Raw genomic sequence first — 115,343 nt, 5'->3', positions numbered from 1 at the left:
GCATCTTCACCTTCATCGCGTCGTGGAACAACTTCCTGTGGCCCTACATGGTGACCAACAACCCCGACCTGATGACCATGCCGAACGGCATCGCGACGGTGATGAACTCCTACGGCATCCAGTGGGCGCAGCTGATGGCGGGCGGCCTGATGGCGGGGCTCCCGCTGATCATCGTCTTCGTCTTCTTCCAGCGGCAGATCGTCGCCGGGGTGGCGCACACGGGCCTGGCGGGGCAGTGAGACAAGGAGGCCCCCGCCGACGTCCGCCGGCGGGGGCCTCCTTTCACACGGGTGCCGGACTACTTGTAGGTGATGTCCGACGCGGTGAACTTGCAGTACCTGCCGTCGGGGCCGCTGCCCGTCTCGACCGGCTCGGCACCGGTGTTGTTGCCCGTGTAGCGGATGCAGGTCTTGATCTTCTTGCCGCTGTCGCCGTGGATACGGATGTCGCGCAACGCGGCGGTGTCGTTGTAGTTGGTGTTGATGCCGACGATCGACTTGCCGGGAGCGGTGATGTCGGTGTCGTTGACGATGATGTCGCGCTGGTACTGCTTGGAGCAGTTGCCGCAGGTACGCACCAGCTTTCCGAAGTCGGAGACCTGGAACTTGTTCACGACCAGCTTGCCGGCGCCGTTGAACTGGAAGACCTTGTCGTCGGCCTTGCGCGCGCCGCCGCCCTGGACGGCGTACGTCGAGCCGGCCGAGGCCCCCTTGAACGTGGCCGCGTCCTCGCCGACGTCCTCCCACCACACGTTCTGGAGCGTGCAGCTGCCCATGCAGTGGATGCCGTCGGCGGCGGGCGAGCCGATGATGACGTTCTTCAGCGTCGCCCCGTCCTTCAGCTTGAAGATCGGGTCCTGGCCCTCGTTCTGGCCGTCGCCGCCCAGGGCGCCGCTGCCGTAGTAGCGCTTGAGCCCGCCGTCACGGCTGCCGGAGACCTCGATGGTCTTGGACACGGCCTGCTCGCCCTTGGCCTCCGGCCAGGCGGTGGCCGCCCCCGCGGACGACATGAGGGAGGTGGTGACGAGGGCGGCGCCGGTCAGGCCGAGCGCCGCGGCCCCGCCGATGACGGCGCGGCGGCGGGTGAGGCTGCGGCGGTGGCGTACGCGCCCGTGAGCGGTTGAAGTCATGTCCGGATTCCTTCGGTGGACAGAAGTGTGCGTCCTGTGGTCGCCACCGCCCGGCGGAAGGTTGCCTCTGTGATCCACACAATCATCCAGAAAGTGATCCGGAAAAGGGCCGCCCCTTAGAAGAAGTCGCCTCGCCACTCGGTGCGTTCGTCCGGGGTGGCCGCCCTGATCGTGTACCGGTCGCCGCCCGCGTCCCGTTTCCCCTCGTCGTGGTCGAACTGCCCGGCGAAGACGTGCTCGCCGGCCGGCACGGTCCGCCCCGCCTTGAGCGTCCACCGGTAGACGAGGAAGCCGTCGCGCTCCCCCACGCTCACGTCGAAGTCCTCGGCGGGCAGCGAGCGCCAGTTGCCGGTGTCGGCGACCTCGGGTTCGCGGGCGACGCGCAGTTCGACGGTGAGGGAGGTCAGCGGCTGCTTCGCCTTGAGGGTGACCTCGCTCTGGGACCAGTACGTGCTGGAGCCGGGGTCGATCGAGCCGTCCGCCCACAGCAGTTCGGCCGCGGGCACGGACTTCGGGCCGCGCGGCGGCCGCGCGGACTGCGACGGCTTGTGGGACTCCGGGGCCCGGGAGGCGGGGGGCTTGACCGGGGGGCCGCTCGGGCGCCTCGGCGGTGGCGGCGCCGCGGTGCGGTTCTCCTCCGTGGCGGTGGGGGGCGTGTCCGGCGTCGGGGTCGAGCTGGTGGCGACGGACTGCGGATCGGGGTCCTCACCGCGCAGCGCCGAGGCGACGCCGTATCCGGCCACGGCGCAGACACCGGCGACGGCGGCCGTCGCGGTCACCACGCGCAGCCATGACGCGCCCGCGCGAAGGGGCGGCTTCGGGCGGTGCTCGCCCGGGCGCTCGCGGCGGGCCATGCCCTGTTCGACGCGGGCGAGCATCCGCTCCCGGTCCGGCCGGTGTGCCTGGGCGGCGCCGCGCAGCCTCCTGCGTACTTCCTTGTCGTCGTCCCTCATGTGCTTCCCCCCGTGTCCGCCGTGACCGCGCGCACGCGTTCCCAAGTGGTGTGCGGACCGAGGCGTCGTTGCAGCTCGGCCAGTCCCTTCGACGTCTGGCTCTTCACCGTACCCACCGAGACCCCGAGGGCCTGCGCGGTGTCCTTCTCCGAGAGGTCGAAGGCGTGCCGCAGGACCACGCAGGCCCGCTTGCGGAAGGGCAGCGCGCGCAGCGCGTCCCGTACGTCGACCACGGCCGGTATGTCGGGGTCCGCCACGTCCTCGCCGCGGCCGGACCAGAAGAGCGTGATCCGGCGGCGTTCGCGCACGGCGCTGCGGATGCGGCTGCGCGCCATGTTCGCGACGACCCCGCGGGCGTACGCGGCCGGGTGGTCGGCGGCGCGCACCCGGTCCCAGCGGTGCCAGAGCGCGAGCAGCGCGTCGGCCGCCAGATCGTCCGCGCCGTCGCTCTCGCCGGTCAGCAGGTGGGCCAGGCGGGCGAGTTCGGCGTAGTGCCGCTCGAAGAAGGCGTGGAACTCGGCGGCCGCGTCGTCGGCGGCCGAAGGCATGGGTGTGCGCTCCCCTTCCATTTCTGCGCTCTCCCGGTCGGAGACGGGCACTCTAGCCGGTCGTTCGGTGCGTGAGGGCATCGGGCAGGGTCACCTCCCCGACGCCGTGGGCGCTCGCGCGCCCGTCCACCGTGCGCACGTGGAAGGGCCGGCGGGAGCCGAGGGCGAGGACCTTCAGGCCGTCGCCGTTGCGCGTCGCGCGGAAGACCGCCGCGGGCCGCCCTTCGAGGTCGGGGACGCTGACTTCCGTGTCGTACGCCGTTTCGGACCCCGGGTCCGGGGCGGTCAGGAGGGTCAGGCCGTCGAGCCAGTCGCCGTCCGGCCGCCGCTCGTCGGCGCCGAGCGGCAGCAGCGCGCCGGGCCGGACGTACAGGGGGAGGCTGTCAAAGCCGTGCGTCTCGCGACGCCAGCCCGGGCCCCGGACGCTCTCGCCGGTGAGGAGGTGGGTCCAGGTGCCCTCGGGGACGTAGAACTCCACCTCGCCCCCGGCCGTGAAGACCGGGGCGACGAGCAGGTCGGGGCCGAGCATGTACTGCCGGTCCAGGGTGCGGCAGGCCGGGTCGTCGGGGAACTCCAGGAGCATCGGCCGCATCACGGGCACACCCGTGCGGTGGGCCTCGCCGGCCGCCCCGTACAGGTAGGGCATGAGGCGGTGCTTGAGCTTGGTGAACTTCCGGGCCACGTCCACGGCTTCGTCGCCGAACGCCCACGGCACGCGGTAGGAGACGTTGCCGTGCAGGCGGCTGTGGGAGGACAGCAGTCCGAAGGCGAGCCAGCGTTTGAAGACCGCCGGGTCGGGGGTGCCCTCGAAGCCGCCGATGTCGTGGCTCCAGAAGCCGAAGCCGCTCAGGGAGAGCGAGAGGCCGCCGCGCAGCGACTCGGCCATGGCGCCGAGCGAGGCGAAGCAGTCGCCGCCCCAGTGCACGGGGAACTGCTGGCCACCCGCCGTCGCGGAGCGCGCGAACAGGACCGCCTCGCCCGCGCCGCGTTCCTTCTCCAGGACTTCGAAGACGGTGCGGTTGTAGAGCTGCGTGTAGTAGTTGTGCATGCGCTCCGGGTCGGCGCCGTCGTACCAGACGACATCGGTGGGCACGCGCTCGCCGAAGTCGGTCTTGAAGCAGTCGACGCCCTGGTCGAGCAGGGCGCGCAGCTTGTCGGCGTACCACTCGCGGGCGGCCGGGTCCGTGAAGTCCACGAGCGCCATGCCGGGCTGCCACAGGTCCCACTGCCAGATGTCGCCGCTCGGGCGCCGGACCAGGTACCCCGCCGCGCGGGCCTCTTCGAAGAGCGCCGACTTCTGCGCGATGTAGGGGTTGATCCAGACGCTGACCTTCAGCCCGCGCTCGCGCAGTCGGCGCAGCATGCCCTCCGGGTCGGGGAAGACCTCGGGGTCCCACCGGAAGTCCGTCCACTGGTGTTCGCGCATCCAGAAGCAGTCGAAGTGGAAGACGGACAGCGGGATGTCGCGCTCGGCCATGCCGTCCACGAACGAGGTGACGGTCTTCTCGTCGTAGGGCGTGCAGAAGGAGGTGGTGAGCCACAGGCCGAAGGACCAGGCGGGCGGCAGCGCGGGCCGTCCGGTGAGGGCGGTGTAGCGGCGCAGCACGTCCTTGGGCGTGGGCCCGGCGATGACGTAGTACTCCAGGCTCTGGTCCTCGACGCTGAACTGGACCTGTCCTACGGCCTCGGAGCCGATCTCGTAGGACACCTTGCCGGGGTGGTTGACGAAGACGCCGTAGCCGCGCGAGGAGAGGTGGAAGGGGATGTTCTTGTACGCCTGCTCGCTGCTGGTGCCGCCGTCGGCCTGCCAGATGTCGACGCTCTGGCCGTTCTTGACGTACGGGGTGAACCGCTCGCCGAGGCCGTAGATGAACTCCCCGACCTCCAGGGAGAGTTGCCCGATCATGTGGTGGCTCCCCTCGGGCGTGGTCGCGAAGGCGGTGCCTCTGCGCTCCACGCCGGTCAGCCGTCGCCCGTCGGCGTCGAGGAACTGCGGGCCCCAGGGTCCGGCGGTGTCCAGGCGCAGGGTGAGCGGGCCGCTGACGAGTTCGGTGACGGTGCCTTCGCGTACGACGTGTCCCGCGCTGCCGGTGGCATGCACCGTGAACTCGGGGCCGCGCGCGGCCTTTCCGGCGTGGTGGGTGGTCCGTACGCCGATCACGCCATCGGCGGGCGAGAAGCATTCGACGGTGATGAGCGGCGAGTTGAGGGTGTCGCCGCGCTCCCGCACCCGCTGCACGGCGGCGTAGGCGGTGAACCTCCCCTCGCCCTCGCGCACGTCGCGCACCTCGGTGGCGTACGAGGCGCGCACCCCGTCGCGCATCAGCCAGAAGCCGTCGGTGAACTTCATGCGGCATCCTCCCGCGGGGCGGTGACGGTGAAGGCGATCCGGGCGAGCCGGACGGGGCCGCGCAGCCGTACGCGCAGATCGCGCACGCCGAAGACGGCGAAGCCGGAGGTGCTCGACGTGTAGCGGTACGGGCCGCCGGTCGGCGCGACGGTGACGGTGGTGGCGGTGCTTCCCGCGATGAGGTCGACGGCGCCCTCGCCCGCGGCCTCGACCGACACGGCGGTGACGCCGTCACCGAAGTCGCACGCCTGGTAGAGCAGTTCGCCCGTGCCGTCGTCCACGGCGCGCACCGCGTCGCCCGAGGTCTTCGTCCGGTCGACGAGTTCGGTGCCGCGCTGCGTGTCGTAGCCGTTCGCCGCCAGGCCGGCCCCCAGTACCGGCCTGGCGGCGAGCGGCTCGCCGGTGAGCTCGACCGGCGTGCACAGCCGGATGTCCTGGCTGGACGCCCCGGCGAGCAGTTCGTACGTGCCGGGCGGCAGGGCCCAGCGGTCCTGGCGTACGTCCCAGAACCCGAGGTCGGGCAGGGGCAGCCGGAATTCGAGGCGGCGCCAGGCGCCGGGAGCCAGCCGGACGCGGCGGTGCGCGGCGAGCCGCCGGTGCGGAAGGGCGACGGGGCCGCGGGGCGCGCGGGTGTAGAGCTGCGCCACCTCGTCCGCGGTGACGGCCCCGGTGTTGGTGAGGGTGAACGCCACGCGCAGGGTGTCTCCGTCGCGCTCGGCGGCCAGGTCCTCGTACCGGAAGGAGGAGTAGCCGAGGCCGTGCCCGAAGGGGTAGAGGGGCGTGCCGTCGAAGTACTGGTAGGTCTGCCGGGAGCCGATGATGTCGTAGTCGAGGAGGTCCGGCAGGTCGGTGTCGGCGGCGTACCAGGTCTGGGGCAGCCGGCCGGCCGGGGAGACGTCGCCGGCGATGACGCGGGCGAGCGCGGTGCCCGCGGCCTGGCCGCCGTGCGCGGTCCACAGCAGGGCGGGCAGCCCGGCGTCGGCGGCGGTGACCGCGTACGGGTAGGCGCTGACCAGTACGAGGGCGGTGCGGGGGTTGGCCGCGCGGGCCGCCCGCCACAGCCGTTCCTGGTGGGGCGGCAGGGCGAGGGTCGTGCGGTCCTCGGTCTCGCGGCCGTTGATGTGCGGGTCGTTCCCGGCGACGACGATCACGGTGTCCGCGTCCGCGGCGACGCGGGCCACGGCGTCCTCGCCGCGCTCCAGGACCTCGACCGTGAAGAGGTCGGCGCGCTCGGCCGGAAGGACTTCGCCCGCCTCGGCAACCTTCGCGCCGTCGGCGGCGACAGAGACGTACCCACCCGTCCCCGTATGCCTGAGGAGGTGCCCGCCCCCGTGCCCGTCCTCGCGTCCGCTCCCGTGCCCGTCCTCCTGCTCGACCAGCGCGAACGTCTCCTGTACGACCCAGCCGCCCGGCTGGTCGGCCGACGCGCGCACGAAGCCGTCCTCGGCGACGGACAGGTACCGTCCGTCGGGTGCCCGCAGCGTCCACGCCCCCTCGCCCCAGTCGACGAGGGCGAACTCGGTGGCCTCGGCGGCGTCCGCGCAGGCTTGAGCCGGTGTCAGGTCGGTGCGGCCGGCGAGGAGCGCCGGGTCGAGGGCGCCCCCGGCCACCCTCGCCTGGGCGGCCGCGGCGGACGCCGGGACCCGCAGCCAGCCGCCCGCGCACTTCAGGCGTACCCGGTCCACGCCCTCGGCGAAGGTCACCCGCTCGGCGCCGAAGCGCTCGCGCAGCCCGTCGAGGACGGTGCTCTGGCGGATCAGGGTGCCGCTGTACCAGTCGGTCTTGCACTCGTCCGCGAGGAGGCCGACGACCGCGACGCGGGCGCCGTCGGTCGGGGGCGCGAGGGGCAGCAGGCCGTCGTTCTTGAGCAGGACGACGGCCTGCTCGGCGGCCTCGCGGGCCAGCTCCCGGTGCTCGGCCGTGTCGAAGTCGCCCGGGTCGGCGGCGCCGTACGGGCCGCCGTCCGGGTCGAACTCGCCGAGCCGCAGGCGGACGGTGAGGTGCCGGCGTACGGCCGTGTCGATGTCGGACCCGGTCAGCAGGCCCGCCGCCAGGGCGCGCCGCAGGCGGCCGACGATGGTCCGCGGGTCCGTGCCGTGGTCGGTGAAGCTGTCCACGCCCGCGACGAGCGCGGCGGCGACGGCCTCCTCGTGGGTGTCGAAGTAGTGCTGGCTGTCGACGAGGTTGCTGGGCGCGCCCGCGTCGGAGCAGACGAGCAGTTCCTCGTCGGTCCAGCGCCTCAACTGCTCGCGCAGGTGGGGCGATACGTGGTTGGGGCGGCCGTTGACGAGGTTGTAGGCGGGCATCACGCCGGCGACCGCGCCCGCCTCGACGGCGCCGCGGAAGGCGCGCAGGTCGTACTCGTGCAGGACGCGCGGGCCGACGGAGGCGTTGGAGGTGTCCCGGTCCGTCTCGTTGTTGTGGGCCAGCCAGTGCTTGAGGACGGGCGCGGTGCGCCAGTGCGTCGGGTGGTCGCCGCGCAGGCCGCGGGTGTAGGCGGCGGCGAGGGCGGAGGTCAGGTGCGGGTCCTCCGCGTAGCCCTCCTCGTTCCTGCCCCACAGCGGGTGGCGCAGGAGGTTCACGGTGGGCGCCCAGACGTTGAGGCCGACGCGTTCGTCGCGGGAGCGCATGGCGCGCGCCTCGACGGCGATGGCCTCGCCGATCCTGCGCAGCAGGTCGTCGTGCCAGGTCGCGCCGAGCCCCACGGCCTGCGGGAAGACCGTCGCGGGCCCCATCCAGGCGACGCCGTGCAGGGCTTCCTGACCGGTGCGGAACGCCCCGATGCCGAGCCGGTCGACGGCGGGCGCGAACTGGTGCAGGAGGGCGATGCGTTCGTCGGCCGTCAGCCGGGACAGCAGGTCGTCCACGCGCTTGTCCGGATCGAGCCCCGGATCACGGAACGGCGGCGGGCTCTCGGTCACGTGGTTCCCCTCGGCGGACGGTGGAGCGGCGATGATTGCGGCGACGTGCCGACAAGGCACTTCTCGAAGCGCTTCGATGCTCGGCGTTACCGGGTGGTGATGTCAAGACGAGCGACTCACCGCGCCCTTCGGTTCGGCTCAACCCGGCCGTCAGAGCAACTCCCGCGCAGCCGCCGCGAATTCGCGACCGACCCTTGTTACGGCTCGGGCGTTCACTTAATCTCGCAGCAACATCGAAGCGCTTCGAAAGCCGACCGGCGGTATCCGCCGTGTGTCCGGGCGCGCGCCACGAAGGGTTGACGCAATGACGCCGAACTCCCCCTCCACCGGCTCCGGTCCGCACTCCACCGGCTCCGGGCCGAACCGGAGAACCTTCCTCGCCTCCTCCGGGCTCGCGGTGCTCGCCGTGGCCGGCGGTGCTCCGCTGCTCACGGCCTGCGGGGGCGGCGGGTCGAAGAACGAGGGCACCACGACGGGGAAGAAGCTCAAGGACCTGCTCCCGGCGTACGTCGCCTCGGACCTCGTCAGCCCGGACATCCCGGCCAAGAACGGCTCGGCCGCGGGTTTCACCAAGGCCCTGCCCGCGGCCGAGCTCAAGACGTCGGTGCCCGAACGGCTCGGCAAGGGCGGCGAGTTCACCGTCATGTCGCCGATCTGGGGGAACGTGCCCAAGCAGGGCAACCCCTACTGGACCGCGATGGACAAGGCCGCGGGCGTCCGCGTCAAGTGGCAGAACCAGCAGGGCGACACGTACGGCCAGAAGCTCGGCGCGGTCCTCGCCTCCAGCGGCGTGCCGGACGCGGTGGTCGTGCCCGGCTGGGAGCTGACCGGCAAGATCCCGAGCGCCATCGCCAACAAGTTCGCCGACCTCGGCCCCTACCTGAGCGGCGACAAGGTCAAGGAGTACCCGAACCTCGCCGCGATCCCGACCGGCGCCTGGCAGCGCTCGGTCTTCGGCGGAAAGCTGCGCGGCCTGCCGATGCCCTCCGCCACCACCCCGAACATCGCGCCCTTCTACCGCACGGACCTCTTCGAGAAGGAGGGGCTGAAGGCGCCGACCAGCGCCGAGGAGTTCTACGACCTGTGCAAGCAGCTGAACGCCCCCAGGAGCAAGGTGTGGGCGTGCGGCGACATGAGCTGGGCCGCCTGGCACATCTTCGGGGTGCTGCCGGAGAAGCCGTACTACTGGAAGCTCGTCGACGGCAAGCTGGTCAACCGCTACGAGACCGACGAGTACCTCGAAGCCCTGGAGTGGTCCCGCAAGCTCTACTCGGCGGGCTTCGTCCACCCCGACGCGAAGGCGGAGACCGGCAGCATCGGCGACCTGTGCGCGGCGGGCAAGGTCTGGATGTACTGCCAGGACCTCTCCGACTGGTACGGCAAGGCCGCCGTGCAGCGCGTGGACGACAAGAGGTTCCGCATGGAGGCCTTCGACTACTTCGCGCCCGACGGCGGAGCGCCGACGCTGTACGCGCGCCCGCCCGCCGACATCTGGACGTTCATCAGCGAGAAGGCCGACGAGAAGACCGTCCGCGACATCCTCGCCCTCGCCAACTTCACGGCCGCGCCCTACGGTTCGAAGGAGCAGCGGCTGCGGATGTACGGCGTCGAGGGCGTCCACCACACCCTGACGGACGGCGTCCTCACCAAGAACGGCAAGGGCAACAACGAGGTCTTCTCGACGTACGAGTACCTGGCATCGCCCGCGCCCTTCATCGCGTACGCCGATCTGCCGGACGTCACCCGGGGCATGGTCGGATGGCAGCAGCGCCAGGGCGCGCACACGAAGAAGCCGCTCTTCCACGGCATGATGATCATCGAGCCGACGCGGTACACCGAGCTGAACGCCGAGTTCGAGGACCTGGAGAAGGACATCGTGCGGGGCCGCAAGAAGGTATCCGACATGCGACAGGCCGCTTCGGACTGGAAGTCGGGCGGCGGCGACAAGCTGCGCGACTGGTACAAGAAGCTGCTCGATCAGACAGGGGACGCAGGGGCGACCGGCGACGCGGCGTCCTGACATGGCGCAGAGCACGGCTCGCCCCCGCGCCGCCGCCGAGCGGCCGCCCGCACCCGCCGGTGCGGCGCCCCCCGCCAAGGACTCCGTGCCCCGTGTCCCGCTCCGCCACCGGCTGCGCCGGGACCGCGTGCTGCTCCTGATGGTGCTGCCCGCGCTGCTGCTCCTGCTCGTCTTCAACTACGTACCGCTGATCGGCAACGTGGTCGCCTTCCAGGACTACGACCCCTACATCGCGGACAACGCCTTCCAGGCGATGTCGCAGAGCCCCTGGATCGGCTTCGAGCACTTCCGGCACATGGCCGAGGACCGGCTGTTCTGGCAGGCGGTCCGCAACACCCTCGCCATCTTCGTGATCCAGCTGACGCTGTTCTTCCCGGTCCCGGTGCTGCTCGCGCTCTTCATCAACAGCTTCGTGCGCCCCCGGGTGCGGGCCGTGGCCCAGGCGATCCTCTACCTCCCGCACTTCTTCTCCTGGGTGCTCGTCATCACGGTCTTCCAGCAGATGTTCGGCGGCGCCGGCCTCATCGCGCAGGTGCTGCGCGACCACGGCCACGAGGGCTTCGACCTGATGACCGACCCGGGCCTGTTCAAGTTCCTGATCACCTTCGAGGTGATCTGGAAGGACGCGGGCTGGGGCGTCATCGTCTTCCTCGCCGCTCTCGCCGCGGTCAGCCCCGATCTGTACGAGGCCGCCGCGATGGACGGCGCGAGCCGCTGGCGGCGCATCTGGCACATCCAACTGCCCGCCCTGCGCCCGGTCGTGGCCCTGCTGCTCGTCCTCCAGGTCGGCAACGCGCTCACGGTCGGCTTCGAACAGATCCTGCTCCAGCGCACCGCGGTGGGCCCCACGGCCTCCGAGGTCCTGGACACGTACGTGTGGAACACCGGTCTCGACAACGGCAACTTCGGCTACGGCGCCGCCATCGGCATCGTCAAGGGTGTCTTCGGCCTCCTGATGGTGCTCGGCGCCAACAAGGCCGCCCACCTCATGGGCGAACAGGGGGTGTACAAGCGGTGAGCGTGCTCAACTTCGGCATCGAGCCGGGCAGCAGGTCCGGGCTGCGCCCGGTGTGGGAGGAGCCGCCGACCAGGGCCGGGCTCGCCACCAAGGGCGTGACGCTGACCCTGGTCTGCCTGGCCGTCCTCTTCCCGGTGTGGGTCGTGGTCGTCACCAGCCTCTCCTCGGTGAAGACGATCACCGAGACGGGCGGCCTGGTGGTGATCCCCCGCGGCGTCACCTTCATCCACTACCAGGAGCTGCTCGGCGGCGGCCAGGTCTCGCGGGCCACGCTCGTCAGCGTGGGCGTCACGGTCGTCGGCACGCTCTTCAGCATGGTGGTGTCCGTCCTGTGCGCGTACGGCCTCTCCCGCCCGGGGTCCGTGCTGCACCGCCCGATCCTGCTGCTGATCGTCGCCACGATGTTCTTCGGGGCCGGGCTGATCCCGACGTATCTGGTGGTGCAGGGCCTCGGGCTCACGGACACGTATCTGTCGCTGATCCTGCCGAGCGCGCTGAACGTCTTCAACATCCTCGTGCTGCGGGCGTTCTTCATGGGCACGGCCCAGGAGCTGATCGAGAGCGCCCGCATCGACGGGGCCGGGGACCTGCGCATCCTGTGGCGGATCGTCATGCCGCTGTCCCGTGCGGTGCTCGCGGTGATCACGCTCTTCTACGCGGTGGGGTACTGGAGCGCCTGGTTCAACGCCTCGATCTACCTCAGCGACCCGGACATGATGCCGCTCCAGAACGTCATGCAGCAGCTGGTGATCAAGCAGCAGCGGCCGACCGGCCTCAGCCAGGCGATCAACACCGGGCATCTGTCACCGCTCGCCATCCAGATGGCCGTGATGGTCCTCGCGCTGCTGCCGGTCGCCGTCCTCTCGCCGTTCGTGCAGCGGCATTTCAAGCAGGGCATGCTCACCGGCGCAGTGAAGGGCTGACCCGCCGATACAGCGAAGGGCTGAACCCCTCGATGCCTTCCCTCCACGACTCCACCCGCGGCCGGATCCTGTTCGGCGGCGACTACAACCCCGAGCAATGGCCCGAGGAGGTCTGGACGCAGGACGCGCGGCTGATGCGGGAGGCCGGGGTCAACTCCGTCACGCTCGGCGTCTTCTCCTGGGCGAAGCTCGAACCCCGGCCAGGCGCCCGGGAGTTCGGCTGGCTCGACCGGCTGATGGACCTGATGCACGAGCATGGCGTCGGTGTCGTCCTCGCCACGCCGACCTCCGCTCCCCCGCCGTGGCTCGGCCGGCTCCACCCCGAGACGCTGCCGCGCGACGAGGACGGCCAGGTGGAGTGGTGGGGCTCGCGCCAGCACTTCGCGCACTCCAGCGCCGCCTACCGCCGCTTCGCCGCCGCCATCACTCAGGACCTGGCCGCGCGGTACGCCCGCCACCCGGCGCTCACGATGTGGCACATCAACAACGAGTACTGCACCTACGACTGGGGCGAGACGGCGGCCGCCGCGTTCCGCCGCTGGCTCCGGGCGAGGTACGGCACGCTCGACGCGCTCAATTCGACTTGGGGCACCGCCTTCTGGGGCCAGAGCTACGACGCCTGGGAGGAGATCCTGCCGCCCCGCCGCGCCCACTACATGAAGAACCCCACGCAGGTCCTCGACTTCAAGCGCTTCACATCGGACGCCCTCCTCGAGTGCTACCTCGCCGAGCGCGACATCGTCCGCGCCCACACCCCGCACCTGCCGGTCACCACCAACTTCATGCCGCTGTGGCAGGGCCAGGACGGCTGGAAGTGGGCCGGGCAGGAGGACGTCGTCTCGGTCGACCTCTACCCCGACCCGAGGGACCCGCTCGGCGGGCGGCACGGGGCGCTCGTCCAGGACCTCACCCGCTCCCAGGCGGGCGGCGGCCCCTGGATGCTGATGGAGCAGGCGGCGGGCCCGGTCAACTGGCGCGGCGTGAACCACCCGAAGCCGGCCGGCCTCAACCGCCTCTGGTCCTGGCAGGCCGTGGCGCGCGGCGCCGACGCGGTCTGCTACTTCCAGTGGCGGCAGTCACGCCAGGGCGCCGAGAAGTTCCACTCCGGGATGCTCGGCCACGCGGGCACGGAGGGCCGCGTCTTCCAGGAGGTCAAGCGCCTCGGCGCGGAACTCGCCCGCGTCGGCCCACGGGTGAGCGGCGCCCGCGTGAGCGCCGAGGTGGCGGTCCTGCACGACTGGGACTCCTGGTGGGCGGGGCAGCAGGACGGCCGCCCCTCTGCCCGCCTCGACCACGCCCAGATGCTCGGCGCCTGGCACGCGGCCCTGTGGGAGGCGCACCTCACGACCGGCTTCGCCCACCCCGAGCACGACCTGTCGGCGTACGGCATGGTCGTCGTCCCGCACCTCTATCTCCTCACCGACCCCGCGATCGACAACCTCGTCGCGTACGTACGCCGGGGCGGCACCCTCGTCTGCGGCTTCTTCACGGGGGTGGCCGACGGCGACGACCGGGTGCGCCCCGGCGGCATGGACGCCCGGCTGCGGGCGCTCCTCGGCATCCGGACCGTGCACGAGTGGTGGCCGCTGGAGGACGAGGAGAGCGTCGACTGCGGCGAGTTCACCGGCACCCTCTGGTCGGAGGAGCTGACCGCCGGGGACGACGCGGGCGTGGAGGCCCGCTACCGGGGCGGTGAACTCGACGGGCTCCCCGCGGTGCTCCGCCGGGGCCGCGCCTGGTACGTCTCCACGCTCCCCGAGCCGACCGCCCTGCGCGATCTGCTGGCCCGGGCCGCGGCACGGGCAGGCGTACGGCCTCCCCTCGATGGCCTCCCCCGGGAAGTGGAGGCCGTGCGCCGCGGCGACCTGCTGTTCCTCCTGCACCACGGCCGCGGTGAGGTGAGCGTCGCGGTGCCGGGGCGGTACCGCGAGCTGCTGAGCGGTGAGCCGGCCGAGGGGACTGTCACGCTGGGGCGGTACGGGGTGGCCGTCCTGGAGGAGGCGCCGGGGCGGCCCCACCGGGTCGAGGGCCGGTGAGGTCGCCCGCGCGCTGTCAGAGCCCGGCGGTCTGCACCAGGCGGTTGGGAGAGGCGGGAGACACCGAGAGGATGCCCTTCACCGACTTGTCGACCACCCAGGAGTACACCTGGGCGGAGGTCGCCGAGGGGTAGCGCGCCTTGAGGAGGGTGGCGACACCGGCGACGTGCGGACTGGCCATGGACGTGCCGTCCAGCGCCACGCTGCCGCCGCCGAGCCTGGCCGAGATGATGCCGGTGCCGGGGGCGTACATGTCCAGGCAGCGGCCGTGGTTGGAGAAGCTCGCCTGCTGGTCCTGGGGGTCGGTCGCCCCGACGGTGAGGACCCGGTCGGCGCTCGCGGGAGAGACGTTGCACGCGTCGACCGCGTCGTTGCCCGCCGCGACCACCGGCAGGACGCCGCGGTCCGAGAGCGCGGTCGCGGCCCGGTTGACGGCGTCGCTGCGCGGGCCGCCGAGGGAGCCGTTGAGGACCGCGGGCTGCCGGGCGTGCTGCGCCACCCAGTCGAAGCCGGCGATCATGCCGGAGTACGATCCCCTGCCGTCGCAGCCGAGGACGCGGACGCTGACCAGCCGCGCCTGCCGGGCGACTCCGTAGTTCGCCCCGCCAACGGTGCCCGCGACATGCGTGCCGTGGCCGTTGCAGTCCTGGCCGTTCCTGCCGTCGCCCATCGCGTCGAAGCCGGGCACGGCGCGGCCGCCGAACTCCGCGTGCCGGTAGTCGATGCCGGTGTCGAAGATGTACGCCGTGGCGCCGGCGCCGGTGCTGTTGACGTTGAACTGCCGGTCGAGCGGGAGGTAGGGCTGGTCGATGCGGTCCAGGCCCCAGCTGGCGGCCGGGACACGGTCCGCGCGAAGCGGGGTCGCGGTGATCGTCGCGTCCTGCTCGACGGCCGCCACCTCGGGAAGGCCGCGCACGGCCGCGAGCTGCTTCGCGTCGAGCTTGGCCGCGAAGCCGCGCAGCACCCGCTGGTACTCGTGGAGCGCGGTGGCGCCGACCTGCTGGGTGATCTGGGTGGCCGTCGAGGGGGTGTCGGGCTTCAGGGTGACGATGTACTGGTCCGGGATGGGCGCCGACGTGGTCCGCAGGGGTGCGGGGGCGGAGCGCGCCGGCTCCTTCGGGCTCGGTTCGGCGGCCGAGGCCGGGACGGCGGTGAGGGGGAGCAGCAGGAGCAGCGCTACGTAGGCGCAGCGGGCGGACAGCCTCATTCAGTACTCCGATCGGGAGTGTCTGCCTCAGCGGGACCTCAGTAGAGAAGCAGCCCGGAGCCATAACGGAATATCACCCTCAGGAGTGATGGGACTCCGAACAGTAGCGAAACGCGAATGCGCCCCCTCTGCCCGGCCGAGGCGACCTTTCCCCCCCCCCGGGGCGGAGACAGGTCCGCTGAGAGGCCGGCCCCGCGGGCGGGTGCGGGTCAGGCCGGGGCGCTTCCCGAGCTGGCCCGCACCGTCAGTTCCGGGGCGATCAGCGTGACGTCGTCCTCGCCCTGCCCCGCCAGCTTGGCGACGATGCGCTCCACGGCTCTGCGCCCCATCTCCTCGGCGGGGATGGAGACCGAGGTGAGCCGCACCGATGCCTGCAAGGCCACCTGGTCCGGGCAGACCGCGATCACCGACACGTCCTCGGGGACCGCCCTGCCCTGCTGGCGCAGCAGTCCGAGCAGCGGCTCCACGGCCGACTCGTTCTGCACCACGAAGCCCGTGGTGCCCGGCCGCTCGTCGAAGACCCGGGCGAGGGTGGCCGATGTCGGCCCGTACCCCGCCTCGCAGGGCCGGTGCAGCAGCCGCACGCCCAGTTCGCGGGCCTTGCCGCGCAGCCCGTCGAGGGTGCGTTCGGCGAAGCCGGTGTGCCGTTCGTAGACGGCGGGTGCCTCGCCGATGACGGCGATGTCGCGGTGGCCGAGCCCGGCCAGGTGCTCCACGCAGAGCGCGCCCGTCGCGACGAAGTCGAGGTCCACGCAGGTGAGTCCGGAGGTGTCGGCGGGCAGCCCGATGAGGACGGCGGGCCGCGGGCTGTCGCGCAGCAGCGGGAGCCGCTCGTCGTCCAGTTCGACGTCCATGAGGATCATGGCGTCGGCGAGTCCGCTGGCGGTGACGCGGCGCACGGTCTGGGGGCCCTCGTCGCCGGTCAGGAGCAGTACGTCGTAGCCGTGGGCGCGGGCCGTGGTGGCGACGGCGATGGCGATCTCCATCATCACCGGTACGTACATGTCGGTGCGCAGCGGCATCATCAGCGCGATGACGTTGGATCTGCTGCTGGCCAGGGCGCGTGCGCCCGCGTTCGGGTGGTAGCCGAGCTGCTGGATGCTGCGTTCGACGCGCTCCCGGGTGCCGGTCGAGATCGACCGCTTGCCGCTGAGGACGTAGCTCACCGTGCTGGCCGAGACTCCGGCGTGCCTGGCGACCTCGGCGAGGGTGACCATGCGGCTCTCCTGAAGGGGACGACGGGACGATGCGACCGACCCTAAAGGGGCGCCCCTGGCCTGTCCATACGCTGAGTCGAAGCGCTTCGACTCCGTTGAGCAGGGGCGGGGCGCCCCAAGGGGCGGTCAGACCGCCGGGTGCGCGTTCTTCAGGAGCTCCTGGAACTGGGCGGAGAACCAGTGTCCCGAGACCGGCGCGTTCGGCAGGGCACCGGACTTGCTGTAATTGTTGCGCGCGTTGCCCTCATAGGTGGGGTCGCACATGCGGTCGAAGCCCTTGCCCTCGTCGTTCGGGATCTCCTTGCTGGAGCCGTCGGACTCGCCCGGCGGCTTCATCCAGACGTAGGCGTCGATGCCGGCCGCCGGTGCGGCCTTGGGGCGCTCGCCGAGGCCCGCGCCCGACTGGTTGCACCAGTTGCCGACGTGGATACGGCGGTCGTAGCGGCCGCCGTTGACGTAGGAGTCGACGTCCGTGGTCGGGCCCGGCCGGGTGGGCCGTGCCGTGCCGCCCCAGCCGTTGCGGGAGGTGTCGATGAGCATGCCGATGTCGGACCGGAAGCCGGTGGACACCAGTTGGTTGCGGAAGGCCTGGGCGAAGGAGAGCTCGTCGGTGTAGCGGTTCCAGTCGACCCACTTCGACTCGCGGACCGAACGGCCGCCGACCGTGTCGCCGATCCGGAAGTTCTCCTCCTTCAGGGCGCTGTAGTTGGCGGTGTTGGTGATGAAGCCGTGGACGTTGTCGACGGTGCTGCCCTCGGCGGTGGCGGCCTGGTGGAAGACCTGCGCGGAGGCGGCGAAGTTGTCGTCCCAGCCGATCCAGCCGTGGTGGCCCGCGTCCACGTAGTTGTAGACGTTGGGCACGGCGCCCAGCTGCTTGAGGGCGTAGCCGACGCCCTTCACGTAGTTGCCGTTGGCCTTCATCACGTCACAGGCGGGGGTCGCGGTGGGCCGGCCGCCGGTGTTGGTGACGAGGTTGGGCAGCGAGTCGATCTCGATGGTCGTGACGATGCGCAGGTTCGCGTACTTGGCCTCGCCGAGGATCCTCGCGATCGGGTCGATGTAGTCCCGCTTGTAGCGGTCGATCTCGGTCGGGCCGAGTTCGCCGTTGGAGGCGAGGGCCGCGCAGTCCCGGCCGGGCAGGGTCGATCCGTACTGCACGACGCGGGCGGCGCGCGGTGGCGCGTGGGTGTGGCGGCGGTGCCGCTTGGCAGCGCGGTCCGCGTGTGCGGTCGCGGTGCTCGAGGGCGCGCAGATGGTCGCGCAGCCCGATGCCGAACGGGGTGGGTGTGCCGTCGTAGGAGCGGATCAGGGCCGGGCCCGATGAGCAGTCCCAGGCGTTCCAGGTCCAGCCGAGGTAGGAGAGCCGGCGGTCGTCGAACCACTTCATGACGCGGTCGACGAAGCCGTGGGAGCAGGTGTTCTCGCCGATCTCGCCCGCGACGAGCGGGACGCGGTCGGCGACGGGGGCGAGGGTGCGGTTCCAGCAGCTCTCGTCGGCGCAGGCGTTGAAGTTGTAGACGTGCCAGGCCGCGGCGAGATTGCCCGCCGGGTCGTGGGGCGCGTGCTCCAGCCAGCCGCTGAGGTCGTTGGAGTACGCGATGCCGGCGGTCAGGACGAGATTGCGGGCCCCCGTACCCCGTACGGCGTCCAGCAGGTCCTGCATCCCGGCGACCTCGTAGTCGATGCCGGGGCAGGTGCCGCCGTCGCGCCAACAGGCCCATGCCTGGGCGGTGGTGGGGGTCGCGCGGTCCGGATAGGGCTCGTTGAAGAGGTCGAAGACGACCTCGGGGTCGCTCTTGTACGTGTTCGCCACCGAGGTCCAGAACGCGGGGGTGTGCGCGGCGCCCGGCATGGGCTTCTGGCAGCTCGCATGGACGTCGTGGCAGCCGGCGGAGTTGCCGGTGTAGCGGCCGTGGGTCCAGTGCAGTTCGAGGACCGGGGTCATGCCGTGCGCCTGGACGCGCTGGACCAGGCCGTCGATGGCGGTGCGGTAGGCGGCGCCCCGGTAGCGGGGGTCGATGTTGGCGGTGCCGAGCCAGCACTCCTCGTTGAGGGGGATGCGCACGGTGTTGGCGTTCCAGTCCGCGATGGCCTTGACCGAGGCGTCGTCGACGGGGCCGTCGAAGATGCCCCAGCCCTGGACGCAGGCGAACTCTCCCCCGGAGCGGTTGACCCCGAGGAGGCGGTGGGCGGCGCCGTCCGGGCCGACGAGGCGGTTGCCCTCGACGTGCAGGACGGGTGGCGGTGCGGCCGCGGCGGGGCGCGCGGCCACGGGGGACGTGAGGCCTCCCGCGAGGAGGAGGGCGCCCGCCAGGACGGCGAGCGACCGCAGGAGGCGGCGTGGGTGGCGCGTTCCGAGCGGGTGGCGCGGGCGGTGCGTGCTGAGCGGTCGGGACAGGAGCGGGGGGTGCCGCGTCATGGCGACTCCTTGTCGGTCCGTCGGTCCTTCGGCCTGTCGGTCTGTCGGTCGTTCGGTCTTCGGCCGGTAAGGGCGGGGCTCTGACGTGGAGTCACCGCCGGACAGCGAAAGGGTTGCCGCGTTTCCCGGAATTTTTCCGGCCGTCCCGTCGAATGGATTCGACAACTCGATTCACGCCAGCAGTCTTGACAACCTCTGGTCGCACAAGGACTTTGGGAGCGCTCCCACCCTCACCGGAAGAAGGACACCCCCATGCGTTCTTTCCCCGAACCCGGCGAATCACGACCAGAACTCAGCCGCCGCAGAGTTCTGGCCATCGGCGCCGCCGCGGCCGCGATCCCCGTCGCCGCCGGCCTCGGACCCGCAGGTCAGGCCGCCCACGCGCGGGAGGTTTCGGCGGCGGCCACTCCCTATGAACAGCGTTTCCTCGACCTCTACGGAAAGATCACCAACCCCGCCAACGGCTATTTCTCGCCAGAGGGCATTCCGTACCACTCCGTCGAGACGCTCATTGTCGAAGCGCCCGATCACGGCCATGAGACGACTTCGGAGGCGTACAGCTATCTGATATGGCTCCAGGCCATGTACGGCAAGGTCACCGGTGACTGGACCCGGTTCAACTCGGCGTGGGAAACCATGGAGAAATTCATGATCCCCACCCGCGCGGACCAGCCGACGAACAGTTTCTACAATGCGGCGAAACCGGCTACGTACGCGCCCGAGCGGGATACACCCGCGCAGTACCCGGCCCCTCTTGACCCCTCTGTCGCCGCTGGTTCCGACCCCCTCGCGGCCGAGCTGAGGAGCGCGTACGGCACCGACGACATCTACGGCATGCACTGGCTCCAGGACGTCGACAACACCTACGGCCTGGGGGGCGCGGGCACCGCTCCGACGTACATCAACACCTTCCAGCGCGGCCCCCAGGAGTCGGTCTGGGAGACGGTCCCGCACCCCTGCCGCGACGACTTCACGCACGGCGGCAGGAACGGCTACCTCGACCTGTTCACCGGCGACGCCTCGTACGCCCGGCAGTGGAAGTTCACCAACGCCCCCGACGCCGACGCGCGTGCCGTGCAGGCCGCGTACTGGGCGCACAAGTGGGCCACCGCGCAGGGCAAGCAGGGGCAGGTCGCGGCGACCGTCGCGAAGGCCGCCAAGATGGGCGACTACCTGCGCTACGCGCTGTTCGACAAGTACTTCAAGAAGGTCGGCGACTGCACGTCACCGTCCGGCTGCGCGCCCGGCGGCGGCAAGAACAGCGCGCACTACCTGCTGTCCTGGTACTACGCGTGGGGCGGCGCCCTGGACACCTCGGCGGGCTGGGCATGGCGCATCGGCTGCAGCCACAGCCACGGCGGCTACCAGAACCCCCTCGCCGCGCACGCCCTCTCCTCGTACGCGCCCCTCGCGCCCAAGTCGGCGACCGGCAGGGCCGACTGGGCGCAGAGCCTGAAGCGGCAGCTGGAGTTCTACCGCTGGCTCCAGTCCGCGGAGGGCGCGATCGCGGGCGGCGCGACCAACAGCTGGCAGGGCCGCTACGCCACGCCGCCGGCCGGCACGCCCACGTTCTACGGCATGTACTACGACGAGAAGCCCGTCTACCACGACCCGCCGTCCAACCAGTGGTTCGGCTTCCAGGCCTGGTCGATGGAGCGGGTCGCCGCGTACTACCACCAGACGGGCGCCGCGGACGCCAAGGCCGTCCTCGACAAGTGGGTGACGTGGGCGCTCGCGCACACGAGCGTCAACTCCGACGGGTCCTACCTCTTCCCCTCGACGCTCAGCTGGTCCGGGCAGCCCGACACCTGGAACCCCTCGCGGCCGGGCGCCAACTCAGGGCTGCACGTCTCGGTCGTGGACCGCACCAACGACGTGGGAGTGGCGGGTGCCTACGCGCGCACCCTGGTCTACTACGCCGCCCGCGCCGGCCACGCCAGGGCCAGGGCGACCGCGAAGGCGCTGCTCGACGGCATGTGGTCCCACCACCAGGACGCCCGGGGCGTCGCCGTGCCGGAGAAACGCGCCGACTACAACCGCTTCGACGACGCGGTGTACGTGCCGAACGGCTGGAGCGGGCGGATGCCGAACGGCGACGCGGTCAACTCCACGTCGGACTTCACCTCCATCCGCTCCTTCTACAAGAAGGACCCGGACTGGCCGAAGGTCCAGGCGTATCTGTCCGGCGGCAACGCCCCCACCTTCACCTACCACCGCTTCTGGGCGCAGGTGGACGTCGCCCTCGCCCTCGGCGCGTACGCGGAGCTCCTCGAAAGCTGAGCCGCCCTCCCCCGCCCCCCACCTGATGTGCGAAGGGACCCCCCATGCCTCCTGTGCCCCGCGCGCACAGAGCGCGCATACTCCCCGCTCTGCTCGGCCTGCTCGGCGGCATGCTCGTCGGCGGTCCGGTGGCGGCCGCCGACGACCACGCCTTCGCGGTCGCGAAGGCGGCCACGGCCGTCCCGTACGACTGGAAGAACGTCCGCATCGACGGGGGCGGCTTCGTCCCCGGCATCGTCTTCAACCGCTCCGAGCGCCACCTCGCCTACGCCCGCACCGACATCGGCGGCGCCTACCGCTGGCAGGAGTCGTCGAAGTCCTGGAAGCCGCTGCTCGACTCCATCGGCTGGGACGACTGGGGGCACACCGGCGTGGTGAGCCTCGCGTCCGACTCCGTCGACCCGGACCGGGTGTACGCGGCCGTCGGCACGTACACGAACGACTGGGACCCGGGCAACGGCGCCGTGCTGCGCTCCGCCGACCGGGGCGAGACCTGGCGGAAGGCCGACCTGCCGTTCAAGCTGGGCGGCAACATGCCGGGGCGCGGCATGGGCGAGCGCCTGGCCGTCGACCCGCACGACAACGACGTGCTCTACCTGGGGGCACCGAGCGGCAAGGGCCTGTGGCGCTCCACGGACGCGGGCGCCACCTGGAAGCAGGTGACGAACTTCCCGAACCCCGGCAACTTCCAGCAGGACCCGAGTGACACGAGCGGCTACGACTCCGACAACCAGGGGATCGTCTGGGTCACGTTCGACGAGTCGACGGGCTCGGGCGGCTCGAAGCCGCTGAGGACGCAGACCCTGTATGTGGGCGTCGCCGACAAGGAGAACTCCGTCTACAAGTCCACCGACGGCGGCGGCAGCTGGTCGCGTGTCGGCGGCCAGCCGACCGGGCTGCTCGCCCACAAGGGAGTCCTGGACGCGGAGAGAGGCTATCTCTACCTCGCGTACAGCGACCGGGCGGGGCCCTACGACGGCGGCAAGGGCCAGGTGTGGCGGTACGCGACGCGGACCGGCGAGTGGAAGAACATCAGCCCCGTCGCGGATGCCGACACCCACTACGGCTTCAGCGGGCTGAGCGTCGACCGGAGCGACCCGGGCACCGTCATGGTCACCGGCTACAGCTCCTGGTGGCCCGACACGCAGATCTTCCGGACCACGGACAGCGGCGCCAACTGGACGTCGGCCTGGGGCTATTCGTCGTACCCGACGCGTGAGAACCGCTACACCATGGACATCTCGTCCGTCCCCTGGCTCTCCTGGGGCGCGAAGCCCGCGCCGCCCGAGCAGTCCCCGAAGCTCGGGTGGATGACGGAGTCCCTGGAGATCGATCCGTTCGACTCCGACCGCATGATGTACGGCACGGGCGCCACGGTCTACGGCACTCAGGACCTCACCGACTGGGACGACCCCGGCGGAAAGTTCACCGTCACGCCCATGGTGAAGGGCCTGGAGGAGACGGCCGTCAACGACCTCGCGGCTCCCCCGTCCGGGGCGCCGCTGCTGAGCGCGCTCGGCGACATCGGCGGCTTCCGGCACACGGACGTCACCAAGGTGCCGCCGCTGATGTACACCTCGCCGAACTTCGCCTCGACCACCAGCCTGGACTACGCGGCGTCCAGGCCGGCCACGGTGGTACGGGCCGGCAACGCCGACGCGGCGCCGCGCGTCGCCTTCTCCACGGACAACGGCGCCACCTGGTCCGGCGGCCAGGAGCCGCCGGGCGTCACGGGCGGCGGGACGGTGGCCGCCGCGGCCGACGGGAGCCGCTTCGTGTGGAGCCCGGAGGGCGCGGGGGTGCACACCGCCACCGGTCCTGGCTCGTCGTGGACGGCCGCCAAGGGCATCCCGCAGGGCGCGGTGGTCGAGGCGGACCGGGTGGACCCGAAGCGGTTCTACGGCTTCAAGTCCGGGCGCTTCTACGTGAGTTCGGACGGCGGCGCGACGTTCACCGCGACGGCGGCGGCCGGTCTGCCGGCCGAGGGGCCCGTGAAGTTCCAGGCCGTCCCCGGCAGGAAGGGCGACGTGTGGCTCGCGGGCGGCAAGTCCGGCGGGACGTACGGCCTGTGGCACTCCACGGACGGCGGCGCGAGCTTCACCAAGGCGGGCGGCGTCCAGGAGGCCGACACCATCGGCTTTGGCAAGGCGGCGCCCGGTGCCTCGTACCAGACGCTCTACACCAGCGCGAGGATCGGCGGCGTGCGCGGCATCTTCCGCTCCACGGACGCGGGCGCCAGCTGGGTGCGCGTGAACGACGCGCGGCATCAGTGGGGGTGGACGGGCGCCGCCATCACCGGCGACCCGAAGGTCTTCGGCCGGGTGTACGTGGCGACGAACGGCCGCGGCATCGTCTACGGGGACACGGCGGCCAGGCGGCCGCGGTAGCCGCGAGGGCCGCCGGACGTGCCCCGCCCCTCGGGGGTTAACCCCCTCCCCGAAGCGGGTGGTGGCAGGATCGCCGCAGGTGATGGGGTACGGACATGCTGGGGGCCCGGCGGAAGCCGCCGGGTCCCCAGCGTTCGTAGGAGTTGGCTCGTGCGTGAGCAGGCATGGCAGAGGGTCCGTTCGTCCGGGCGGCAGGGCGGTCGGCGTCGCGGGAGCGTGGCGGCGGCGGTCGCGGTGGCCGTGGGTGTCATGACGGCGGGAGCGCTCCAGGCGCCCTCGGCGTCGGCGGCGTCGGCGGCTCCCCGGCCGGACACCGTCCAGCAGGGCCTGGACGCGCTGGTGCGCGCCGACGGCATGCCCGCCGCGCTGGCGAGCGTCACGGACCGCACGGGCCGCGGACGTGCCTACACCGCCGGTGTCGGGGACCTCGCGACCGGCGCGCAGGTGCCCCGGGACGGCCAGGTGCGGATCGGCAGCAACACCAAGACGTTCACCGCGGTGGTCATGCTGCAGCTGGTCGCCGAGAAGAGGATCTCGCTCGACGCGCACATCGACACCTACCTGCCGGGCCTGGTGCGCGGGGAGGGCATCGACGGCCGCCGCATCACCGTGCGCCACCTCCTCCAGCAGACCAGCGGGCTGCCCAACTACACCGAGTACGACATCCAGCCGCGGTACTACGAACCCCGCGAACTCCTCGGCATCGCGCTGCGGCACGAGGCCCATTTCGAGCCCGGGAAGAAGTGGGAGTACAGCAACACGAACTACGTGCTGGCCGGCCTGATCATCGAGAAGGTCACCCGCCGCACGGTCGCCCAGGAGATCGACCGGCGCGTCATCGACCGCCTCGGGCTGCGGCACACGTACTTCCCCGCGCCGCGCGACGCGACCATCCGCGAACCGCACCCCAAGGGGTACTACCAGGACGCGCCGGGCACCGAACTGGACGACATCACGGAGATCGACCCCTCCTGGGCCTGGTCGGCCGGGCAGCTGATCTCCACCAACTCCGACCTCAACCGGTTCTTCACCGCGCTCATCGGCGGCCGCCTCCTCCCGGCGGCCCAGCTCGACCAGATGCGCACCACCGTCCCCGCCCCGTACTTCGGCGACGGCGCCCGTTACGGACTGGGCATCGTCAGCAAGCCCCTGTCGTGCGGCGGACGCTCCTGGGGCCACGGCGGCAGCTTCCCCGGGTACGAGACCCGGGGCGGCGTCACCGACGACGGCCGCGCGGCGAACGTCGCGGTGACCATGCAGCCGACCGCGGAGGCGGCCGAGAAGCGGCTGGAGAGCGTCGTGGACACGGCTCTGTGCCGCCGCTGAACCGTTCAGGGAGTTTAGGGAGTGGCGACCCTGGGCCGTGGCGCGGTCGTCATCCCGCTCCCGATGTGGAAGCTCGGGTGCGGTGGCTGGTTGTAGGCGGTGTTCTGCCAGGCCAGGGCGGTGCGGTACTGGGTGTCCTGGAGCAGTGTGGTGATCCTCGTGTTCGTCTGGTGCGGGGTCGAGTAGATGCGCAGCGCGCGGTTGTCCGAGGTGCGCCAGACGACTTCCTCGCGCCAGTCGCCGAGGATGTCGCCGGAGAGCGACGGGGTCGCCTTGGTGCCGTTGTTGGCGGAGACGGACGCCCCGGTCAGCAGGCGGCTCTCGCCGCCGGTGCCGTACTTGTCGATGCGGGTGCCGTCGAGCAGTTCGCGGGTCGTGTCGCCGTCCCACCAGCTCACGAAATTGACGCTGGAGGGTTCGCGGCCGACCGACGCCCCGGTGGGTGAGCGCAGGGTGGTGTCGGCCGCGGACCACGATTCGGCGCCCGGGGAGCCCGCGTGGATGTCGGCGCTGACGCCACGGCCGTTGTCGGCGCCCGAAGCGGTCCGCCACAGGATCTGCCCGGTGCGGGCGTCGGCCATCCATGAGCCGGGCTTGGAGCTGTCCTCGGAGACCTTGAAGTACTCCAGGCCCGCGCGGGACGGGTCGAGGTCGCCGACGTGGCCCGCGTCGCCGTGCCCGAGCTTCGTCGTCCACAGGCCGTTGCCGTTGTCGTCCACGGTCATGGCGCCGTAGACGATCTCGTCCTTGCCGTCCTTGTCGACGTCCGCGACGGACAGGCTGTGGTTGCCCTGCCCGTCGTAGCCCTTGCCCGCGTTGGTCGAGGAGTTCGTGTCGAAGGTCCAGCGGCGCGTGAACCTGCCGTCGCGCCAGTCCCAGGCGGCGATGACGCTGCGCGTGTAGTAGCCGCGCGCCATGATCAGGGACGGCCGCGAGCCGTCGAGGTAGGCGGTCCCCGCCAGGAAGCGGTCCACGCGGTTGCCGTAACTGTCGCCCCAGGACGCGACGTCGCCACGCGCGGGCGCGTAGTCGACGGTCTGCATGGCCGCGCCGGTCCGGCCGTTGAACATGGTCAGGTACTCGGGGCCGGAGAGCACGTACCCGCTCGCGTTGCGGTGGTCCGCCGCCGCGTTCCCGATCGCCTTGCCGGTGCCGTCGACGGTGCCGTCCGCCGTCTTCATGGCGACCTCGGCCTTGCCGTCGCCGTCGTAGTCGTACACCTGGAACTGGGTGTAGTGCGCGCCCGAGCGGATGTTGCGCCCCAGGTCGATGCGCCACAGGCGGGTGCCGTCCAGTGTGACTCCGTCGATGACGGTGTTGCCGGTGACGCCCGACTGCGAGTTGTCCTTGGCGTTCGTGGGCTGCCACTTCAGGACGAAGTCGAGGGCGCCGTCGCCGTCCAGGTCGCCGACGGACGCGTCGTTCGCCTCGTACGTGTAGTCCGAGCCGCCCGCGGGCGGGGTGATCGGCACGTCCTTGTAGCCGGCCCGGAACTGGACGGCGTGCGCCGAGTCGCCCTGCTCGACGCCGCCCACGACGGCGCGGACCGTGTAGTCGGCCGAGTTCGGCGCCCCCGGGTGGAAGTAGTTCGTGGAGCCGGTGACGGGGGACGCGTTGACCTTCGTACCGCCCCGGTAGACGTTGAAGGCGACATTCGTGGGGTCGGAGGCGAGCCAGCGCCAGCTCACCAGGTTGCCGCTGCCGTTGTGGACGCTGACGACGCCGCGGTCCAGGCGCTCGGCCTGGCGGGCGGCGGGCGCGGCGGAGGCCTCGGACGAGGTGCCGGGCAGCGCGACGAGCCCGGCGGCGGCCACCGCCCCCGCCGCCACGGTGGCGCCGAGCAGACGCGTCCTGGCCTTGCGTCTGCGGTGGTGAAGCGGGTTACGCACGGGGGCCTCCCGGAAGGGGTGGGTGGGGGACGGGGGTTCTCCCCGTGAGTCGCCGCCGGAAGAGCATGAGTTGCCGCCGCCTCTCTCCCTCCCGAAGCCCCGCCCTGTCAGCGATACGGCCGCCAGTCGCGCAGGTACTTCTCGCGCGTGGCCGACGCGGCCTCCGCGGCGGTGAGCTGGGGGCGCCGGGCCGGGTCGGTGACGGTGGCGCCCGGGCCGGTGTTGCGGTACTCGCCGAAGCGCTGGTTCTGCCACGGGTGGCCCGACGCCATGGTGCCGTAGGGCTCATCGGCGTCGATGCCCGCGCCGAGCCAGGTGTCGCGCACCGTCAGCATCGGCCGCGCGCTCTGGTCGGACGACGGGACCCAGGGGCGGGCCAGCTTGTAGTACGCGTCCGGGGCGCCGCTCGTGACCCGGGACCGCGCCACGAGGTAACCGCGCGGGTTGGCGACGGCGGTGCTCGGCGCGAACACGAAGCCGAACGGCGCGCCCGCGAGGTCGGTCCTGTGCAGCGTGTGGAACCGGCAGCGCTCGAAGACCGCCGTGGCCCGCCCGAAGACGAAGTCGACGTCCCCCTCGGCGTAGCAGTCGCGGAAGTACTGCCGGGCGAAGACGGTGAGCGCCCTGGTGTCGGCGTACAGCGTGTCCTGGTGGCCGAGGAAGCGGCAGCGCAGGAACGCCGAGCGGTCCCCCGTCACCTTGATGGCGACCGCCTGCGTCCCGGAGACGATCTCGGGGTGTTCGGCGCGCAGCCAGTCGTTGGCGAACGTCACGTCGCGTGCGGTGAACCCGTCGGCCTCCACGGTGACGGACGCCGAGCCGGACGTGCCGTACGTGCCGCCGCCCGGCTTGGGCGTACCGGCCGCGTTGTCGTACACGATGACCACGTCACGCGGCTCACCGCTCGCCCCGACCACCGCGAGCCCCGCGTGCCCGGCGGTGACCCTCACGACCTCCCGGTACGTCCCCGGCGCCACGACCAGCGTCCAACCGCCCCCGCCCGCCGCGTCCACGGCGGCCTGTACGCGGGTGAAGTCACCGGTGCCGGGGCGCGGATGCACGTACAGGGTGCGGGCGCCGAGCCGCGCGGCGGGCGAACCGTACCGTCCGAAGGGGCGCCGCCGGGTGGCGGCGGCCGGGGCGGTCGGGGCCAGGGCGAGCGCGGCTCCGGCGCCCGCGGCGATGAGGGAGCGGCGGGTGAGGGGGCTGTGCGGGTGGGGCGAGGGCATGGAGGTGCTCCTTCGCTGTGCGGCTCGGACACGGTGGTCGAAACGGGGGGCGGTCGACGGAGGGCGGTCAGCGGAGTTTTCCGGCTCCCGCCCCACGGCCCACCACGTACGGCACGGCGCGCGGGTGGTCGACGTGTGTGCGCAGGTGTGGCGTCCAGCCGGCGCCGGACTGGAGGGGTTCGTCGGGGAACTGCGCGTTGTGCGCGCCGATCAGGTCCACGCGCCTGCCGTTCACGTGGTTGTGGTCCGCCGTGACGGGGGCCTCCTTCCACTTCTTGAGGATCTGCCCGGCTCCGACCCCGCGCGGGAGGGTGAACGCGTTGTGCTGGACGACGAGTTGGGACTCCGCCCCGATGCCGAAGGAGTACTGGTAGCCGTCGCGCGGGACGACGAAGTGGTTGTTGTAGGCGTCGACCTTGCCGAAGCGCACGCGCGGGGCGCGCTCGACGACGTCGCGGAAGAGGTTGTGGTGGAGCGTGACGCGGAGCCTGCCGCGATCGGTGGCGCCCGCGCTGTCGCTGTTGCCGATCATGAGCGTCTTGTCGTGGTCGGCGAAGACGTTCCAGGAGACGGTGACGAGGTCGGCGCCCCGCACGATGTCCAGTTCGCCGTCGTGCCGCTGGTAGAGCTCGCCGTAGTAGGAGGGCAGCGAGCTGTCGGGGTGGGCGCCGTCGGTGAAGGTGTTGTGGTCCAGCCAGACGTGCGTGGAGCCGTACACCACCGCGCTGTCGTACTCCGAGTTCCAGGCGCCCCGCGCCCCGTCCGTCGGGTCCCACTGCGGGAAGCAGTCCAGGGGGCTCTCCAGGGTGAGGCCGCGGACGATCACATTGTCCGCGCCCTTGATCTGGAGGCTGCCGCCGGTGATCCCGGCGCTCGCGCCGACCCCGACGACCGTCGTGTCGGAGGGGATGTACGCCGTGACGGCCGCCGCCTGCCGGGCCGCCGAGGCCGCGCGCAGGTCCTCCTGCTCGCCGCTGACCGGCCGGTCCCTGCCCCATACGGCGGGGTCGTACGCGGCGAGGTACTCCGCGAAGTCGTACCCCTCGGCCTCGAACGCCGCGCAGCCTCCCGCCCCCGTGGCGTCCAGCGTGCCCTTGACCTTGATGATCCGCGGCCCTTCGCCGCCCGCGGAGAGCGCCGCCCTGAACTCCCGCCAGGTGGTGACGGTGTGGGTGCGCGCGGGCCCGGCGCCCGCGCCGCCGGTGGTGCCGCCGTCGGCGGACGCCCAGCCGTCGTGCGCGGGCAGCACGTCACGGGCGGGTCCCGGGCGGGCCGTCGCCGTGGCGGGCACGGCGAGCGTCAGGGCGAGGGCCGCGCAGCCCACGAGCAGGGTGGTGCGGGCACGCTTCGTCATGCTCTCTCCTCGGCCGGCCAGGTGATCCAGGACTCCGGGACCTCGTCGTCGAGGCGGCGTACGTCGCCCGGCGCGAGCACCCTGCGGTGCAGCAGCTCCGCCGCGACCAGGCGGGCCACGGCGATCGCGCCGGGCGGGTTGAAGTGGGTGTTGTCCTGCTCGGACGCGGTCCAGTTGAAGTACCGCTTGGTCTTCTCGGCGCCGAGCTTGCCCCACAGGGCGAGGGACAGGGCCTGGATATCCAGGAGGGCCACGCCCTCCTCGGCGGCCAGGTCCCGCATGGCGGCCGGATAGTCGCCGTGCGTGGGCAGGGCGCCGCCGCCCTCGTCGAAACGCCGGCGTTCCACCGAGGTCAGCAGCACGGGGCGGGCCCCGCGCGCCCGCGCCCCGGCGACGTACTCGCGCAGGTGTTCCTGGTACGTCGTCCACGGCTCGGTGTACCGGGCGGGGTCCTCGCGCTTCTGGTCGTTGTGGCCGAACTGGACCAGGAGGAGGTCGCCGGGGCCGATGGCGCCGAGGATCGCGGTGAGGCGGCCCTCGTCGATGAAGCTCTTCGAACTGCGACCGTTCACCGCGTGGTTGGCGACGGGCAGCGCGGGGCGCAGGAAGAAGGGCAGGGCCATGCCCCAGCCGGTCTCCGGCGCGGCGGACGCGTACTTCTGGGCGGCGGTGGAGTCGCCCGCGAGGTACAGCGTGCGGCGGCCGGGGCCCGCGGCGGTCACTGGTGCTCCTTCTTCCACTCGGCCTGCGCCTCGTTGAGCTGCTCGGCGAGCGAGTCCAGGAAGTCCTTCGCGGACATCTTGCCGAGGAGCACCTTCTGGAAGCCGGGCTCGTTCTCGGCCTTGCTGATGGTGTTCCAGTCGGGCAGGTAGTACGGCAGCTGCACGATCTTGAGGGAGCCGTCGTTCAGGGCCTCGGCCGCGAGCTTGGTGGGCTCGGACTTCTTCACCCACGGGTCCTTGGCCGCCTCGGTGTTGGCGGGGATGGCGCCGGCCGACTCGTTCCACTTGCTGTTGGACTCGTGCGAGGCGGCGAACTCGATGAACTTCCAGGCGGCCTTCTTCTTCTTGCTCGACTTGAACAGGCCGAGCCCGTCGACGGGGTTGGAGACCTGGACGCGTACGCCGGCGTCGGTCGTCGGGTTGGGCAGGCCGCGGAACTTGTCCTCGCCGAGTGCCTTCACGTGGTCCTGGTAGGAGCCGAGGTTGTGGCTGAGCATGCCGATCTGGCCGCTGTCCCACTGGGCGACCATCTTGGTGAAGTCGTTGTTGAGGTCGGCGGAGGGCGTGGCCTTCTTGTAGAGGGCCACGTACTTCTTCAGCGCGGCGACGTTCTTGGGGTTGTTGACGGTCGTCTCGTCGCCGTCCCAGAAGTCGCCGATGCCGGACTGTCCGTACATGGCGTCGAGGGCCTGGGCGATGGAGCCCTCGCCGCCGCGGATGGTGTAGCCGAAGCGGTTGTTGTCCCTGTCGGTGAGCTTCTCGGCGGCCTCGTAGAACTTCGTCCAGGTGGTGGGCGCCTCCAGGCCCGCGGCCTTGAAGAGGTCCGTGCGGTAGTAAAGGACGCCGTTGCTCGCGGACGTCGGGACGGTGTAGAGGTCGACGCCGCCGCCGGCCGCGCGGACGCTGTCCACCATCGCGGAGTTGAGCTTGCCGCTCAGCGCGCTCTTCTCGACGCGGTCGTCGAGCGGTTCCAGGGCGTCCTGGGCGGCGATCCCGGCGAGCATGGCGGCGCCGACGCCGCCGACGTCGGGGAGGCCGCCGCCCTGGATCGCGGTGTCGTACTTGGACTGGACGTTCTCGGCGGGCACCCCGACGTACTTGACGTCGATGTCGGGGTTCTCCTTCTCGAAGTCCTTGATGATCTCCTGCCAGACGTCGTGCCGGACCGCCGTGTTGTTGTCCCAGAAGACGATCTCCCCTTTGCCGCTGCCCTCGCCGCCCTTGTCGCCGGCCGCGCCGCTGCCGTCGTCACCGCAGGCGGTGGCGGTCAGCGCGAGCGCGGTGGTCAGGGCGAGGGCGGCGGTCGTGCGGCGCCTGAGGCGTGGGCTCATGTTCATCATCGGCTCTCTTCTCGGGTGGTGTTTCCGTGGTTGATCCAAAAGTGCGTGAACAGGGCGGTGCCCGTGGGGCCCGTGCCCTCGGGCGCCGCCGCGAACAGGCCGAGCAGCGCGCCGACCCAGCGCCAGGGTGTGGCGGCGAAGACGGGGCCGCCGGTGGGCCGGAAGCCGTCGCCCGTATCGGCATGGAAGTGGCAGCGGGCGCCCCGCGTGATCTCCACGCGCAGCCGGGCCGTGCCGTGCGGGGCGGGGCGCGGTGGCGCGGCGTCCCGCTCGGCCTCCGTGCCCGCTTCGGCGAACCGGTGCACCAGGCGGACCGCTCCGCCCTCGCCCCGCTCCAGGCCGACCCATGAGTACGCGTCGCCGAGCACCGCCAATCCGGCGCGGGCGCCCGGTACTTCGGCGTCGAGGCGCAGTTCCACCTCGACGGCGCACGGCCGCAGGGGCAGCCGCTGGGTGAGCGTGTGCGGCAGGGCGCGCACGTCGTCGGCGCGCGCGGTGCGTACGCAGGCCAGGCGCAGGCCGTCCCCGGAGTGCGACGTGGCCCAGCCGGTGCGGGGGTTGGCGGTCCACTGCCACTGGGGGCCGTGCCGTCCGCCGGGGAAGTCGTCGCTCGTGGCGGGGGCGGAGGGCGGCTGCGGCGGCAGGTTCGGCTTGCGGTATACGTCAACGGGGGTGCCGGGTGTACCGGGGTTGTCGTCGTCTCCGAGCACCGGCCAGCCGTCGGCGCCCCACCGCATCGGCTGGAGGTGGACGACACGGCCGTACGCGCCGCGCTGCTGGAAGTGCAGGAACCAGTCCTCACCGGTGGCGGTGCGCACCCAGCCGCCCTGGTGCGGGCCGTTGACGCCGGTGCTGCCCTGCTGGAGGACGATCCGCTCCTCGTACGGCCCGTGGAAGGAGCGGGACCGGAAGGCGCCCTGCCAGCCGGTCGCGACGCCGCCGGCCGGGGCGAGGATCCAGAACCAGCCGTCGTGCCGGTAGAGCTTCGGCCCTTCGATGGTGAACCAGCCGGGGATCCGGTCCCCGTCGATCAACACGCGTCCCTCGTCGAGGAGTTCACGCCCGTCGGGGCTCATGCGGTGCCCTGTGATCAGGTTCTTCACACCGGACCGTGACTTGGCCCAGGCGTGCACGAGGTAGGCCGCGCCGCTCTCCTCGTCCCACAACGGGCAGGGATCGATGAGGCCCTTGCCTGGCTTGAGGAGGTGCGGGCGGGTCCAAGGCCCCCGTATGCGCGGGGCGTTGATCTGGTACACGCCGTGGTCGGGGTCGCCCCAGAAGATCCAGTACCGCCCGTCGTGGTGGCGCAGGGACGGCGCCCACACCCCGCAGTCGTGCCGGGGGACGGCGAAGGCCTCGGCCGGTTCGAGGCGGTCCAGGGCGTGCCCGATGAGCGTCCAGTTGACCAGGTCCCGGGAGTGCAGCAGCGGCAGCCCTGGCGACCGGCCGAAGCTGGACGCGGTGAGATAGAAGTCGTCCCCGACCCGCAGCACGTCGGGGTCCGACCAGTCGGCGGCGAGGACGGGGTTGCGGTAGGTGCCGTCGCCGAGGTCGCCGGTGAGCTCGGGGCGCGTGGCCAGCGGCGTGGCGGAGACGCTCGCGGCGGCCGAAGCGGTGGCGGTGGCCGCGGACATGGCAGAGGCACCGCCCGGGCCCCCGTGCGCCCCGGCTTCCGGGTGCCGCCCGGCCGACGCGCTTGCCACGTCCGACGAGGCCACCCCGGCCCCCGGACGCCCGGCGGACACACCGCCCAACCCGGCGGCCGGACCACCTCCCGACGCGCTCGCCCCGTCCGCCGACGCCACCCCGGCCGCCGGACGCCCGGCCGACGCACCGCCTGACCCGGTGGCCCGACCACCGCCCGACGCCCCCGGCCCGACTCCCTCCCCCGAAGCACCCACCACGGCGGTGCTCGTGACGGCGCCGGAGACACCGCCCGGGCCACCGCGCACCCCGGCCCCGGAGCGCCCGGCCGACGCACCGCCCGGCGCGCTTGCCATGTCCGACGAGGTCACCCCGGCCGACGCACTCGCCCCCTCCGACGACGCCACCCCACCCCCCGGACACGCGGCCGACACTCCGCCCGCCCCCGCGGCCCGACCACCCCCCGACACACTCGCCCCGCCCGACGACGTCACCGCCGCCGCCCTCACGCCGTCACCGCCTTGCGGACGAGCGCCGCCGCCTCGTCCCGGTCCAGGGTGCCGTCGGCGACGACCGTGACGACGCGGCGCACGAGCGTGTCGCGGGGGGCGATCGGCAGGCGGTCCCCGGTCGCGAGGGAGGAGCCGACGCCCGGGTACTCGGCGGCGCGTACGAACCACGGGTCGCGGCGGGTCCGTGCCGTCGCGCCGGCGAACACCAGCGTCCAGCCGTCCCCGGCAAGGGCCAGCCAGTCGGCGCGGGCGGCGTGCGCGGGTTCCTCCCCCTCGGCCTCCGGCGTGAAGACCCGTGGCGGCGCGGCCGCCTTGGGGGCGCGCCAGAAGAAGCCGCCGTACGCGGCGCCGGGGCGGCCGTTGGTGGCCGGGCTGCCGATGGACAGTTCGCCGCCGGTCGCGTTGGTGAGCGAGAAGGTGAAGTCCAACGCCCACGCGGCCGCGGTCAGTTCGACGGCGGCGACCGTGCGCCGCTCGCGCAGCAGGACCTCGCCGTCCGCCGTCCAGTCGATGTCCTCGACGAAGCCGTCCGGGTCACGCAGCTTGAACCCCCGGTGGTGCTGCGCCCCGTGGTTGTCCAGCTCCGTCGGCCCCTGGTCGCGTACGAAGGTCCGCCCGCCCCAGAAGTTGCGTCCCGCCACGTCGGGCACGGCGACCCCGGCCCCGAGGTGGTGCGGATGGTCATCGGGAGCCAGCTCGGTGACGGGCGTCCCGGCGAGCGTGGTGACGGGGTGCAGGTAGGGGCGGGGCGCCATGCCGCGCTCCAGGTCGGGCCGGATGACGTAGCGCGCCACCGGGCGCCCCGCGCAGCGCAGGAGGAGGGAGCCGGGTGGGTGCTGCGGGGAAGCGGTCATGACGTGTTCACCTCGTTGTGAAGGTCACCGTGCGGGTCGAGGGCGTCGCGGCCGGGCGGCCGGGCCCAGGAGACGCCGAGTTCGGAGTAGAGGCAGAGCGTGTCGGCGGCGACCGCGACCAGCCCGTCGATGCCCTCGACGACGCGCCGCTCGGCGCTCTCGCCGGGAGCGCCGCGCCACGCGCCGGCGGGCAGCGCGACGGGGTCCGGCGCCGTCCTGACCGCCTCGACGACCCGCATGAAGGCACCGGTGGCGGCGGGCGGCACCAGCAGCGCCGCGCGGCCCATGAGGTGCTCGACCAGGTTCTCCAGGAGGTCGGTCCTGCCGTACAGGGCCGGTGAGCCCGTGCTCTTTGTGCCGCCGCGCCGCACCTGCACGCGGTCCTGCTTGTACCAGAAGGTGATGCGCCCCTCGCTGCCGTGCACCACGACGTACGGCTCCTCGGAGGTGTGGCCGCAGAGCGTCGCCGCGACGGTGACCCGGGCGCCGTCCGCCGTGGAGACCCGTACGCACGAGGTGTCGTCGGACTCGATGGCGTGGGCGCGGAAGAGTTCCGTCTCCACGTCCGTGACGTCCTCGGCGGCCGCGCTGCCCGCCAGTGCGAGGGCGGTGGCGACGGCGTGCGCGAGGGGGTTCGTCAGGACGCCGTCGACCACGTCCACACCGTCCATCCTGCGACGACCGGCCCACGGCGCCCGCCGGAAGTACGCCTCGTCGCGCACCCATACGCCGGCCCCGCCCACCCCGGTGACCTCGCCGATCGCGCCGTCGGCGACGAGCCGGCGGACGGCGGGGATCGCGTGCGAGCCGAGCGACTGGAAGCCGATCTGGACGGCGGTACCGGCCGCGGCGGCGCCGTCCGCCATCCGCCGGAACTCCGCGTAGGACGGGGCGGGCGGCTTCTCCAGGAGCACGTGGACGCCGCGTCGCGCGGCGGCGAGCGCCAGCTCGGTGTGGGTCGGGATGGGCGTGCAGACCACGGCGACGGCGGCGCCGGTCGTGTCGAGGAGCGCCGCGAAGTCGTCGGACTGCTCGACCGCGCCGAAGCCGACGAGTTCCTCGCCGACCAGCGGCTTCAGCTCGCAGACGCCCACCAGCCGTACCAGACCGGCGTGTTGGAGGCGCCGGATGTTCTCCAGGTGCCAGCGGCCGTGGCCGCGGGCCCCCGCGAGGACGATGGGCAGCGGGAGCCGGAGCCCCCGCGTCGTGGCGCTCATCCCTTCACCGCCCCGGCGCTGAACCCGGTGACCAGCCACTTCTGGATGAAGGCGAAGACGATCACGACGGGCACGGCGGCGACGACACCGCCCGCGGCGAGCGCCCCGAGGTCGACGCTGTCGGCGCCCATCAGCGTGGCCAGGCCCACCGGGATGGTCTGCTTGCCCTGGTCGCTGAGGAACATCAGGGCGAACAGGAAGTGGTTCCAGCTGTGCACGAAGGCGAAGGAACCGACCGCGATCAGGCCGGGCCGCAGCATCGGCAGGACGACGGCGCAGAACGCGCGGAAGCGTCCGCAGCCGTCGACCCAGGCGGCCTCCTCCAGGACGTAGGGCACGTTCTTGATGAACCCGCTGATGAGGATCATCGACAGGGGGAGCTGGAAGACGGTCTCGGCGACGATGACGCTGGCCAGGGAGTTGATCATCCGCAGCTCGGCGAAGATCTCGAAGAGCGGTACGAGCATCAGGGCGCCCGGGATGAACTGCGAGCAGAGCAGCGCCAGCATGAAGGCGCGCTTGATCTTGAAGTCGAAGCGGGCCAGGGCGTAGCCGCCCGCGAGGGCGACGAGCGTGGTCATCACCATGGAGACGACGCCGACGAGCAGGCTGTTCTGGAAGAAGGTCGCGAAGCTGCGCTCGGTCCACACCTTGTCGAAGTGCTCGAAGGTGACCGGCCACGGCACGAGCGAGGTGGAGCCGGTCGGGCGCAGGGCGAAGAGCAGGATCCAGTAGAACGGGATGAGGGTGAACAGGAGGTACAGCCCGAGGGGGGTGTAGATCTGCCAGCGGGGTGTCCGTCCGATGACGGTGGCCCTGGGCTCCTTCCTCGTCCCGGCCGGGCGGGTGGCGGTGGTGGCGGTCATTTGTCCTGGCCCCCGAACTTGCTGAGCCGCAGATACAGCAGCGAGCAGAAGAGAAGGATCACGAAGGCGATGGCGGTCAGCGCGGAGGCGTAGCCGAAGTCGTGCGAGTCCACGGCGATGGACGCGATGCGCAGCGGCAGCGTCGTCGTCTCGCCGGCCGGGCCGCCGCCGGTGAGGGTGTAGAGCAGGTCGACGTTGTTGAACTCCCAGACCGCGCGCAGCAGCGTGGAGAGGATGATCGCGTCCTTCAGGTGCGGCAGCGTGATGTGGAAGAACTGCCGCCAGCGGCTCGCGCCGTCGACCTCGGCGGCCTCGTAGAGGTCCTTCGAGACGGACTGGAGGTCGGCGAGGATGAGGATCGCGAAGAAGGGGACGCCGCGCCAGAGTTCGGCGACGACGACGGCGGGGAAGACCGTCCCGGTGTCGGAGAGCCACGACGTGCCGTACGAGCCGATCCCGACATCGGCGAGGTAACGCGAGATGCCCGTCTGGGAGTTGAAGATCAGCAGCCAGATCGTCGAGGTGAGGACGCCGGAGACGGCCCACGGCGAGAAGACCAGGGCGCGGGCCATGGCGCGGCCCACGAAGGTCTGGTTGACGAGCAGCGCGAGCGCGAGGCCGAGCAGCAGTTGCAGCACGACCTCGACGGCCACCCACTGGAGGCTGAAGCCGAGCGTGTGCCAGAACTCGGGGTCGTCGGTGAAGGCGGTGACGAAGTTGTCGAGGCCCGCGAAGCCGTTGCGCCACGGCTTGGTGGGGTTGTAGTGCCGCAGGCTGTAGTAGAAGACGCTGATGACCGGGTAGGCGATGAAGCCGAGCATCAGCAGGGCGGCGGGGGCGATCAGCAGGTAGGGAAGGCGGCGCGGGGTCGCCCCGACCCGCCGTCGCCCCCGCCGCGGACCCTTGTCGGGCGGCGGCTGGGCGGTGCTCGGCGGTGGCTTCGCCACGGCTGCGGCCTGGGCCATGACACTTCTCCGATCGTGGATGTGCGGGTGAAGCGCTTCGCGCACGATGTTCGAAATCTCGGACAAATAGGGGGACGGGGGCCTGAGTTCAGCCCGCGTACGGATCCGGCACCGCGCCCGGCCTCGCGAGGAAGGCGAAGTCGCAGCCTGTGTCGGCCTGCGTGATCTGCTCGCTGTAGAGCGCGCCGTACCCCCGCTCATAGCGGGCGGGGGGCGGCGTCCACTGCTCGCGGCGGCGCGCCAGCTCCTCGTCCGGCACCTCCAGGCGCAGGGTGCGCGCCGCGACGTCGAGGGTGATCAGGTCCCCGGTACGCACCAGCGCGAGGGGCCCGCCGACGTACGACTCGGGCGCGACGTGCAGCACGCAGGTGCCGTACGAGGTGCCGCTCATCCGCGCGTCGGAGATCCGCACCATGTCGCGCACGCCCTGCTTCAGCAGGTGGTCGGGGATCGGCAGCATCCCGTACTCGGGCATGCCGGGCCCGCCCTTGGGTCCCGAGCCGCGCAGGACCAGGACGTGGTCGGGCGTGATGCCGAGGGCCGGGTCGTGGATGGTGCGCTGCATCGTGCGGTAGTCGTCGAACACGACGGCGGGGCCGGTGTGCCGCAGCAGGTGCGGCTCGGCGGCGATGTGCTTGATGACGGCGCCGTCCGGGCAGAGGTTGCCGCGCAGGACGGCGACGCCGCCCTCCGCGGCGACCGGGTCGTCGCGGGTGCGGATCACGTCCGCGTCGTGCACGCGCGCCCCCGCGAGCTGTTCGCGCAGGGTGTCGTGGCAGACCGTGGGCCGGTCCAGGTGCAGCAGGTCGGTGATCCGCGACAGGAAGCCCGGGAGCCCGCCCGCGAAGTGGAAGTCCTCCATCAGGTACCGCTCGCCGCCCGGCCGCACATCGGCCAGCACCGGCACGGTGCGGGCGATCCGGTCGAAGTCGTCCAGCGTCAGCTCGACCCCGGCCCGTCCCGCCATCGCGATGAGGTGGATGACGGCGTTGGTGGAGCCGCCGAGTCCCAGCACCGTGGTGACGGCGTCCGCGAAGGCGTCAGCGGTGAGGATCCGCGAAAGACGCCGGTCCTGGCGTACGAGTTCGACGATCCGCAGGCCCGACGCCGCCGCCATCCTGTCGTGCCCGGAGTCGACCGCGGGAATGGACGAGGCACCGGGCACGGTCACGCCGAGCGCCTCCGCCGCCGCGGTGAGCGTCGAGGCGGTGCCCATGGTCATGCAGTGGCCCGGCGAGCGCGCGAGGCCGCTCTCCAGTTCGGTCAGTTCGCAGTCGCCGATGAGCCCGGCGCGGTGATCGTCCCAGTACTTCCACATGTCGGTGCCGGAGCCGAGGGTCTCGCCCCGCCAGTGCCCCGGCAGCATGGGCCCGGCCGGCACGAAGACGGCGGGCAGGTCGACGCTGGCCGCGCCCATGAGCAGCGCGGGCGTCGTCTTGTCGCAGCCGCCGAGCAGGACGGCGCCGTCCACCGGGTAGGAACGCAGCAGTTCCTCGGTCTCCATGGCCAGGAGGTTGCGGTAGAGCATCGGGGTCGGCTTCTGGAAGGTCTCGCTGAGCGTGGAGACCGGGAACTCCAGGGGGAAGCCGCCCGCCTGCCACACGCCGCGCTTGACGGCCTGGGCGCGCTCGCGCAGGTGGGAGTGGCAGGGGTTGATGTCGGACCAGGTGTTGAGTACCGCGATGACGGGCTTGCCCAGGTGCTCCTCGGGGAGGTAGCCGAGCTGGCGGGTGCGGGCGCGGTGGCTGAAGGAGCGCAGGCCCGAGGAGACGCTCTCGCCGTACCACTGGCTGCTGCGCAGCTCTTGCCGCGTACGACCTTCGGGCGCGCCGCTCACAGGGACCACCCCGCGACGATCGTGGCCACCTCGGCCCGCTCGGCCGCCGGCAGCGGGCTGCTCGGGGCGCGCACGTCACGGCGGCACAGCTCCAGGACGGCGAGGGCCTCCTTCACGACCGTGACGTTGTGCGCGGAGCCGTCGGCGGCGCGCAGTTCCTCGAAGCGGCGGATCTGCTCCCACACCTTCATGGCCTCGCCGTGGTCACCGGATCGAAGCGCTTCGATCATGCGCAGCGAGAGGCCGGGGGCGACGTTCACGAGGCCCGAGGTGAAACCGGTGGCGCCCGCCGAGAAGTACGAGGGGGCGTACGGCTCGGCGAGCCCCGCGACCCACACGAAGCGGTCGAGCCCCGCGTCGCGCGCGAACCCGGCGAACCGTACCGCGTCCGGTACGGCGTACTTGACGCCGATGACGTTGGGGCAGGCGTCGGCGAGTTCGGCGAGGCGGGCGCCCGGCAGGCCCGCGTCCCGTAGATAGGGGACGACTCCCAGGTCCGGCACGGCCTCGGCGATCGCCCGGTGGTAGGCGACCCAGCCCGCGTCGGAGACGTAGGGGTGCACGGGCTGATGCACCATCACCATGTCCGCGCCGCACTCCCCGGCGTGCCGCGCGGCAGCGACAGCGGTCGGCACGTCATGGCCCACGCCGGCGAGGACCACGGCCTGCCCGGCGGCCTCGGCGATGGTCAACTCCACGACGTCGCGCCGCTCTTGGGGCGACAGGGCGTAGAACTCACCGGTGTTGCCGTTCGGCGTCAGGGTGCGCACCCCGCCGTCGAGCAGGCGGCGCAGGATCGCGCGGTGTGCCGCGCGGTCGATGGCGCCGTCCGCGGCGAAGGGCGTCACCGGGATCGCCACGACGTCGGCGAGTGCGGTGCGCTGCGTCTCGAACGTCACTGAAGTTCCCCTTCCCCGGGAAAGGCTCGGCGCACGAACGACTCGATGTGCTCGTGCAGGGCGCGCGCCGCCCCGTCCTGGTCCCCGGCGAGGGCGAGCCGCAGGATCCGCTCGTGCTCGGTGGCCTCACGCGCCCACGACGGGTCGGCGGCCCAGGCCACGGCGGATACGAGTGCGGCCTGGTCCCGCACCCCGTCAAGCAGCCGCCCGAGGAGCGGGTTGCCGCAGTCGACGTACAGCGCGCGGTGGAACTCCCGGTTGGCCAGCGAGCGTTCGGCCGCGTCCTCGGCGGCGTCGGCCCGCACCAGGGCCTCGCGCGCGGCGTCGAGCGGGGCGCCGCGCAGCACGGTGCGGCGCAGCGCCTCGGGTTCCAGGAGCAGTCGTACGTCGTAGACCTCGCGCGCCATGGCGGCATCCACGGTGCGCACGGTGGCGCCCTTGTACTGGCTCATCTCGACGAGCCCGGTACCGGCGAGGGTTTTCAGGGCCTCGCGCACGGGTGTCTTGGACACTCCGTACGCGCGGGCGAGTTCCGTCTCGATCAGGGGCTGCCCCGGGCTCAACTCGCCGCTGAGGATGCGGTGTTTGATCGACTCGAGCACGTACTGCGTGCGCGACGGGATCGGGACCGGGGGCGGCGCCGAGGCCGGGGTCGGAGTCGGGACGGACGTCATGGGCACCCTCAGATCTCGCGTATCGCGTCTCATATATGACGTACGAAGTACGACGCGTAGAAGCTAAGAGGGTGCCCCGGCTCCGTCAATGCTTCTGACAAAACCTTCTGGAACTCAGCGGTGCGCGAACCACCGGGCGGCGGGCAGGAGTCGGCGGTCGTAGCCGAACAGCGCCTGGTTCTCCCACGCGTTCCCCGACGACGGGTCGGCGGGGTCCCAGCCACTGCCGTCGACCGCCGTCCAGGCCGGTTCCCAGTACACGACGCCGAGCCCGCGGCCGCCGGGGACGGCCTCCACGACGTTCATGACGTCCCGCAGGTTCGCGGCCTGCCCGGCGGGGGTAGCGGGGTAACCCGCGGCGAGCTGATCGGCGCGGGCGACGTTGTTCTCCAGGTCGTCGCCATTGGCCAGCGTGTGGGCGTAGGCCGTCTCGGCGACCAGGACGGGCTTGCGGTAACGGGCCGCCACGTCGTCGAGGTTGGCCTGGAGCCCGCTGAGCGGACCGTGCCAGTAGCCGTAGTACGACAGGGCGATGACGTCGAAGGGCACACCGCGGGAGACCGCCTGGTCGAACCACCAGCGGGTGCCCGCGCTGTCACCGCCCTCCGCGAGGTGCAGGGCGACCCGGGTGCCCGAGGACACCGCCTTGGCGGCCTGGGCCCCCGACTTCAGCAGCCCCGCGAGGCGGTCCCAGTCGTCGGTCGAGCCCTCGGGCCAGAGCATGCCCCCGTTGAGCTCATTGCCGATCTGCGCCATGTCGGCGGTGGTGCCCTGCGCCTTCAGGGCGTTCAGGACGTCGTACGTGTGGTCGTACACGTCCTTCGTCAACTGGCTGTAGCCGTGCGTGGCCCAGGCCGCGGGCTTGTTCTGCTTGCCCGGGTCCGCCCAGCTGTCGGAGTAGTGGAAGTCCACGAGCAGCTTCATGCCGCGCGCCTTGGCCCGCTTGGCCGTGGCGAGGACCTTCGCCTTGTCGTTGTAGCCGTCGGCGGGGTTCACCCACACCTTCAGCCGGGCGTAGTTCATGCCCGCCGAGCCCAGGATCGCCAGCGCGTCGCCGCTCGCACCGTCGGCGTAGCGGTACGTCGCCCCGTGCGCCTCGTTCTTGGCGAGCGTGGAGACGTCACCGCCCTTGACGGCCAGGCCCGTCGACCCCGGGGTGAACGTGACGTCGTCGAAGTTGGCCCACTCCCCCGCGTGCGCGTCGGAGACGAGCCGGACGGTGCACGCACCGCCGGTGACCCGCACCGACGTGACGAGGCGGAGCCACGCGCCGTTCGGGGTGGGCGGCAGGTCGGTGCGCTGCTCGGCGCTCCCGCTCTTGAGCGCGATGTAGGCGGCGTTCTGGCCGCCGCTGGAGCGGACCCAGGCCGTCAGCGTGTACGTGCCGTCCGTGAGGCCGGTGAGGTACTGGTACGTCTCGACCTGGTACGCCGATGACGCCCAGTGGGAGAGCCGCAGGCCCCCGCCGCGGCCGCCCGCCTCGGTGAACGCGGCGCCGGTGGTGCCGTGGCCGGACCAGCCCGTGAGGCCGCTCTCGAAGCCACCGCCCACGAGGGTGCTGGTGGCTCGGGCGCCCGGGGCGGGCAGCGCGAGGACGGCGCCGCCCGCGAGGGCTGCCGCCAGGACGGCTCTGCGGGTCGTGCCGGTGGTGCGTGTTCCGTTGTTGCCGTGCATCGTCGATGCCCCTTCGACTTCGCGGTACTTGGGAGTGGGTCGGCGTTGAATGGACGGGGGAAGGGGGTGCACCATCAGTCCTCGTCCAGCCGCACGACCCGCACGGCCCCCGCGGGCACGCCGAGCCGTCCCGCGACACGTTCCCCCGTGAGCAGTTCGCCGCCGGACCCGGCCAGCGGCACCTTCGCCTCGTCACCGGTGTGGTTGATCACGAAGAGGTACGTCCCGCTCTCGCCGGCGCGGGTCACCACCTCGACGTCACGCGGGAGTTCGGGCCGCGGCTCGACCCCGGCGTCCGCGCAGGCGGCGGCGAGGATCACGTCCAGGTCGTGCGCCGTGAGCCGCGTGGAGACGTACCACGCGGTGCCGCCGCCCAGCCGGTGCCGGGTGACGGCCGGCTGTCCGGCGGCGAGCCCGTCGGCGTACGTCCACACGGCCTCGGCCCCGCGCGGCACCACGATCTCGCTCCACACGTCGCCCGAGAGCTCCGCGCCGTCGGGCCCGGTGATCCGCGTCCGCTGCCCCTGGAGCAGCGGCGAGAACTCCTCGACGGTCAGGCCGAGGACGTCCCGCAGGGCGCCCGGGTAGGGGCCGGGGTGCACGGCGTCGTGCTGGTCGACGATGCCGGAGAAGTAGGAGACGACGAGCGTGCCGCCGCCCTCGACGTAGGCCCGCAGGTTCCGCGCGGTGGCCTCGGTGGCGAGGTACAGGGCGGGCACGACGACCAGGGGGTAGGACGACAGGTCGGCTTCGGGGTGGGCGAAGTCGACGGTGAGGTGCCGGTCGTAGAGCGCTTCGTAGAAGCTGTCGGCGCGCTCGCGGGCGTCGTGGTCCTCGCTGGGCCGCCACTCCAGGGTCTGCGCCCACCAGGAGTGCCAGTCCCAGAGCATGGCGGTGTCGGCGACGGTGCGGGTGCCGCGCAGCTCGCTCAAGGCGTCGATGTCGGAACCGAGCCGGACCACTTCCCGCCACAGCCGTGAGTCCGTGCCCGCGTGCGGCAGCATCGCCGAGTGGAACTTCTCCGCGCCGCGCCGGGACTGCCGCCACTGGAAGAACATGGCTCCCTCGGAGCCGCGCGCCACATGGCCCAGCGAGTTGCGGGCCATCTCCCCGGGCGCCTTCGCGGGGTTGCGGGGCTGCCAGTTGACGCCACCGGCGGCGTGCTCCATCAGCAGCCAGGGCGCGCCGCCCGCCACGGAGCGGGTCAGGTCGGCGGCCATGGCGAGGTTGACGTGGGTGCGGCGTCCGTCGGTGATGAGGTAGTGGTCGTTGGAGACCAGGTCGACCTCGCGGCCCCAGGCCCAGTAGTCGATGGAGTCGCACTGGCTGAGGGCCGTCATGAAGTTGGTGGTGACGGGGATGCCGGGGGCGAGGCGGTGCAGGATGTCGCGTTCGCGGACGAAGTTCTCCCGCATCGTCGCGTCGGCGAAGCGCCGGTAGTCGAGGGCCTGGGCGGGGTTGCCGACGGTCGGCGTCACGCGCGGCGGGTTGATCTGCGCGAAGTCGGCGTACCACTGCCCCCAAAAGGCCGTCCCCCACGCCTCGTTGACGGCTTCGACCGTCTCGTACGTGGTCTCCAGCCAGCGCCGGAAGTGGGCGGCGCAGGTGTCGCAGTAACAGGCGGAGACGGGGACGCCGTATTCGTTGTGCACGTGCCACAGGGCGAGGGCGGGGTGGTCGGCATAGCGGGCGGCGAGGCGGGTGGTGATGTCCGCGGCGGCCGCGCGGTAGGCGGGGTGGCTGTGGCAGATGGCGCCGCGTGAGCCGAACTCGTACCGCGTGCCTTCGGCGGTGACGGGCAGAGCGTCGGGGTGCTCGCGGTAGAACCAGGCGGGCGGTGCGACCGTGGGGGTGCCGAGGTCGGCGCGGACGCCGTGTTCGTGCAGCAGGTCGAGGAGGCGGTCGAGCCACCCGAAGTCGTGGGTGCCGTGGGCCGGTTCGAGCAGCGCCCAGGAGAAGATCCCGACGCTGACCATGGTGACGCCCGCGTCGCGCATCAGCGTGACGTCCTCGCGCCAGACGGATTCCGGCCACTGCTCGGGGTTGTAGTCCCCGCCGAACGCGAGGCGGGTGAGGCCCTTGGGGGCTTGGTCCGGCATGGATCTCTCCCGAGAAATCGATCATTTGGGAACGTGCACACACGCAACAGGCGGCGTCGGTCCAACATAACCGCAGAGCAACAACCATTGACAAGTGTCCTGGATGTTTCTCTACTGTGAACGCTCACAGAAGGCCGCACGGCCCGCCCAAGACGCATGGCAGGTGCTCGCAACAGGCGGGGGCCGGCCCAGGGGAGAAGGATCCATGCCGCAGAACACGCCACGCCGCTTCACCGCGGCCGCCGTCGCCGTCGCCGTCGCGCTCGGCGCCACCACGCTCACCGCCTGCGGATCGGACGACGACGACGCCGGGACCGGGTCGAACGGCCCGGTCTCACTGACGTACTGGGCGTGGGCGCCCGGCATGGACAAGGTCGTCGACCTCTGGAACGACGGCCCGGGCAAGAAGGACCGGATCGAGGTCACGGTCAAGAAGCAGGCGTCCGGCGACACCCTGGTCACCAAGATCCTCACCGCGCACAAGGCGCACAAGGCGCCCGACCTGGTGCAGGCCGAGTACCAGGCCCTCCCCACCCTCGTCAGCAATGACGCGCTCGCCGACATAGCGGGGCAGGTCCACGGCGTGCGGGCGAAGTTCGCGCGGGGCGTCTGGCAGCAGACCACCCTCGGCACGGACGCCGTGTACGCGGTGCCGCAGGACGCCGGGCCGATGATGTTCTACTACCGCGCCGACCTCTTCAAGAAGTACGGCCTCAAGGTCCCGAAGACGTGGCAGGAGTTCGCGCGGACCGCCCGCGCGCTGAAGAAGAAGGCCCCGGACAAGGACCTCACCACCTTCTCCGCCAACGATTCGGGCCTCTTCGCGGGCCTCGCCCAGCAGGCCGGCGCCCAGTGGTGGACCACAGAGGGCGAGCAGTGGAAGGTCGGCATCGACGACCCGGCGACGCGCAAGGTCGCCGACTTCTGGGGCGGCCTCGTGAAGGAGGGCGCCATCGACAACCAGCCGATGTACACGCCCTCCTGGAACAAGGCGCTCAATACCGGCAAGCAGATCGCCTGGGTCAGCGCCGTCTGGGCACCCGGCACCCTCACCACCGCCGCGCCCGACACCAAGGGCAAGTGGGCGATGGCCCCGCTCCCCCAGTGGGAGTCCGGCAAGGCCGTGACCGGCAGCTGGGGCGGCTCCTCCACCGCCGTCACCACGGACTCCGAGCACAAGGAGGCCGCCGCGAAGTTCGCCGCCTGGCTGAACACCGACCCGAAGGCGCTCGCCGCGCTCGTGAAGGAGAGCGGCATCTACCCCGCCGCCACCGAGGCGCAGACCGGCGGCGCGCTCGCCGAGGCCCCGGCCTACTTCGCGAACCAGCCCGACTTCTACACCCGGGCCGCCGCCATCGCGAAGACCACCGCCCCCGGCGCCTGGGGCCCGAACGTGAACGTCGCCTACACCGCCTTCAAGGACGCCTTCGGCTCCGCCGCAAAGAACAGGTCGGACTTCGGCGCCGCCCTGAAGACCATGCACGACGAGACGGTCGCGGACCTGAAGAAGCAGGGCTTCGAGGTCGCGCGGTGACAGCGCCGACGCGACAGAAGCCCGCGCGCCCGAAGCCGACGCGACGGAGGCCGGCACGAGGGGCGCCGACGCGACGGAAGTCGTCCGCCGTGACGTCCCGCCGCGGTTCCTACGGTCTCAAGGCCGCCCCCTACGGCTTCCTGCTCCCCGCCGCCCTGCTCTTCGCCCTCTTCTTCGCCCTGCCCATCGGCTACGCGCTCTGGCTCAGCCTCCACAAGGTCGAGGTGTCCGGCCTCGGCCTCGGCAAGGACGCGCGGCGCGAGGTGTGGGCGGGCGTGGAGAACTACACCGCCGCGCTCACCGACTCCGAGCTGCTGCACGGCGCGCTGCGCGTGCTCGGCTACGGCGCGATCGTCATCCCCGCGATGCTCGGCCTCGCGCTGCTCTTCGCGTTGCTGCTGGACAGCGAGCGGGTGCGGCTCACGTCCTTCACCCGGCTCGCGATCTTCCTGCCGTATGCCGTGCCGGGCGTCGTCGCCGCACTGCTGTGGGGGTTCCTGTACCTGCCGGACGTCAGCCCCTTCCACTTCGTCCTCGACAGGCTGGGGCTGCCGCAGCCTGACCTGCTCGACGGCGGGCCGCTCTACCTCGCGCTCTCCAACATCGCGGTCTGGGGCGGCACCGGCTTCAACATGATCGTCATCTACACCTCGCTGCGGGCCATCCCGGCCGAGGTGTTCGAGGCGGCGAAGCTGGACGGCTGCTCGCCGCTCCAGATCGCGCTCCGCATCAAGATCCCGATGGTGGCGCCGTCGCTGGTGCTCACCTTCTTCTTCTCGATCATCGCGACGCTCCAGGTGTTCAGCGAGCCGACGACGCTCAAGCCGCTCACCAACGCCGTGCCCACGACGTGGAGTCCGCTGATGAAGGTGTACCAGGACGCCTTCGGCAAGGGCGACATCCACTCGGCGGCGGCCACCGCGGTGCTGATCGCCGTCGTCACGCTCGTCGTGTCCTTCGGTTTCCTGCGCGCCGCCAACTCCCGTACGAAGCAGACCCGACAGCAGGGGGAAGCACGATGAGTTCTCTTGTGCTGGACGACAAGAACCGCGGACGCCGCGAGAGCCGTAAGTCCGCGCCGGCCGCGGGCACCACCCCGGGGACCGCCCAGGGCCCGCCCCCGCCCCGCCGCGTCGCCCTCGTCCCGACCGCCGCGCTGCTGCTCGGCACCCTGTACTGTCTGCTGCCCGTCGCCTGGGTGGTGATCGCCTCGACCAAGTCGGGCAGCGAGCTGTTCTCCACCTTCACGTTCCTGCCCGGCACCGGCTTCACCGAGAACCTCGCCGACCTCAGCGCCTACCGCGACGGCGTCTACTGGCAGTGGATGGCCAACTCCGCCCTCTACGCGGGCGTCGGCGCCCTGCTCTCCACCGCCGTCTCCGCCCTTAGCGGCTACGCCCTCGCGACCTACCGCTTCCGCGGCCGCGAGAGCATCTTCAACATCCTGCTCGCCGGCGTCCTCATGCCGCCCGTCATCCTGGCCGTCCCCCAGTACCTGCTCCTGGCCGAGGCGGACCTCACCGACTCCTACGCGTCCGTCCTGCTGCCGCTGATCCTCTCCCCGTACGGGGTCTACCTCGCCCGGATCTACGCCACCGCCGCCGTGCCCGGCGACGTGGTCGAGGCCGGGCGCATGGACGGGGCGGGCGAGTGGCGGATCTTCACGCGGATCGCGCTGCCGATGATGGTGCCGGGCCTGGTGACGGTGTTCCTGTTCCAGTTCGTCGCCGTCTGGAACAACTTCCTGCTGCCCTACATCATGCTCAGCGACGACGAGAAGTTCCCCATCACGCTCGGCCTGTTCACGCTCCTCGAACAGGGCTCCAACACCCCGGCGCTCTACACCCTCGTCGTCACCGGCGCCCTGCTCGCCGTGATCCCGCTGATCGCCCTGTTCCTGGTGGTCCAGCGCTTCTGGAGCCTCGACCTGCTGTCGGGCGCCGTAAAGTCATGACCATGAGCAAGCCGGAGCAGCGCCGCAAGGCGCCGACCATCCATGACGTGGCGCGCGAGGCGGGCGTCTCGCGCGGCACCGTCTCGCGGGTGCTCAACGGCGGTCACTACGTCAGCCCCGCCGCGCAGGAGGCGGTCAACTCCGCGATCCGCAGGACGGGTTACGTCGTCAACCGCCATGCCCGCTCCCTCATCACGGGCCGCTCGGACTCGGTCGGTTTCCTGCTCACCGAGCCGCAGGAGCGCTTCTTCGAGGACCCGAACTTCAACGTCCTGCTGCGCGGCTGCACGCAGGCCCTCGCCGCCCACGACATCCCGCTGCTCCTGATGATCGCGGGCACGGAGGACGAGCGGCGGCGCATCACGCGCTACATCACCGCCGGGCACGTGGACGGTGTCCTGCTCGTCTCCAGCCACTCGGGCGATCCGCTCGCGGCCCGGCTGCGCGAGGCGGGCGTGCCCCTGGTGGCGTGCGGGAAGCCGCTCGGGCAGGCGTCGAAGGTGGCGTACGTCGCCGCCGACGACCGGGACGGCGCGCGCGACATGGTCCGTCATCTGCTCTCGCTCGGGCGCCGCACCGTCGGCATGGTCACCGGCCCGCTGGACACCCCGGGCGGCACCGAACGCCTCGCCGGGTACCGGGAGGTGCTCGCCGAGGCAGGCGTGGCGGCCGACGACCGGCTCGTGGTGTCCGGTGACTACAGCCGGGCCAGCGGTGAGGCGGGCGCCGCCGAACTCCTCGGCCGCGTACCGGACATGGACGCCTTGTTCGTCGCCTCGGACCTGATGGCGCAGGGCGCGGTCGCGGCGCTCCAGCGGGCCGGGCGGCGGGTCCCCGAGGACATCGCGGTCGGCGGCTTCGACGACTCCTCGGCCGCGCTCGGCGCGCACCCCGAGCTGACGACGATCCGCCAGCCCTGGGACCGCATCAGCGCGGAGATGGTACGGGTCCTGCTCGCCCAGATCGGCGGCGAGGACCCGGCGGCGGTGATCCTGCCGACGGAGCTGGTGCGGCGCGGCTCGGCCTGAGCCATGGACGGGGCCGGCGCTCAGGGGCTCGTGAGGACGACGAGCCGCTGGGTCGCCCGGGTCATCGCGACATAGCGGTCGACCGCTCCCTCGATCCCCTCCCCGAACGCCTGCGGGTCGACGAGGACGACCAGGTCGAATTCGAGCCCCTTGGACAGCTCCGGGGTCAGGGACCGCACGCGGGGCGCGTCCCGGAAGGCGGGGTCGCCGATGACACAGGCGACCCCGTCGCCGTGCGCGGCGAGCCAGGTGTCGAGGACCTCCTCCAGGTCGGCGGTGGATCCGCGGACGACCGGAACGCCGGTGCTGCGGACGGAGGTCGGCACGTTCGCGTCCGGCAGCGCGGCCCGGATCGCCGGTGCGGCCTCGGCCATGATCTCCTCCGGGGTCCGGTAGTTGATGCTCAGCGAGGCCGTCTCGATCTGGTCGAGCCCCGCCCGCTCCAGCCGTTCCCGCCATGACTCCGTGAAGCCGTGCCGGGCCTGGGCGCGGTCACCGACGATGGTGAAGCTCCTGGACGGGCAGCGCTGGAGCAGCATCTGCCATTCGGCGTCGGTCAGTTCCTGCGCCTCGTCGACGATGATGTGCGCGAAGGGCCCGGCGAGCAGGTCCGGTTCTGCGGTGGGCAGCGCGCTCTCGTCGATGAGGCTGTCCTGGAGGTCCCTTCCGTGGAGCATGCCGAGCGCTCCTTCGCTCTCGTCGATCTCGACGTTCTGGAGCAGGCTGTCCATGGCGTCGGCCCGGCGGGCCCGCTCGGCGGCGACGGCGGCTTCCCGCCGCTGCCCCCGCGCCGACGCCTCGGGGTCGCCTAGCCGCTGCCGTGCGGCGTCCAGGAGCGGCAGGTCGGAGACGGTCCAGGCCTGGGCGTCCGCGCGCTGGAGCCTGCGGACGTCGTCGATGCCGAGCCAGGGGGCGCACTTGCGCAGGTAGGCCGGTACGGACCACAGGTCGCCGACGAGGTCGCTCGCCTCCAGCATCGGCCACGCGCGGTTGAGGGTGCGGGTCAGTTCGCGGTCCTGGAGGAGTGACCTGCGCAGCAGGTGGGGCGGGGCGTCGCTGTCGTCCTTGTCCATGAGGATGGTGAGCAGCTCCTCCCGGATCTGGTCGCGTGCCTCGTTGTGCGGGGTGCCCGGTTCGACGGCGTCGAACGCCGCCGCCCAGTCCTCGGCGCTGAGCCAGATGTCGGACCAGTGGCTGGAGACCGTCATTCCCTCGGTGGGCGGCTCCTCGTAGAGGGCGACGGCCGGTTCGATGGCCCGCACCATGTCCGCGGACGCCTTCAGGCGGGCGACGTGCGGGTCGCTCTCGACCGTGGCCGTGGCGCCTTCGGTGACCAGGTCACGCAGGACGCAGGTCTGTACGCCCTCCTCGCCGAGGCTGGGCAGGACGTCGGAGACGTAGGCGAGGTAGGGGCGGCTCGGGCCGACGAACAGCACGCCGCCGCGGCGGTGTCCGAGGCGGGGGTCGGCGTAGAGGAGGTGGGCTGCGCGGTGCAGGGCGACGACGGTCTTGCCGGTGCCCGGGCCGCCGTCGACGACGAGGGCGCCCCGCGAGCCCGCCCGGATGATGGCGTCCTGGTCGGCCTGGATGGTGGAGAGCACGTCCCGCATCCGGGCCGAGCGGTGGCCGCCGAGACCGGCGACGAACGCGGACTGGTCGTCGAGCGCGGCGTGTCCTTCGAGCCCGTCGGCGGTGAACACCTCGTCCCAGTAGTCGCTGATCCTGCCGCCGGTCCAGCGGTACCGGCGGCGGCTCGCGAGCCCCATGGGGTGGGCGTGGGTGGCCGCGAAGAACGGCTCGGCGGCGGGCGAACGCCAGTCGACCAGCAGGCGACGGCCTTCGCTGTCGGTGAGGCCGAGCCGTCCGATGTAGACGGGCTCGGCGCTGTCCGTGCCGACGACGCGGCCGAGGCACAGATCGAGGCCGAAGCGGCGCAGGGTGCGCAGGCGGCCGGTGAGCCGGTGGATCTCCAGGTCCCGGTCCATGGCCTCGCGGCCGATGCCGCCGGGCGCTCTGCGCGTGGCTTCGAGGCGGTCGGACAGTTCGCTGATCGTCTCCTCCAGGCTCGCCGCGATGACGGCGAAGTGCTGCTCGTCGCCGGCGATCAGCGTGGGGTCGGCCTTCGGGGCGAGGTGGCCGGGGAGGTCGAACGCGCTGGTGATCACAGAAGTCGCACAGGTAACAGAGGTCACTGAGTTCGCGGAGGGCACGGCATCGGTCGGCAAGCGCACTACGTGGTTCTCCCGTTTTCGCAGGTCCTTGGCTTGAGACCCGGGATCTTGCCGTACCACGGGGGCCTTGCCGCAAGCCCCCCTGTGCGCTATAAGTTGAGAGTGGCAAGGAGTGGGTACGCCTCCTGCCGGCTCACTTCATCACCCTCAACCCAGCTCCCTCAGCGCAGCTCCCTCAACGCATCGCGCACCAGCGCCGCGAACTCCGTGGCTCCCCTCACCGACGTATGCGTGTTGTCGCGCGCCTCGTCGTAGAGGTAGAGCGCCTTGGATGCCTCGGGGCCCAGTTGTTCGACCCGCCGCTTGCTCAGCGCGGTGAGGTCGATGAGCGGTACGTCAAGCTCCGCCGCGAGGGAGCGCATCTGTGCGGGGAGGTCGACGCCAAGACCGTTCACGTGGAGGGCGACGCCGTTGTCGAGGGTGCCGTCCGCGTTGAACCACCGGCGGACGACCGGTGTGACGAGGACGGGGCGCCCGCCTTTCTCCCGTACGCGTTCCGTCATGGTGGTGAGGCGTGCGCGGTAGGCGTCGGCCGGGGTCTGCTTGTCGTTGTGGGCGAGCTGGATGAGGACGCGGTCGCCCCGGCGGACCTCGGCGAGCAGCGCCGGGAAGAGCGCCGGGTTGGCGAGGAAGGACTCCGTGCCCTCCCCGGAGTCGGCGTAGTTGGCCACCGAGGTGCCGCGGCCGAAGAACCGCGGCAGTTGCTGCCCCCATCCCGAGTACGGCTCCGCGGGCTGGTCGCAGACCGTGGAGTCCCCGGCGAGCAGGATCTGAGGCGTGCGGGGCGCCGGAGTGACGCGCAGGCCCGCGAGCCGGGGCGCCGGGCCCTCGAAGCGCAGGTCGAGGCCGGGGCTGCCGGCGGGCCCCGTCGGCTCCCCCTCGGGGTGGCGGACGTCGACGGTGAAGGCGCGCCGCACGGTCTGCCCGGCACCGGTCGGCGTCGGTGCGAGCATCGTGCGGCGCGTCTCGGCGGTGACGGTGGTGCGGCCCGCCGTGGCGCCGCCGAGCAGGACGGACACGTCGTACGTGCCCGGGGCGACGTCGAGGTGGCAGACGACGGGGGCCGAGCCCGTGCAGTGCTCGTTCCTCGTCGCCAGGGCCTCGCCGTGACCGTGGCCCCGGTCGGCGTGGGCGGGCGCCGCGGCGCCCAGGCCACTCAGGGTCGCGGCCAGCGCGACGAGAACGGAACCGTACCGCTGCATGAGGGAACTCCCTTGGACTCGAGTCCTAGTCGGGCAGCTTGTCGCCGATGAGGGCGAGATTCTGGATGGCGGCGAGGCCGAACAGGGCGGTCTCGTTGGTGCTGATCCGCGGGTGCTCGTACCCCGGTTCCAGGGCGTCGGGTCCCTCGATCCTCGTCCGCTGCCACTTCATGGCGCGGGTGTAGCCGTCGCTGTCGTGGAACTTCTGCCAGGCGCGTGCGGCGAGCCGGTCGTCCTCCAACTGGGCGGCGGCGTAGGCGTCCTGGCGGGAGTGGCCCTGGAAGAGCAGCAGGTTGCCGAAGTCCTTGCCGTAGCGCTGCCGTTGCTCGGCCTTGGTGGCGTTGAAGTAGCGGCAGTAGTCCAGCCAGGCCGCCTTGAAGTCGGGCAGGTCGATGAGGTCGATCAGCTCGGCGCACATCTCGACGAGGCCGAACATCGCGGAGAGGTGCGAGACGTTCACCGCGGGCTCGCCGGCGACCGCGAACCGGCCCGTGTCGAGGTCGTACAGCCCGCTGCCCTGTACGAAGCCGTTCGGCTGGGCGGCGATGGTCCGCATGGTGGAGCGCAGCCGGGCCTCGGCCTTCTGGGCCTTCGGGCCCTTGCGTTCCCATTCGGTGAGCCAGGCGCCCGCGAGGCCGCTCCAGTCGGTGCCGAAGCCGATGGACAGGGCGTGCCGATCGGGTTCGTAGGGTTCGGTGCGGATCTTTCGGAGCGGGTCGAGGGCCAGGAAGGTCTCGTCGGAGTCGACGAGGGCGTGCATGAGGTCGCCGACCCGTTCGTCGGCGGTGAGGAAGTAGTAGGGGCGGCGGTAGACGGCGGTGGAGATGCGCTGCTGTTTGGCGCTGTCGGCGAAGTGCTGGACGCCGTGCCGGGTGCCGAGCCCGGCCCACTGGCCGAGGTGGTAGGCGTCGACCTCGCCGGTGTGGCGGGTCATGGCCTCGGCGAAGCGGAAGATGTCGGCGCGGCCCGAGCGCAGATAGGCGTACCAGAGCCAGAGGTCGGGCGAGAGCTCGGAGTTGTCCCAGGCGTAGCCGCCGACGTCGTACCGCCACTGGTGCCGGTCCTCGTCGTAGGTGTGCATGATGTCGCCGTAGTCCCAGAAGCCGTACCAGCGGCGCTGTTCGACCTGGTCCTTGTAGTACGTGAAGAGGAAGTCGAGGTGGTCCTCGATCTCGGCCTTCGCGGGCGTGGAGCGGTCGACGGGTGCGAAGAGCCCGCCGAAGACGCCGGCGGCGCTCACATGACCGGGTTCGGCGACCAACTGGGGCGGGACGCGGACGGCGGCGGCCTGGTCGACGAGCGTGGCAGTCGAGGGTGTCGCGGCGTTGGCCCAGAACATCAGCTCGCTGGTGCGGGCGATGCCGTAAGGGGTGCCGAAACCCGGTTCGAAATCCTCATAGGTGATGTTGAGGCCTTCGAGCTGCTCCGGGTAGGTGTCCTGGCCCAGCCCGTCGTGGTAGAAGCGCAGGTCCATGGCGGGCGCCTCCGGCGACCACAGCCACAGGGTCACCTCCGCCTCGTCGCCCGCCGCGCCGCGGATGTCGAGCTGGGCGGGGTGCTTCTCCCAGAAGTCGCGCAGGCCGAACGAGAACCCGCCGCTCACCCCGCCCACGTACCCGAAGCCGTTCGCGCGCCCGCCGCCGCCCGCGGGGATCCAGCCGCGGCCGGGCTCGGTGCGCTTGCGCAGCGTGAACCCGTCGGCGGACAGCTGGGCGAGCGTGTAGTCGCCCCAACTCGGGATGTACTGCAGGCGGCTGGTGACGCGCTGGTCCCAGGTGGCGGGGTCGGGCAGCTTCTCGCCCTTGACCTGCGCGGCGCGCACGGCTGCGCCGGGGTCGCGGCGCAGCCCGGTGATCCCCTTGACGGCCTCGGTGAGGAAGCCCTCGCCCTCACCCGCGATGCGGATGTGCCGGTCGTACGGGGCGTCGCGCATCGGCACGGTGAAGCGCACGCCGAGCCCGCGGATGAAGTCCTTCTCCTGGTCGCCGTCGTAGGTGATGGTGTGCACCATGCGGAACGACTCGGCGCCCGCGTAGAAGTACAGCCGGACGCTGAACGGCAGCCAGCTCCGGCTGCCCTTGCGGTGCTTGCCGTCGATACGGACGACGGCACGCACAGGCCCGTCCTGCTCGACCACGACGGCGCCGATCTCCCCGTCGAACCGCTCCCACTTGGCGTGGCCGGTGTCGCCGTCGTCGATGTCACCTTGCCGGAGCAGGACGAGCCGTCCATCGGTGGCGATCTTCGTACCGCCGCCCCGTGTCACCGACTGCACGAGCCGCTCGCCGTCCGTGCCGATCACCGCCGTGATGACACCGGTGTCCACGGTGACCTTGCGGCCGCTCCGGGTGACCTTGACCTTCTCCTCGTACGGTGCCGGGGTCCCGACCTTCAGCGTGAACCGCTCGGCGTCGCCGACCCCGGGGCCGACCGCGTGCGCCGTCCACTTCAACGACCCGTCGGGCCAGTACGCGGTGGGCCAGCTCTGCACGGTGACGTCCTTGCCGTCGCCGTCGGCGAGGGCGAACGTGGCATCGGCACCGTGCAGCCCCTTGGGCCAGGGCACGCCGAAGGTGGACCCCGGGGCGGCCCCGACCCCGCCGTCCTCCAACCACCGAATACGTACGGGCCCATCGGCCACCGGGGCTACGGGCACCGCGGCCCGGGCCCGGCCACCCCCGAGCGCCCAACTGAACTGAGCGGCGACACCGGCCGCGGCGGCGGCCTTGAGCAGAGCTCTACGGGCTACGGGAGGCATGCGGCCCCTCACTTTCCTTACGTCTCATCGACAAGGCATGACCGCGCCCCGAAAGGGCGCGAAGAAACCCATTCAGGGCACGGGGGACCGCGCGATCAGCCCCGTAAGGGGCACGGGGAACCGCGCGACCGGCCCCGTAAGGGGCGCGGGGAACCGCGCGACCGGCCCCCACCCACCCGCACCCCACCCCCAACCACCACCACCCACCCCCTCAGGGGCGCGGGGAACTGCGCGCTCAACCCCCACCACCCCGCAGCCGAAGAACGGCCCCCTCACCCCCGCCCCTCCACCACAACCCCCGCAGCCACAAGCACCCCCACAGCCGGCGCAGCCAACGGCACCGCGAACCACCCCGACACCCCCACCACGACCACCCCACACACCAGCACCAAAGACCCCGCAGGATCCCGCACCGTCCCCCGCCCCGCCGCAACGAGCAGCCTCCGCCACGACGCACCAGGCCGCCATCCCACAGCCGCCCGCACCCCCGCCACGACCACCGCGAACATCACCAGCACCCCCACCACCCCCACGACCGCACCCCCCGGCAGCCCCCCGGCCCGTACGACCACGAGATCCGCCCACAGCAGAGCAACCGCACCCCACCCCGCGACCCCACGAGCCACCCCCGCCGCGCGGCGGCCCGCCAGTCCGCCACGAACTCCCGCCACCCCCCGGCCTCGTGCGCCAGATGCCGCCGAAGATGCGCGGCCCCCGCCGCGACCGCCGCCGGCACCGTCACCAACGGCACCGCGGCCACCACGACCCACACACCGGTCAACAGACACTCCGCGAAGACCCCGAACCGCCCCCGCCCACACCACCACCCGCACCGCCACCCGCACCGCGACGACCCGCACAGCCCCCCGCCCCCGTCACTTCAACCCCGACGTGGCCATGCCGTCGATCAGATACCTCTGGAACGCGAGGAAGAACGCGACCACCGGCAGCAACGCCACCAGCGACATCGCGATCATGCCGCCGTAGTTGGCGAGCCCCTCCTGGTCGACGAACATCTTCAGACCGAGCGAGACCGTGTACTTCGACGGGTCGTTGAGGTAGATCAGCGGCCCCATGAAGTCGTTCCACGCGTTGATGAACGTGAAGATCGCGCTGGTGATCAGCGCGGGCCGGCACAGCGGCAGCACGATCGACCAGTAGATCCGCAGATGCCCGCAGCCGTCCAGCCGCGCCGCCTCGTCCAGTTCACGCGGCAGGTTCCGCATGAACTGCACCATCAGGAAGACGAAGAAGGCGTCGACCGCCAGGTACTTGCCGAGCAGCAGCGGGGTGTAGGTGTTGATCAGGCCGAGCTTCTGGAACAGCACGTACTGCGGAATGAGCAGTACGTGGTACGGCAGCAGCAGCGTGCCGATCATCAGCGCGAAGAGGAGGTTGCGGCCCGCGAACCGGATCCGGGCGAAGGCGTAAGCCGCCAGCGAGCAGGAGACCAGCACCCCCACCACCGAACCGACCGCCAGAAAGAGGGAGTTGGTGAAGAAGGTGGTGATGGAGATGTCGGCGATGCCCTCGGCGAGGCCGCTGTAGTTCGAGGTGACCGGGTCCGTCGGGAACAGCTCCAGGCTGCCGACGATCTCGTCGTTGTGCTTGAAGGAGCCGCCGATCAGCCACACCACCGGGTAGAGGACCACCGCGAGCACGGCGAGGGCACCGAGGTGCCAGACCCACGAACCGGCGCCCCCACGCCCGCGCACAGCAACCGCCACCGGCCCAGTGGACCCCGTACGCACCGTACGCACCGTACTCATCGGGATGCCTCCTCATAGTGCACCCAGCGTTTCTGGGACCAGAACAGCACCGCCGTCACCAGGCCGACGGCGAGCAGCAGCATCCAGGCCATGGCGGAGGCGAAGCCCATCCGGCTGTTCTCGAAGCCCTGGACGTACAGGTAGCAGGTGTAGACGAGCGAGCCGTCCGCCGGACCACAGGCGTTGCCGCCCGCCCCGCCGCCGACGATGTACGCGGAGGCGAAGATCTGGAAGGAGTGGATGGTCTCCAGGAGGACGTTGAAGAACAGGACGGGGGAGATCAGCGGCAGCGTGATGTGCCAGAACCGCCGCCAGGTGCCCGCGCCGTCCATCGCCGCCGCCTCGTACAGCTCGCGCGGCACCTGCTTGAGGCCGGCCAGGAAGATGACCATGGGCGCGCCGAACTGCCAGACGGTGAGCGCCACCAGGCTGTAGATGATCCAGTCCGGGTCGCCGGTCCAGCCGCCCACGTCCATGCCGAACAGGGTGCTCTGGGCGCGGTCGACGATCGCGTCCTCCGAGAAGATCGCCTTCCAGACGACGGCGACGGACACGCTCGCGCCGATCAGCGAAGGGGCGTAGAAGGCGGCCCGGTAGAAGGCCTGGCCGCGCCGCTTCTGGTTGAGCAGGAGCGCCACGCCGAGCGCGGCGGCCAGCTTCAGCGGGGTGCCGACGACCACGTACCAGAGCGTCACCTCGACCGACGTGCGCCAGCGGGGGTCGCCGAACATCTCGGTGAAGTTGTCGAGGCCGATCCACTTCGGCGCGTCGAAGAGGTTGTAGTCGGTGAAGGCGAAGTAGAGGGAGGCGACCATCGGGCCCGCGGTGAGCAGCAGGAACCCGGCGATCCAGGGGGACATGAAGAGGTACCCGGCGAGGTTCTCGCCGCGCCGCCCGCGCCGGGCACCGCCGGGGGGTAGGGAGCCCGCAGGGCGTCGCGCCGGCGCCGTGGCCGCCGTCGCGGCCTTCGAGGGAGTCATCGTGCCGCTCATCGGGAGCCGAGTGCCGTCTTGCACTCGTTGAAGTACTGCTCGACGGCGTCGTCCACCGACCGCTTGCCGAGGGCGAGTTCCTCGGCGACGCGCAGGAACGCCGCCTCGCAGACGTCCGCGCCCGCCGGATGCGGGGTGATCGTCTCCAGGACGCCGGCGTCGACGAGGCTCTCCTCGTACGCGGCGATGTCCTTGTTGACCGAGGCGATGACCTTGTCGCTCTCCTCGGACGGCCGGTAGGCCTCGTACTGCGCCGTGGTGGCCGGCACCCCGCGGTCGTATCCCATGATCTCGGCGACCTCGGCGTCGTGCACCATGAAGTCGATGAACTGGGCGACCTGGCGCGGGTGTCGGGTGCGCCGGGAGCCACTCAGCATCAGGGAGCCGAGGTACTGTCCGGTCTTCTTGCCGTCGGTGGTCGGGATCGGCGCGAGGCCGTAGCTGCTCTTGCCCTCGGCGGTGTAGCGGACGGTGAAGTTGTCCCAGGTGAACTCGGCGGCGGCGAGTTCGGCGGCCACCGCGGACTTGGGCTTGACCTGGGCGACCTTCTTCGGGTCGGCGTAGATGCCGGACCTGACGCCCTGTCGGCCCTTGGTCCACCACTCCTTCAGGTCGGCCTCGGTGAAGCCGAGGCCGACCTTGGTGAAGAAGGCCTTGCCGTGCTGGCGCAGATACAGGTCGTAGAGGTACATGACGCCGTACAGGCCGCTGTCGCCCGGCCTGCCCTTGTCGCGGATCTTCTCCATCGCGGTGTGGAAGTCGTCCCAGGTCCAGCCCAGCTCGGGGGTGACGCCGGCCTTCGCGAAGAGCGGCTTGTCGATCACCAGGGCCATGGAGTTGCTGCCGACGGGGATGCCGAGGAGCTTGCCGTCGACCTCGCCGAACTTCTCCAGGCCCGCGCGGAAGCCGTCGAGCCGCAGGTGCCCGGCCTTCACCTGCTCGCGCAGGTCGAGCAGTACGTTGCGCTCGTCGTACTTGCGCAGGAAGCCGATGGCGTTCTGGAAGACGTCCGGCGGGTTGCCGCCCGCCGCCTGGGTGTTGAACTTCTTCCAGAAGTCCAGGTACGGCTGGAAGTCCGTCTTGATCTTGATCTTCGGGTGCTTCTTCTCGAAGAGCGCGATGGTCTTGTTGATCCGCTCGGCCCGGTCGTCGGACCCCCACCACGCGTAGCGGAGCGTGACAGTGCCGTCCCCGGAACCGCTTCCGGCACCGCAGCCCGCCGCCGTCACGCCGAGGGCGGCGAGCGAGCCACCCGTGAGCTTGAGCAGGCTCCGCCGGTCGAGTTCCTTATGCATAGGCACAGTTGTGCTCCTTCACCCGCGACTTGAATCGTTATAGGCAAGCGCTTGCCGGGCCAACGTAGGGAGAGTCGCAGGACACGTCAACGGTTCGGGCAGGAATTGGTCGAAGCGCTTCTCTCGTGTACGAGTGGCCGAACATCCGCCCGTGATCCGACAATGCCTGTCGGACTTCATGAATCGATTCATCCAGACGCCCTTCGAAAACGCTCGACAGCGCACCCCGCAACCTTTCCCGTCCCGGCGGCGACTCCTGACCGACCGTCCCACGCGACGAGCGATCCCCCTCGATCCCCTCGATCCGCCCGACCAGACGACCCCAGGAGTGGTTCATGGCCCGCCCAGCGACTCCCCCACCGATCGACGTCACCGGCCGCCGCCGCTTCCTCGCGGGCGGCGCCGCCGCGCTCGGCCTCGCCGGGCTCGGCCTGGTCCGCGCCCGGCCGCACGGGCCGCAGGGCCCACGGCGGCGGCCGCCACCACCCTCTACATCGCGAGCGACTCCACGGCACAGACGTACAGCGCCTCCTACCACCCCGAAGCGGGCTGGGGCCAGCTGCTCCCCCGCTGCTTCACCCCCGCCGTCACGGTCGCCAACCACGCCATCGGGGGCCGCAGTTCACGCTCCTTCATCGAGCAGGGCCGCCTCGCCGCCATCCACCGCGTGATCAGGCCGGGCGACCATCTCTTCGTCCAGTTCGGCCACAACGACGCCACCGCGAGCAGGCCCGAGCGCTACACCCCGCCCGCGGACTACAAGGAGTACCTGCGCAACGACTACATCCGCGCCACCCGGGCCCGCGGGGCGACACCGGTCGTCGTCACCCCCGTCTCGCGCCGCGACTACAACCCGTCCACCGGCCGGTTCAACGTCTCCTTCCCCGCGTACGTGGCGGCCGCCAAGGCCGTGGCTGCGGAGGAGGGCGTCCCGCTGATCGATCTGTCCGCGCTCTCCCGCGCCTACCTCGACCAGATCGGCGTCGAGGCCTCGAAGAAGGTCTTCCTGTGGCTCGCCGCAGGGCAGTACCCGAACTTCCCGAACGGGGTGCAGGACAACACGCACTTCCAGGAGTACGGAGCCGCCCGCATGGCTCGCCTGGTCGCCCAGGCGGTCGCCGGGCTCGGCCTTGCGATCTCCCGCGAAGTGGTCCCCGCTGCCCGGGCGGGCCGACCGCGTCCTGGGGTGACGTCCTCTGCCTGACGAGGTGACGAGGCGGCTAGGCGGCGACGTGACGGCCCGGGGTCGGGGTGCGGCCCCAGGGGGCGGCCGCGGTCAGCAGCCCGCCCGGCCCACCACCAGCCACTTCGAGGGCAGTTCAATACGCGTGCCGTCCGGGTGGAACTCCGTGGTGGCGAGGGGCAGTTCGCCGCTCGTGACGATGCCGAGGCCGGCCGCGGCCACGTATCGCGGCACGGCGTCGTCGATCACCTCGGCGGGGGCGATGCCGTGCGCGAAGACGGGGGCGAGCTTCGGCGGCGGGCCCTCGGGGCGTTGCGCGAGGGCCCGCAGGATGGGCCTGGCCGCCTCGGACAGCTCGACGATGAAGGCCCTGCCCCGCTCGCCGGTCAGCGTCGCGATGCTGTCGACCAGCGCCTGGCGGTCGTCGGGCTCGCACTGGTGAAGGACGCCGCGCATGTAGACGTTCACATCACCCAGTTCCGCGTGCAGTTGCTCCGCCGCGCCCTTGTCGGCGGCGTCGAGCTGCCGGAACTCCGCCTGGTCGGCGGGGTCCGCGTGGCGGGCGTGGGCGAGGGCGGCGACGGACAGATCGACGCCGAGGACGTGCGGGAAGCGGTCGGCGAGGTAGCGGGTCTGGGTGCCGTTGCCGCAGCCCACGTCGACCACGGGCAGGTCGGACGCGGCCAAGTGCGGTTCGAACAGGGCGAGATGGGGACCGGCGGTCAGCGCGGGCTCGGCGTCCCAGATGACGGCGCCCACTTCGCCCGGGGCCTCTCGCCAGAATCCCTCCCAGGCCTCCCTGTACCGACTCGTGACGCTCATGCTCCAGCTCCCCACGGTCCGACGAGAGCCGCCGAAGCCCGGCGGCGAGATCGGTCTACCGCGCTCCTGCCCGGCCGACAAGGCGCCTGGTGAACTAACCGCTCGGAAGAGCCAGTTCGAACCAGACCGTCTTGCCCGAGTCCCTGCGGCTCGTGCCCCACTCCTTGGCGAGGGTGCTCACGACCCCGAGGCCGCGGCCGTACTCGTCGCCGGGGCCCGCGCCGAGCAGCGTGGGCAGCGCGTGGTCGTCGTCCTCGACCTCGCACAGCAGCGTGCCGGAGCGGACCAGGCGCAGGTCGAGGCGGCTGCTGCGGGAGTGGCGTACGACGTTGGTGACCAGTTCGCTGACGAGCAGCTCCGCGGTGTCACCGAGGGCGTCGAGGGACCAGGCCCGCAGCTGCCCGCGGGTCAGCTCGCGGGCCCTGCTCACCTCACTCGGGTCGAGGGCGAGCCGCCAGTGCGCGACGTCCTTGGCCCCGATGCCGTTCAGCCGGGCCATGAGGAGCGCCACGTCGTCCTTGCGGCCACCGCGCGGGTTGAGCGCCCGGATGATCGTGTCGCAGGCGGCGTCCATGGAGGCCGCGGGGTGCGCGGCGGACTCGGTGAGCGTGGCGAGGCCGATGCCGATGTCCTCGCCACGGACCTCCACCAGGCCGTCGGTGCACATCAGGAGCCGGTCGCCGGGCGCCACCCGTACCCGCGCCGACTCGAAGGGGACGCCGCCGACGCCGATGGGCGCCCCCGTGGGCAGGTGGAGCAGCTCGCTGCGGCCGTCCTCGGCGCGGACCAGGACGGGTGGGATGTGACCGGCGTTGGCGAGGCGCAGCTCGCCGGCGATCGGGTCGTAGACCGCGTACAGGCATGTCGCGAGGTAGTGCTCGCCGAGACGCTGCGCGAGGTCGTCGAGGTTGCGCAGGAGCTGCTCGGGCGGCAGGTCGAGGGCGGCCATGGTCTGCACGGCCGTACGCAACTGGCCCATCATCGCGGCGGAGTTGAGCCCGTGGCCCATCACGTCGCCGACGACGAGCGCGGTCCTGGACCCGGGCAGCTTGACCGAGTCGAACCAGTCGCCGCCGACCCGGCCGAGGAGCGTGCCGGGCAGATAGCGGGTGGCGATGTCGCAGCCGGGCATCCGGGGCTGGATGTGCGGCAGCATGCTGTTCTGGAGGGTGTCGGCGACGCTCTCCTGGTAGGTGTACATGCGGGCGTTGTCGAGCACGAGGCCCGCGCGGGCGGCCAGTTCGGCGCCGGTCACGCGGTCCATGTCGTTGAAGACGGGCCGCTCCCGGTGGCGCAGCAGGATCATGAAGCCGAGCACCACGTTGCGGGCCTTGAGCGGTACGACGAGCATCGAGCGGTGGTTGATGAGCGGGCGGATGTCGCGCTTCTCGAACTGGGAGGCGATGGCGTTGCCCGTCTCCTCGGTGATGCGCGGTACGAGCACCGGGTCGCCGGAGGTCATGCACTGGAAGAACGGCGTGTGCGCGGGGAACGGCATGGACTCGCCGACCGGCACGACGTCGTCCCAGCGGCCCGGCTCATCGGTGTGCTCCACGGCGACCCTGTGCCACAGCGTGGTCTCGTCCGGCGGCCCCTCGGGGAACCCCTCGCCCGCGACGACCTGCTCGCGCAGGTACGTGCCCGCGACATCCGTGAACCGGGGCACGACCGCCCGGCTGACCTCCAGGATCGTGTGCGACAGATCGAGGGAGGAGCCGATGCGTCCGCTGACTTCGTTGAGGAATTCGAGGCGCTCGCGCACCGCCGCGTATTCGAGGTCCTCGCCCTCGTCGTCATCGGCGCCGTGCCCGGCCGCGGGGAGTCCGTGCGCGGCGGCCCGCTCGGCCCGCTCCCTGCGCGCCTTGCGCTCGTCGCGCCGGGCCACGCCCCAGTCCGGCGTGACGGGCACCCGGTCGTGCCGACTGAACTCCAGCACCGGATAGCCCAGTTCGAGGACCTGGGCGACGATGCGGGAACTCTCGCCCACGCTCATGCTCGGCAGAACCTCGGACAGCCGACCCGCCAGCTCGTCCGCACCGGGGAAGTCCGTGTACAGAGCGAACCCGGGCACGATCCGCTCGACCTGCGCGCCGCGCTGGGCCTCTTGGCCGCACTGGCCGTCATCGCCACGCCGTACTTCCTGGCCGCGCTGGGCCTGCTCGCCCGTCTGGACCTGCTCACCGCGCTCGACCTCCTGGCCGCGTCGGACGTCTTCGCCACGCTGGGCCTGCTCGGCGTGCCGGACCCGCTCGCCGCATTGGATGTCCTCGCCGCATTGGATGTCCTCGCCGCGCTGAACGTCATCGCCCCGCTGGACCTGCTCGCCCCGCTGGACCTCCTCGCCCGTCTCGACCTGCCCGCCGCGCGAGACCCACTCACCGCACTGGACGTCCTCGCCGCGCCAGACCGGCTCGCCACGCCAGGCCCCCTGGCCCACCCGAACCTGCCCACCGCGCTCATCCCGCCCCGCCTCAACCCCCTCGGGCGCGGTCAGCGCCTCGGCGTCGGCGGCGAGCACCAGGAGGCGCTCCGGGCCGGGGCCCACCAGCGGGTACGCCCACCAGATGACGTCGACCCGGCCGCCGCCGCGCCCCGGCCCTGTCAGTCGCGCCCGGCCCGCGGCCGGGTAGGAGAGGCGTCCGCCGAGGGAGGTCTCCAGGCCGGGGCCGAGAGCGTCGTGAGCCCCATCGAGGTCATCGTCCTCGTGGATCGCGCCGTGGACGGGGAGCAGATCTCCCGCGGGGCGGCCGACGGCCTCCTCCTTGGGGTGTCCGAAGAGGCGGCGCGCTCCGACGCTCCAGTGCGAGACGAGTCCCGCGCCGTCGACGACGACCACGGCCAAGGGGATGCGTCCGGCCACGGCACCACCCCGCGCCACCGGCCCGTCCGGAGTGCCTCGTTCCATGGCCCATGCTCCTTCCGCGGCGGCGCAAGATCTGAGCCGCCATCAACCACCGTACGGCTGGGGCGCGTTGCCGTGCGGGGCAATGCGATAATTGCCCGCGGCCCGAGAGCCCCGGCGCACGCCCCCCTGAGCGCCCCTCCCCCGTACGTCAGTCCTCGTGGCCCAGCTGAAGGTCCCGCTCCGTGCGTCCGCCGCCCGCGACCTGGAGGACCGTGGCGACCGGCGGGTAGCCCGCCGCGATGACGGTGTACTCGCCGGACGACAGGTCGACGAAGCGGAAGGTGCCGTCGGCCCCGGTGGTGAGGGTGTCGACGACGTTGCCCGCGGCGTCGAGCAGCGTCACGCGCGCGTCCTCGACGATCCGTCCGCCGCCCGCCCGCACCGTGCCGCGCAGCACCGCGCCGCCCGCGAGCTCCACGTCCTGGCGGGTCTCGCGCGAGGCCTGCACGGTCACCGGCAGCGCTGCGGGGCGGAAGGCGGGGGCGCTCGCCGCCAGGGTGTACTCGCCGGCCACCAGCTCGGTCATGACGTAGCCGCCCTCGCGGCCGCTGCGGGTGGTGGCGACGACCTCGCCGCGGACGTCGGTGAGGGTGACGGCGGCGTCCCGAACGGGCGTCCCGTCGGCGGTCGTCACGGTGCCCGCGAGGCGGCCCGCGCCGCCGAGGACCACGTCGAGCTCGACGGGCCGCTCGCCGACGGTGACCGTGACGGCCTGCGGCTGGTGCCCGCCGGCGGCCGCGATCAGCACGAACGACCCGGATCCCGGCGTCGAGAGGGCGTACCGCCCGTCCTCGCCGCTCGCGCCGCGCCCGATCTGCTGTCCGGCCACGTCGATGAGGGTGAGGGCCGCGCGGGGCACCACGGTGCCGTCGGGGTGCTGCACGGTGCCGCAGACGGGGACCCCCGCCGCGTACGTCGTCGTACGGGCGTGCGGGACGGTCACCGGCGCGGCGGCGGGTGCGTTGGGGGAAGTGGCGCTGGACAACAGGGGGGTCTCCTTGAGGAAGAAGGCGAGCAACATGCCGAGGACGAGCACCGGCACCAGGTAGAGGAAGATCCGCGGCATCGCGTCGGCGTAGGCCTGGATGTAACCCTCGCGCAGCGGCGTGGGCAGCGCGTGGACCAGCTGCGGGGTGAGCGACTCGGGATCGGGCAGGTCCTTGTCCGACCCGGCGGGGAGCCGGTCCGCGAGGGCCGCGGCGAGGCGGTCGGCGAAGAGCGTGCCGAAGACGGCGGCTCCCACGCTGCCGCCGATCTGCCGGAAGTAGTTGTGCGCGCTGGTGGCCGTGCCGAGGTCGCCGGGGCGGACCGTGTTCTGCACGGCGAGGATCAGGACCGGCATGACCAGTCCGATGCCCGCGCCGAGGATCGCCATCCAGACGCTGTACGCGAGGCGGGACGTGTCGGTTTCGAGGCGGGAGAGGAACCACATGCCGACGACGGACAGGGCGCCGCCGAGCACCGGGTAGATCTTGTAGCGCCCGGTGTGGCTGATGAGCTGCCCGGAGACGATCGAGGCGCCGACGACACCGGCCATCATCGGCAGCATCAGGAGGCCGGACTCCGTGGCGCTCGCGCCGTCGACCATCTGAAGGAAGGTCGGCAGGTAACTGGCGGCTCCGAAGAGGGCGATCCCGACGACCATGCCCACCAGGGAGGTGAGGTTGAAGACCGAGTCGCGGAACAGGCGCAGCGGGATGATCGGTTCTGCGGCGAACCTCTCGGCGACGAGGAAGAGCAGGCTCGTCACCACGGCGCCCGCCCCGAGCCCGAGGATCAGCCGGTCGTCCCAGGCGTACTGGGTCCCGCCCCAGCTGGTGAGCAGCACCAGGCAGGTGGAGGCGGCGGCGAGGAGCAGCGCGCCGAGCACGTCGAGCCGGGCCCTGGCGGTGGGCTTCGGCAGCTTGAGGGCGAGGGTGACCACCAGCAGGGTGACCAGGCCGAAGGGCACGTTGAAGTAGAAGCACCAGCGCCAGGAGGCGTGGTCGGTGAAGAAGCCGCCGAGGAGGGGGCCCGCGACCGAGGCGAGGCCGAATCCGGCGCCGATGAGGCCCATGTAGCGGCCGCGCTGCCGGGGCGGCACGATGTCCGCGATGATCGCCTGTACGCCGATCATGAGGCCGCCCGCGCCGACGCCCTGGAGGGCGCGGTAGGCGATGAGCTGGTCCATGGTGCGCGACCAGCCGGCGAGGGCGGAGCCGACGATGAAGACGACGATCGCGAACTGGAAGACGCCCTTGCGCCCGTAGAGGTCACCGAGCTTGCCGTAGATGGGCAGCCCGATGGTGGAGGTGAGCAGATAGGCGGTGATCGCCCAGGACATCCGGTCCAGGCCGTGCAGCTCTCCGACGATCTTGGGGAGCGCGGTGGCGACGATCATCTGCTCAAGGGCGGCGAGCAGCAGGGCGAGCAGCAGCCCGACGAAGACCATGCGGACGCGGCCGGGGCTGAGTTCCCGCGGCGGCGGCTCTCCCGCCCCTCGGCCGTCCGGCGGTGCGGCCCCCTCGCTGTCCCGCCCGGAGGCCTTCGCCAGCGTCGTCCCACCCACGTACTGCTCCCCTCGTCGCGCCTGCGCCGCCAGCTTTCTCGCATTTCGCGACAACTGGGAGCAAGCGCGACGAGTCGCTCTCTACCGGGGTCTCAAGGGCGAATGCGCCGGTCGAGGCCCTACGGCGCACAACGGGAGCGGAAAGAAGACCACTCGAAACGGTGAGCGTGAGAACAACCCCCGAGGGGTTGTCCCGGGAGGCCGCGCGGGCGTTACTTCTCCAGCTCGGTGGCGAGGTTGCCGAGGACGGCGTCGTAGATCCGTCCGAGGCCCTTGGGTGCGAAGGTCTTCTCGAAGAAGCCGCCGATGCCGCCCGCGCCGTTCCACACGCTGGTGACGACCACGCGGGACCGGCCCTCGCCGGCCGGGGTGACGGTCCAGGTGGTCACCATGGAGGAGTTGCGGTCCTTCTCGACCAGCTCGCCGTCGGTGGGCTCGGTGACCTCCAGGAGGCAGTCGCGGATCCGCTTGCTGGTGGCCTGGAGCTTCCAGTGGACCAGGGTGCCCTCGCCGTCGCCGCCTTCGCGTACCTCGTACTCGCTGAAGTGCTCCGAAAGGATCTTCTCGCGCGTGCCGTTGTAGTCGGCCAGTGCGTCGAAGACGTCGTCCGGCTGTGCCGCGATGATCCGCTCCGTGGTCGCCTCGACCTGCGCCATTGCACTTCCTCCAGCACTTGGTTTATCGGGGAGTTCAGGGAGAGCCAACCACCCGGCGCACCGGCCCCCCAAATCGGGGCCGCCGCCGGGGTCCGCTCAGGCGGGCAGCAGCCGCAGCGAGACCCAGAGCGCGACGGTCGCGAGGACGAGGGCCGCGGGCGTGGTGAGCAGGCCGAGGCGGGTGAACTCCCGCAGGCGGACGTGGTGTTCGTGCTGGTGGGCGATGCGGCGCCAGAGCAGGGTGGCGAGGGAGCCGGCGTAGGTGAGGTTGGGGCCGACGTTCACGCCGATGAGGACGGCGAGGACGGCTCCGGGGCCGGACGGCGCGGCCAGGGGGACCAGGGCGAGGACGGCGGGCAGGTTGTTGATGAGGTTGGCCAGGAGCGCGGCGACGGCGGCGGTGCCGAGCAGCGCGGGCAGGGCGGTGCCGTCCGGCAGGACGTGCCCGAGGGCGTCGCCGAGGCCGTTGTCGACGACAGCCCGGACGACGACGCCGAGGGCGAGGACGAAGGCGAGGAACGGCAGCGAGGCCGAGCGTACGAGCGCGAGCGCGGTGGTGCGCCGCAGCAGGAGGGCGCGCACGGCGAGTACGGACGCCCCGGCGGCCGCGGCCCAGGCCGGGTCGACGCCGACGGTGGAGGCGACCGCGAACCCGGCGAGCGTGAGCGCCACGGTGACCAGGGCGAAGAGCGGCATACGGGGCGGTTCCGCGGTGTCTCCGCCGTCGGCCGGCGCGTCGAGGTCAGCGGCGAAGAACCGCCGGAAGACGGCGTACTCGACCGCGATGGCGACCAGCCACGGCAGCGTCATCAGCAGGGCGAAGCGCGTGAAGCTCAGGCCGGTGGCGGCGAACGCCAGGAGGTTCGTGAGGTTCGAGACGGGCAGCAGGAGCGAGGCGGTGTTCGAGAGGTGGGCGCTCGCGTAGACGTGCGGCCGGGGCCGCACGCCCATGCGGGCGGCGGTCGCGAAGACCACGGGGGTGAGCAGGACCACGGTGGCGTCCAGGCTGAGGGCCGCGGTGATGGCCGAGGCGAGAGCGAAGACCGCGGCGAGCAGCCGGCGCGGGCGCCCCGCGGCCCGGCGCGCCATCCAGGTGCCGCAGGCGTGGAAGAGCCCTTCGTCGGCGCAGAGCTTGGCGAGCACCAGGACGGCCGCGAGGAAGCCGATCACGGGGCCGAGCCGCGCGGCCTCGTCCCGCACGTCGTCGAGCGGGATCGCCCCGGCCGCGATCACGACGCCCGCGGCCGGTACGGCGAAGACGGCTTCCGGGCGGCCGAAGGGGCGTACGACCGCGCAGACCAGCACCACGGCCAGGGCGGCGACGGACAGGGACTCGACGAGCATGCTTCCGATCATGCAACGTGCGTGCGGCCCGCCCGTCACCGGACCCGGCAATTCCGCTAGCTGCGGGACGCCTCCGGCGCGGTGGCCCGGAACCGGGCCGTGGTGCCGTCATCGCTCCAGCGGTGCAGCCCGGCCTTCTCCAGGACGCGGACGGAGGCCGGGTTGGCGCGTTCGACGTCGGCGTAGACCGTGGTGACGTCCGGCAGGGTCAGGGCGTACGCCACGAGGGCACGGGCGGCCTCCGGGGCGTAGCCGCGCCCGCGCCGCGAGGCGACGACGCCGTAGCCGAACTCCACGGAGCCCTCGCTCGGCGGCCAGAGCAGGCTGATGGAACCGACCACCAGGCCGCTCTCCTGTTCGACGATCAGCCGGTGGCCGTACGCGCCGGGGTCGCCGGTTCCGCCCGGACCGCTCGGGCCTTCGGCGATCTGCTCGGCGATGACGCCCGCGATCACCTGGTCCCCCTCGGCGGGGAAGTCCTCGGCCCAGTGGGCCGAGCGGCGGCCGGCGAGGACGTCGGCGACCTCGGCCGGGGACCAGTTCCTCAGCCGCAGGCGTTCGGTGGTCGGTTCGGCGGTGGGGAAGGGGGAGACAGACACGCGACGCTCCAGGTCGTTTCAGGGAGGGAATGCGACCGGGCCGCGCGGAGTGAGCCCTGCTTCTCTCAGGCTCGGGCGGCCCGGACAAGGGCATGCCGATGAAGCGTCCGGCGGGCCATATTCATCGACCTCCTTCGTCGTCGCGGTGATCGCGCGGGTCGCGCTTGACGGGACGCTATCAAAGCGCTGCCCCGCGCTCCGAGTCGCACGATCAAGGGAACATGTGTTCTATTCTGTGGTCAGTGCTACCGAGGAGGCGTCATGCGCTGGGAGAACCTCTCCGACGGACCGCGTCAGGGCACCGCTGATGCCGCGCTGTTCGGCGCGGACGCGGTGACGACGCGGACCTTCGACACCCCTGAGTTCGCGGGAATCACCTTTCACGAGATCCGGGCCAGGTCGATCGTCAACCGCGTGCCGGGCGCGTCCCGCATGCCGTTCGAATGGACGGTCAACCCCTACCGGGGCTGCACGCACGCGTGCGTCTACTGTTTCGCGCGCAAGACCCACAGCTATCTGGACCTGGACACCGGCATCGGGTTCGACAGCCAGATCGTCGTCAAGATCAACGCCGCCGAGCTGCTGCGGCGCCAGCTCGCCTCGCCGCGCTGGCACGGCGACCACATCGCCATGGGCACCAACGTCGACTGCTACCAGCGCGCGGAGGGCCGCTACCGCCTGATGCCGGGCATCATCGAGGCGCTGCGCGACCGCGGCAACCCCTTCTCGATCCTCACCAAGGGCACGCTGATCCTGCGCGACCTCGATCTGCTGCGGCAGGCCGCGGCCGTGACGGACGTCGGCATCTCCGTCTCCGTCGGCTTCACCGACCACGAGCTGTGGCGCACCGTCGAGCCGGGTACGCCCGCCCCCGAGCGGCGCCTGGACGTCGTACGCACCCTGACCGGGCACGGCATCGGCTGCGGGGTCCTGATGGCGCCGGTGATCCCGTTCCTGGGCGACCACCCCGACCAGCTGCGCGCCACGGTGCGGGCCATCGCCGCGTCCGGCGCGACCTCCGTGACGCCCCTGGTCCTGCATCTGCGGCCAGGCGCGCGGGAGTGGTTCATGGCGTGGGTGGGGCAGCACCATCCGCATCTGGTGCGGCGGTACGAGCGGCTGTACGCGGAAGGGGCCTACGCCCCGAAGTGGTACCAGCGACGCATCACCCGGCACGTGCACGAGCTGGCCGAGGAGTTCGGCATCGGCCCCACGCGCGCCGGTGCCGCGCGCCGCGTCCCGGTCCCCGAGGAGCCGGAGCCGGCCGCGGGCCCCACCCAGCTCACGCTCCTGTAGAGCGGGCCCCACCCAGCTCACGACACTCCTGTAGGAGGACCCCTTTTCACGGGCACCCTTTCCCGGCCCCCTTTCGCGGGTGGCCGCCTGCTCCTTTCAGGTCATTCATTGACAGAACCGCCGCTTCCGGGCGGGCTTTCCGGGACGATGCGGCCGAGGTCGTGGCGTGCACGGCCCCGGATCCTCCGCCCTGGGAAGCCTGATGAAGAAACGCGCCGTCGCCCTCTGCTCCCTCGCCGCGCTGACCGGAGCGGCCGTGCCCGCCGCCGGACCGCCGCCCGCGGCGAGCGCCTCCCCCCCGCGCACCGCACAGGCCGCCCCGGCGGCCCCGCTCGCGTGGAAGAAGTGCGCCACGAAGGCCCATCCGGCGCTCCAGTGCGCGTCGGTGAAGGTCCCGCTCGACCACCAGCGGCCCGCAGGCGAGCAGATCATCCTCGCCCTGTCGCGCGTCCCGCACACCGCGGCCACGTCCCAAGGGCCGCTCCTGGTCAACCCCGGCGGCCCGGGCGGCAGCGGCCTGGCCATGGCCGGGTCCGTCGCGAAGGCCCTTCCCAAGGAGGTGGCCGCGCGGTACGACGTCATCGGTTTCGACCCGCGCGGCGTCGGCAGGAGTGAGCCCGCGCTCAACTGCCGCCCCGGACACTTCAGCCCCGTGCGCCCCGCCAGCGTTCCGGTCACGCCCGCCCTGGAGCGGGCCAACCTCGACCGGGCGCGGGCCTTCGCGCGGGCGTGCGCCTCGAAGTACGCGGCCGTCCTGCCGTTCATCGACACGGTGAGCGCGGCCAAGGACATGGACGCCATCCGTGCCGCTATCGGCGCGCCACGCCTGAGCTATCTCGGCTACTCGTACGGCACGTATCTGGGCGCCGTCTACGCCAAGCTCTACCCGCACCGCGTGCGCCGCATGGCACTCGACTCCCTGGTCGACCCGACGAGCATCTGGTACGCCGCCAACCTCCGGCAGGATTACGCCTTCGACGCCCGCCACAAGGCCTTCATGGCCTGGATCGCCCGGCACGACTCCGCGTACGGCCTGGGCGGGGACCCCGCGCAGGTCGAGGCCCGGTGGCACACGATGCGGCGGACACTGGCGGAGCGCCCCGCGGGCGGCAAAGTGGGCGCCGCCGAGCTGGAGGACACCTTCCTCCCCGGCGGCTACACCAACCGCTTGTGGCCGCTCCTGGCCGCGGCCTTCGCGGCGCATGCGAACGGCAAGGACACCGCCCCGCTCCTGAAGGCGTACGAGACCCTCGGCGCGAGCGGCGCGGCGGGCGAGAACAGCTACAGCGTCTACACGGCCGTGCAGTGCAGGGACGCCCAGTGGCCCCGTGAGTGGCGTACCTGGCGCGAGGACCACACGCGGATCCACGCGAAGGCACCGTTCGCCACGTGGAACAACGCCTGGTACAACGCCCCGTGCGCCTTCTGGCCGACACACCACCTGAGCCCGCCGGACGTCTCCAACTCCGCGCTGGCACCGGTCCTGCTCTTCCAGGCGACCGACGACCCGGCCACTCCGTACGAGGGCGCCGTCGCCCTGCACCGCAAGCTGGACGACTCGCGCCTGGTGGTCGAGCGGGGTGGCGGCAACCACGGCGTCACCCTGCGCGGAAACGCCTGCCTGGACCGGCACTTGGCGGCGTACCTGTCGACCGGTGAGGTGCCCGGCAGCGGCGGTGAGGTGGACGCGGTGTGCGAGGCGCTGCCCGACCCGAAGCCCTCGCGAAACCGTGAAGGCACCCCCGGGCGCGGGGCGTTGTCGGTGCCGTGGTCCACCATGGGGGCATGAGCCGACTGACCCACATCAGCGCCCCCGAGGGCGTGGCCCCCGCCACCGCGTACACGCACGTCGTCATGGGGACGGGCCGTCTCGTGGCGATATCAGGGCAGTTGGCCCTGGACGAGGGCGGTGATCTGGTCGGCGAGGGGGACGCGGCGGCGCAGGCCCGGCAGGTGTTCGAGAATCTGCGGCGCTGCCTGGCGGCGGCGGGCGCCACCTTCGAAGACGTGGTGAAGCTGACGTACTTCGTGACGGACATGGCGCACATGCCGGCCGTCCGCGCCGCGCGGGACACCTTCCTGGACCCCGAGCGGCTCCCCGCGGCGTCGGCGGTGCAGGTCGCCTCGCTGGTCGACCCCGCGTTCCTGATGGAGATCGAGGCGTTCGCGGTGGTGGCCGAGTAGATGCCGGAGGTGCGCGTACGGGAGAGCGACAACGACGTGCCACGGAGTTCTGGGGTGGGCGTGTCGTGGGCCGGCCGAGGGGCGATGGCGCTGTCCGGCCCCGTCAGGGGAGCGGGGAACTGCGCGCCCAGCCCCCACCCCCTCACTCCGGCAACCGCGCCAACGCCGCCGCAGCCGCAGCCGCAAGCCTCGGATGCCCGCACGCCTCGGTCAACACCGGCCGCGCCCGCGCGTCACCCAATGCCCCCAGCCCCTCCACACAGGCGAGCGCGATCTTGCCGTAGGGGTCGTGGGGCGCGAGCCGACGCCGCAGCGTGGTGATCAGGGCGGGCGCCGACTCCGGCGCCCGCAACTCCGTCAGCAACCGCACCGGATGGAGCGCATAGGCGACGCGGAGCTCGTTCGTCGCCAGGGCCGCCGCCGCGCGAGCCGTGCGCGGATCACCGAGCCGTGCCAGCGCGTACGCCGCCGCCGCGCACCGCGGCGCGTCCCGGTGGTTGAGGAGGAGGACGAGCGACTCGAAGGCTCTGCGATCACCCGCGACGCCCAGCCGGAACGCCGCCAATTCCCGCGCCCACAGCGGCCGTCCGGGAGAGACGAGCACCTCGGCCAGCTCGTCGGGATCGCCGGTCGCGACCAGTTCCTCGTACTCCCGAGAGGCCCCCGCCTCACCCCGTAAACGCTCCGTCACCGTCCGCGACTCCTCATCCATGAACGCGAGCCTAAGCCTTACCCAGCAGTCGCGACGTAGATCACAGGGATCCGGGATCAGCGAGGGCTGGCGCGCTCGTTACCCGGCGGTTAATCTCATGTGAGCGGGGCACACTCCCCGTGAGCACGTCCTCACGACGGCCTGGTGACGCAGCCGCCGTGGGTGTCAGTCGGTTCGGTACCTCAGGTATCCAGTACGGCTCGGCCTCGGGACAGGGCCGGTCGGCCTCACCGGGCGTGGACTCTGCGCCGCCCGGACACGACACCTCAATTCCCGCACGCCGCGCGACAGTTCCCTGTACCCGCGTGCGCCCCTCAGTCGTCACTCTCTTCCTGGAGTCCACGCATGGACGCTCCCTTGAACGACACCTCCCCGCACACGGTCGCCGTCATCGGTCTGGGCACGATGGGCACCGGAATCGCCGAGGTCCTGGCCCGTGCGGGCCGCGAGGTCATCGGCATCGACATCAGTCAGGCGGCGGCCACGCAGGCCGTCGCCTCCCTGGAGGCCTCCACGGCCCGCGCCGTGCGCCGTGAGCGGCTCACCGACGAGGAGCGGCGCGACGTCCTCGCCCGCTTCCGCACCTTCACCGACCTGCGGGCCGCCGCCGACGCCGACCTGGTCATCGAGGTCACCCCGGAGTCGTACGAGATCAAGCAGCAGGTCATCCGCGAGCTCGACGGCGTCGTGCGCCCCGACACGATCATCGCGACCGGCACCAACGCGCTGTCGGTGACCCGCCTCGCCGCCGAATCGGCGCGCCCGGAGCGGGTGCTCGGCCTGCACTTCTTCAACCCGGCGCCCGCCATGAAGCTGGTCGAGGTGGTCTCGTCCGTGCTGACCTCGCCCGCCGCCGTCGCCACGGTCACCGAGCTGGCGCAGGCCCTCGGCAAGGAGCCCGTCGCGGTCGGCGACCGCCCCGGCTTCGTCGCCGACGGACTGCTCTTCGGCTACCTCAACCAGGCCGCCGCGATGTACGAGGCGAAGTACGCCTCCCGCGAGGACATCGACGCCGCGATGAAGCTGGGCTGCGGCCTGCCGATGGGCCCCCTCGCGCTGCTCGACCTGATCGGCGTGGACACCGCGCGCACGGTCCTGGACGCCATGTACGCCGAGTCGCACGACCGGCTGCACGCGCCCGCCCCGATCCTCAAGCAGCTCAGCGAGGCGGGCCTGACCGGCCGCAAGACGGGCCGCGGCTTCTACACGTACGCCGAGCCGGGCAGCGCCGAGGTCGTGCCCGACGCGCTGACCCCGCTGGAGGGCGAGCGGCGCGCGCAGGGACGTACCGTCCGCTCCGTGGGCGTCGCGGGCTCGGGGACGATGGCGTCCGGCATCGCGGAGGTCTTCGCCAAGGCCGGTTACGACGTGGTCCTCGCCGCGCGCACCGACGAGAAGGCCGAGACGGCCAAGGCCCGCATCGGGAAGTCGCTCGCGCGCTCCGTCGACAAGGGCCGGCTGACGGCCGAGGCCGCCGCCCAGACGTTGGAGCGGATCACCCCGGCCGGGTCGTACGAGGCGTTCGCCGACGTCGATCTGGCCCTGGAGGCCGTCGCCGAGGACCTGGAGATCAAGCAGCAGCTGTTCGCGGCGCTCGACAAGGTCTGCAAGCCGGGCGCGATCCTGGCGACCACCACCTCGTCGCTGCCGGTGGTGGCCTGCGCCCGCGCCACCACGCGTCCGCGCGAGGTGATCGGCATGCACTTCTTCAACCCGGCCCCGGCGATGAAGCTCGTCGAGGTGGTCCGCACCGTGCTGACCGCCGACGACGTGCACGCCACGGTCCGCGAGGTCTGCGCGACCATCCGCAAGCACCCGGTGGACTGCGGCGACCGCGCCGGGTTCATCGTGAACGCGCTGCTGTTCCCCTACCTCAACAACGCGATCAAGATGGTCCAGGAGCACTACGCGACGCTCGACGACATCGACGCCGCGATGAAGCTCGGCGGCGGCTACCCCATGGGCCCCTTCGAGCTCCTGGACGTCGTCGGCCTGGACGTCTCGCTGGCCATCGAGAAGGTCCTGCACCGCGAGTTCCGGGACCCGGGCCTGGCTCCGGCGCCGCTGCTCGAACACCTGGTGGCCGCGGGCTGCCTCGGCCGCAAGACGGGCCGTGGCTTCCGCGAATATGCCCGGCGCTGAGCCGGCCGAGGAGCGCCCGGGGGCGCGGGCCGACTGGGGCGGGCTGCTCGGGCCCCCGGGCAGCCCCGTCCCTCGGAGGCACCGTGCCGCGCATATGCAGTACGTTCATGGCATGTCCAAGGCCGCCAAGTCCTCCCGTACGCCCGCCACGCCCGACGCCCCGGAGAGCGCCGCGGGCAGCCGTGCCGCCGCCCAACGGCTCAAGATGCGCCGGGAGCTGGCGGCGGCGGCCATGGAGCTGTTCGCGTCCAAGGGGTACGAGGCGACGACGGTCGACGAGATCGCCGCGCAGGCCGGGGTCGCCCGCCGGACCTTCTTCCGGCACTTCCGCTCCAAGGAAGAGGCGATCTTCCCGGACCACGACGACACCCTGGTCCGCGCGGAGGCCGTGCTCAACGCCGCTCCCCCGCACGAGCACCCGCTGGACACGGTGTGCCGCGGCATCAAGGAAGTCATGAAGATGTACGCGGCCTCGCCGGCGGTCTCCGTGGAGCGCTACCGCCTCACCCGCGAGGTGCCGACGCTCCGGGAGCGCGAGATCGCCTCGGTGGCCCGTTACGAACGGCTCTTCACCCGGTATCTCCTCGGCCACTTCGACGAGCACGCGCACCACGACGGCAACGACGACCCGCTGCTCGCCGAGGTCGCCGCCTCCGCGGTGGTCACCGCCCACAACCACGTCCTGCGGCGCTGGCTGCGGGCCGGCGGCCAGGGCGACGTGGAGACCCAGCTCGACCACGCCTTCGCGATCGTCCGGCGCACGTTCGGCACGGGGATCGGGGCGGGCCGCGACACGCTGCCCGCGGCGTCCCCGGCGACGGTGTCCTCTCAGGGGGAGGTCCTGGTCACGGTGGCACGGACGGACGCCCCCTTGCACGAGGTCATGCGGACCATCGAGAAGGCCCTCCGAGAGCGAGCGTCTTAGCCTGTTTCGCCCTTTTCTTCCTCGGGTTTTGAGGGGGTGCTACCAGTCGGTAGCACCCCCTCCGTCATGCCGTGACACCCCTCTGACCTGCACTGATCGATCATCGGTCAAAAAATACTGGCACCCAGTGTCTTGCCGACTGGCACGCGGTGCCATACGTTGATGTTGTCCGGGCGGCCGGCGTGCAGAGATCATCCGTACGCCGGCTGTCCCCTCAAGCCACGGCTTGCGCGTCCGGACGCCTGCGTCACAGGCACCTCTCACGCCCCACCAAGGCGTTGCCGAGCTCCACCCCCTTGGCCGAACCGACGGCACACCTCCAAAGCCCCGCCAGCACCCCACGAAACGTCGAGCAGCGTTCTCCCCAGACCGCTTCTTAGCCGGAGGCAACACCGTGAAGGAAATCCTGGACGCGATTCAGTCGCAGGACGCACAGTCCGCCGACTTCGCCGCTCTGCCCCTCCCGGACTCGTACCGCGCGATCACCGTGCACAAGGACGAGACGGAGATGTTCGCGGGCCTGGAGACGCGCGACAAGGACCCGCGCAAGTCGCTCCACCTCGACGACGTGCCGCTCCCCGAACTCGGCCCCGGCGAGGCCCTGGTGGCCGTCATGGCCTCCTCGGTCAACTACAACTCGGTGTGGACCTCGATCTTCGAGCCGGTCTCCACCTTCAGCTTCCTGGAGCGCTACGGCCGGCTCAGCGAGCTGAGCAAGCGCCATGATCTGCCGTACCACATCATCGGTTCCGACCTCGCGGGCGTCGTGCTGCGCACCGGCGCCGGCGTGAACTCCTGGAAGCCCGGCGACGAGGTCGTCGCGCACTGCCTGAGCGTCGAGCTGGAGTCCTCCGACGGCCACAACGACACGATGCTCGACCCCGAGCAGCGCATCTGGGGTTTTGAGACCAACTTCGGCGGCCTGGCGGAGATCGCACTCGTCAAGTCCAACCAGCTGATGCCGAAGCCCGACCACCTGAGCTGGGAGGAGGCCGCCTCGCCGGGCCTGGTGAACTCCACCGCCTACCGCCAGCTCGTCTCGCGCAACGGCGCCGGCATGAAGCAGGGCGACAACGTCCTGATCTGGGGCGCCAGCGGCGGACTCGGCAGTTATGCCACGCAGTTCGCGCTCGCCGGCGGGGCCAACCCCATCTGCGTGGTCTCCAGCCCGCAGAAGGCGGAAATCTGCCGCGCCATGGGCGCCGAGGCGATCATCGACCGCAACGCCGAGGGCTACAAGTTCTGGAAGGACGAGCGCACCCAGGACCCCAAGGAGTGGAAGCGCTTCGGCAAGCGCATCCGCGAGCTGACCGGCGGCGAGGACATCGACATCGTCTTCGAGCACCCCGGCCGCGAGACCTTCGGCGCGAGCGTGTACGTCACCCGCAAGGGCGGCACCATCACCACCTGCGCCTCGACCTCGGGCTACATGCACGAGTACGACAACCGCTACCTGTGGATGTCGCTGAAGCGCATCATCGGCTCCCACTTCGCCAACTACCGCGAGGCCTGGGAGGCCAACCGCCTCATCGCCAAGGGCAAGATCCACCCGACGCTCTCGAAGGTGTACTCCCTGGAGGACACCGGCCAGGCCGCCTACGACGTCCACCGCAACCTCCACCAGGGCAAGGTCGGCGTCCTCGCCCTCGCCCCCCAGGAGGGCCTCGGCGTCCGCGACCCGGAGAAGCGCGCCCGGCACATCGACGCCATCAACCGCTTCCGGAACGTCTGAACGCCCTAAGGAGCAGCGGGACATGACAGAGCGCCAGAAGGACCGGCCGTGGCTCATGCGGACGTACGCCGGTCATTCCACGGCGGAGGCGTCCAACGAGCTGTACCGGCGCAACCTCGCCAAGGGCCAGACGGGCCTCTCGGTCGCGTTCGACCTGCCCACCCAGACCGGCTACGACCCCGACCACATCCTCGCCCGCGGTGAGGTCGGCCGGGTCGGCGTCCCCGTCTCGCATCTCGGCGACATGCGACGGCTGTTCCAGGACATCCCCCTGGAGCAGATGAACACCTCGATGACGATCAACGCCACCGCCATGTGGCTTCTGGCGCTCTATCAGGTGGTCGCGGAGGAGCAGGGCGCGGACATCACCAAGCTCCAGGGGACGACGCAGAACGACATCGTCAAGGAGTACCTCTCGCGCGGGACGCACGTCTTCCCGCCGGTGCCGTCGCTGCGCCTGACCACCGACATGATCACGTACACGGTGGCCCACATCCCCAAGTGGAACCCCATCAACATCTGCAGCTACCACCTCCAGGAGGCGGGGGCCACACCGGTCCAGGAGATCGCGTACGCGATGTCCACCGCCATCGCGGTCCTCGATGCCGTGCGCGACTCGGGGCAGGTTCCCGAGGAGAAGTTCGGGGACGTCGTGGCCCGCATCTCCTTCTTCGTGAACGCGGGTGTCCGCTTCATCGAGGAGATGTGCAAAATGCGGGCGTTCGGGCGGATATGGGATCAGGTCACGCGCGAGCGGTACGGCATCGAGGACCCCAAGCAGCGCCGCTTCCGCTACGGCGTGCAGGTCAACTCGCTGGGCCTGACGGAGGCGCAGCCCGAGAACAACGTCCAGCGGATCGTCCTTGAGATGCTGGCCGTCACCCTCTCCAAGGACGCACGCGCGCGTGCCGTGCAGCTCCCCGCCTGGAACGAGGCGCTCGGCCTGCCGCGCCCGTGGGACCAGCAGTGGTCCCTGCGCATCCAGCAGGTCCTCGCACACGAGAGCGACCTACTGGAGTACGAGGACATCTTCGACGGTTCGCACGTCATCGAGGCCAAGGTCGCGTCCCTGGTCGAGGAGTCCCTCGCGGAGATGGACCGCATCGAACAGATGGGCGGCGCGATGGCCGCCGTCGAGTCCGGCTATCTCAAGTCGCAGCTCGTCTCCTCGCACGCCGAGCGCCGGGCGCGGATCGAGTCCGGCGAGGAGAAGATCGTCGGGGTGAACTCCTACGAGTCCACCGAGCCGAACCCGCTCACCGCCGACCTGGACGCGGCGATCATGACGGTCGACCCGGCGGTCGAGGCGCGCGTGGTGAACGCCCTCAAGGACTGGCGCGACAACCGCTACCAGCCGCCGTTCAACCACCCCCGCCCGTGCAAGGCCCTGGAGCGGCTCAAGGAAGTCGCCGCGGGGACGGGCAACCTCATGGAAGCCACCCTGGAGTGCGCACGCGCCGGTGTGACGACCGGCGAGTGGGCGGGCGCCCTGCGGGAGGTCTTCGGCGAGTACCGGGCGCCCACGGGCGTCTCCAGTGCTCCGGTGGCCGTCACCGCGGAGGAGGGCACGCCGCTCGCCCTGGTCCGCGACAAGGTCGCGAAGACGGCCGCCGACCTCGGCACCGGCAAGCTCCGCTTCCTGGTGGGCAAGCCCGGCCTGGACGGGCACTCCAACGGCGCCGAGCAGATCGCGGTGCGCGCGCGGGACGCCGGTTTCGAGGTCGTCTACCAGGGGATCAGGCTCACGCCGGAGCAGATCGTCGACGCGGCGCTCGCCGAGGACGTGCACGCGGTGGGCCTGTCGATCCTCTCCGGCTCGCACGCCGAGCTGGTGCCGGACGTCCTGGTGCGCCTGCGCGAGGCGGGCGCCCACGACATTCCCGTGATCGCGGGAGGCATCATCCCCAACAGTGACGCCGAGGACCTGCTGGCGGCGGGCGTGGCCGCCGTCTTCACCCCCAAGGACTTCGGCATCACGGAGATCATCGGCCGTATCGTCGACGAGATCCGGAAAGCGAACAAGCTCGACCCTCTGGAGGTCCCCGCATGACCGCGCCCATCAACCGTCTGCGCCCGCGCCGCTCCTGTCTCGCGGTGCCGGGAAGCAACCCCCGCTTCCTGGAGAAGGCCCAGGGCCTCCCCGCCGACCAGGTCTTCCTGGACCTGGAGGACGCCTGCGCGCCGCTCGCCAAGCCGGAGGCCCGGCACACCATCGTCAAGTTCCTCAACGAGGGCGACTGGACGGGCAAGACGCGGGTGGTGCGCGTCAACGACTGGACGACCGAGTGGACGTACCGCGACGTCGTGACCGTCGTGGAGGGCGCCGGCCAGAACCTCGACTGCATCATGCTGCCGAAGGTGCAGACGGCCGACCAGATCGTCGCCCTCGACCTCCTGCTCACCCAGATCGAGAAGACGATGGGCTTCGAGTAAGCAAGATCGGCATCGAGGCGCAGATCGAGAACGCGCGCGGCCTCAACAACGTCAACGCCATCGCCGAGGCGTCCCCGCGCGTCGAGACGATCATCTTCGGCCCGGCCGACTTCATGGCCTCCATCAACATGAAGTCCCTGGTCGTCGGCGAGCAGCCGCCCGGCTACCCGGCGGACGCCTACCACTTCATCCTGATGAAGATCCTGATGGCGGCCCGCGCCAACAACCTCCAGGCGATCGACGGCCCGTACCTCCAGATCAAGAACGTCGACGGTTACCGCGAGGTCGCGAACCGCGCAGCGGCGCTCGGCTTCGACGGCAAGTGGGTGCTGCACCCCGGTCAGGTCGAGGCCGCCAACGAGGTCTTCTCGCCCTCCCAGGAGGACTTCGACCACGCCGAACTGATCCTGGACGCGTACGAGTACTACACGTCCGAGGCCGGCGGCAAGAAGGGCTCGGCGATGCTCGGCGACGAGATGATCGACGAGGCCAGCCGGAAGATGGCGCTGGTCATCTCGGGCAAGGGGCGTGCCGCCGGCATGACCCGCACCTCCAAGTTCGAGGCCCCGGAGGCGTAAGACACATGCAGTTCGGCCGCACCTACGAAGAGTTCGAAGTCGGCGCCGTGTACAAGCACTGGCCCGGGAAGACGGTCACCGAGTACGACGACCACCTCTTCTGTCTGCTCACCATGAACCACCACCCCCTCCACATGGACAGCAACTATGCGGAGAAGACGACCGACTTCGGGAAGAACGTCGTCGTGGGCAACTACATCTACTCGCTGCTCCTCGGCATGTCCGTGCCCGACGTCTCCGGCAAGGCGATCGCCAACCTGGAGGTCGAGTCGCTCAAGCACGTGGCGCCGACGTTCCACGGCGACACGATCTACGGCGAGACGACCGTCCTGGACAAGACGCCTTCCAGGTCCAAGTCGGACCGCGGGATCGTCTACGTGGAGACCAAGGGCTACAAGCAGGACGGCACCCTGGTCTGCGTGTTCCGCCGCAAGGTGATGGTGCCCACCGAGACGTACATCAAGGAGCGCGGCGGCGAGCAGCCCGGCCGCCCGGAGCTGAAGTCCCAGGAGAAGTGACGTCATGACCCGACTTGCCCAGACCGCCGGTCTCACCGACATCCAGCAGGAGATCCTCTCCACCGTCCGGGACTTCGTGGACAAGGAGATCATCCCTGTCGCCACCGAGCTCGAACACCGCGACGAGTACCCGCAGGCAATCGTCGACGGTCTCAAGGAGTTGGGCCTGTTCGGCCTGATGATCCCGGAGGAGTACGGCGGCCTGGGCGAGTCGCTGCTCACGTACGCGCTGTGCGTCGAGGAGATAGCGCGTGGCTGGATGTCGGTCTCCGGCATCATCAACACCCACTTCATCGTCGCCTACATGCTCAAGCAGCACGGCACGCAGGAGCAGAAGGAGACCTTCCTTCCGCGCATGGCGGCCGGCGAGGTGCGCGGCGCGTTCTCGATGTCGGAGCCGGGGCTCGGCTCCGATGTGTCGGCGATCACATCGAAGGGTGTCAAGGACGGCGACGACTATGTCCTGAACGGTCAGAAGATGTGGCTCACGAACGGCGGTACGTCCACTCTGGTGGCCGTACTGTGCCGGAGTGACGAAGGACACCCTGAGGGCACCGCCCCCCACAAGTCGATGACCACGTTCCTCGTGGAGAAGGAACCGGGCTTCGGCGAGGTCCGTCCCGGCCTGACCATCCCGGGCAAGATCGACAAGATGGGCTACAAGGGTGTCGATACCACCGAGCTCATCATGGACGACCTGCGAATTCCGGCCAATCGTGTACTCGGCGGAGTCACCGGCCGAGGGTTTTACCAAATGATGGACGGTGTCGAAGTGGGCCGAGTGAACGTCGCGGCGCGTGGCTGCGGTGTCGCTCAGCGTGCGTTCGAGCTCGGTGTCTCGTATGCCCAGCAACGCCACACTTTCGGCAAGCCGATCGCCCAGCATCAGGCGATCCAGTTCAAGTTGGCCGAGATGGCTACCAAGGTCGAGGCCGCCCATGCGATGATGGTCAACGCAGCACGCAAAAAGGACTCCGGGGAGCGAAACGACCTCGAAGCGGGGATGGCGAAGTACCTCGCCTCCGAATACTGCAAGGAAGTCGTCGAGGACGCGTTCAGGATTCACGGCGGTTACGGCTTCTCGAAGGAGTACGAGATCGAGCGCCTCTACAGGGAGGCTCCGATGCTGCTGATCGGTGAAGGTACCGCCGAGATCCAGAAAATGATCATTGGTCGTCGACTGCTCGAAGAGTATCGATTCCAGGGCTAGATGCCCGGTTTAGGGCGTTTTCTTCGCGAAGAAGATCACACCCTGTCAACACTCTTCGGCCGCCGACTCGGCTTCCTGGCTTGCCCAGTTGTGCCTCGCAACCGATAGCATCCGGAGAAAGCCGCCGTCCCCCGTATCACCGCGCGGCATCATCCGCTACGAAGGTCATCCATGCCCCACAGCCAAACCTCTGCACCACGCGACGGCATTCTCACGGGACGCCTTGCTCGCGGAGCATCGCCGTGGCTCCTGCCGACCGTCGCCACCGCGGCACTCAGCCTCGCCCGCGCGCGCCGTTCCAAGGGCGCGGCGGCCGTCGCCGTCCCCGCCACCGCGCTGGCGGCGGGGATGCTGTGGTTCTTCCGCGACCCCGAGCGCGAGATCGCTCAGGGCCGGGTCATCTCCCCCGCCGACGGCGTGGTGCAGAGCATCATGCCGTGGAAGGACGGGCGGACCCGCGTCGCCATCTTCATGAGCCCGCTGAATGTCCACGTCAACCGCGCGCCCCTCGCGGGCACGGTGACGTCCGTGGAGCACATCCCCGGCGGGTTCGTCCCGGCGTTCAACAAGGAGAGCGAGAACAACGAACGCGTTGTCTGGCACTTCGACACCGAGCTCGGCGACATCGAGATGATCCAGATCGCGGGCGCGGTCGCGCGGCGCATCGTGCCGTACGTGCCGCAGGGCACGAAGGTGGAGCAGGGCGAGCGGATCGGCCTGATCCGCTTCGGCTCGCGTGTCGACATCTACCTCCCGGAGGGTGTCGAGGTGGACGTCGAGGTCGGTCAGAAGACCGTGGCTGGGGTGACTCGCATTGACCGTGGTTGATCCTGAGACCCAGACGGGCTGGGTGCCCGAGGCCCTGGAGGACGAGGCCGACGAGGAGATGCCCCTCTCGTTGCGCCTCTCAATAGCGGACACCCTCACCCTCGGCAACGCCACGTGCGGGTTCATGGCGGTGTACTTCACCACCACGGGCATCCTCACGCCGTACCTCCAGGGCAGCACCGAGAGCGGCATGGCGCGGCACTCCGCCGCGACCGCCGTGATCCTGATGCTCTGCGCGGCCGTCTTCGACCTCTTCGACGGGCTCGTGGCGCGCAAGCTGCGGTCCTCGCCGATGGGCGCCGAGCTGGACAACCTCTCGGACCTGATCAGCTTCGGCCTTGCGCCGGCGTACTTCGTCCTCGTCTACGGCATGGTCGCGGACGACGCGCACCAGCGCGTGGCGGCGGTGGGCGCGATCGTGGTGCTCCTGGCGGTGGTGCTGCGGCTCGCGCGGTTCAGTTGCGTGACCGTGAAGGACGGCACCTTCCAGGGCATGCCATCACCCTTCGGTGCCCTCACGGTCGTCTCGATCGTGCTCCTTGAGCTGCCCTTCGTGGCGACGCTCCTCGCGATCCTCGGCACGGCCTGGCTCATGGTCAGCCGCGTCGAGTACCCGAAGCCGCGCGGTCCCCTCGCGGTGGCCATGCTCGCGTGGATCGTGGCGGCCATGGGGCTCCTCGCGGCCTGGGCGTTCGACGCGCCCGGCGGCCAGCTGCTCCTGCAGACCGGCTGCGCGCTCCAGGCGGTCCTCGGCGCGGTGATCCCCCTGTTCGCCACCGCCCGACGGGTGAACAACTTCCGGGGCAACCGGCGCGAGGCCCGGGCCGCGCAGTTGCCGTAGCCTCTGTACCCGGCTCAACCTCTGTACCCGGCAAAAGGGGCCCGAACCATTCGGTTCGGGCCCCTTTTCCGTGCCGTCAGCTGCCGGCCGTGTAGCCCCGCGCCGCCTGGGCCGCGCCCGGCTCCCGGACCACCTGCATGCCGCCGGTCGCCTTCTTGTCCGGGCGGAGGATCACGCTCTCCTTGGAGGAGGGCGCCTTCGGGTCGGTGAAGTCCTGCCGGACGCCGAAGCCGGAGTCGAAGGCGTCCAGGGTCAGCAGGGCCTTGCCGACGCCGTCCCGCGTGAGGTCCTTGTCCTCGCACGCCTTCTTCAGGGCCTCACCGAAGACGGAGGCCGCCGTCCAGCCCGCCACGACTCCGTTGTCGAGCGCGTCCTTGGGGTGGGCCTTCTTGTAGTCGGCGACGAGCTTCTTCGCCGCCGCCGTGTCCGCGCCGATCGGCAGCGTCGGCGAGGCCACGTAGTAGTTCTTCTCCAGGGCGGGGCCCGCCTGCGTGGCGAGGAGCTGCGGGGCGAACGCCGAGTTGTTGCCGATGACCGGGACATCGAAGCGGCCGGCCGCGGCGACGCCTACCAGGGAGGCCGCCTGGCGGGGGCCCGCGCTGATCACGACGCCCTTGACCCCGGCCTTCTTCAGGGCGGAGACCTGCGCGGTCATGTCGTTGTCCGTCGGCTTGATCTTCTGTTCGACGACGGTGAGGCCCGCCTTCTCGGCCATGTGCTTGGAGCCCTTCAGGGCGCTCTCGCCGTAGTCGCCCTCGAAGTAGACGTGCCCGAGCTTGTCGCCCTTCTTGAGGCCCTTCTCCTTCATCAGGAAGTCGATCGCGTTGATCGTCTCCAGGTCGTACGTCGAACCGATCACTCGTACGTACGGGCTGCCCAGCAGGTTCGCCGACCAGGCCTGGGGCAGGACCAGGCCCTTGTCGCCGTCGACGCGCTGCTTGACGGCGGCCACGAAGGGCGAGCCGATGAACTGGGCGAAGCCGAGGACCTTCGGCTCCAGCTCGGTGTAGGCGGCGACGGCCTTCTGCGGGTCGTAGCCGTGGTCGCGGACGGTGAGCTTCAGCTGATGGCCGCAGATGCCGCCGTCGGCGTTGGTCTGGTCGACGTAGAGCTGCTGGGCCTGGGTGACGCTCTTGCCGAGGGTGGCGTAGACGCCGGTCATGTCGGTGAGGACACCGAGGTTGATGGTCTTGCCGGAGACGCCCTCGCCGGTCTTCACGCCTCCCGCGTTCTTTTCGCCGTCCGTGTCGCCGTCGGTCGCCTTGGAGCTGCACGCGGTGAGCGCGAGCAGCGCGGCGACGGCGGTGGCGGCCGCCGTGGCCCTGGTCAGTGTGCGTGTGTTCATGCTGTCTCCCCTGGGGTGCCTGGAGTGGGTTTGCTGCGCCGGGCGGTGATCCTCACCAGGCCGCCGGGCAGGAAGAGCACCACCGCCACGACGGCGGCGCCGTACAGGTACCGGGACGCCTCGCCCGGTGAGATCCCGCCCGTGCCCGGCGCCGACACGAGCGGCAGCGCGTCGCTGTAGCGGGTCAGCAGCTGCGGGAGGAGGGAGACGAGGGCCGCGCCCGCGACCGCCCCGGAGACCGAGCCGAGGCCGCCGATGACGATCATGGCGAGGTACTCCAGGGAGAGCGTCATGCCGAAGTAGTCCGGCACCGTGCGCTGGAAGACGAGGGCGAGCAGCACGCCCGCGAGGCCCGCGTACATCGACGACAGGACGAAGACCCCGGCGCGGTAGCGGGCCACCGGCACACCGATGACACCGGCGGCGACGCGGTGGTCGCGGATCGCGTTCATGGCCCGCCCCGGACGGCCGCGCAGCACGCCCCGGGCGAAGAGCCCGCAGGCCAGGAGCAGCACGAGGCCGGCGTACCAGAGCTTCTCCGCGGAGCCGAAGGGCACGGCGGCGACGACGGCCTCGCGCTCGTCGAAGGTGAGGCCGAAGAGGCTCAGGGGCGGGACGTCGCGTCCGTTGGAGCCGCCGGTCAAGTCGTGGGCGTTGAACAGCACGTGCTGCCCGATGAAGATCAGCGCGAGCGTCGCGATGCCGAGGTAGGCGCCGCGCAGCCGTCCGGCGATGGGGCTGAAGAGGCCGCCCGCGAGCCCGGCGAGGGCCACCGCGAGCGCGGCGGCGAGCCACGTGGGCAGCCCCAGGCCGGTCAGGCCGTCGCCGCCGTCCCCGGCGAGGACGCAGTAGCCGTACGCCCCGACGGCGAGGAAGAAGGCGTGGCCCATGGAGAGCTGGCCGGTGGCGCCGGTGAGGAGGTTGATGCCGATCGCGCCGATCGCGGCGGCCATCGCGAAGAGGCCCGCCTGGAGCCAGAAGCGGTCCAGGTAGAAGGGCAGGGCGAGCAGCACCACGGCGGCGGCCGCCCAGAGGGACGTACGGCGCCAGACGTGTGTACGGCGGGTGTCAGACACGGGCGAGCTCCTTCGTGCCGAAGAGCCCGGCGGGCCGGATCAGCAGGATCACGGTCATGACGAGGTAGGGCGCGAGGTCGCCGAGGCCGCGCCCGAGGAACGTCAGTTCGCTCTGGTAGCCGGTGGCGAGGGACTCGGTGACGCCGACGACGAGGCCGCCGACCAGGGCACCGGTGGTGGAGTCGAGGCCGCCGAGGATCGCGGCGGGGAACGCCTTCAGGGCGGCCAGCGAGGTGGCGCGCTCCAGGCCGGGCGTCGGGAAGACGGTGAGGAACAGCGCTGCGACGGCGGCGAGTGCCCCGGCCACCGCCCACGCGCCGAGCGAGACCCGCCCCAGCCGTACCCCCATCAGGGCGGCGGTCTCCGGGCTCTCGGCGGCGGCGCGCATCGCCACGCCCCAGGAGGTGTAGCGGAAGGCCAGCAGGAAGACGGTGATGAGCAGGGCGGCGGCGACGAACGCGGCGATGCGGGTGTGGGCGAGGGAGATCGGGCCGAGGGTCAGCACGTCGTCGCCCCAGGGGTCGCCGAGCGGCAGCACGTCGGTGCCGAGGCGCCGGGTCAGCTCGGTGGTGAGCAGGATGTCGACGCCGATCGTGACGATGGCGAGCACACTGTGGTCGGCGCCCCGGTAGCGGCGCATGACGAGGAACTCCACGGCGGCCCCGACGACGGCCGCGCCCGCGATGCCCACGAGCAGCGCCGGCCAGAAGCCGAGGTCGTCGTGGAGGGACGCGGTGATGTAGCCGCCCGCGAGGAGCAGCGAGGCGTGGGCGAAGTTGACCACCTCGGTGGCGCGGAAGATGACGACGAAGCCGAGCGCGATGAGCGCGTAGACGGAGCCCATGGAGAGTCCGTTGAGGAGGAGTTCGGTGAAGGTGGTCATGAGCGGGTGTCCCCCTCTCCCAGGTAGGCGCGGATGACCGCCGGGTCGTTCTGTACGTCGGTGGGGGCGCCGTCGGCGATGCGGCGCCCGAAGTCCAGTACGGTCACCGCGTCCGCGAGCCGCATCACCACCCCCATGTCGTGTTCGACCAGGACGATCGAGATGCCGAGGCTGTCGCGGACGCCCGCGATGACGGCGGCCGTGCGGCGCCGCTCGTCGCCGGTCATCCCGGCGACGGGTTCGTCGAGGAGGAGCAGGCGTGGCTCCATGCACAGGGCGCGGGCCAGCTCGGCGAGTTTCTGCTGTCCGTAGGGCAAGGATCCGGCGGGCTGGTCGAGTTGGCGTTCGAGACCGACGAACGCGGCGATCTCGCGGACGCGTTCGCGGTGCAGGCGCTCCTCGCGGGCCGCCGAGGGGAGGCGGAGCCCGGCGGCCAGGAAGCCGGTGCGGGTCAGGCGGTGGCGGCCCAGCAGCAGGCTGTCGGCGACCGTGGCGCGGGGCGGCAGCGCGAGGTTCTGGAAGATGCGTGCGACGCCGAGGCCTGCGATCTCGTGCGGACGCATGGCGGTGAGCTCGTGCTCCCCGAAGCGGACGCTGCCGCCGGAAGCGCGGTAGACGCCGGACAGGACGTTGAAGCAGGTGGACTTGCCCGCGCCGTTGGGTCCGATGACGGCGTGCACGGTGCCGGGGCGGACGGTGAAGCTGACGGCGTCCAGGGCGGTGAGCCCCGCGAAACGGACGGTCAACTCACGCACTTCAAGGGGCGGTACGGTTTCCGGGGTCACCGTCCGGCCTCCCAGCGCGACAGGGTAGGCAGGGCGCCGAGGCCCTGGCCGGCGTCGGCCGCCGCATCCTCGTCGACCACGCCGAGGTAGCGGCGGCGTACCTCGTCGGAGGCGGCGAGTTCGTCGGCGGGGCCGGACAGGGCGACCTCGCCGACGTCGAGGACGTACGCGCGGGAGGCGAGCCGCAGCGCGAGCGCGGCGTTCTGCTCGACGAGCAGCACGGAGGTGCCCTGGGCGTTGATCTCCCGGATCGTGTCGGCGATGCGGGCGGCCATCAGCGGCGCGAGGCCGAGGGAGGGTTCGTCGAGGAGCAGCAGGCGCGGGGCGGCCATGAGCGCCCTGCCCACGGCAAGCATCTGCTGTTCGCCGCCGGAGAGCAGTCCGGCGCGCTGGCCGCCGCGTTCGGCGAGGACCGGGAACAGCTCGTGGACGCGGCGCAGGGCGTCCGCCTTGGTGGCGCGCGACCCGGTCGAGCCTAGCGCCCCGGCGCGCAGGTTGTCGGTGACGGTCATGCGGGCGAACACCCGCCGCCCTTCCGGGACCTGCGAGATCCCGGCGGCGACCACGCGGTCCGGCGCGAGGCCGGCCAGGTGGGTGCCGTCGAAGTGGATGTCGCCCGAGGTGAGCGCCCCGCCCTGGAAGGAGAGGGTGCGCGAGACGGCGCGCAGCAGCGTCGACTTGCCCGCGCCGTTGCCGCCGAGCACGGCGACGACGGTGCCGTCCGGCACGTCGAGCGAGACCCGGCGCAGGGCGCGCACGGGGCCGTAGCCGACCGACACCTCCCGTACGACGAGCCCGGAGCCGCCGGGATATCGCACTCCGGAACCTCGTATGTCGGAACCACCCACGTACCAGCCCTCCAGATCCCGCACGGCCCGTCCGCCGTCGCGTGGCGCTCACCCCAGCACCGCGGGAGCGGCCCGTCCACGGGCAGCGGGCGAATCGCTGCGGGGGACCAGCGGCGGCGGCCCGCCGTTGTGCACGCGCACAAGACCGCGTGTCAGGGGCCTGCGGGAGGGGGGTGGGCCGTGGCATCCTCCGCACGAAGGACGTCCTGGAGCGCGCCGATGGAGGGATCCATGACCGGGCCCACGAACGGCCGCAGGCCTCGCACCGGCCACGACTGGAGACTCCTCAAGGAGGCGTGCACGGCCCTGCTGCCCCGGGTGCCCGAGCTCGTCGACGAGCACCTGCGCCAGCTCTCCGAGCACTCCCCCGTGTTCGGGCGTGTGCTGCCGTACGACGTGCACTGGCGCGAGGCCGAGGAGGCCATGCGGATCGGCATCGAGGCGATCTCGGCGCCGCGGGCCTCGCCGCGCCGCGACCTGGAGTACGCGGAGGAGTCGGGCCGGCGGCGCGCCCAACAGGGCCTGCCGCTGGACCTGTTGGTGCACTCGTACCGCAACGCGGGCTATCTGGTGTGGGATTCGCTGCTGGAGGGGGTGGCGGGCAAGGACCCGGAGAAGCTGGCGGTCCTGATGCGTTCGGCGACGATGGTGTGGTCGGCGGTGGACGCGCAGGCGGCGGTGGCGTCCGACGCGTACCGGGCGACCGAACTGGAGTTGCGCCGGCGCACCGACGAGCAGTTGCAGGCGCTGCTCGACGCGCTCCTGGAGGGGCGGCAGGCGCCGGGCCTGGCGGCGCGCGCGGCGGCCGGGCTCGACCTGCCCGAGCACGGCCCGTACGCGGTGGTGGTGCTGCGCGTGGAGCGGCGTGACGGGCGCGAGGCGTTCCACCGGCAGATCCAGCGGCCTGGGTTCCGCTTCGTGTGGCGGATGCGGACGGACTGCGAGGTGGGTGTGGTCGCGCTCGGCCCGGACGAGGGGCTCGACGGCCTCGCCCGGCTGCTCGACGGGCGGTGCCCGGGCCCCGGCGGCATCAGCCCCGTGGTGGGCGGCCTCGCGGACCTCGGCCATGCGCGGCGCCTCGCGGAACTGGCGCTGCGCACGTGTCCGCCGGACGCGACCGGCATCGTACGCCTGGACCGGCGGATGCCGACCGCCCTGCTGGTGAGCCAGCCGGAGCTGGCGGGACGGCTGGTCACGGACGTGCTGGGCGAGGTCCTCGCACTGGAACCGGCGGACCGCGCGGTGCTGCTGGAAACCCTCGACGCGTGGCTGTCCTGCGAGGGTTCGGCGGGCCGGGCGGCGGCCCGGCTCTACTGCCACCGCAACACGGTCTTCAACCGCCTGCGCCGCCTGGAACAACTGACGTCCCGCTCCCTGGCGAGACCGAGGGATCTGGTGGAGGTGGCGTTGGCGGTGGAGGCCCACAGACTGACGCCGGGATAGGGGGCGCCCCGTAAGGGGCGCGGGGAACTGCGCGAGCAACCAACCCCACACCCGCACCCCGCAACGGCCCCCGGAACGGCAAACGCCCCCCGGACCCCGCCCAGGCCCTACGCCAAGTAGTCCCGCCCCAGCCGCCCCGCAAGCTCCTCCAGAATCGGCCCCGCCTCAGCGATGCACCGCGCCACATCCGGCTCGATGTCCGTCAAGGCGTACGCCCGCCGAATCCCCGCCCTGCCGAGAACCTCCGGCGGCAGCGCGAGACGCCCGCAGACCGCGACGACCTCGACACCGGCGGCGCGCGCAGCGGAGGCCACCCCGGCGGGCGCCTTGCCGTGCAGCGTCTGCTCGTCGAGCGACCCCTCCCCGGTGATCACAAGGGTGGCCCGCTCCAACGCGGACGCGAAGCCGAGCACGTCCAGCATGACCTCGATGCCGGGCCGGAAGCCCGCCCCGAGCCCCACGAGCGCGCCGTACCCGATGCCACCCGCGGCACCCGCCCCCGGCGACTGCGCGTACTCGGCGGCCTCGGGCCCGATGGACTTCTCCAGGACCGCGGCGAAGTGCGCGAGCGCCGCGTCCAGCGCGGCGACGTCCTCCGGGCTCGCCCCCTTCTGCGGCCCGTACACGGCCGGCGCCCCCTTCGGCCCGGTCAGCGGATTGTCGACATCGCTGGCGAGCACGATGTCGACGTCCTTCAGCCGCGGGTCGAGCCCCGACAGGTCCGCGGTGGCCAGCTCCTTCAGCGGACCGCCGCCCGGCGCGACGGGCTCACCGTCCGCGTCGAGGAAGCGGGCGCCGAGCGCGGCCAGCATGCCCGCGCCGCCGTCGGTCGTGGCGCTGCCGCCGACGCCGAAGACGATGGTGCGGGCCCCCGCGTCGAGCGCGGCGCGGATCAGCTCGCCGGAGCCGTACGTCGTGGACGTGAGCGGCGCGAAGACGCCCTCGGGGAGCAGCTGGAGGCCGGAGGCCTCTGCCATCTCCACCACGGCGGTGCCGCCCTTGAGGGCGTACGCCGCCGTCACCCGGTCGCCGAGCGGCCCCGTCACGGTGACGTCGCGCCGCTCGAAGCCGCCCGCGACGGCCGCGGCGACCGTGCCGTCACCGCCGTCGGCGACCGGCAGCGCCTCGACCGACACCTCGGGGGCGACGGCGCGCAGCCCGGCCGTCACCCGCTCAGCGACCTGCACGGCCGTGAGCGAACCCTTGAACTTGTCCGCGGCGATGAGCACGTGCCGCGCCTGCTCGCGCCGCACCCGCTGCTCGCGTCCCGCCGTCCCTGAAGCGTCCGCCACCTTGCATTCCCCTTGCTTCCGGCCTTGCTCACCGCAAGGCAGTCGCGCCGCTGCGACCATAACCGCAGGAGGGGCTCCCTGCCCATGGCCGCCTGCGGAGCGGGACGGCGCATCACGACGGAAAACCGCCCTTTATCACCGCATTCCCGGTCACTGAACCGTGGAAATGATCGATCAGTCCCGACCGTGCGACCGGTCCGGCGCTACCCTTCCCCGATGACCACTCAGGACTACGCCACGTACATAGCGGGCCTCCCGCGCGTCCTGGTCGGAGCCGCCGCGCTCTTCCGGGACGTGGAGGGCCGGGTCCTCCTCGTCGAGCCCAACTACCGCGAGGGCTGGGCGCTGCCCGGCGGGACCGTCGAGTCGGACACCGGGGAGACGCCCCGCCAGGGAGCGCGCAGGGAGACGCTGGAGGAGATCGGGCTCGACGTGCCGCTCGGGCGGCTGCTCGCGGTGGACTGGGTGCCGCCGGGCCCCCGGCGCCCGCGTCCGCCGCTGGTGGCGTACCTGTACGACGGCGGGGTGCTGGACACGGAGCAGCTGAAGTCGATCAGGCTCCAGGAGGAGGAGTTGCTCTCCTGGCGGCTCGTGGCCCCCGAGGAGGTCGCGGAGCTGCTGCTGGGCGCGACGGGCCGCCGGGTCGCGGCGGCGCTCGACGCGCTGGCGCGCGGTGACGGCCCCGCCGAGCTGGAGGACGGGCACCGGGTCGGCTGACACCTGGTGCCCGGGCCCCGTTAGAAGAGGGCGTCCTCCCCACCGCTCACGCCCACGCCCAGGCCGCCGCCCTCGAAGACGAGCAGCCGCTGCTTGCGGTCGAGTCCGCCGCCGTATCCCGTGAGGTTGCCGTTGGCGCCGACGACGCGGTGGCAGGGGACGATGACGCTGATCGGGTTCTTGCCGTTGGCGAGGCCGACCGCGCGGGAGGCGCCGGGCTTGCCGAGGATCTCGGCGAGTTCACCGTACGTACGGACCTCGCCGTAGGGGATGCGCAGGAGCTCGTCCCAGACCATGCGCTGGAACGGCGTGCCGTCCAGCCGCAGCGGCAGGTCGAACTCTTTCAACTCCCCCGCGAAATAGGCTTTGAGCTGGCTGATCGCCTCGCCGAAGGGCGCCGGGTCGCGTTCGCCGAACGTCTCCTGCGCCGGCCGGTGGCGCTGGTCGGACATGTAAAGACCGCTGAGAACGCCGTCGGTGGCGACGAGGGTGAGCGGCCCGTAGGGGCTGTCGAGGACGGTGTGCAGGCGTTCCATTCTGATGTCCCTTTACGTTCACGCGGGGATGCGGTTGATCGGGTGGTCGTCGGTGGCCCACAAGTACTGCACCGCGTACGCCCGCCAGGGCCGCCAGGCGGCGGCGCGCGCGGTGAGCGCGGCGGGGGTGTGCGGCAGGCCCAGCTCCCGTGCGGTGCGCCGGATGCCGAGGTCGGAGGGGAGGAAGGCGTCGGGGTCGCCGAGCGCGCGCATCGCGATGACCTCGACCGTCCAGGGCCCGAAGCCGGGGAGTTCGGTGAGCCGGGCGCGGGCCTCCTCCCAGCCGCTCTCCACGCCGAGCCGGAGGCTGCCGTCGGCGAGGTGGCGTACGAGCGTGGTCAGCGTGGCGCGGCGGCTGCGGGGCAGGGCGAGCGCCTCCGGGTCGAGCGCGGCCAGGGACTGCGGGCTCGGGAAGAGGTGGGTGAGGCCGCCCTCGGGGTCCTTGACGGGTGTGCCGTGCGCGGTGACGAGGCGCGCGGCGTGGGTGCGGGCGGCGGCCGTGGAGACCTGCTGGCCGAGGACGGCGCGCACGGCGAACTCGGCCTCGTCGACGGTGCGTGGCACCCGCCGCCCCGGTGCCTTGTCGACGAGCGGCGCGAGCACGGGGTCGTCGCGCAACTGGCCGTCGACGGCGGCCGGATCGGCGTCCAGGTCGAGCATGCGGCGGCAGCGGCTGATGGCGATGGTCAGATCGCGCAGGTCGGTGAGGCTCAGCCGGCAGCCGATGTGGTCGGGGTACGGGGTGAGGGCGACGACGCCGTGCCCGTAGGGGAGGCTCAGGGTCCTGCGGTAGGCGCCGCCGCGCCACTCCTCGACGCCCGGGACGGCGGTCGCGATGAGATGCCCGAAGAGGTTGTCGGGGTTGAGCGGGGCACGGAACGGCAGCCGCAGACAGAGCGAGCCGGAGGTCGCCGGTGCCGCGCCCGCGGCCTGCTTCGGCGCGCGGGCGCGCAGCTCTTTGGGGGCGAGGGCGAAGACTTCGCGCACCGTGTCGTTGAAGGTGCGGATCGACGAGAACCCGGCGGCGAAGGCGATCTCCGCCATGGGCAGGGCGGTCGTCTCGATGAGCAGCCGCGCGGTCTGGGCCCGCTGGGCGCGGGCGAGCGCCAGCGGTCCCGCGCCCAGCTCGGCGAGGAGCTGGCGCTCCACCTGGCGGGCGCTGTAGCCGAGGCGGCCCGCGAGGCCCGGGACGCCTTCGCGGTCGACGATGCCGTCACCGATGAGGCGCATGGCGCGGGCGACGAGATCGGCCCGCTGGTTCCACTCGGGCGAACCGGGCGTGCTGTCCGGGCGGCACCGCTTGCAGGCCCGGAAGCCGGCCTGCTGACAGGCGGCGGCGCTCGGGTAGAAGGTCATGTTCTCCGCCTTGGGCGGCACGACCGGGCAGCTGGGACGGCAGTAGATGCGGGTGGTGACAACGGCCGTGAAGAACCAGCCGTCGAAGCGGGCGTCCTTCGACTGAACGGCGCGTACACAGCGCTCGGTGTCGGTGTGCATACGCTCAAGCATCGCGGATCCCTCGGGGCATGACTGGCGAGAATCCGACATCAACCTCGCACTGCCAGGGTCGCCCCGCTAGCCGTCATGGGCGGCCAGTGCCTCGGCGAACGCGTCGTGCGCGGCCTGGTCGAAGAGCACGAACCGCACCTCGTCGAAGAGGGCAGGGTCAGCGGCCTCCCGGACCGCGCCCACGGCGATGCGGGCCGCGTCGTCGAGGGGCCAGCGGTAGACCCCGGTGGAGATCGCGGGGAAGGCGACGGTGCGCGCGCCGACCTCGGCCGCGACCCGCAGCGCCTCGCGGTGGCAGGAGGCGAGCAGCGCGGAGCGGTCCTCGGTGGCGGACCACACGGGTCCCACGGTGTGGATCACGTGCGTGGCGGGGAGCCGGCCCGCGGTGGTGGCGACGGCCTGCCCCGTGGGCAGGCCCTTGCCCCAGTGAGAGGCGCGCAGGCGCCGGCAGTCGGCGAGGATCGCGGGCCCGCCGCGCCGGTGGATCGCGCCGTCGACCCCGCCGCCGCCCAGCAGGGAGGAATTGGCGGCGTTGACGACGGCGTCGGCGTGCTGCGCCGTGATGTCGCCCAGGACCAGGGTGATGGGTACGGTCACGCGCTCGCTCCTCATACTGCTGCTCCGCATACTGCTGCTCCTCATGCGGCCGCCCGCAGCCGCTTCCACACGGCCTTGGCCGCGTTGTGCCCGGACATGCCGTGGACGCCGGGCCCCGGGGGCGTCGCGGACGAGCAGATGAAGACCGCCGGGTGCTTCGTCGCGTACGGGAACAGGGAGAGCTTCGGCCGCAGCAGCAGCTGGAGTCCGCTGGCCGCGCCGCAGGCGATGTCGCCGCCCACGTAGTTGGCGTTGCGCGCGGCGAGTTCGGGCGGGCCCGAGGTGGCGCGGGCGAGGACGCGGTCGCGGAAGCCGGGCGCGAACCGCTCCAGCTGCCGCTCGATCGCGTCGGTCAGGTCGCCCTCCCAGCCGTTCGGCACGTGGCCGTACGCCCAGAAGACGTGCTTGCCCGCCGGGGCCCGGGTCGGGTCGGCGACGCTGGGCTGCACGGTGATCAGGAACGGCGGGTCCGGGGCCCGCCCCTCGCGCGAGGCGGCGTGCAGCGCGGCACCGATCTCGGCTCGGCTGGCGGCGACCTGCACCGTCCCGGCGGACCGCGCCTCCTCGGCGGTCCAGGGGACGGGGCCGTCGAGGGCGTAGTCGACCTTGAAGACACCGGCGCCGTACCGATACCCGGTATAGGCGCTGCCGAGTCCGGCGATCCGGGCGAGCGCGGTCGGGGAGGTGTCGAAGACGTAGGCGCGGGCGGGCGGCAGGTCGTCGAGCCGCTTCACCTCGTAGTCCGTGTGGACGGCGCCGCCGAGGTCGCGCAGGTACGCGGTGAGGGCGTCGGAGATGGACTGGGAGCCGCCCCGCGCGACCGGCCAGCCGCGGGCGTGCGCGGCCAGCGCGAAGACCATGCCGACGCCGCTGGTGATGATGCCGTCGAGCGGCGCGATGACATGGGCGACGAGCCCCGCGAACAGGGTGCGGGCCCGGTCGTCGTGGAAGCGCCGCATCAGCCACGTCGACGGGGGCAGGCCCGCGAGGCCGAAGCGGCCGAGGGTGACGGGGTCGCGCGGCAGCGCACTCATCGGCAGGGACATGAAGTCCCGCAGCAGGACGTCCCACTTCGGGAGGAAGGGCTCCACCAGGCGTCGGTACGTCCCCGCGTCACGCGGCCCGAAGGAGGCGGCGGTCTCGGCGACCGAGCGGGCCAGCACGGCGGCGCTGCCGTCCGGGAAGGGGTGCGCCATGGGCAGCCGGGCGTGCAGCCACTCCAGGCCGTACCGCTCCAGGGGCATGGCGCGGAACGCCGGGGAGTTGACCCCCAGTGGGTGGGCGGCCGAGCAGGGGTCGTGGCGGAAGCCGGGGAGCGTCAGCTCCTCGGTGCGCGCGCCGCCCCCCACGGTGCTCCTGGCCTCGAAGACGGCCACGGAGAAGCCGCGGCGGGCCAGCTCGACGGCGGCGGTCAGGCCGTTCGGCCCCGCTCCCACGACGACGGCATCAAGCATCGACGGCACCTTCGGACTCCTTCGTCAGCCGATGGCCACTGCCGCACAGGATAGGCCGCGGCACTGACACCGCCGTCGCCACGGGGGCCCTTCGCGGGCCGTCGGCTCAGACCTCGCTCGTGAGGAGGTCCACCACGCGCCGGGCCGTGGCCGCGTCGCGCGCCGCGGTGAACGGCAGGGCGTTCCCCCCGGCCGTGCGGAACCGCTCGCCCGTGAGCGTCAGGGCGGCGCCGCCCGCCTCCGCGACGAGCAGCAGGCCCGCCGCGTGGTCCCAGGCCAGCTCCCACGAGAACGCGACCGCGTCCAAGTCGCCCCTGGCGACGGCGAGATACTCCAGGCCAGCCGACCCGCACGGCCTCGGCCGTACGCCGTCCACGCGCAGACCGAGCAGCGCCCGCTTCTGCTCCTCGGTGGTGAAGTCCGGGTGGGAGGTGGCCACTTCGATGTCCCGCCCCGGCTCGGGCGAACCGGCGGCCAGCCGCCGGCCGTCCAACCAGGCGCCCTCGCCCCGCACGGCCACGGCGAACTGGTCGAGCGCGGGTGCGTACGTCCAGGAGGCCTGCACCTCGCCGCCGACCGCGAGGGCGACGAGCATGCAGAACCCGGGGTCGCCGTGCACGAACTGCCGCGTCCCGTCGACGGGGTCGACGATCCACACGGGCGCGTCCCCGCGTATCGCCTCGTACGTCGTGGGGTCGGCGTGCACCGCCTCCTCGCCCACGACGACGGAGCCCGGCAGGAGGGCGGGCAGGTCGACGGTCAGCCGCTCCTCGGCACGGCGGTCGGCGACGGTCACCACGTCGTGCGGGCCGCTCTTCTCCACCACGTCGCCCTCGGCGAGCTGCCGGAAGCGGGGGATCACCTCCGCGGCCGCGGCCTTCCGGAGGGCTTCCTCCACGTCACCTGCGCCGTGCGTCAGAAAATTCTCGATCATCCCTCCATGAGAGCACGCCCCACGGACATCCCGTGCGCGCCGAAATGGCCTCCCGGTGAACGGGGGCGGCCCACGGCGGTGGCAGGGGGGCACCGCTGGGACCCGCGGGACTCACCGCCCCACCGCGTACCCCTGCATCCCCCGCGGATTGGCCGCCCCCGACACCACCCCGCTCGCCGGATCCCGTGCCACGGCACACAGCCGCCCCTCCGACCACGCGCCCCCCACCAGCACGTCATGCCCCCGCCGCCGCAGCTCGGCCACCACCTCGGGGTCCATCCGCGACTCCACGGTCACGCTCCCGGCCCGCATCCCCCGTGGATGGAAGGACCCCGGGAAACCGTCCGTGTGCCAGTTGGGCGCGTCGATCGCGCCCTGGAGGTCGAGGCCGCCCCGGACCGCGGACCGCAGGGCCACCCCCAGGAAGAAGTGCACCTGCCACTGATCCTGCTGGTCACCGCCCGGCGTGCCGAAGGCCATGACGGGAACCCCGTCCTTCAGCGCCATCGACGGCGTCAGCGTGGTCCGCGGCCGCCGCCCCGGCGTGAGCGAGTTCGGCAGCCCCTCCTCCAGCCACGCCATCTGCAGCCGCGTACCCAGCGGAAAGCCGAGTTCCGGCACGACGGGGTTGGACTGGAGCCACCCCCCGCTGGGCGTCGCGGAGAGCATGTTCCCCCAGCGGTCGACGACGTCCAGGTGGCAGGTGTCGCCCCGCGTCCCCCCGTCCCCGGCCACGGTCGGCTCCCCGCCCCCGGCCGCCACCACACCCGCGGCCGCCGCGCCCCCCGAAGCCACCGCGAGCGCGTGCGCGGAGAGCCGCGGCTCGCGCCCACCGGGAGAGCCGGGCCGCAGCTCGTACGAGGCCTCGTCCCCGATCAGCTTGCGCCGCGCCGCGTTGTACTCCTCCGAGAGCAGCTCACGTATCGGCACGCTCCCGGCAGCCCCGGCGTCCCCGTACCAGGCCTCCCGGTCCGCCATGGCCAACTTGCAGCCCTCCACCAGGAGATGGACGTACTCGGCGGACCCGTACTCCGGCAGCTCCGTGACGTCCTGGGGCAGCAGCGCGAGCTGCTGGAGGAAGGCGGGGCCCTGGCTCCAGCCCCCGGCCTTGCACAGGGTCCAGCCGTTCCAGTCGTACGTGACCGGGTCCTCGTAGAACGCGGACCAGCCCCGCAGATCCGCCGCCGAGAGCGTCCCGGCGTGCCGCTCACCGCTCGTGTCCATGGTGGGCCGCCCGGCCTGCCGCACGAGCGCCTCGGCGATGAAGCCGGTACGCCACACCTCACGCGCGGTCTCGATCTGCGCCACGCGCAGCCGCTCCCCCGTCCCGGCTTCTGTCGCCGCCCCGGCTTCCGCCTCGGCCAGCAGCCGCCGCCACGTCGCCGCGAGCGCCGGGTTGCGCAACAGCTCGCCGGTACGCGGTGGTTCGCCCCCGGTGGGCCCGCCGCGGAGATAGATCTCGGCGGAGGACGGCCACTCCTCCTCGAAGAGCCGTCGCACCGTCTCCACGGTCTCGCCGACGCGCTCGACGGGGGCGTGCCCGTCCTCCGCGTACCCGATGGCGTACGCGAGGACGTCCGCGAGGGACTTCGTGCCGTGGTCCCGCAGCAGCAGCAGCCACGCGTCGAAGGCACCGGGCACGGCGGCGGCGAGCGGCCCCGTGCCGGGCACCAATTCCAGCCCCAGGGAACGGTAATGGGCCACGGTGGCGCCCGCGGGCGCGGGTCCCTGGCCGCAGAGCACGCGCACGTCGCCGCCGGCGGGCGCGAGGATGATCGGGACCTCGCCGGCGGGCCCGTTGAGATGCGGCTCGACCACGTGCAGGACGAACCCGGCGGCGACCGCCGCGTCGAAGGCGTTGCCGCCGTCCTCCAGTACGGCCATCGCGGACTGCGAGGCGAGCCAGTGGGTGGAGGACACCATGCCGAAGGTGCCTTGCAGCGTGGGACGCGTCGTGAACATACGGCCTCTCACCTCGTCGTTGGGCTCCGCGCAGGTTATCGGGGTACCGGCATGGAGAACCATGAGGACGTCTACGAGGCGCCGATGCTGACCGAGGCCGGTGACTTCAACGAGATCACCCTCGGATGGCCGTACGGCCACGCCTATGACGGTGGTCTGCCGCCGTACTGGCACTACCCCCACGGCAGCTGAACCCGGCGCCGTGAGCCCGGTGGGCGTGTGCCCGCGTCCACGCACGCCCACCGGGTGCCGGCGGCCCCGCCCGATTCCCGGAGGAATTCCCTTGAGGAGAGGAAGCGCGGTGGAGGACTGGTGGGTGATGCTCCCGGACACGGAGGCCGCGGCCGCGCTGGCCGGGCGGGTGTACCGGGAGGGTCTTCGCCGCGTGCCGCACGCCTCGGGACGGCCCTGGCTGGTGGGCCGCTGGGATGCCCGGCAGGAGGTGTCGGCGCGGGCGGGCGAGGCACGGGGCGTCGTACTGGGCCGCAGTTCCGCGCGGGCGCCGGAGCTGCGGCGGCGGACCGAGCGGGTGCGCGGGCCCTCGGATGCGGAAGGGGCGGTGGCGGGCCTGGCCGGCAGCTTTCACGTGCTGGCGTCGGTGGGCGGACGGGTGTGGGCGCGCGGCACGGCTTCGACTGCCTGCCGCCTCTTCACCACCCGCGTCGACGGCGTACCGGTGGCGGCCGGCCGGGCCGATGTGCTGGCCGGCCTCTCGGGGGCGGGGCCCGACCTGGAGATGCTGGCCCTGCGGCTGATGTCACCGCCGGTGACGTCCACGGTCCTGGCCGACCGGACCGTCTGGCGGGACGTGCGCGCGGTGCCCGCGCAGGAGGCACTGGTGTGGGAGCGCGACGGGCGCCGGGGGGCCGCGGCCCGCTGGTGGCGTCCGCCCGAACCGCACCTGTCACTGGCGGAGGCCGCCGCCGCGGTCCGGAGGGCGCTGGTGGAGGCCGTCGGCACCTGTACGGCCGGCGGCGGCACGGTCAGCGCGGACCTCTCCGGGGGGCTGGATTCGACGAGTCTGTGTTTCCTGGCCGCGCGGGAGGCCGACCACCTGGTCACCGCACTGGGAGGGGCGCGACCCGCGCAACGACGACACCCTGTGGGCCGAGCGGGGTCGCGAGGCACTGCGCTCGGCCACCCATCTGCACCTGACCGGCGAGGAATCGCCCGAGTGGTTCACCGGCGTGGTCGGGCTGCGGCTCGCCAGTGAGGAACCCTGCGCCTGGGTACGGGACTTCGCCGAGCAGGCGGACCTGCTGCGGCGGGTCGCCGCGCACGGTTCCTGGCTGCATCTGGGCGGCGGGGGCGGTGACGAGCTGTTCACCCCGTTTCCCTCCTGCCTCCAGGACCTGGCCGGCGTCCAGCCGTGGCGGGTGTGGGGCGGGTCGCGCCACCAACGCCATCAGTGGCCCGCCGGCCGCCTCTCGGTGGCGCGGGGCGTCCTGCGGCGCACCTCCTACCGGCGGTGGCTGCTGGACGCCGCGGAACTCGGCTGGCAGCCCGAGCCGCGTGCGCCGTGCTGGGCCACCGCCGAGGCGGTGGCCCTGATGAGAGAGGCGTTGCGGAGCGCGGCGGCCGACGATCCCGAACCGCTCGCGCCGCAGCGGTCCGTGCACTGCACGCTGCAGCAGGTCCGTGAGGGCGGCAACACGGTGCGCGTGATGAACCAGACGCCGGCCGGTCCACGCGTCGCGCTGCCGTACACCGACGACGCGGTCGTCACCGCCGCCCTGTCGGTCCGGCCGCTGGAGGCCGTACGGCCCGGCGCGTTCAAACCCCTGCTGGGCGCCGCCCTGACCGGCATCGTGCCCGCGCACATCCTGCGGCGCCCGTCCAAGGGGATGTACGACGCCGACTTCTACCGGGCGTTGCGCCGCCACCGCGGGCAGTTGCTCGGCCTGGCGGAGGGCTCCCTGCTGGTCCGCGCCGGGCTGATCGACGCCGAACGGCTGCGCGGCGCCGTGCACTTCCACGCCGAGGCGGACGCGCTGGACCCGTTGCCGTACACGATGGGCTGCGAGGTGTGGCTGCGTTCCCTGGAGGGCGACCGCCCGGCCTCGGCGCCGTACCCGCCGGTTCTGCCGGCACCGTGAGGGAAGGAGTACGCCGGTGTCCGTATCGCTGCACGCCCACGTGACCGCGGTCGACACCGACGGCGGCGCGATGGTGCTGCTGGACGAGCGCACCGGGAAGTACCGGCAGCTGAACCCCACGGGCGCGTTGGTCCTGCGCCTGCTGTTGCGGGGCGGCACCGCCGAGGACGCCGCGGCGGCCCTGGCGGAACGCCATCCGCAGGCCGGCGGCAGAGTCGGCGAGGACGTCACACGCCTCGTCGAGGCCCTACGCCGAGCCGGACTCGTGCGCAGCTGACCAACCGGCCAATCACCTTGCCGCCACCGGCACGGCTGAGCGATCGGCCACCGCCTTGCCCCCCGCCCGGCACGGTCGACCGACCCGCCACGGCCTCGCCCCCCCCACCGCCACGCCTGACCGAGCCGCCACCGCCTGCCCAACCCTGGCGCGGCTGACCACCCGGCCACCGCCGCACCCGCCCCGGGTGCAAGCGCCAACCGCCCGGCCCCGGCCGGCACCCGCCCCGCCGGGCCTCCATCCACCGGGCGCCCACCCACCCGGGCAACACCCGCGCGGAGCCGCCGTGATGACCTCGCCCCAGGCCCGGCACCCATCCACCCGGCACACCCCCGCGCGGAGCCGCCGCCATGACCTCGGCCCAAGCCCGGCACCCGCCCTGCCCGGCATCCACCCCACCCGGCACACAACCACCAGACACACCCCACGCGGAGCCGCCGCCATGACCTCCACCCGGGCCCGGCATCCACCCACCCGACACCGGCACACCCGCCACCGCCCCGCCCGGCATCCACCCACCGGGCACCCACCCACCCGGCACCCCCTTCGCGGAGCCGCCGCCATGACCTCGCCCCTGGCCCAGCACCCGCCCCCGGCGCATCCGCCAACCGCCCTGCCCGGCATCCACCCCACCCGGCACCCATCCACCCGCAACACCCCCACACGGGGCCACCGCCATGGCCTCCACCCGGGCCCAGCACCCACCCCACCCGGCACCCGCCCCTCCAGGCACACACCACCCGCCACACACCCCCACGGAGCCACCCTCATGCCCCCCACCCACCCCACCGGACCACACCCGGCCACCGTCCCCCTCCCCCACCGCCTCCTCGCCCTGCTGGCCGCCGCCCTCGCGGGCCCGCTCACCCGTGCCCGACCGCACCGGGTGCGGGCGGCCCTGCACCTCCTGCGCCGGGGGCCGCCCCGCCACCCGGCAGCAGGTCGCCGCGGCCCGGCAGGCCGTGGTCGCCGTCAGCCCGCGCTGTGCCGCCGGCCGCGGCTGCCTGCGGCGCTCCCTGGCGACCACCCTGCTGTGCCGGGCGTGGGGCGTCTGGCCCACCTGGTGCACCGGCGTGCGCGACGACCCCTTCCGCTGCTCTGGGCCGCCCACCGGTTCGGCCGCGCGCGGGGCAGCGTGTGACAGGGCGGTGATCCCAGAGGGGTGCACGGTGCCGCGTCAGGGGCGGCCGGAGAATCGCACCGGCCTGACATCGCCTACTGGTTGCCGAAGACTGCCTTCTGGACGTCGTCGGGGCCGTCGAAGCGGTCCGTCGGGGCATCCGACAGTTTGTCGACGAGAGAGCCGTCCGCGCTGTTGCCCCTGGCCAGCTCGACGAGATCGTCGCGGCTCGCGGGGTACTGGGCGCCCTTGAGGGCCTTCTGCAGGTCGATCGGGCTGATGTCAGCCATGGCGGTCTCCTTGCCGTCGTGAGTGTGCGCTTCGCCCGCGGGCCCGTGGTGCCCGGCCCGTCGACAGACGCATCGTGCGCACAACGCGCGAGGGCCCGCATGTCGGTGACGCGGCGGCACACCTTCGGAGCCCCCTCCGGAGCCCCCCGGAGCCGTGGCCTCCGGGCCGGCGCGGACGACCGGCCGTCACCCGAACGGCGAGGAGGGACCTGACCGTTCAGAACCATTCACCACGATGCCCGATTTACCCCTTCTTTCCGGGGGTATCCGATACGACATGATCACTATTGGGGTCGAGGAAGAGTACTTGCTGCTCGATCCGGACACCTGCCTGCCGGTACCGCTCGGGGACGCGGTGCGGGCGGCGGCCGGACTGGGGCCCATCACCGAGGACGGCGAGGTCCAGTCGGAGCTGTTGCAGGCGCAGGTGGAGGTCGCCACGCCGATCTGCACCGACCTGGAGGAGGTCGGCGGCCACCTGCTGCGCCTGCGGCACGCGCTCGGCGCGGCGGCGGAGCGCAACGGCTGCCGGATCGCCGCCTGCGCGACGGCTCCTTACCGGACGGCGGCTCCCGTGCCGGTGACCCAGAAGGCGCGCTACCTGGCTCTGCACTCCCAGGCCCCGCAGCTCGTGGACGAGCAGCTCGTCAACGGCATGCATGTGCACGCGGCCGTGCCGGACCAGGAGACCGGCGTCGCCATCTTGAACCGCATCCGCATCTGGCTGCCGGCGCTGGTGGCCATGTCCGCGAACTCTTCCCTGTGGGACGGCCACGACACCGGCTTCGCGAGCTGGCGCACCGTGATCTTCGGCCGCTGGCCGGTCAGCGGCCCGCCGCCCCGCTTCGCCTCGCTCGCCGACCACGAGAGCCGGGTCCGCTCCCTGCTGGGCAGCGGCATCATCAGGGACACCGGCCAGCTGTACTGGCAGGCCCGTCTCTCCGACCGGTACTCCACGGTCGAGGTGCGCTGCGCGGACGTGCAGCTGCGCGCCGACTCGGCCGTCATGTTCGCCGGGATCGTCCGGGCGCTGGTCGCCACCGCCAAACGCGACGAGAAGGCGGGCGCGCCGGTCCCGGAGTGCACGCCGGAGCTGCTGCAGGCGGCGAACTGGCACGCCGCCCGGCACGGCCTGAGCGGCACCCTCATCGATCCGGCCGGGCAGCCGCGACGGGCCGGCGACGTGCTGTGCATGCTGCTCGACCACCTCACGCCGGCCCTGGACGAGGCGGGGGACACCCGCGAGGTGACGTCGCTGATGCACCGGCTGCTCCAGGAGGGCACCTCGGCGGACCGACAGCGCCGCGCACTGACCGAAGGCGGCCTGCCCGCCCTCGTGGACCTGATCACCGGTGAGACGGTCGCGCCCTGATGCCGCCCCAAGGGTTTGAGGCAGCGCGTCGCGCGGGACCAGCGGGGCCAAAGTGATTTCGTACGTCGTCCGAGCTGGAGCAGCGACCGCCATGCGCATCCCCAGAACCCTCCCCCACACCTCATGAACCAGACACCCGACACCGGCGTCGTGATCGCCACCCGCAACCGCGCGGAGAGCCTCGTCCGCACCCTGCGGCACCTGCTCGACCTGCCCGAACGCCCCGAGATCCTGGTCGTCGACAACGCCTCGACCGACGACACACGCGCCCGGCTCGCCCGCGACTTCCCCCAGGTCGAAGTGGTGGCCCTGCCGCACAACCGAGGCGCCCTGGCCCGCACCGACGGCGTGCGCGCCCTGCGCACCCCGTACGTGGCCTTCAGCGACGACGACTCCTGGTGGGCGCCCGGCGCCCTGGAACACGCGGCCAAGCTGATGGACGCCCACCCCCGCCTCGGCCTGATCTGCGCCCGTACCCTGGTCGGCCCCGCCGAGAACCCCGACCCGCTCAACGACGTCCTCGCCACCTCCCCGCTCGGCCCGGCGAACGACCTGCCGGGCACCCAGATCCTCGGCTTCCTCGCCTGCGCCTCCGTCGTACGCCGCAGCGCCTACCTGGAGGCGGGCGGCTTCCACCCCCTGCTCTTCTTCGGCGGCGAGGAGACCCTCCTCGCCTACGACCTCGCCGCACACGGCTGGGGCGTCACCCACTGCCCGGACGTCGTCGCCCACCACCACCCGGACCCGGCCCCGCGCGGCGGCCGCCCGGCCCGACTGCGCCGCAACGAACTCCTCACCCTGTGGCTGCGCCGCCCCCTGCCCCACGCCCTGGCCCGCACCCGCCGACTGGCCGCAGACGCCTGCCGCGACCCGGCCGCCCGCCAGGCCCTGCGCCAGACCCTCGCGCGGCTGCCGGCCGCCCTGCGCGCCCGCCGACCCCTGCCCCCGCACCTCGAACGAGCCGCCCGCACGCTGGACGGAGCACAGCCATGACCGACCTCCGCACCACCGTCGTCGTCATCACCCACAACCGCCGCCCCGAGCTGCTGCGCACTCTCGACCGGCTGGCCGAGCTGCCCGAAGAGCCCGAGGTGATCGTCGTCGACAACGCCTCCACCGACGGCACGGCGGACGCCGTCGCCCGCCGCCACCCGTCGGTGCGGCTGCTGCGCCCCGGCCGCAACCTCGGCGCCGTCGGCCGCAACCTCGCGGTCCGCGAGGTACGTACGCCCTACGTGGCCTTCTGCGACGACGACTCCTGGTGGGCGCCCGGCTCGCTGGCCGGCGCCGCCGACCTCCTCGACCGCCACCCCGCGCTCGCCACCGTCACGGCCCGCATCCTGGTCGAGCCGGGAGGCGCCGAGGACCCGATCACCGAAGAGCTGCGCGACTCCCCCGTGCCGGGCCCCGACTGGCTGCCCGGCCCCGCCCTCGGCTCCTTCCTGGCCGCGGCGACCGTGCTGCGCGCCGACGCCTTCCGGGCCGCGGGCGGCTTCAACCCCCGGCTGTGGCTCGGCGGCGAGGAGGAGTTGCTCGCCGCGGACCTGGCGGCGGCCGGCTGGTGGCTGGTGTACGCCGATCACCTGACGGTTCATCACCATCCCTCCCGCGTACGGGATACGGTGCTTCGCCGGGGCCACGGCATCCGCAACACCCTGTGGTTCACCTGGCTGCGGCGCCCGGTACGGCCCGCCCTGCGCCGGACCGTGCACCTGGTCCGCACGGTCCCGCGTGACCTCGTGTCCGTGCGCGCCTTCGCCGAGGCCGCGGCCGCCCTGCCGTGGGTGGTACGCGAGCGCCGTGTGCTGCCCCGGGCGGCGGAGGCGCGGCTGCGGACCCTGGAGGAGGCGCAGCGGCATTCGTCCGCCCGCCGTTACGTGGGCTGAGGCGTTCCCGGCAGCCGCCGAGGGTCAGTCCAGCCCCCGCGCCCGCCGGAACCGCGCGAGCCCTTCGGCCAGTTCGAGCAGCGGGCCGGGATAGTCGTGGCGCGCCCTCTCCTCGGCCGGCAGCTTCCACGGCTCGTGGACCGCGGGGCCGCGCACCTCGCGCAGCTCCGGCACCCAGCGGCGTACGTAGGCGCCGTCGGGGTCGTAGCGCCTTCCCTGGAGCACCGGGTTGAGCACGCGGTTGGGGCGGCTGTCCGTGCCGGTCCCGGCCATCCACTGCCAGTTGAGCTGGTTGTTGGCGAGGTCCCCGTCGACCAGCAGTCGCTGGAAGTGGCGGGCGCCGACCCGCCAGTCGACGTACAGCGTCTTCGTCAGGAAGCTCGCGGTCAGCAGCCTGCCGCGGTTGTGCATCCAGCCCTCGTGCAGGAGTTGGCGCATGGCCGCGTCGACGATGGGGTAGCCCGTACGCCCTTCCTGCCATGCCCGGATGTCCCGCGCCGCCGAGCTCGGCGAGCGCCAGTGGTCGCCGCGCGTGCGGTAGTCGGCTGTCGCCGCCCGTGGTCTGGCCGCGAGCACCTGGTGGTGGAAGTCGCGCCAGCACAGCTGCCGTACGAAGTCCTCGGCGCCGGGGGTCGACCGGGCGCGGGCGCGGTGGACGAGTTCGACCGGGGACAGGGTGCCGAAGTGCAGATGGGGCGAGAGCTTAGAGGTGGCGTCGTCCGCGAGGGCGTCGTGGCGTGCTCCGTACCGGTCGATGCCGTCCCGCAGCCACGCGTTCCACCGCGCCCGGCCCTCGCTCTCACCGCCGCGCGGGAGCCCGGGCGAGAGGCCGGTGAGGTCCTCGCGCGCGGGGAGGGGATGCGAGGTGACGTGGTCGGGGACGCGCACGGTGCGCGGGGCGCCGAGGACGGTCCGCGGGCCCTGCCCGGACCAGCGGCGGAAGTAGGGGGTGAAGACGGCGAAGTGGTCGGAGTTCGCGGGGGTCACCGCGCCGGGCGGGAGCACGGTGATCACGGCGTCGTGGACGTGCAGGCGGCGGCCGTCCGCCGCCAGGGCGTCGCGCAGCCGCCGCTCGCGCTCGTGCGCGTACCGGCTGACGCCGGCCGCCATGTGGAGGTCGACTGCGCCCGTCTCCGCCATGACGGCGCGTACCTGTTCGACGAGGTGGCCGCCGCGCACCACCAGGCGCCCGCCGCGGTCGCGCAGCCGCCGGTCGAGGCCGGTCAGGCAGTCGGCGAGGAACGCTCTGCGGTTGGGCCCGGCGAAACCGATGTCCTCGATGGCCCGGTCGAGGACGAAGAGCGGCACCACGGCCTCCGCCCCGGCGAGTGCGGCGCGCAGCGGCGGATGGTCGTGCACCCGCAGGTCGGAGGTGAACAGGACGACCGAGCTGTTCATCGGGGTGGTCACCGCGCCACCCCTGTGGTTCCCGGGCCCGGTCCCGGCATGCAGCCGGTGCCGGGGCCGGGGCTGTGTCGGGGCACGGACGGCTCCTCCCCGGCCGCCTCTCTGGACGCGGCCCGGGCGATGTTGCGGGCCATGCCGCCGAAGACGACGGCGTGGAACGGCGAGACGCTCCACCAGTACGCGTGGCCGAGCAGCCCGTGCGGGTGGAAGAGCGCGCGCTGCCGGTAGCGGGTGCGGCCCTCGGGGTCACGCTCGGCCCGCATCTCCAGCCAGGCGAGGCCGGGCAGCCGCATCTCCGCCCGCAGCCGCAGCAGCCGCCCCGGTTCGATCTCCTCGACCCGCCAGAAGTCGAGCGAGTCCCCGACCCGCAGCCGTGCCGCGTCCCGGCGGCCCCGGCGCAGCCCCACGCCGCCGAGCGCCCGGTCGAGCCAGCCCCGCACGGCCCAGGCCAGCGGGAAGGAGTACCAGCCGTTCTCCCCGCCGACGCCCTCGATGATCCGCCACAGGGCCTCGGGCGAGGCGTCGACGACGATCTGGCGGTGGTCGGTGTAGAGGCTGCCGCCCGCCCAGCCGGGGTCGGTCGGCAGGGGGTCGCTCGGCGCGCCGGGCAGCGCCGCCGACGACCAGCGGGTGGCGACCTGTGCCTCCTTGACCCGCTGGAGGGCGAGCGCGAGCGCCTCGTCGAAGGGGATGGGGGTGCCGGGCGGGTCGGGCACGTACCGCGCGATGTCGTGCTCGTCGCAGACCACTTCGTGCCGCAGGGACTCCGCGAGGGGCCGGGCGAGGCCGCGGGGCACCGGGGTGACGAGGCCGATCCAGAGGCTGGAGAGGCCGGGGCTGAGCATGGGCACGCGCACGATGAGGCGGCGCGGCAGGGCGGCGACCACCGCGTACCGCCGCATCATCTGCTCGTACGTGACGACGTCGGGGCCGCCGATGTCGAAGGCGCGGTTGACGTCGGGCGGCATGCCCGCGCTGCCGACGAGGTAGCGCAGGACGTCGCGGACGGCGATGGGCTGGATGCGGGTGCCGACCCAGCTCGGCGTGACCATGACCGGCAGCCGTTCGGTGAGGTGGCGGAGCATCTCGAAGGAGGCGGAACCGGAGCCGATGACGACGGCCGCGCGCAGCACGGTGGCGGGTACCGCCGCGCGCAGGAAGATCTCCCCGACCTCCGCCCTGGAGCGCAGGTGCGGTGAGAGTTCGCGGGGCGGCACGCCCGACGGAGTGAGGCCGCCGAGGTACACCACGCGGCGCACCCCGGCGGCGCGGGCCTGTTCCGCGAAGGTCTCGGCCGCCTTCCTGTCGGTCTCCTCGAAGCCGTTGCCGGTGCCGAGTGCGTGCACCAGGTAGTAGGCGACGTCGACGCCGCGCAGCGCTCCGGCCAGCGAGGCGGCGTCGGTGACGTCACCTCGGACCACCTCGGTGCGGGGCGCCCAGGGGTGGTCGCGGAGCTTTTGCGGGGTGCGGGCCAGGCAGCGTACGCGGTATCCGGCGGCGAGGAGTTCGGGGACGAGCCGGCCGCCGATGTAGCCCGTCGCTCCCGTCACCAGGACGCGCGGCCCCCGCTCGCCGCCGCCCGGTGCCGCGTGCCCGCTCATCGCTTCCTCCATGCGCTCGCCCTCACGTCTTCCCTTCCTGTCCCTCGCCGTCCCTGCCGTCCCTCCCGCCCCCCTCTGCCCCATCTTCCGTCCGGCCGGACATTCCGGCACTCGGCTAGCGTTGGGGACGATTCGGAACAACGAACCGGGGGGCGACGCGTCCCTCGGGCTGGAGGCAGCACGGTGCACGGTGAGTACAAGGTCCCCGGCGGCAAGCTCGTCGTGGTGGATCTGGACGTCGAGGACGGCGAGCTGCGGCATACCCGCGTGGCCGGCGACTTCTTCCTCGAACCGGACGAGGCCCTCGACGCGATCAACGGCGCCCTGGACGGCGCCCCCGCCGACACTGACGCCGCGGGCCTCGCGGCCCGTATCGAGGCGGCGCTGCCCGAGGGCACGGTCATGTACGGCCTGACGGCGGAGGGCGTGGGGATCGCCGTACGCCGCGCCCTCGCGCATGCCACGGACTGGACCGACTACGACTGGCAGCTCGTCCACGAGGGGCCGCAGCCGCCCGCGCTGCACATGGCCCTGGACGAGGTGCTGACGCAGGAGGTCGCGGCGGGCCGCCGGCCGCCGACGCTGCGGGTGTGGGAGTGGGGCGCCCCTTCGGTGATCATCGGCAGCTTCCAGTCGCTGGCCAACGAGGTGGACCAGGAGGGCGCGGCCCGGCACGGGATCGACGTCGTGCGCCGCGTCTCCGGTGGCGGCGCGATGTTCGTGGAGCCGGGCAACACCATCACGTACTCCCTCTCGGTGCCCGACGCGCTCGTGCAGGGGCTCTCCTTCCAGGACAGCTACGCCTACCTCGACGACTGGGTGCTCGGCGCGCTCGCCGACATGGGCATCAAGGCGTGGTACCAGCCACTCAACGACATCGCGACGGAGGCGGGGAAGATCGCGGGTGCCGCGCAGAAGCGCCTGGTGGGGCCCGGTGGCGGCGCGGGCGCGGTGCTGCACCACGTGACGATGTCCTACGACATCGACGCCGACAAGATGCTCGAAGTGCTCCGCATCGGCAAGGAGAAGCTCTCCGACAAGGGCACCAAGAGCGCCAAGAAGCGGGTGGATCCGCTGCGCCGCCAGACCGGCCTGCCGCGCGAGACCGTCATCGACCGCATGATCGACTCCTTCCGCGCCCGCTACGGCCTCGCCCAGGGCAAGGTCACCGACGAGGAACTGGCCCGCGCCCAGGAGCTCGTACGCACCAAGTTCGGCACCGCAGAGTGGACGGCCCGCGTGCCCTGAGCCGTACGGAGTTCAGCGCCCGTCGTCCTCGGGGCTCCGCTGCCAGGCGGTCGTGCCGAGCATGCCGGTCTCGCCGATGTCGAGGCCGCCGTCCGGCTCGATGGTCTCGCGCGGCGCGCCCTTGGCGGTGCCGATCTCGACGTACACGCCGCTGCCCCGCTTGGTGGAGGCGTCCACGGCCGAGTACCGCCAGACCAGTGAGGTGTAGGCGGACTGCCCCGGCTTGAGCCTGATGCGGCTCGGCTCCGGGTTCTCCATGCTGGTGATCGGTTCCGTGCCCTTGAGCACCGTCACGTCGAAGAGCTGCCGGTCCAGGCCGCGGACGCGGATGTCGGGGTAGCCGTTGAGCTCGCGGACGCCCTTGCCGCAGTTGATCGCCCTGACCGACATCGCGCGCAGCCCCATCGTGGCGGTCACCATGCCCGGGGACATGGTCACGCCCGACTTCGGGCAGGGCGGTGCGGTCGGGGTCGAGGGGCCGACGGTCGGCTCGGGGCCGAGCGAGAGGTCGGAGGGCGTGGCCGTACCGCTCGGCGCGGGCCGCGTCGCCCCGGGCGTCGGTTCGCGCTCGGGGTTCACCTCGCGGTCGATCTCCGCGCCGAGCCCGCATCCGGACACGAGGAGGGCGGTCGCCGAGAGGGCGACGGCGTACCTGAGGGGCTGTCTCGGTATGGCGGTCACGCAGGGATCATGCCACGGCCTCACAACGTCCCTTCCTGGACGTTCACTTCAGTCCGCGAGCGGGGCGGCGCTCTCCCGCAGTAACATACATACATGCATGTAGGTGTCGAGCGAGTCAGCCAGGCGGAGCGGCGCGCCCGCACCCGCGGTGCGCTCCTGGAATCGGCCGCGCGGGGCCTGTCCCGCTACGGCTACGGAAACCTCGTACTCGAACAGGTGGCGCGCGAGGCGGGATACACGCGCGGCGCGCTCTACCACCAGTTCAAGGACAAGCAGGATCTGACCCTCGCCGTGATCCAGTGGATCGGCGAGACCTGGACGCGGGAGATCGAGCCGCTCATCGAGCGGGAACGGCAGCCCGTCGCGGCCCTGCTCGCCCTGGCGCGCGGCCACGCCGTGTACTGCCGGCGCAACGGCGCGCGGGTGGCGACCGCGCTCCGGCTGGAGTTCAGCGGCCAGGACCATCCCGTGGGGCACGAGATCGAACGGTCCTACGAACTCCTCGTCACGCGCTGCGAGAACCTCATCGGCGTCGCGCGGGAGGCGGGCGCGATCCCGCAGGGCCCGCCGACGCGGACCCTCGCCCTGGCCTTCGTCGGCGCGCTCGACGGCACGGTGATCGCTCTGGCCGGTCAGGAACCCCACGACGCGCTGCTCGCGGTCCGCGCCGTCGCGGGCGTCCTCGGACTCGACCCCCGTTCGTACCCCTTCACCGACCAGACGGAGGCAGACGCATGAAGCTCCCCAACGCCGCCCACACGTCACGGCCCTGGCGCGTTCACGAGATCACCTCCGACTTCCGCCTCTACGACGTGTGGGCGCTGCCGACGCCCGGCGGGCCCGACGACTTCCCGCTGCTGGTACGGGACACCGTCGGGGGTGACACATCGGACAGCCCCTCCCGGGTGTCCCGCGCCCTCTTCGCGATCCGCTGGAAGCTCGGGAAGCTGCTCGGCTGGGACGACCCGGCCGCCGGCGTCGGCTCGCGCGTGCCGACGCTGCGCGACCGGCTCCCGGCGGACCTGCGCGAGGGCCCGGCCGGGCCGGAGTTCACAAAGCTGCCGTTCAGGTCGGTCTTCCTGACGGACGACGAATGGGCGTCGGAAATGGGCAACCGCACCGTGCACGGGGTCATGCACCTGAGCTGGGTCGAGGACGGCGCCGGCGGTCACCGGGGCCAGATGGCCGTCCTGGTGAGGCCGAACGGGCTCTTCGGGAAGGCCTACATGGCAGCCATCGCCCCGTTCCGGCACCTGTTCGTGTACCCGGCGCTGATGCGGGAGATCGGCGAGACGTGGCGGACGCACGGCCGGTAGCCCGCCCGGTCCACGGCCGGAGCTGCCCCGGGCCCGCCGTCAGGAGAACTCAGGGATGACCGACGCGCCGTACGCGTCGATGACGTCCTCCCGAGTGTCGTGCATCGCGTACACGGCGAACTGGTCGACGCCCAGCTCCCGTAGCTCCCGCAGTCGTTCGAGGTGGGCTTCGACGGGGCCGAGGAGGCAGAAGCGGTCGACGATCTCGTCCGGCACGAACGCCGCGTCAGGATTCCCGGACCGCCCGTGGTGGCTGTAGTCGTAGCCCTGCCGGGTCTTGATGTACGAGGTGAGGGCCTGCGGCACCGCCGACGAGTCCTCGCCGTACCGGGCGACGAGATCGGCGACGTGGTTGCCGACCATGCCGCCGAACCAGCGGCACTGCTCGCGTGCGTGCGCGAGGTCGTCGCCGACGTACGCGGGCGCGGCGACGCAGATCTTCACGTCGGACGCACTGCGCCCCGCGGCGGTCGCCGCGTCCCGCACGGCCTTCACCATGTACTCGGTCAGGTAGGGGTCGGCGAGTTGCAGGATGAACCCGTCCGCCTTCCGCCCGGCGAGCGCGAGCGCCTTCGGGCCGTACGCCGCCATCCACACCGGCAGCTTCCCGTCCCGCACCCACGGCAGCCGCAGCCGCTGCCCGTCGACGTCCGCCTCGCGCCCCTCGGCGAGGTCACGGATGACGTCGATCGCCTCGCCGAGCCGGGCCAGCGTGTTCGGCTTGCGGCCCGCGACGCGCATCGCGGAGTCGCCGCGGCCGATGCCGCAGACCGTGCGGTTGCCGTACATGTCGTTGAGTGTGGCGAAGGTGGAGGCGGTGACCTCCCAGGTCCTGGTGCCCGGGTTGGTGACCATGGGGCCCACCGTCAGCCGCGTGGTGTGTTCGAGGATGCGGCTGTAGACGACGAACGGCTCCTGCCACAGGACGGCGGAGTCGAAGGTCCAGCCGTAGCGGAAGCCGCTCCGCTCCGCCCGCCGCATGAGTCCGACGACCGCCGAGGCGGGCGGGTCGGTCTGGAGCACAAGTCCGAAATCCACAGCGGGACCTCCTGGTCCACGTGCCGGATGAGGCCTCGGAGGTGATCCGAGAAGGGACAATCCTGGACTTCCGCCCGGCCCTTGGCAAGAGCACCTCGCCGCGTCAGCCGCCGTCGGCGCCGCCCCCTCCCGCGGCCAGCGCGGCGAGGTGGTCGTCGACGAGCCGGACCTGGCGGGAGGCGGGGAACGCCGGGGCGTCGAGCAGCGCCTGGACCACCAGGCCGAGCACGAAGGCCTGGGCACCGGCGGCGAGGCGTTCCGGGTCGCCGGGGGCGACTTCGCCGAGCCGCTGGGCCCGCGCGATCAGGTCGCGCAGCCCGTCACGGCCCCGCGCGTACCTGCGGGCGTGGTCGGCGCGGAGTTCGGGGTCGGCGAGCGCGGTGTCCCAGGAGGAGACCCAGATGCGGTTGCTGTCGGTGGCCTCGTCGGTGAGCGGCAGGATGTCCAGGAGCGCGGCCCGCACGGCGGCCAGACCCTGTCCGGCGGCGCGCCTCGGGCGGGCGTCGGTGCGCTGCTCCAGGAGGTCGAGGGCGTACGCGACCAGGTCGCGTTTGGTCCGGAAGTAGTGCGTCAGGAGGCCGGTGCTCGCCCCGAGTTCGGCGGCGACGGCGCGCATGGTCAGCCCGCCGAAGCCGTGCGCGGCCAGCACCCGCCAGACGGCCTCGGAGACGTCCCGGCGGCGGGCTTCGTGATCTCCCTTGGTACGTGGCATGCTGCCACGGTACATAACCATAACGCTTGTTGTGTGAATGGAGTCCTCATGTTCTCCCTCCCGCTGCGGGACGACGCCGACCTGCGCCCCCTGGAGACGTGGCACGCCGAGGAGTTCGCCGCCCATCTCGACCGGGCGCGGGAGCACATCCGGCCATGGGTGGGTTCCGGGTTCGTCACCGACGATGTCG

General features: G+C 72.1%; 88 protein-coding genes and 6 pseudogenes (2 of these 94 running past the window's edge). 38 read left to right on the top strand and 56 right to left on the bottom strand.

From position 1 onward, the window contains the following. Positions 1-239: the 3' portion of a carbohydrate ABC transporter permease gene (locus KKZ08_RS32690; RefSeq protein ID WP_223777859.1), read on the top strand. Its footprint begins 607 nt before the window's first position; only the last 239 of its 846 coding nucleotides appear in the window; its start codon lies beyond the left edge, outside the window; its stop codon occupies positions 237-239. A 59-nt stretch (positions 240-298) separates the two neighbouring features. On the opposite strand, the gene KKZ08_RS32685 is transcribed toward KKZ08_RS32690, so the two are convergent. From KKZ08_RS32685 to KKZ08_RS32665, 5 genes are all read right to left on the bottom strand, one after another. Continuing rightward, complete coding sequence (locus KKZ08_RS32685; protein ID WP_223777858.1) at positions 299-1,129, bottom strand: pectate lyase; 831 nt, start codon at positions 1,127-1,129, stop codon at positions 299-301. 116 nt (positions 1,130-1,245) lie between these two features. Further along, on the bottom strand, positions 1,246-2,082 hold the full coding sequence (locus tag KKZ08_RS32680; RefSeq protein WP_223777857.1) for a hypothetical protein: 837 nt from the start codon (positions 2,080-2,082) through the stop codon (positions 1,246-1,248). Then, on the bottom strand, positions 2,079-2,630 hold the full coding sequence (locus KKZ08_RS32675; RefSeq protein WP_223777856.1) for a SigE family RNA polymerase sigma factor: 552 nt from the start codon (positions 2,628-2,630) through the stop codon (positions 2,079-2,081). Before KKZ08_RS32675 ends, KKZ08_RS32680 begins: the two co-directional genes overlap by 4 nt. 52 nt (positions 2,631-2,682) lie before the next feature. After that, complete coding sequence (gene yicI, locus KKZ08_RS32670; RefSeq protein WP_223777855.1) at positions 2,683-4,980, bottom strand: alpha-xylosidase; 2,298 nt, start codon at positions 4,978-4,980, stop codon at positions 2,683-2,685. After that, positions 4,977-7,901 carry a glycoside hydrolase family 3 C-terminal domain-containing protein gene (locus tag KKZ08_RS32665; RefSeq protein WP_223777854.1) on the bottom strand — a complete coding sequence of 975 codons (2,925 nt, stop codon included), beginning with the start codon at positions 7,899-7,901 and terminating at the stop codon, positions 4,977-4,979. The genes yicI and KKZ08_RS32665 overlap by 4 nt, the downstream gene beginning before the upstream one ends. Positions 7,902-8,205: 304 nt before the next feature. Between KKZ08_RS32665 and KKZ08_RS32660 the strand changes: the two genes are divergently transcribed. Genes KKZ08_RS32660 through KKZ08_RS32645 form a run of 4 tightly spaced genes read left to right on the top strand, consistent with a single transcriptional unit; the run spans position 8,206 to position 13,898 of the window. Then, positions 8,206-9,921, top strand: coding sequence for an extracellular solute-binding protein (locus KKZ08_RS32660; RefSeq protein WP_223777853.1), 1,716 nt, complete (start codon positions 8,206-8,208; stop codon positions 9,919-9,921). Position 9,922: 1 nt separating this feature from the next. Then, positions 9,923-10,939, top strand: a complete 1,017-nt coding sequence (locus tag KKZ08_RS32655) for an ABC transporter permease subunit (RefSeq protein ID WP_223777852.1) — start codon at positions 9,923-9,925, stop codon at positions 10,937-10,939. Beyond that, entirely contained in the window at positions 10,936-11,862 is a 927-nt protein-coding gene (locus tag KKZ08_RS32650; RefSeq protein WP_223777851.1) for a carbohydrate ABC transporter permease, read from the top strand. The genes KKZ08_RS32655 and KKZ08_RS32650 overlap by 4 nt, the downstream gene beginning before the upstream one ends. A 32-nt stretch (positions 11,863-11,894) precedes the next feature. Continuing rightward, positions 11,895-13,898, top strand: coding sequence for a beta-galactosidase (locus KKZ08_RS32645; protein ID WP_223777850.1), 2,004 nt, complete (start codon positions 11,895-11,897; stop codon positions 13,896-13,898). Between the two features lie 16 nt (positions 13,899-13,914). Here the strand turns inward: KKZ08_RS32645 and KKZ08_RS32640 are convergent, their stop codons facing one another. The 4 genes and pseudogenes from KKZ08_RS32640 to KKZ08_RS32625 all read right to left on the bottom strand — a co-directional run. Continuing rightward, complete coding sequence (locus tag KKZ08_RS32640) at positions 13,915-15,105, bottom strand: S8 family peptidase (RefSeq protein ID WP_223777849.1); 1,191 nt, start codon at positions 15,103-15,105, stop codon at positions 13,915-13,917. 209 nt (positions 15,106-15,314) lie between these two features. After that, positions 15,315-16,322: a LacI family DNA-binding transcriptional regulator gene (locus KKZ08_RS32635; protein ID WP_223777848.1), complete on the bottom strand. Its 1,008-nt coding sequence runs from the start codon at positions 16,320-16,322 to the stop codon at positions 15,315-15,317. 126 nt (positions 16,323-16,448) lie between these two features. After that, positions 16,449-17,486: pseudogene (locus KKZ08_RS32630) on the bottom strand (glycoside hydrolase family 6 protein); the annotation flags it as partial. Positions 17,487-17,562: 76 nt separating this feature from the next. After that, a pseudogene (locus KKZ08_RS32625) lies at positions 17,563-18,564 on the bottom strand (cellulase family glycosylhydrolase); the annotation flags it as partial. A 429-nt stretch (positions 18,565-18,993) separates the two neighbouring features. Between KKZ08_RS32625 and KKZ08_RS32620 the strand changes: the two are divergent. The 3 genes from KKZ08_RS32620 (at position 18,994) to KKZ08_RS32610 (ending at position 24,734) form a co-directional block, all read left to right on the top strand. Next, positions 18,994-21,021 (top strand): glycoside hydrolase family 48 protein, encoded by a 2,028-nt coding sequence (locus tag KKZ08_RS32620; RefSeq protein WP_223777847.1) that lies wholly within the window; start codon positions 18,994-18,996, stop codon positions 21,019-21,021. 44 nt (positions 21,022-21,065) lie between these two features. Continuing rightward, complete coding sequence (locus tag KKZ08_RS32615; protein WP_276573912.1) at positions 21,066-23,408, top strand: xyloglucanase; 2,343 nt, start codon at positions 21,066-21,068, stop codon at positions 23,406-23,408. Positions 23,409-23,558: 150 nt separating this feature from the next. Next, the gene (locus tag KKZ08_RS32610; protein ID WP_276573911.1) at positions 23,559-24,734 is read left to right on the top strand and encodes a serine hydrolase domain-containing protein; all 1,176 of its coding nucleotides are present in this window, start codon (positions 23,559-23,561) and stop codon (positions 24,732-24,734) included. A gap of 14 nt (positions 24,735-24,748) precedes the next feature. Here KKZ08_RS32610 and KKZ08_RS32605 read toward each other — a convergent pair whose 3' ends face one another. The 15 genes from KKZ08_RS32605 to KKZ08_RS32535 all read right to left on the bottom strand — a co-directional run bounded on the left by KKZ08_RS32605 (position 24,749) and on the right by KKZ08_RS32535 (position 44,509). Beyond that, a complete protein-coding gene (locus KKZ08_RS32605; RefSeq protein ID WP_276573910.1) occupies positions 24,749-26,623 on the bottom strand; it encodes a rhamnogalacturonan lyase in 1,875 nt (624 codons plus the stop codon). Positions 26,624-26,730: 107 nt separating this feature from the next. Next, complete coding sequence (locus KKZ08_RS32600) at positions 26,731-27,852, bottom strand: pectinesterase family protein (protein WP_223777846.1); 1,122 nt, start codon at positions 27,850-27,852, stop codon at positions 26,731-26,733. 67 nt (positions 27,853-27,919) lie between these two features. Next, positions 27,920-29,206 (bottom strand): polysaccharide lyase family 1 protein, encoded by a 1,287-nt coding sequence (locus tag KKZ08_RS32595; RefSeq protein WP_223777845.1) that lies wholly within the window; start codon positions 29,204-29,206, stop codon positions 27,920-27,922. After that, positions 29,203-29,928 (bottom strand): rhamnogalacturonan acetylesterase, encoded by a 726-nt coding sequence (locus tag KKZ08_RS32590; protein WP_223777844.1) that lies wholly within the window; start codon positions 29,926-29,928, stop codon positions 29,203-29,205. Before KKZ08_RS32590 ends, KKZ08_RS32595 begins: the two co-directional genes overlap by 4 nt. Continuing rightward, complete coding sequence (locus KKZ08_RS32585; RefSeq protein WP_223779280.1) at positions 29,925-31,265, bottom strand: sugar ABC transporter substrate-binding protein; 1,341 nt, start codon at positions 31,263-31,265, stop codon at positions 29,925-29,927. Before KKZ08_RS32585 ends, KKZ08_RS32590 begins: the two co-directional genes overlap by 4 nt. Then, positions 31,265-32,902, bottom strand: a complete 1,638-nt coding sequence (locus tag KKZ08_RS32580; RefSeq protein WP_223777843.1) for a glycoside hydrolase 43 family protein — start codon at positions 32,900-32,902, stop codon at positions 31,265-31,267. Before KKZ08_RS32580 ends, KKZ08_RS32585 begins: the two co-directional genes overlap by 1 nt. Before the next feature lie 515 nt (positions 32,903-33,417). Further along, positions 33,418-34,278, bottom strand: coding sequence for a PmoA family protein (locus tag KKZ08_RS32575; RefSeq protein WP_223777842.1), 861 nt, complete (start codon positions 34,276-34,278; stop codon positions 33,418-33,420). Continuing rightward, complete coding sequence (locus KKZ08_RS32570; protein WP_223777841.1) at positions 34,275-35,495, bottom strand: Gfo/Idh/MocA family oxidoreductase; 1,221 nt, start codon at positions 35,493-35,495, stop codon at positions 34,275-34,277. Before KKZ08_RS32570 ends, KKZ08_RS32575 begins: the two co-directional genes overlap by 4 nt. Next, positions 35,492-36,361 carry a carbohydrate ABC transporter permease gene (locus KKZ08_RS32565; protein ID WP_223777840.1) on the bottom strand — a complete coding sequence of 290 codons (870 nt, stop codon included), beginning with the start codon at positions 36,359-36,361 and terminating at the stop codon, positions 35,492-35,494. The genes KKZ08_RS32570 and KKZ08_RS32565 overlap by 4 nt, the downstream gene beginning before the upstream one ends. After that, positions 36,358-37,326, bottom strand: coding sequence for a sugar ABC transporter permease (locus KKZ08_RS32560; RefSeq protein ID WP_223777839.1), 969 nt, complete (start codon positions 37,324-37,326; stop codon positions 36,358-36,360). Before KKZ08_RS32560 ends, KKZ08_RS32565 begins: the two co-directional genes overlap by 4 nt. A gap of 88 nt (positions 37,327-37,414) precedes the next feature. Next, positions 37,415-39,163, bottom strand: a complete 1,749-nt coding sequence (araD, locus tag KKZ08_RS32555) for an L-arabinonate dehydratase (protein ID WP_223777838.1) — start codon at positions 39,161-39,163, stop codon at positions 37,415-37,417. Then, a complete protein-coding gene (locus KKZ08_RS32550) occupies positions 39,160-40,062 on the bottom strand; it encodes a dihydrodipicolinate synthase family protein (protein WP_223777837.1) in 903 nt (300 codons plus the stop codon). Before KKZ08_RS32550 ends, araD begins: the two co-directional genes overlap by 4 nt. Beyond that, entirely contained in the window at positions 40,059-40,736 is a 678-nt protein-coding gene (locus KKZ08_RS32545) for a GntR family transcriptional regulator (protein WP_223777836.1), read from the bottom strand. The genes KKZ08_RS32550 and KKZ08_RS32545 overlap by 4 nt, the downstream gene beginning before the upstream one ends. 114 nt (positions 40,737-40,850) lie before the next feature. Beyond that, positions 40,851-42,410, bottom strand: a complete 1,560-nt coding sequence (locus KKZ08_RS32540) for an arabinogalactan endo-1,4-beta-galactosidase (protein WP_223777835.1) — start codon at positions 42,408-42,410, stop codon at positions 40,851-40,853. Between the two features lie 74 nt (positions 42,411-42,484). Further along, positions 42,485-44,509, bottom strand: a complete 2,025-nt coding sequence (locus tag KKZ08_RS32535) for a beta-galactosidase (RefSeq protein ID WP_223777834.1) — start codon at positions 44,507-44,509, stop codon at positions 42,485-42,487. Between the two features lie 205 nt (positions 44,510-44,714). Between KKZ08_RS32535 and KKZ08_RS32530 the strand changes: the two genes are divergently transcribed. The 4 genes from KKZ08_RS32530 (at position 44,715) to KKZ08_RS32515 (ending at position 49,025) form a co-directional block, all read left to right on the top strand. Beyond that, on the top strand, positions 44,715-46,043 hold the full coding sequence (locus KKZ08_RS32530; protein ID WP_223777833.1) for an extracellular solute-binding protein: 1,329 nt from the start codon (positions 44,715-44,717) through the stop codon (positions 46,041-46,043). An 89-nt stretch (positions 46,044-46,132) separates the two neighbouring features. Further along, entirely contained in the window at positions 46,133-47,065 is a 933-nt protein-coding gene (locus KKZ08_RS32525) for a sugar ABC transporter permease (protein ID WP_223777832.1), read from the top strand. Next, positions 47,062-47,997, top strand: coding sequence for a carbohydrate ABC transporter permease (locus tag KKZ08_RS32520; protein WP_223777831.1), 936 nt, complete (start codon positions 47,062-47,064; stop codon positions 47,995-47,997). Before KKZ08_RS32525 ends, KKZ08_RS32520 begins: the two co-directional genes overlap by 4 nt. Continuing rightward, positions 47,994-49,025: a LacI family DNA-binding transcriptional regulator gene (locus KKZ08_RS32515; RefSeq protein WP_223777830.1), complete on the top strand. Its 1,032-nt coding sequence runs from the start codon at positions 47,994-47,996 to the stop codon at positions 49,023-49,025. The genes KKZ08_RS32520 and KKZ08_RS32515 overlap by 4 nt, the downstream gene beginning before the upstream one ends. Before the next feature lie 20 nt (positions 49,026-49,045). On the opposite strand, the gene helR is transcribed toward KKZ08_RS32515, so the two are convergent. The 7 genes and pseudogenes from helR to KKZ08_RS32480 all read right to left on the bottom strand — a co-directional run bounded on the left by helR (position 49,046) and on the right by KKZ08_RS32480 (position 59,272). Further along, positions 49,046-51,190, bottom strand: a complete 2,145-nt coding sequence (gene helR, locus KKZ08_RS32510; RefSeq protein ID WP_223777829.1) for an RNA polymerase recycling motor ATPase HelR — start codon at positions 51,188-51,190, stop codon at positions 49,046-49,048. A 227-nt stretch (positions 51,191-51,417) separates the two neighbouring features. Beyond that, complete coding sequence (locus KKZ08_RS32505) at positions 51,418-52,458, bottom strand: rhamnogalacturonan acetylesterase (protein ID WP_223777828.1); 1,041 nt, start codon at positions 52,456-52,458, stop codon at positions 51,418-51,420. A gap of 25 nt (positions 52,459-52,483) precedes the next feature. After that, positions 52,484-55,216: a Tat pathway signal sequence domain protein gene (locus KKZ08_RS32500; protein WP_223777827.1), complete on the bottom strand. Its 2,733-nt coding sequence runs from the start codon at positions 55,214-55,216 to the stop codon at positions 52,484-52,486. A 272-nt stretch (positions 55,217-55,488) separates the two neighbouring features. Continuing rightward, positions 55,489-56,078 (bottom strand): annotated as a pseudogene (locus KKZ08_RS32495) (hypothetical protein). A gap of 13 nt (positions 56,079-56,091) precedes the next feature. Further along, positions 56,092-56,985 carry a carbohydrate ABC transporter permease gene (locus KKZ08_RS32490; RefSeq protein ID WP_223777826.1) on the bottom strand — a complete coding sequence of 298 codons (894 nt, stop codon included), beginning with the start codon at positions 56,983-56,985 and terminating at the stop codon, positions 56,092-56,094. Further along, entirely contained in the window at positions 56,982-57,965 is a 984-nt protein-coding gene (locus KKZ08_RS32485) for a sugar ABC transporter permease (RefSeq protein ID WP_223777825.1), read from the bottom strand. Before KKZ08_RS32485 ends, KKZ08_RS32490 begins: the two co-directional genes overlap by 4 nt. Positions 57,966-57,973: 8 nt before the next feature. Continuing rightward, entirely contained in the window at positions 57,974-59,272 is a 1,299-nt protein-coding gene (locus KKZ08_RS32480; RefSeq protein ID WP_223777824.1) for an extracellular solute-binding protein, read from the bottom strand. A gap of 328 nt (positions 59,273-59,600) precedes the next feature. Between KKZ08_RS32480 and KKZ08_RS32475 the strand changes: the two genes are divergently transcribed. Beyond that, positions 59,601-60,476 carry a rhamnogalacturonan acetylesterase gene (locus KKZ08_RS32475; protein WP_223777823.1) on the top strand — a complete coding sequence of 292 codons (876 nt, stop codon included), beginning with the start codon at positions 59,601-59,603 and terminating at the stop codon, positions 60,474-60,476. Positions 60,477-60,548: 72 nt separating this feature from the next. Here KKZ08_RS32475 and KKZ08_RS32470 read toward each other — a convergent pair whose 3' ends face one another. The 6 genes from KKZ08_RS32470 to KKZ08_RS32445 form a co-directional block, all read right to left on the bottom strand. Beyond that, positions 60,549-61,277: a class I SAM-dependent methyltransferase gene (locus tag KKZ08_RS32470; RefSeq protein WP_223777822.1), complete on the bottom strand. Its 729-nt coding sequence runs from the start codon at positions 61,275-61,277 to the stop codon at positions 60,549-60,551. 94 nt (positions 61,278-61,371) lie between these two features. Beyond that, a complete protein-coding gene (locus tag KKZ08_RS32465; protein WP_223777821.1) occupies positions 61,372-64,182 on the bottom strand; it encodes a SpoIIE family protein phosphatase in 2,811 nt (936 codons plus the stop codon). 148 nt (positions 64,183-64,330) lie between these two features. Beyond that, positions 64,331-66,730: an MFS transporter gene (locus KKZ08_RS32460; RefSeq protein WP_223777820.1), complete on the bottom strand. Its 2,400-nt coding sequence runs from the start codon at positions 66,728-66,730 to the stop codon at positions 64,331-64,333. Between the two features lie 212 nt (positions 66,731-66,942). Next, positions 66,943-67,386 carry an SRPBCC family protein gene (locus KKZ08_RS32455; protein ID WP_223777819.1) on the bottom strand — a complete coding sequence of 148 codons (444 nt, stop codon included), beginning with the start codon at positions 67,384-67,386 and terminating at the stop codon, positions 66,943-66,945. A gap of 96 nt (positions 67,387-67,482) precedes the next feature. Next, positions 67,483-68,742: an SLC13 family permease gene (locus KKZ08_RS32450; protein WP_223777818.1), complete on the bottom strand. Its 1,260-nt coding sequence runs from the start codon at positions 68,740-68,742 to the stop codon at positions 67,483-67,485. Positions 68,743-68,786: 44 nt separating this feature from the next. Further along, a complete protein-coding gene (locus KKZ08_RS32445; protein WP_223777817.1) occupies positions 68,787-69,329 on the bottom strand; it encodes a GNAT family N-acetyltransferase in 543 nt (180 codons plus the stop codon). Positions 69,330-69,590: 261 nt separating this feature from the next. Here KKZ08_RS32445 and KKZ08_RS32440 point away from each other — a divergent pair, with 261 nt between their 5' ends. The 3 genes from KKZ08_RS32440 (at position 69,591) to KKZ08_RS32430 (ending at position 72,809) form a co-directional block, all read left to right on the top strand. Beyond that, on the top strand, positions 69,591-70,625 hold the full coding sequence (locus tag KKZ08_RS32440; protein WP_223777816.1) for an Rv2578c family radical SAM protein: 1,035 nt from the start codon (positions 69,591-69,593) through the stop codon (positions 70,623-70,625). A gap of 202 nt (positions 70,626-70,827) precedes the next feature. Beyond that, positions 70,828-72,414, top strand: coding sequence for an alpha/beta hydrolase (locus KKZ08_RS32435; protein ID WP_223777815.1), 1,587 nt, complete (start codon positions 70,828-70,830; stop codon positions 72,412-72,414). Then, positions 72,411-72,809, top strand: coding sequence for a RidA family protein (locus KKZ08_RS32430; RefSeq protein ID WP_223777814.1), 399 nt, complete (start codon positions 72,411-72,413; stop codon positions 72,807-72,809). Before KKZ08_RS32435 ends, KKZ08_RS32430 begins: the two co-directional genes overlap by 4 nt. Positions 72,810-72,951: 142 nt before the next feature. Here the strand turns inward: KKZ08_RS32430 and KKZ08_RS32425 are convergent, their stop codons facing one another. Next, positions 72,952-73,521: an adenylosuccinate lyase gene (locus KKZ08_RS32425; RefSeq protein WP_223777813.1), complete on the bottom strand. Its 570-nt coding sequence runs from the start codon at positions 73,519-73,521 to the stop codon at positions 72,952-72,954. Positions 73,522-73,866: 345 nt separating this feature from the next. On the opposite strand from KKZ08_RS32425, the gene KKZ08_RS32420 reads away from it, so the two are divergent. The 9 genes and pseudogenes from KKZ08_RS32420 (at position 73,867) to pssA (ending at position 84,728) form a co-directional block, all read left to right on the top strand. Further along, entirely contained in the window at positions 73,867-75,663 is a 1,797-nt protein-coding gene (locus tag KKZ08_RS32420) for a 3-hydroxyacyl-CoA dehydrogenase (RefSeq protein ID WP_223777812.1), read from the top strand. Between the two features lie 112 nt (positions 75,664-75,775). After that, entirely contained in the window at positions 75,776-76,588 is an 813-nt protein-coding gene (locus KKZ08_RS32415) for a TetR family transcriptional regulator (protein WP_223777811.1), read from the top strand. A 394-nt stretch (positions 76,589-76,982) separates the two neighbouring features. After that, positions 76,983-78,320: a crotonyl-CoA carboxylase/reductase gene (ccrA, locus tag KKZ08_RS32410; protein ID WP_223777810.1), complete on the top strand. Its 1,338-nt coding sequence runs from the start codon at positions 76,983-76,985 to the stop codon at positions 78,318-78,320. Positions 78,321-78,342: 22 nt separating this feature from the next. Continuing rightward, entirely contained in the window at positions 78,343-80,370 is a 2,028-nt protein-coding gene (locus tag KKZ08_RS32405; RefSeq protein ID WP_223777809.1) for a protein meaA, read from the top strand. Continuing rightward, positions 80,367-81,331, top strand: a pseudogene (locus tag KKZ08_RS32400) (CoA ester lyase). Before KKZ08_RS32405 ends, KKZ08_RS32400 begins: the two are co-directional and overlap by 4 nt. A gap of 5 nt (positions 81,332-81,336) precedes the next feature. Beyond that, on the top strand, positions 81,337-81,849 hold the full coding sequence (locus KKZ08_RS32395; protein ID WP_223777808.1) for a MaoC family dehydratase: 513 nt from the start codon (positions 81,337-81,339) through the stop codon (positions 81,847-81,849). A 4-nt stretch (positions 81,850-81,853) separates the two neighbouring features. Then, a complete protein-coding gene (locus tag KKZ08_RS32390) occupies positions 81,854-83,059 on the top strand; it encodes an acyl-CoA dehydrogenase family protein (RefSeq protein ID WP_223777807.1) in 1,206 nt (401 codons plus the stop codon). A gap of 171 nt (positions 83,060-83,230) precedes the next feature. Next, positions 83,231-83,887, top strand: a complete 657-nt coding sequence (locus KKZ08_RS32385; RefSeq protein WP_223777806.1) for a phosphatidylserine decarboxylase — start codon at positions 83,231-83,233, stop codon at positions 83,885-83,887. Then, positions 83,874-84,728, top strand: coding sequence for a CDP-diacylglycerol--serine O-phosphatidyltransferase (pssA, locus tag KKZ08_RS32380; RefSeq protein ID WP_223777805.1), 855 nt, complete (start codon positions 83,874-83,876; stop codon positions 84,726-84,728). Before KKZ08_RS32385 ends, pssA begins: the two co-directional genes overlap by 14 nt. Before the next feature lie 76 nt (positions 84,729-84,804). Here pssA and KKZ08_RS32375 read toward each other — a convergent pair whose 3' ends face one another. From KKZ08_RS32375 to KKZ08_RS32355, 5 genes are read right to left on the bottom strand one after another with little or no spacing between them, the layout of a single operon-like run. Beyond that, the gene (locus KKZ08_RS32375; protein WP_223777804.1) at positions 84,805-86,073 is read right to left on the bottom strand and encodes an ABC transporter substrate-binding protein; all 1,269 of its coding nucleotides are present in this window, start codon (positions 86,071-86,073) and stop codon (positions 84,805-84,807) included. Next, a complete protein-coding gene (locus KKZ08_RS32370) occupies positions 86,070-87,149 on the bottom strand; it encodes a branched-chain amino acid ABC transporter permease (protein ID WP_223777803.1) in 1,080 nt (359 codons plus the stop codon). The genes KKZ08_RS32375 and KKZ08_RS32370 overlap by 4 nt, the downstream gene beginning before the upstream one ends. Continuing rightward, positions 87,142-88,032 carry a branched-chain amino acid ABC transporter permease gene (locus KKZ08_RS32365; RefSeq protein WP_223777802.1) on the bottom strand — a complete coding sequence of 297 codons (891 nt, stop codon included), beginning with the start codon at positions 88,030-88,032 and terminating at the stop codon, positions 87,142-87,144. The genes KKZ08_RS32370 and KKZ08_RS32365 overlap by 8 nt, the downstream gene beginning before the upstream one ends. Beyond that, positions 88,029-88,832, bottom strand: coding sequence for an ABC transporter ATP-binding protein (locus tag KKZ08_RS32360; RefSeq protein WP_223779279.1), 804 nt, complete (start codon positions 88,830-88,832; stop codon positions 88,029-88,031). Before KKZ08_RS32360 ends, KKZ08_RS32365 begins: the two co-directional genes overlap by 4 nt. After that, on the bottom strand, positions 88,814-89,635 hold the full coding sequence (locus KKZ08_RS32355; protein ID WP_223777801.1) for an ABC transporter ATP-binding protein: 822 nt from the start codon (positions 89,633-89,635) through the stop codon (positions 88,814-88,816). The genes KKZ08_RS32360 and KKZ08_RS32355 overlap by 19 nt, the downstream gene beginning before the upstream one ends. Before the next feature lie 261 nt (positions 89,636-89,896). Between KKZ08_RS32355 and KKZ08_RS32350 the strand changes: the two genes are divergently transcribed. After that, positions 89,897-91,108, top strand: coding sequence for a helix-turn-helix domain-containing protein (locus KKZ08_RS32350; RefSeq protein ID WP_223777800.1), 1,212 nt, complete (start codon positions 89,897-89,899; stop codon positions 91,106-91,108). A gap of 107 nt (positions 91,109-91,215) precedes the next feature. Here the strand turns inward: KKZ08_RS32350 and KKZ08_RS32345 are convergent, their stop codons facing one another. Next, complete coding sequence (locus tag KKZ08_RS32345; RefSeq protein ID WP_223779278.1) at positions 91,216-92,361, bottom strand: glycerate kinase; 1,146 nt, start codon at positions 92,359-92,361, stop codon at positions 91,216-91,218. A 255-nt stretch (positions 92,362-92,616) separates the two neighbouring features. Between KKZ08_RS32345 and KKZ08_RS32340 the strand changes: the two genes are divergently transcribed. Continuing rightward, positions 92,617-93,117, top strand: coding sequence for an NUDIX hydrolase (locus KKZ08_RS32340; RefSeq protein ID WP_223777799.1), 501 nt, complete (start codon positions 92,617-92,619; stop codon positions 93,115-93,117). A gap of 20 nt (positions 93,118-93,137) precedes the next feature. Here the strand turns inward: KKZ08_RS32340 and KKZ08_RS32335 are convergent, their stop codons facing one another. From KKZ08_RS32335 to KKZ08_RS32310, 6 genes are all read right to left on the bottom strand, one after another. After that, positions 93,138-93,653, bottom strand: coding sequence for a methylated-DNA--[protein]-cysteine S-methyltransferase (locus tag KKZ08_RS32335; protein ID WP_223777798.1), 516 nt, complete (start codon positions 93,651-93,653; stop codon positions 93,138-93,140). 18 nt (positions 93,654-93,671) lie between these two features. Beyond that, entirely contained in the window at positions 93,672-95,150 is a 1,479-nt protein-coding gene (locus KKZ08_RS32330) for an AlkA N-terminal domain-containing protein (protein WP_223779277.1), read from the bottom strand. 78 nt (positions 95,151-95,228) lie between these two features. Beyond that, positions 95,229-95,774: an O-acetyl-ADP-ribose deacetylase gene (locus KKZ08_RS32325; protein ID WP_223779276.1), complete on the bottom strand. Its 546-nt coding sequence runs from the start codon at positions 95,772-95,774 to the stop codon at positions 95,229-95,231. 26 nt (positions 95,775-95,800) lie between these two features. Then, on the bottom strand, positions 95,801-97,213 hold the full coding sequence (locus tag KKZ08_RS32320) for an NAD(P)/FAD-dependent oxidoreductase (RefSeq protein ID WP_223779275.1): 1,413 nt from the start codon (positions 97,211-97,213) through the stop codon (positions 95,801-95,803). A 106-nt stretch (positions 97,214-97,319) separates the two neighbouring features. Beyond that, positions 97,320-98,147 carry an inositol monophosphatase family protein gene (locus KKZ08_RS32315; protein ID WP_223777797.1) on the bottom strand — a complete coding sequence of 276 codons (828 nt, stop codon included), beginning with the start codon at positions 98,145-98,147 and terminating at the stop codon, positions 97,320-97,322. Between the two features lie 111 nt (positions 98,148-98,258). After that, entirely contained in the window at positions 98,259-100,109 is a 1,851-nt protein-coding gene (locus KKZ08_RS32310; protein WP_223777796.1) for a gamma-glutamyltransferase, read from the bottom strand. Between the two features lie 51 nt (positions 100,110-100,160). Between KKZ08_RS32310 and KKZ08_RS32305 the strand changes: the two genes are divergently transcribed. The 4 genes and pseudogenes from KKZ08_RS32305 to KKZ08_RS32290 all read left to right on the top strand — a co-directional run. Further along, positions 100,161-100,301: a lasso RiPP family leader peptide-containing protein gene (locus tag KKZ08_RS32305; RefSeq protein WP_223777795.1), complete on the top strand. Its 141-nt coding sequence runs from the start codon at positions 100,161-100,163 to the stop codon at positions 100,299-100,301. After that, a pseudogene (locus tag KKZ08_RS39050) lies at positions 100,255-102,205 on the top strand (asparagine synthase-related protein). The gene KKZ08_RS32305 and the pseudogene KKZ08_RS39050 overlap by 47 nt, the downstream one beginning before the upstream one ends. Positions 102,206-102,221: 16 nt before the next feature. Then, complete coding sequence (locus KKZ08_RS32295; RefSeq protein WP_223777794.1) at positions 102,222-102,482, top strand: lasso peptide biosynthesis PqqD family chaperone; 261 nt, start codon at positions 102,222-102,224, stop codon at positions 102,480-102,482. Between the two features lie 677 nt (positions 102,483-103,159). After that, positions 103,160-103,516, top strand: a pseudogene (locus KKZ08_RS32290) (hypothetical protein); the annotation flags it as partial. Between the two features lie 181 nt (positions 103,517-103,697). Here KKZ08_RS32290 and KKZ08_RS32285 read toward each other — a convergent pair. Beyond that, complete coding sequence (locus KKZ08_RS32285; RefSeq protein ID WP_223777793.1) at positions 103,698-103,892, bottom strand: DUF2795 domain-containing protein; 195 nt, start codon at positions 103,890-103,892, stop codon at positions 103,698-103,700. 277 nt (positions 103,893-104,169) lie between these two features. Between KKZ08_RS32285 and KKZ08_RS32280 the strand changes: the two genes are divergently transcribed. The 3 genes from KKZ08_RS32280 to KKZ08_RS32270 all read left to right on the top strand — a co-directional run bounded on the left by KKZ08_RS32280 (position 104,170) and on the right by KKZ08_RS32270 (position 107,150). Next, a complete protein-coding gene (locus KKZ08_RS32280; protein WP_223777792.1) occupies positions 104,170-105,264 on the top strand; it encodes a glutamate--cysteine ligase in 1,095 nt (364 codons plus the stop codon). Positions 105,265-105,387: 123 nt separating this feature from the next. Further along, positions 105,388-106,257 carry a glycosyltransferase gene (locus KKZ08_RS32275; RefSeq protein ID WP_223777791.1) on the top strand — a complete coding sequence of 290 codons (870 nt, stop codon included), beginning with the start codon at positions 105,388-105,390 and terminating at the stop codon, positions 106,255-106,257. Further along, positions 106,254-107,150, top strand: coding sequence for a glycosyltransferase family 2 protein (locus tag KKZ08_RS32270; RefSeq protein WP_223777790.1), 897 nt, complete (start codon positions 106,254-106,256; stop codon positions 107,148-107,150). Before KKZ08_RS32275 ends, KKZ08_RS32270 begins: the two co-directional genes overlap by 4 nt. A gap of 24 nt (positions 107,151-107,174) precedes the next feature. On the opposite strand, the gene KKZ08_RS32265 is transcribed toward KKZ08_RS32270, so the two are convergent. Together KKZ08_RS32265 and KKZ08_RS32260 are read right to left on the bottom strand one after the other, a co-directional pair. Then, positions 107,175-108,548, bottom strand: a complete 1,374-nt coding sequence (locus tag KKZ08_RS32265; protein WP_223779274.1) for a deoxyribodipyrimidine photo-lyase — start codon at positions 108,546-108,548, stop codon at positions 107,175-107,177. 8 nt (positions 108,549-108,556) lie between these two features. Beyond that, positions 108,557-110,158 carry an SDR family oxidoreductase gene (locus KKZ08_RS32260; protein WP_223777789.1) on the bottom strand — a complete coding sequence of 534 codons (1,602 nt, stop codon included), beginning with the start codon at positions 110,156-110,158 and terminating at the stop codon, positions 108,557-108,559. A 183-nt stretch (positions 110,159-110,341) separates the two neighbouring features. Here KKZ08_RS32260 and KKZ08_RS32255 point away from each other — a divergent pair, with 183 nt between their 5' ends. Beyond that, positions 110,342-111,406, top strand: coding sequence for a biotin/lipoate A/B protein ligase family protein (locus tag KKZ08_RS32255; protein WP_223777788.1), 1,065 nt, complete (start codon positions 110,342-110,344; stop codon positions 111,404-111,406). 12 nt (positions 111,407-111,418) lie between these two features. On the opposite strand, the gene KKZ08_RS32250 is transcribed toward KKZ08_RS32255, so the two are convergent. Further along, on the bottom strand, positions 111,419-112,087 hold the full coding sequence (locus tag KKZ08_RS32250) for a DUF4232 domain-containing protein (RefSeq protein ID WP_223777787.1): 669 nt from the start codon (positions 112,085-112,087) through the stop codon (positions 111,419-111,421). Positions 112,088-112,180: 93 nt separating this feature from the next. On the opposite strand from KKZ08_RS32250, the gene KKZ08_RS32245 reads away from it, so the two are divergent. Together KKZ08_RS32245 and KKZ08_RS32240 are read left to right on the top strand one after the other, a co-directional pair. Continuing rightward, on the top strand, positions 112,181-112,825 hold the full coding sequence (locus KKZ08_RS32245; protein ID WP_223777786.1) for a TetR/AcrR family transcriptional regulator: 645 nt from the start codon (positions 112,181-112,183) through the stop codon (positions 112,823-112,825). Beyond that, the gene (locus KKZ08_RS32240; protein ID WP_223777785.1) at positions 112,822-113,403 is read left to right on the top strand and encodes a DUF2867 domain-containing protein; all 582 of its coding nucleotides are present in this window, start codon (positions 112,822-112,824) and stop codon (positions 113,401-113,403) included. Before KKZ08_RS32245 ends, KKZ08_RS32240 begins: the two co-directional genes overlap by 4 nt. A gap of 39 nt (positions 113,404-113,442) precedes the next feature. On the opposite strand, the gene KKZ08_RS32235 is transcribed toward KKZ08_RS32240, so the two are convergent. Next, complete coding sequence (locus KKZ08_RS32235) at positions 113,443-114,441, bottom strand: TIGR03842 family LLM class F420-dependent oxidoreductase (RefSeq protein WP_223777784.1); 999 nt, start codon at positions 114,439-114,441, stop codon at positions 113,443-113,445. 103 nt (positions 114,442-114,544) lie between these two features. Then, complete coding sequence (locus KKZ08_RS32230; RefSeq protein ID WP_223777783.1) at positions 114,545-115,153, bottom strand: TetR/AcrR family transcriptional regulator; 609 nt, start codon at positions 115,151-115,153, stop codon at positions 114,545-114,547. Positions 115,154-115,201: 48 nt separating this feature from the next. Between KKZ08_RS32230 and KKZ08_RS32225 the strand changes: the two genes are divergently transcribed. Then, on the top strand, positions 115,202-115,343 hold the start of the coding sequence (locus KKZ08_RS32225) for a GNAT family protein (RefSeq protein ID WP_223777782.1). Its footprint extends 407 nt past the window's final position; 142 of the gene's 549 nt are visible here — the first part of the coding sequence; it begins with the start codon at positions 115,202-115,204; the stop codon falls past the right edge of the window.

Source organism: Streptomyces sp. 135 (genome assembly GCF_020026305.1).
GTDB lineage: Bacteria > Actinomycetota > Actinomycetes > Streptomycetales > Streptomycetaceae > Streptomyces.
The sequence above is the reverse complement of the archived record's forward strand: the minus strand, read 5'-3'. Positions and strand labels throughout refer to the sequence as shown.

Coding starts and splice junctions, on each gene's coding strand:
- KKZ08_RS32685 (WP_223777858.1), bottom strand. CDS start 1,129: ATGACTTCAACCGCTCACGGGCGCGTACGCCACCGCCGCAGCCTCACC.
- KKZ08_RS32680 (WP_223777857.1), bottom strand. CDS start 2,082: ATGAGGGACGACGACAAGGAAGTACGCAGGAGGCTGCGCGGCGCCGCC.
- KKZ08_RS32675 (WP_223777856.1), bottom strand. CDS start 2,630: ATGCCTTCGGCCGCCGACGACGCGGCCGCCGAGTTCCACGCCTTCTTC.
- yicI (WP_223777855.1), bottom strand. CDS start 4,980: ATGAAGTTCACCGACGGCTTCTGGCTGATGCGCGACGGGGTGCGCGCC.
- KKZ08_RS32660 (WP_223777853.1), top strand. CDS start 8,206: ATGACGCCGAACTCCCCCTCCACCGGCTCCGGTCCGCACTCCACCGGC.
- KKZ08_RS32655 (WP_223777852.1), top strand. CDS start 9,923: ATGGCGCAGAGCACGGCTCGCCCCCGCGCCGCCGCCGAGCGGCCGCCC.
- KKZ08_RS32645 (WP_223777850.1), top strand. CDS start 11,895: ATGCCTTCCCTCCACGACTCCACCCGCGGCCGGATCCTGTTCGGCGGC.
- KKZ08_RS32640 (WP_223777849.1), bottom strand. CDS start 15,105: ATGAGGCTGTCCGCCCGCTGCGCCTACGTAGCGCTGCTCCTGCTGCTC.
- KKZ08_RS32635 (WP_223777848.1), bottom strand. CDS start 16,322: ATGGTCACCCTCGCCGAGGTCGCCAGGCACGCCGGAGTCTCGGCCAGC.
- KKZ08_RS32620 (WP_223777847.1), top strand. CDS start 18,994: ATGCGTTCTTTCCCCGAACCCGGCGAATCACGACCAGAACTCAGCCGC.
- KKZ08_RS32615 (WP_276573912.1), top strand. CDS start 21,066: ATGCCTCCTGTGCCCCGCGCGCACAGAGCGCGCATACTCCCCGCTCTG.
- KKZ08_RS32600 (WP_223777846.1), bottom strand. CDS start 27,852: ATGCCCTCGCCCCACCCGCACAGCCCCCTCACCCGCCGCTCCCTCATC.
- KKZ08_RS32595 (WP_223777845.1), bottom strand. CDS start 29,206: ATGACGAAGCGTGCCCGCACCACCCTGCTCGTGGGCTGCGCGGCCCTC.
- KKZ08_RS32585 (WP_223779280.1), bottom strand. CDS start 31,265: ATGAACATGAGCCCACGCCTCAGGCGCCGCACGACCGCCGCCCTCGCC.
- KKZ08_RS32580 (WP_223777843.1), bottom strand. CDS start 32,902: ATGTCCGCGGCCACCGCCACCGCTTCGGCCGCCGCGAGCGTCTCCGCC.
- KKZ08_RS32575 (WP_223777842.1), bottom strand. CDS start 34,278: ATGACCGCTTCCCCGCAGCACCCACCCGGCTCCCTCCTCCTGCGCTGC.
- KKZ08_RS32570 (WP_223777841.1), bottom strand. CDS start 35,495: ATGAGCGCCACGACGCGGGGGCTCCGGCTCCCGCTGCCCATCGTCCTC.
- KKZ08_RS32565 (WP_223777840.1), bottom strand. CDS start 36,361: ATGACCGCCACCACCGCCACCCGCCCGGCCGGGACGAGGAAGGAGCCC.
- KKZ08_RS32560 (WP_223777839.1), bottom strand. CDS start 37,326: ATGGCCCAGGCCGCAGCCGTGGCGAAGCCACCGCCGAGCACCGCCCAG.
- KKZ08_RS32545 (WP_223777836.1), bottom strand. CDS start 40,736: ATGACGTCCGTCCCGACTCCGACCCCGGCCTCGGCGCCGCCCCCGGTC.
- KKZ08_RS32540 (WP_223777835.1), bottom strand. CDS start 42,410: ATGCACGGCAACAACGGAACACGCACCACCGGCACGACCCGCAGAGCC.
- KKZ08_RS32535 (WP_223777834.1), bottom strand. CDS start 44,509: ATGCCGGACCAAGCCCCCAAGGGCCTCACCCGCCTCGCGTTCGGCGGG.
- KKZ08_RS32530 (WP_223777833.1), top strand. CDS start 44,715: ATGCCGCAGAACACGCCACGCCGCTTCACCGCGGCCGCCGTCGCCGTC.
- KKZ08_RS32520 (WP_223777831.1), top strand. CDS start 47,062: ATGAGTTCTCTTGTGCTGGACGACAAGAACCGCGGACGCCGCGAGAGC.
- KKZ08_RS32515 (WP_223777830.1), top strand. CDS start 47,994: ATGACCATGAGCAAGCCGGAGCAGCGCCGCAAGGCGCCGACCATCCAT.
- KKZ08_RS32505 (WP_223777828.1), bottom strand. CDS start 52,458: ATGCAGCGGTACGGTTCCGTTCTCGTCGCGCTGGCCGCGACCCTGAGT.
- KKZ08_RS32500 (WP_223777827.1), bottom strand. CDS start 55,216: ATGCCTCCCGTAGCCCGTAGAGCTCTGCTCAAGGCCGCCGCCGCGGCC.
- KKZ08_RS32490 (WP_223777826.1), bottom strand. CDS start 56,985: ATGAGTACGGTGCGTACGGTGCGTACGGGGTCCACTGGGCCGGTGGCG.
- KKZ08_RS32485 (WP_223777825.1), bottom strand. CDS start 57,965: ATGACTCCCTCGAAGGCCGCGACGGCGGCCACGGCGCCGGCGCGACGC.
- KKZ08_RS32480 (WP_223777824.1), bottom strand. CDS start 59,272: ATGCATAAGGAACTCGACCGGCGGAGCCTGCTCAAGCTCACGGGTGGC.
- KKZ08_RS32470 (WP_223777822.1), bottom strand. CDS start 61,277: ATGAGCGTCACGAGTCGGTACAGGGAGGCCTGGGAGGGATTCTGGCGA.
- KKZ08_RS32465 (WP_223777821.1), bottom strand. CDS start 64,182: ATGGAACGAGGCACTCCGGACGGGCCGGTGGCGCGGGGTGGTGCCGTG.
- KKZ08_RS32455 (WP_223777819.1), bottom strand. CDS start 67,386: ATGGCGCAGGTCGAGGCGACCACGGAGCGGATCATCGCGGCACAGCCG.
- KKZ08_RS32450 (WP_223777818.1), bottom strand. CDS start 68,742: ATGATCGGAAGCATGCTCGTCGAGTCCCTGTCCGTCGCCGCCCTGGCC.
- KKZ08_RS32440 (WP_223777816.1), top strand. CDS start 69,591: ATGCGCTGGGAGAACCTCTCCGACGGACCGCGTCAGGGCACCGCTGAT.
- KKZ08_RS32435 (WP_223777815.1), top strand. CDS start 70,828: ATGAAGAAACGCGCCGTCGCCCTCTGCTCCCTCGCCGCGCTGACCGGA.
- KKZ08_RS32430 (WP_223777814.1), top strand. CDS start 72,411: ATGAGCCGACTGACCCACATCAGCGCCCCCGAGGGCGTGGCCCCCGCC.
- KKZ08_RS32425 (WP_223777813.1), bottom strand. CDS start 73,521: ATGGATGAGGAGTCGCGGACGGTGACGGAGCGTTTACGGGGTGAGGCG.
- KKZ08_RS32420 (WP_223777812.1), top strand. CDS start 73,867: ATGGACGCTCCCTTGAACGACACCTCCCCGCACACGGTCGCCGTCATC.
- KKZ08_RS32415 (WP_223777811.1), top strand. CDS start 75,776: ATGTCCAAGGCCGCCAAGTCCTCCCGTACGCCCGCCACGCCCGACGCC.
- KKZ08_RS32405 (WP_223777809.1), top strand. CDS start 78,343: ATGACAGAGCGCCAGAAGGACCGGCCGTGGCTCATGCGGACGTACGCC.
- KKZ08_RS32395 (WP_223777808.1), top strand. CDS start 81,337: ATGCAGTTCGGCCGCACCTACGAAGAGTTCGAAGTCGGCGCCGTGTAC.
- KKZ08_RS32390 (WP_223777807.1), top strand. CDS start 81,854: ATGACCCGACTTGCCCAGACCGCCGGTCTCACCGACATCCAGCAGGAG.
- KKZ08_RS32385 (WP_223777806.1), top strand. CDS start 83,231: ATGCCCCACAGCCAAACCTCTGCACCACGCGACGGCATTCTCACGGGA.
- KKZ08_RS32375 (WP_223777804.1), bottom strand. CDS start 86,073: ATGAACACACGCACACTGACCAGGGCCACGGCGGCCGCCACCGCCGTC.
- KKZ08_RS32365 (WP_223777802.1), bottom strand. CDS start 88,032: ATGACCACCTTCACCGAACTCCTCCTCAACGGACTCTCCATGGGCTCC.
- KKZ08_RS32350 (WP_223777800.1), top strand. CDS start 89,897: ATGACCGGGCCCACGAACGGCCGCAGGCCTCGCACCGGCCACGACTGG.
- KKZ08_RS32340 (WP_223777799.1), top strand. CDS start 92,617: ATGACCACTCAGGACTACGCCACGTACATAGCGGGCCTCCCGCGCGTC.
- KKZ08_RS32335 (WP_223777798.1), bottom strand. CDS start 93,653: ATGGAACGCCTGCACACCGTCCTCGACAGCCCCTACGGGCCGCTCACC.
- KKZ08_RS32330 (WP_223779277.1), bottom strand. CDS start 95,150: ATGCACACCGACACCGAGCGCTGTGTACGCGCCGTTCAGTCGAAGGAC.
- KKZ08_RS32325 (WP_223779276.1), bottom strand. CDS start 95,774: ATGAGGAGCGAGCGCGTGACCGTACCCATCACCCTGGTCCTGGGCGAC.
- KKZ08_RS32320 (WP_223779275.1), bottom strand. CDS start 97,213: ATGCTTGATGCCGTCGTCGTGGGAGCGGGGCCGAACGGCCTGACCGCC.
- KKZ08_RS32315 (WP_223777797.1), bottom strand. CDS start 98,147: ATGATCGAGAATTTTCTGACGCACGGCGCAGGTGACGTGGAGGAAGCC.
- KKZ08_RS32310 (WP_223777796.1), bottom strand. CDS start 100,109: ATGTTCACGACGCGTCCCACGCTGCAAGGCACCTTCGGCATGGTGTCC.
- KKZ08_RS32305 (WP_223777795.1), top strand. CDS start 100,161: ATGGAGAACCATGAGGACGTCTACGAGGCGCCGATGCTGACCGAGGCC.
- KKZ08_RS32285 (WP_223777793.1), bottom strand. CDS start 103,892: ATGGCTGACATCAGCCCGATCGACCTGCAGAAGGCCCTCAAGGGCGCC.
- KKZ08_RS32280 (WP_223777792.1), top strand. CDS start 104,170: ATGATCACTATTGGGGTCGAGGAAGAGTACTTGCTGCTCGATCCGGAC.
- KKZ08_RS32275 (WP_223777791.1), top strand. CDS start 105,388: ATGAACCAGACACCCGACACCGGCGTCGTGATCGCCACCCGCAACCGC.
- KKZ08_RS32270 (WP_223777790.1), top strand. CDS start 106,254: ATGACCGACCTCCGCACCACCGTCGTCGTCATCACCCACAACCGCCGC.
- KKZ08_RS32265 (WP_223779274.1), bottom strand. CDS start 108,548: ATGAACAGCTCGGTCGTCCTGTTCACCTCCGACCTGCGGGTGCACGAC.
- KKZ08_RS32260 (WP_223777789.1), bottom strand. CDS start 110,158: ATGAGCGGGCACGCGGCACCGGGCGGCGGCGAGCGGGGGCCGCGCGTC.
- KKZ08_RS32245 (WP_223777786.1), top strand. CDS start 112,181: ATGCATGTAGGTGTCGAGCGAGTCAGCCAGGCGGAGCGGCGCGCCCGC.
- KKZ08_RS32240 (WP_223777785.1), top strand. CDS start 112,822: ATGAAGCTCCCCAACGCCGCCCACACGTCACGGCCCTGGCGCGTTCAC.
- KKZ08_RS32230 (WP_223777783.1), bottom strand. CDS start 115,153: ATGCCACGTACCAAGGGAGATCACGAAGCCCGCCGCCGGGACGTCTCC.